The sequence below is a fragment of the Bdellovibrio bacteriovorus genome (assembly GCF_001592755.1).
GTDB lineage: Bacteria > Bdellovibrionota > Bdellovibrionia > Bdellovibrionales > Bdellovibrionaceae > Bdellovibrio > Bdellovibrio bacteriovorus_E.
In genome coordinates this window covers 193,555-288,123 of the sequence record NZ_LUKF01000012.1, presented here as the reverse complement: position 1 = coordinate 288,123, position 94,569 = coordinate 193,555, and the positions used below count along the sequence as shown (strand labels likewise).

The 94,569-nt window shown below is 46.1% G+C and carries 76 protein-coding genes, 1 pseudogene and 1 riboswitch; of the genes and pseudogenes, 25 read left to right on the top strand and 52 right to left on the bottom strand.

The features are described from left to right. A pseudogene (locus AZI85_RS17800) lies at nt 1–309 on the bottom strand (hypothetical protein); the annotation flags it as partial. Between the two features lie 53 nt (nt 310–362). Then, nucleotides 363–2,657, bottom strand: a complete 2,295-nt coding sequence (locus AZI85_RS08050; protein WP_063243584.1) for a vitamin B12-dependent ribonucleotide reductase — start codon at nt 2,655–2,657, stop codon at nt 363–365. 171 nt (nt 2,658–2,828) lie between these two features. On the opposite strand from AZI85_RS08050, the gene AZI85_RS08045 reads away from it, so the two are divergent. The 3 genes from AZI85_RS08045 (at nt 2,829) to AZI85_RS08035 (ending at nt 5,927) form a co-directional block, all read left to right on the top strand. Then, nucleotides 2,829–4,259: a hypothetical protein gene (locus AZI85_RS08045; RefSeq protein ID WP_063243583.1), complete on the top strand. Its 1,431-nt coding sequence runs from the start codon at nt 2,829–2,831 to the stop codon at nt 4,257–4,259. Between the two features lie 31 nt (nt 4,260–4,290). Continuing rightward, nucleotides 4,291–5,481 carry a cysteine desulfurase family protein gene (locus AZI85_RS08040; protein ID WP_063243582.1) on the top strand — a complete coding sequence of 397 codons (1,191 nt, stop codon included), beginning with the start codon at nt 4,291–4,293 and terminating at the stop codon, nt 5,479–5,481. A 119-nt stretch (nt 5,482–5,600) separates the two neighbouring features. Continuing rightward, nucleotides 5,601–5,927 (top strand): HesB/IscA family protein, encoded by a 327-nt coding sequence (locus tag AZI85_RS08035; RefSeq protein WP_063243581.1) that lies wholly within the window; start codon nt 5,601–5,603, stop codon nt 5,925–5,927. Nucleotides 5,928–5,996: 69 nt separating this feature from the next. Here the strand turns inward: AZI85_RS08035 and AZI85_RS17730 are convergent, their stop codons facing one another. The 11 genes from AZI85_RS17730 to AZI85_RS07985 all read right to left on the bottom strand — a co-directional run bounded on the left by AZI85_RS17730 (nt 5,997) and on the right by AZI85_RS07985 (nt 16,440). After that, complete coding sequence (locus tag AZI85_RS17730; RefSeq protein ID WP_155722596.1) at nt 5,997–6,173, bottom strand: hypothetical protein; 177 nt, start codon at nt 6,171–6,173, stop codon at nt 5,997–5,999. Between the two features lie 133 nt (nt 6,174–6,306). Next, nucleotides 6,307–7,116: an alpha/beta fold hydrolase gene (locus tag AZI85_RS08030; RefSeq protein ID WP_063243580.1), complete on the bottom strand. Its 810-nt coding sequence runs from the start codon at nt 7,114–7,116 to the stop codon at nt 6,307–6,309. 50 nt (nt 7,117–7,166) lie between these two features. Then, a complete protein-coding gene (locus tag AZI85_RS08025) occupies nt 7,167–7,574 on the bottom strand; it encodes a 2Fe-2S iron-sulfur cluster-binding protein (protein WP_253720907.1) in 408 nt (135 codons plus the stop codon). Nucleotides 7,575–7,585: 11 nt separating this feature from the next. Continuing rightward, entirely contained in the window at nt 7,586–8,794 is a 1,209-nt protein-coding gene (tyrS, locus tag AZI85_RS08020; RefSeq protein WP_063209084.1) for a tyrosine--tRNA ligase, read from the bottom strand. A gap of 18 nt (nt 8,795–8,812) precedes the next feature. Beyond that, nucleotides 8,813–10,378, bottom strand: coding sequence for a ribonuclease Y (gene rny / locus AZI85_RS08015; protein ID WP_063243579.1), 1,566 nt, complete (start codon nt 10,376–10,378; stop codon nt 8,813–8,815). Between the two features lie 6 nt (nt 10,379–10,384). Further along, nucleotides 10,385–10,948, bottom strand: a complete 564-nt coding sequence (locus tag AZI85_RS08010; protein WP_253720906.1) for a 5-formyltetrahydrofolate cyclo-ligase — start codon at nt 10,946–10,948, stop codon at nt 10,385–10,387. Between the two features lie 26 nt (nt 10,949–10,974). Continuing rightward, nucleotides 10,975–11,283, bottom strand: a complete 309-nt coding sequence (locus AZI85_RS08005) for a cell division protein ZapA (protein ID WP_063243577.1) — start codon at nt 11,281–11,283, stop codon at nt 10,975–10,977. A gap of 120 nt (nt 11,284–11,403) precedes the next feature. Then, the gene (locus AZI85_RS08000; RefSeq protein WP_253720905.1) at nt 11,404–11,991 is read right to left on the bottom strand and encodes a hypothetical protein; all 588 of its coding nucleotides are present in this window, start codon (nt 11,989–11,991) and stop codon (nt 11,404–11,406) included. Between the two features lie 12 nt (nt 11,992–12,003). Then, on the bottom strand, nt 12,004–12,975 hold the full coding sequence (locus AZI85_RS07995) for a hypothetical protein (protein WP_063243576.1): 972 nt from the start codon (nt 12,973–12,975) through the stop codon (nt 12,004–12,006). A gap of 12 nt (nt 12,976–12,987) precedes the next feature. Continuing rightward, nucleotides 12,988–14,676: a L,D-transpeptidase family protein gene (locus AZI85_RS07990; protein ID WP_063243575.1), complete on the bottom strand. Its 1,689-nt coding sequence runs from the start codon at nt 14,674–14,676 to the stop codon at nt 12,988–12,990. Nucleotides 14,677–14,811: 135 nt separating this feature from the next. Continuing rightward, on the bottom strand, nt 14,812–16,440 hold the full coding sequence (locus AZI85_RS07985; RefSeq protein WP_063243574.1) for a hypothetical protein: 1,629 nt from the start codon (nt 16,438–16,440) through the stop codon (nt 14,812–14,814). A 161-nt stretch (nt 16,441–16,601) separates the two neighbouring features. On the opposite strand from AZI85_RS07985, the gene AZI85_RS07980 reads away from it, so the two are divergent. Together AZI85_RS07980 and AZI85_RS07975 are read left to right on the top strand one after the other, a co-directional pair. Then, nucleotides 16,602–18,149, top strand: a complete 1,548-nt coding sequence (locus tag AZI85_RS07980; protein WP_063243573.1) for a L,D-transpeptidase — start codon at nt 16,602–16,604, stop codon at nt 18,147–18,149. Next, nucleotides 18,149–18,820, top strand: a complete 672-nt coding sequence (locus AZI85_RS07975; protein WP_155723969.1) for an NAD(P)H-binding protein — start codon at nt 18,149–18,151, stop codon at nt 18,818–18,820. Before AZI85_RS07980 ends, AZI85_RS07975 begins: the two co-directional genes overlap by 1 nt. A gap of 25 nt (nt 18,821–18,845) precedes the next feature. On the opposite strand, the gene ftsY is transcribed toward AZI85_RS07975, so the two are convergent. The 3 genes from ftsY to AZI85_RS18005 all read right to left on the bottom strand — a co-directional run bounded on the left by ftsY (nt 18,846) and on the right by AZI85_RS18005 (nt 22,055). Continuing rightward, complete coding sequence (gene ftsY, locus AZI85_RS07970) at nt 18,846–20,012, bottom strand: signal recognition particle-docking protein FtsY (protein WP_063243605.1); 1,167 nt, start codon at nt 20,010–20,012, stop codon at nt 18,846–18,848. 136 nt (nt 20,013–20,148) lie between these two features. Continuing rightward, nucleotides 20,149–21,735: a HAMP domain-containing methyl-accepting chemotaxis protein gene (locus tag AZI85_RS07965; protein ID WP_063243572.1), complete on the bottom strand. Its 1,587-nt coding sequence runs from the start codon at nt 21,733–21,735 to the stop codon at nt 20,149–20,151. A 128-nt stretch (nt 21,736–21,863) separates the two neighbouring features. Then, nucleotides 21,864–22,055, bottom strand: coding sequence for a helix-turn-helix domain-containing protein (locus AZI85_RS18005; RefSeq protein ID WP_063243571.1), 192 nt, complete (start codon nt 22,053–22,055; stop codon nt 21,864–21,866). Between the two features lie 210 nt (nt 22,056–22,265). Here AZI85_RS18005 and AZI85_RS07955 point away from each other — a divergent pair, with 210 nt between their 5' ends. Further along, the gene (locus AZI85_RS07955) at nt 22,266–22,556 is read left to right on the top strand and encodes a KH domain-containing protein (RefSeq protein WP_063243570.1); all 291 of its coding nucleotides are present in this window, start codon (nt 22,266–22,268) and stop codon (nt 22,554–22,556) included. Here the strand turns inward: AZI85_RS07955 and AZI85_RS07950 are convergent. From AZI85_RS07950 to AZI85_RS07925, 6 genes are all read right to left on the bottom strand, one after another. Beyond that, entirely contained in the window at nt 22,553–24,877 is a 2,325-nt protein-coding gene (locus tag AZI85_RS07950) for an FHA domain-containing protein (protein ID WP_063243569.1), read from the bottom strand. The two genes, AZI85_RS07955 and AZI85_RS07950, sit on opposite strands and share 4 nt — an antisense overlap. After that, a complete protein-coding gene (locus tag AZI85_RS07945) occupies nt 24,878–25,780 on the bottom strand; it encodes a hypothetical protein (protein WP_253720904.1) in 903 nt (300 codons plus the stop codon). Between the two features lie 9 nt (nt 25,781–25,789). Beyond that, a complete protein-coding gene (locus AZI85_RS07940; RefSeq protein WP_063243568.1) occupies nt 25,790–27,436 on the bottom strand; it encodes a microtubule-binding protein in 1,647 nt (548 codons plus the stop codon). A 252-nt stretch (nt 27,437–27,688) separates the two neighbouring features. Continuing rightward, a complete protein-coding gene (locus tag AZI85_RS07935) occupies nt 27,689–27,871 on the bottom strand; it encodes a DUF5522 domain-containing protein (protein ID WP_063243567.1) in 183 nt (60 codons plus the stop codon). After that, the gene (locus AZI85_RS07930; protein WP_063243566.1) at nt 27,861–28,415 is read right to left on the bottom strand and encodes a GNAT family N-acetyltransferase; all 555 of its coding nucleotides are present in this window, start codon (nt 28,413–28,415) and stop codon (nt 27,861–27,863) included. Before AZI85_RS07930 ends, AZI85_RS07935 begins: the two co-directional genes overlap by 11 nt. A gap of 17 nt (nt 28,416–28,432) precedes the next feature. Further along, a complete protein-coding gene (locus tag AZI85_RS07925; RefSeq protein WP_063243565.1) occupies nt 28,433–28,843 on the bottom strand; it encodes an RrF2 family transcriptional regulator in 411 nt (136 codons plus the stop codon). A 171-nt stretch (nt 28,844–29,014) separates the two neighbouring features. Between AZI85_RS07925 and AZI85_RS07920 the strand changes: the two genes are divergently transcribed. The 4 genes from AZI85_RS07920 to AZI85_RS07905 all read left to right on the top strand — a co-directional run bounded on the left by AZI85_RS07920 (nt 29,015) and on the right by AZI85_RS07905 (nt 37,790). After that, nucleotides 29,015–29,656, top strand: coding sequence for an NAD(P)H-dependent oxidoreductase (locus AZI85_RS07920; protein WP_063243564.1), 642 nt, complete (start codon nt 29,015–29,017; stop codon nt 29,654–29,656). Nucleotides 29,657–29,729: 73 nt separating this feature from the next. Next, complete coding sequence (locus AZI85_RS07915; RefSeq protein ID WP_063243563.1) at nt 29,730–30,446, top strand: SDR family oxidoreductase; 717 nt, start codon at nt 29,730–29,732, stop codon at nt 30,444–30,446. Between the two features lie 160 nt (nt 30,447–30,606). Next, complete coding sequence (locus AZI85_RS07910) at nt 30,607–34,326, top strand: hypothetical protein (RefSeq protein WP_063243562.1); 3,720 nt, start codon at nt 30,607–30,609, stop codon at nt 34,324–34,326. 113 nt (nt 34,327–34,439) lie between these two features. Then, nucleotides 34,440–37,790 (top strand): NHL repeat-containing protein, encoded by a 3,351-nt coding sequence (locus AZI85_RS07905; protein ID WP_063243561.1) that lies wholly within the window; start codon nt 34,440–34,442, stop codon nt 37,788–37,790. A 53-nt stretch (nt 37,791–37,843) separates the two neighbouring features. Here AZI85_RS07905 and AZI85_RS07900 read toward each other — a convergent pair whose 3' ends face one another. Both AZI85_RS07900 and AZI85_RS07895 read right to left on the bottom strand, forming a co-directional pair. Continuing rightward, nucleotides 37,844–39,199 (bottom strand): hypothetical protein, encoded by a 1,356-nt coding sequence (locus tag AZI85_RS07900; protein WP_063243560.1) that lies wholly within the window; start codon nt 39,197–39,199, stop codon nt 37,844–37,846. 131 nt (nt 39,200–39,330) lie between these two features. Next, nucleotides 39,331–39,987, bottom strand: a complete 657-nt coding sequence (locus tag AZI85_RS07895; RefSeq protein ID WP_063243559.1) for a hypothetical protein — start codon at nt 39,985–39,987, stop codon at nt 39,331–39,333. 111 nt (nt 39,988–40,098) lie between these two features. Between AZI85_RS07895 and dbpA the strand changes: the two genes are divergently transcribed. Further along, nucleotides 40,099–41,484: an ATP-dependent RNA helicase DbpA gene (gene dbpA / locus AZI85_RS07890; RefSeq protein ID WP_063243558.1), complete on the top strand. Its 1,386-nt coding sequence runs from the start codon at nt 40,099–40,101 to the stop codon at nt 41,482–41,484. A gap of 93 nt (nt 41,485–41,577) precedes the next feature. On the opposite strand, the gene smc is transcribed toward dbpA, so the two are convergent. From smc to ppdK, 3 genes are all read right to left on the bottom strand, one after another. Then, a complete protein-coding gene (smc, locus tag AZI85_RS07885; protein ID WP_063243557.1) occupies nt 41,578–45,165 on the bottom strand; it encodes a chromosome segregation protein SMC in 3,588 nt (1,195 codons plus the stop codon). 252 nt (nt 45,166–45,417) lie between these two features. After that, nucleotides 45,418–45,939, bottom strand: coding sequence for a hypothetical protein (locus AZI85_RS07880; protein WP_063243556.1), 522 nt, complete (start codon nt 45,937–45,939; stop codon nt 45,418–45,420). 330 nt (nt 45,940–46,269) lie between these two features. Further along, nucleotides 46,270–48,984 carry a pyruvate, phosphate dikinase gene (gene ppdK, locus AZI85_RS07875; protein WP_063243555.1) on the bottom strand — a complete coding sequence of 905 codons (2,715 nt, stop codon included), beginning with the start codon at nt 48,982–48,984 and terminating at the stop codon, nt 46,270–46,272. A gap of 304 nt (nt 48,985–49,288) precedes the next feature. On the opposite strand from ppdK, the gene AZI85_RS07870 reads away from it, so the two are divergent. Then, nucleotides 49,289–49,594, top strand: a complete 306-nt coding sequence (locus AZI85_RS07870; protein WP_063243554.1) for a hypothetical protein — start codon at nt 49,289–49,291, stop codon at nt 49,592–49,594. A 63-nt stretch (nt 49,595–49,657) separates the two neighbouring features. Here the strand turns inward: AZI85_RS07870 and AZI85_RS07865 are convergent, their stop codons facing one another. From AZI85_RS07865 to AZI85_RS07815, 11 genes are all read right to left on the bottom strand, one after another. Further along, nucleotides 49,658–50,668: a VWA domain-containing protein gene (locus tag AZI85_RS07865; protein ID WP_063243553.1), complete on the bottom strand. Its 1,011-nt coding sequence runs from the start codon at nt 50,666–50,668 to the stop codon at nt 49,658–49,660. Nucleotides 50,669–50,671: 3 nt separating this feature from the next. Further along, complete coding sequence (locus AZI85_RS07860) at nt 50,672–52,267, bottom strand: tetratricopeptide repeat protein (protein WP_063243552.1); 1,596 nt, start codon at nt 52,265–52,267, stop codon at nt 50,672–50,674. Further along, complete coding sequence (locus AZI85_RS07855; RefSeq protein ID WP_063209025.1) at nt 52,264–52,974, bottom strand: outer membrane beta-barrel domain-containing protein; 711 nt, start codon at nt 52,972–52,974, stop codon at nt 52,264–52,266. The genes AZI85_RS07860 and AZI85_RS07855 overlap by 4 nt, the downstream gene beginning before the upstream one ends. After that, entirely contained in the window at nt 52,971–54,131 is a 1,161-nt protein-coding gene (locus AZI85_RS07850) for a hypothetical protein (protein ID WP_063243551.1), read from the bottom strand. Before AZI85_RS07850 ends, AZI85_RS07855 begins: the two co-directional genes overlap by 4 nt. A 3-nt stretch (nt 54,132–54,134) precedes the next feature. Beyond that, entirely contained in the window at nt 54,135–55,265 is a 1,131-nt protein-coding gene (locus AZI85_RS07845) for an AgmX/PglI C-terminal domain-containing protein (RefSeq protein WP_063243550.1), read from the bottom strand. Then, nucleotides 55,262–55,516, bottom strand: a complete 255-nt coding sequence (locus AZI85_RS07840; protein WP_063209019.1) for a hypothetical protein — start codon at nt 55,514–55,516, stop codon at nt 55,262–55,264. The genes AZI85_RS07845 and AZI85_RS07840 overlap by 4 nt, the downstream gene beginning before the upstream one ends. Beyond that, entirely contained in the window at nt 55,513–58,506 is a 2,994-nt protein-coding gene (locus AZI85_RS07835) for a tetratricopeptide repeat protein (RefSeq protein WP_253720903.1), read from the bottom strand. The genes AZI85_RS07840 and AZI85_RS07835 overlap by 4 nt, the downstream gene beginning before the upstream one ends. A 23-nt stretch (nt 58,507–58,529) precedes the next feature. Continuing rightward, entirely contained in the window at nt 58,530–59,027 is a 498-nt protein-coding gene (locus AZI85_RS07830) for an ExbD/TolR family protein (protein WP_063209017.1), read from the bottom strand. Nucleotides 59,028–59,037: 10 nt separating this feature from the next. Further along, complete coding sequence (locus AZI85_RS07825; RefSeq protein WP_063209015.1) at nt 59,038–59,493, bottom strand: ExbD/TolR family protein; 456 nt, start codon at nt 59,491–59,493, stop codon at nt 59,038–59,040. A 14-nt stretch (nt 59,494–59,507) separates the two neighbouring features. Then, nucleotides 59,508–60,212: a MotA/TolQ/ExbB proton channel family protein gene (locus AZI85_RS07820; RefSeq protein ID WP_063209014.1), complete on the bottom strand. Its 705-nt coding sequence runs from the start codon at nt 60,210–60,212 to the stop codon at nt 59,508–59,510. A 236-nt stretch (nt 60,213–60,448) separates the two neighbouring features. Continuing rightward, on the bottom strand, nt 60,449–61,789 hold the full coding sequence (locus tag AZI85_RS07815; RefSeq protein WP_063209012.1) for a glycine--tRNA ligase: 1,341 nt from the start codon (nt 61,787–61,789) through the stop codon (nt 60,449–60,451). Between the two features lie 161 nt (nt 61,790–61,950). On the opposite strand from AZI85_RS07815, the gene AZI85_RS07810 reads away from it, so the two are divergent. The 3 genes from AZI85_RS07810 (at nt 61,951) to AZI85_RS07800 (ending at nt 65,888) form a co-directional block, all read left to right on the top strand. Further along, nucleotides 61,951–62,262, top strand: coding sequence for a photosynthetic reaction center cytochrome c subunit (locus AZI85_RS07810; protein WP_155723966.1), 312 nt, complete (start codon nt 61,951–61,953; stop codon nt 62,260–62,262). Between the two features lie 141 nt (nt 62,263–62,403). Further along, a complete protein-coding gene (locus AZI85_RS07805) occupies nt 62,404–65,496 on the top strand; it encodes an efflux RND transporter permease subunit (protein ID WP_063243548.1) in 3,093 nt (1,030 codons plus the stop codon). Nucleotides 65,497–65,501: 5 nt separating this feature from the next. Continuing rightward, complete coding sequence (locus tag AZI85_RS07800; RefSeq protein ID WP_063243547.1) at nt 65,502–65,888, top strand: YbaN family protein; 387 nt, start codon at nt 65,502–65,504, stop codon at nt 65,886–65,888. A gap of 238 nt (nt 65,889–66,126) precedes the next feature. Here AZI85_RS07800 and AZI85_RS07795 read toward each other — a convergent pair whose 3' ends face one another. After that, entirely contained in the window at nt 66,127–67,023 is an 897-nt protein-coding gene (locus tag AZI85_RS07795) for an HNH endonuclease (protein ID WP_063243546.1), read from the bottom strand. Between the two features lie 557 nt (nt 67,024–67,580). Between AZI85_RS07795 and AZI85_RS07790 the strand changes: the two genes are divergently transcribed. Further along, nucleotides 67,581–68,063, top strand: a complete 483-nt coding sequence (locus AZI85_RS07790; RefSeq protein WP_063243545.1) for a hypothetical protein — start codon at nt 67,581–67,583, stop codon at nt 68,061–68,063. A gap of 2 nt (nt 68,064–68,065) precedes the next feature. Here the strand turns inward: AZI85_RS07790 and AZI85_RS07785 are convergent, their stop codons facing one another. After that, on the bottom strand, nt 68,066–68,461 hold the full coding sequence (locus AZI85_RS07785; RefSeq protein WP_063243544.1) for a hypothetical protein: 396 nt from the start codon (nt 68,459–68,461) through the stop codon (nt 68,066–68,068). A 50-nt stretch (nt 68,462–68,511) separates the two neighbouring features. Here AZI85_RS07785 and AZI85_RS07780 point away from each other — a divergent pair, with 50 nt between their 5' ends. Next, complete coding sequence (locus tag AZI85_RS07780; RefSeq protein WP_081110957.1) at nt 68,512–69,306, top strand: Mrp/NBP35 family ATP-binding protein; 795 nt, start codon at nt 68,512–68,514, stop codon at nt 69,304–69,306. A gap of 429 nt (nt 69,307–69,735) precedes the next feature. Continuing rightward, nucleotides 69,736–69,817: riboswitch (cyclic di-GMP riboswitch) on the top strand. 156 nt (nt 69,818–69,973) lie between these two features. Here AZI85_RS07780 and AZI85_RS07775 read toward each other — a convergent pair. After that, nucleotides 69,974–70,711 (bottom strand): DUF5020 family protein, encoded by a 738-nt coding sequence (locus AZI85_RS07775; protein WP_063243542.1) that lies wholly within the window; start codon nt 70,709–70,711, stop codon nt 69,974–69,976. Between the two features lie 197 nt (nt 70,712–70,908). Between AZI85_RS07775 and AZI85_RS07765 the strand changes: the two genes are divergently transcribed. Beyond that, nucleotides 70,909–72,012 (top strand): hypothetical protein, encoded by a 1,104-nt coding sequence (locus AZI85_RS07765; RefSeq protein ID WP_063243540.1) that lies wholly within the window; start codon nt 70,909–70,911, stop codon nt 72,010–72,012. A 48-nt stretch (nt 72,013–72,060) separates the two neighbouring features. Here AZI85_RS07765 and AZI85_RS07760 read toward each other — a convergent pair whose 3' ends face one another. The 3 genes from AZI85_RS07760 to AZI85_RS07750 all read right to left on the bottom strand — a co-directional run bounded on the left by AZI85_RS07760 (nt 72,061) and on the right by AZI85_RS07750 (nt 77,437). Continuing rightward, nucleotides 72,061–73,638, bottom strand: coding sequence for a LysM peptidoglycan-binding domain-containing protein (locus AZI85_RS07760; protein ID WP_063243539.1), 1,578 nt, complete (start codon nt 73,636–73,638; stop codon nt 72,061–72,063). Between the two features lie 71 nt (nt 73,639–73,709). Then, the gene (locus AZI85_RS07755) at nt 73,710–75,929 is read right to left on the bottom strand and encodes a transglycosylase SLT domain-containing protein (protein WP_063243538.1); all 2,220 of its coding nucleotides are present in this window, start codon (nt 75,927–75,929) and stop codon (nt 73,710–73,712) included. A 2-nt stretch (nt 75,930–75,931) separates the two neighbouring features. After that, nucleotides 75,932–77,437 carry a flippase activity-associated protein Agl23 gene (locus AZI85_RS07750; protein ID WP_063243537.1) on the bottom strand — a complete coding sequence of 502 codons (1,506 nt, stop codon included), beginning with the start codon at nt 77,435–77,437 and terminating at the stop codon, nt 75,932–75,934. 17 nt (nt 77,438–77,454) lie between these two features. On the opposite strand from AZI85_RS07750, the gene AZI85_RS07745 reads away from it, so the two are divergent. Continuing rightward, nucleotides 77,455–78,186 (top strand): hypothetical protein, encoded by a 732-nt coding sequence (locus AZI85_RS07745; RefSeq protein ID WP_155723963.1) that lies wholly within the window; start codon nt 77,455–77,457, stop codon nt 78,184–78,186. Here the strand turns inward: AZI85_RS07745 and AZI85_RS07740 are convergent. The 3 genes from AZI85_RS07740 to greB all read right to left on the bottom strand — a co-directional run bounded on the left by AZI85_RS07740 (nt 78,183) and on the right by greB (nt 80,229). After that, on the bottom strand, nt 78,183–79,160 hold the full coding sequence (locus AZI85_RS07740; protein WP_063243535.1) for a YheT family hydrolase: 978 nt from the start codon (nt 79,158–79,160) through the stop codon (nt 78,183–78,185). The two genes, AZI85_RS07745 and AZI85_RS07740, sit on opposite strands and share 4 nt — an antisense overlap. Then, complete coding sequence (locus AZI85_RS07735) at nt 79,148–79,639, bottom strand: DUF3465 domain-containing protein (protein WP_155723962.1); 492 nt, start codon at nt 79,637–79,639, stop codon at nt 79,148–79,150. Before AZI85_RS07735 ends, AZI85_RS07740 begins: the two co-directional genes overlap by 13 nt. 113 nt (nt 79,640–79,752) lie before the next feature. Further along, nucleotides 79,753–80,229 carry a transcription elongation factor GreB gene (gene greB / locus AZI85_RS07730; protein ID WP_063243534.1) on the bottom strand — a complete coding sequence of 159 codons (477 nt, stop codon included), beginning with the start codon at nt 80,227–80,229 and terminating at the stop codon, nt 79,753–79,755. Between the two features lie 146 nt (nt 80,230–80,375). Here greB and AZI85_RS07725 point away from each other — a divergent pair, with 146 nt between their 5' ends. From AZI85_RS07725 to AZI85_RS07715, 3 genes are read left to right on the top strand one after another with little or no spacing between them, the layout of a single operon-like run. Beyond that, nucleotides 80,376–82,187 carry a hypothetical protein gene (locus AZI85_RS07725; protein ID WP_063243533.1) on the top strand — a complete coding sequence of 604 codons (1,812 nt, stop codon included), beginning with the start codon at nt 80,376–80,378 and terminating at the stop codon, nt 82,185–82,187. Further along, nucleotides 82,187–83,800, top strand: coding sequence for a fibronectin type III domain-containing protein (locus AZI85_RS07720; protein WP_063243532.1), 1,614 nt, complete (start codon nt 82,187–82,189; stop codon nt 83,798–83,800). Before AZI85_RS07725 ends, AZI85_RS07720 begins: the two co-directional genes overlap by 1 nt. 15 nt (nt 83,801–83,815) lie before the next feature. Then, complete coding sequence (locus tag AZI85_RS07715) at nt 83,816–85,642, top strand: adenylate/guanylate cyclase domain-containing protein (RefSeq protein WP_063243531.1); 1,827 nt, start codon at nt 83,816–83,818, stop codon at nt 85,640–85,642. A 47-nt stretch (nt 85,643–85,689) separates the two neighbouring features. On the opposite strand, the gene AZI85_RS07710 is transcribed toward AZI85_RS07715, so the two are convergent. The 4 genes from AZI85_RS07710 to AZI85_RS07695 are packed head-to-tail and all read right to left on the bottom strand — an operon-like array spanning nt 85,690 to nt 88,653. Continuing rightward, complete coding sequence (locus AZI85_RS07710; protein ID WP_063243530.1) at nt 85,690–86,955, bottom strand: ABC transporter permease; 1,266 nt, start codon at nt 86,953–86,955, stop codon at nt 85,690–85,692. Next, entirely contained in the window at nt 86,955–87,647 is a 693-nt protein-coding gene (locus AZI85_RS07705; protein ID WP_063208971.1) for an ABC transporter ATP-binding protein, read from the bottom strand. The genes AZI85_RS07710 and AZI85_RS07705 overlap by 1 nt, the downstream gene beginning before the upstream one ends. Beyond that, complete coding sequence (locus AZI85_RS07700) at nt 87,634–88,116, bottom strand: ZrgA family zinc uptake protein (RefSeq protein WP_063243529.1); 483 nt, start codon at nt 88,114–88,116, stop codon at nt 87,634–87,636. Before AZI85_RS07700 ends, AZI85_RS07705 begins: the two co-directional genes overlap by 14 nt. 18 nt (nt 88,117–88,134) lie before the next feature. Then, complete coding sequence (locus AZI85_RS07695) at nt 88,135–88,653, bottom strand: DUF3299 domain-containing protein (protein ID WP_253720902.1); 519 nt, start codon at nt 88,651–88,653, stop codon at nt 88,135–88,137. Nucleotides 88,654–88,705: 52 nt separating this feature from the next. On the opposite strand from AZI85_RS07695, the gene hisS reads away from it, so the two are divergent. Then, on the top strand, nt 88,706–89,953 hold the full coding sequence (hisS, locus tag AZI85_RS07690) for a histidine--tRNA ligase (RefSeq protein WP_063243528.1): 1,248 nt from the start codon (nt 88,706–88,708) through the stop codon (nt 89,951–89,953). A 241-nt stretch (nt 89,954–90,194) separates the two neighbouring features. Then, nucleotides 90,195–92,063, top strand: coding sequence for a C1 family peptidase (locus tag AZI85_RS07685; protein WP_063243527.1), 1,869 nt, complete (start codon nt 90,195–90,197; stop codon nt 92,061–92,063). Nucleotides 92,064–92,580: 517 nt separating this feature from the next. On the opposite strand, the gene lgt is transcribed toward AZI85_RS07685, so the two are convergent. Further along, entirely contained in the window at nt 92,581–93,639 is a 1,059-nt protein-coding gene (gene lgt / locus AZI85_RS07680; protein WP_063243526.1) for a prolipoprotein diacylglyceryl transferase, read from the bottom strand. 83 nt (nt 93,640–93,722) lie between these two features. Here lgt and AZI85_RS07675 point away from each other — a divergent pair, with 83 nt between their 5' ends. Then, nucleotides 93,723–94,478, top strand: a complete 756-nt coding sequence (locus tag AZI85_RS07675) for a hypothetical protein (protein WP_253720901.1) — start codon at nt 93,723–93,725, stop codon at nt 94,476–94,478. The last annotated feature ends 91 nt before the right edge of the window (nt 94,479–94,569 follow it).

The window sequence follows — 94,569 nt, the reverse complement described above, 5'->3', positions numbered from 1 at the left end:
TGTTTGTTTGTTTGTTTGTTGGTTGATTGGTTTGTTTGTTGGTTTGTTGGTAAGTAAGTAAGTAAGTAAGTAAGTATAAACGCCGCGACAATAGAACGAATAAACAAATGAAGCGAAACCCAAAAAATTGGTATATAGGGACGCGGAAAACAAAAAGTGCATTGGATCTTCTAAGGCAAATTTGGAATTTAAGGAAGGGGTGGCTTGCTGGCGCGTAGATCGGCCTTCGGTGGCGCCTGGATGGCGCGAACCGAGGCGCAGCCTCGGCACCGATTGAGCACGGATGCGTGCCGAACGAAGCGCCAGCAAGCCACCCCTTCCTTAAATTCCAAATCCTCGCATTAAGAAGATCTAAGAATCCGTTAGGAACAGCCTACAGTCGTGCCACAGTTGGGGCATCGATAGCAGCCACTTGTGAGGACGGTGTCGCTTCCGCATTCGGGGCACTTCATGGTGAAGTCGGGTTGAACTTCCGCCGCTTCCTCTTTCTTAACCTTATGAACATTCAAAGGTTGGCTTTGCTTACTGCCGTCGCGATAAATCGCTACCGCTTTCACTCCCAGTTTCCAGGCTAGGAAGTAAATTCGGCTGATATCGCCTTCTGTCGCCGTGTTAGGAAGATTCACTGTTTTGGAAATTGCTCCACTGATAAACGGCTGCACGGCGGCCATCATCTGCACGTGGCTTTCAGGTGAAAGAACGCGTTGACCGACAACTCCTGTCGCACAATCAAAAACCGCGATGTCTTCACTACGAATTTCGGGACAACCGACAACAGTGTTGTGATCTTGCACGTACTGCAAAATCTTCGTGATCGCTTCCGCCGGATACTGCAGAACTTGTAAAGCTTGATCAACAGATTGATTTACGATTTGAACTTCTCCGCCGCCGGAAAGTTTTTTAAATTTGATCAAGGAAAAATCAGGTTCAATGCCCGTGGTATCACAGTCCATCAAAAGACCGATGGTGCCAGTGGGTGCGATGACGGTTGCTTGCGCATTTCTGAAACCGTGTTTTGTGCCGTTATAGATAACACTTTTCCATAGATTCTTAACAGCCTTATCAAGGCCCTCAGGTAAGTAAGACCAGTTAACGCCCTTCAATGAGGACTCATGCATCTTCATCACCTTCAGCATTGAAGCGCGATTCTTTTTAAAACCGGCAAATGGTCCCTTGGCGCGCGCCATTTCTGCACTGGTCAAATACGCAACGCCGCTCATCAAAGCCGTGATCGCCCCTGCCCACGCACGCCCTTCATCGCTATCGTAAGGAATGCCTTTTCTCATCAAAAGACTTCCCAGGTTTGCAAACCCCAATCCTAAAGGACGATAGTCATGAGAATTTTGCGCAATTCTTTCTGTGGGATAACTAGAGTAATCCACTAAAACTTCTTGAGCCACGAACAAGGTACGCGCCGTGTGAATGAAAGACTCAAAATCGAAGTGACCTTCGTTATCTAAAAAGTTCACCAGATTGATAGAAGCCAAGTTGCAAGCTGAATCATCTAGGAACATGTATTCCGAACAGGGGTTGCTCGAATGAATTTCATCCGTGTTCGGGCAAGTGTGCCACTTGTTAATAGTGTCGTGAAATTGAATGCCCGGATCCGCGCACACCCAAGTCGCATGTGTGATCTTATTCCACACTTCGGGGGCCGGCATTTCGCGCAAGGCTTTTCCGGTCACCCGCGCTTTGAGCTTCCAAGGCTTTTCCTGCTCAACGGCTTTCATAAAAGCATCGGTTACACGAACAGAGTTATTGGCATTTTGACCTGAAACCGTGCGATACGCTTCGCCTTCAAATTCCGCACTTAGCCCTGCCGCAATCAGCATGTGAGCTTTACGCTCTTCACGCATTTTCCATTCGATAAAATCCAAAACTTCGGGATGATCGATATCAACCACCACCATTTTTGCTGCCCGTCTTGTCGTACCACCGGATTTAATCGCGCCCGCGCCTTTGTCTAAGACATCCAGAAAAGAAAGAAGGCCAGAACTCATGCCTCCAGCACTCGTCAATTCATAACGGCTGCGGATTTTTGAAAAGTTACTGCCTGTTCCTGAACCATATTTAAAAAGTTTGGCTTCCGTTTTAGCCAACTCAAAAATTCCTTCGATCGAATCATCAACGCTTTGGATGAAGCAGGCCGAACACTGAGGACGCTCATACGCATTGTGTGTCGACTGAATCTTCTTTTTCTTTTCATCCCACGCGAAGTGCTCACTAGGGGAATTGATTTTATACGACTCCCACAAACCGGCATTAAACCATACGGGGCTATTGAAAGCTCCTCGCTGTGATAACAAAATGTACTTCAATTCATTGGCAAAAATATCCGCATCTTTTTTGCTTTTGAAATATCCGCCTTGTTTCAACGCCGAAGCCGAGATGGCCTTCACCACCCGATTCACAAGTTGACGAACAGAGCTTTCATGCTTCGTCTTAGGCACACCCATTTTACGGAAGTACTTGCTAGCCCCAATATCGATCGCCAGCTGAGACCACGCTTCGGGTGCTTCGACATTTTTCATTTCGAAAAAAACATCGCCCTGGCGATTGCGAATTTGCGAGTCGACCTTCTTCCACGCAAACAAGGATTCGGGATTTTTTCCGGGAGCGACAAAATAAGAGGCACTGTGCAGTGGGGCTTTTTTCATTCCATTATCGTAACGCTTCTTCCTTATGACGCCAAGTTGGGGGCTTAATACGGGTGTTCTAAGACATTCGGCCAGTCGGGGTTAAGCTTCGGCAATGTAGGTTAAGAATATGAGTAAACCATCCTTTTTTACTTCAAAGTTCCGTTAAGAAATAAAACCTAGGAGCACGTTTTGGTTAAAAAATCCTTGCTGATTATAAAGTCGTCACCAGGTGGTCTAGGAAATGTCGAAGGTTTTCTGCGCAACCGCGACTGGATTATCAAGTCGACAACAAATCTTAAAGAGGCGTTGATATTTCTAGTTCAACAACAGCCTGCCTTCGTCATGATTAGTATTGATCATCCAAATAAAAAAGTGCGGAACCTTCCAAAAATTCTGACTCAAGCTTTCCCCGTCTGTGTGATCGCTTTTTCTGAAGATACTTCGGCGGCGACTTACGGACTTTTAAATGCCTGTCCTACAGAATACATTTTGTATCCTCCCGTGACGGGCCCCGCTGTCGAAAGAACGGTGAACAAATACTACAAAGACATGCAAACGCGGGGATTGACTCCTCATCAAGTGAGATCCACGGATGACGGCACACAAGATGGAGTCATCGCGATTAAAGGAGACGGCTCTTTTAATCCGGCAAACGCTCAGAATATCCTTGCGCAAATGTTGGCCGGAGACGAGCCCTCTGCGACGATGACCGGCCCAGGACTGAAAAAATCAGGCTTTGTAACTCAGGGAATGGGTCAGGCGCCGTTGCACGGAAGCATGTTTGCACCCCAGCCAAAATCCACTCAAGGAGGCATGTATGCTCCCTTGGCAAAAAATCCTTATGGCACTTGGATTCCGACGGGGAATCCCTTTCAGCAACGCCCTCGTCGCACACCCGAAGAGATCGAAGCTGATCCCCGCGCGACGAAAAATGATTCCGTCATTCTGCGCGGAACAAAGCAAGCTTTAGAAAGCGCGTGCAACGTCACCTCTTTTCAAGATTCAGCCCCGTTACAACAAGCCACTAATGTTGCTTGCATCGTCGTCGAGTCCTCGCGCTTTTCGGGTTACCTCATCACCGCGATGGCCAAAAATAAACACATCGACAGTGCCTTTATGGAGAAAGTGCAAACGCGCCTTTTTCGTTTCTTAAAAGAAAATGGCGAAGACATCAAAGAAAGTGAACGCATGGATTTGCAAATCAAGCAGGTGCCTTTTGAGGACTGGGCTTTGGATTGCGCGGAATTTCTTCGCAAGTCTTTGCATGAAGGCAATGAGGTCGCCATGGCCTTCTTTCCTTGCAACAACGTGCAAACCCGCTACGGCGATTCTCCAGCGGAAGAAATGGCCTCAATCAAACTGGAGGAAATGGCTGGCAATGTGGCTGTGGAATTTAACGTCTACATCTATCTGCCCAGAAACAATAAGTACGTTCTCTACACTCCCCGCGGCGGCGTGTTTTACAATGTGCAAAAAGAGCGCTTAAAAAACCAGGGAATCTCGCAACTGCATATTCTTAAAGGCGATTTACAAGACCTGGATAAATACAAAGCGCAGAACTTCCTGAATGAAAAAATCCAAGAATTCGAGGAAAAAGTAAGCGCCAAAGAAACGGCTTGACGCGCCCCTTTCGGCAGGATTAGCTCTTCCCATGGAATTAAGCTCTGAACGTCCGATGGGAACAAGTTTGCAACACGACAAGCCGATTTATCTTGATTACAATGCGACCACTCCTGTGGACCCTCAAGTCTATCACGCGATGGAACCTTACTTTAAAGAGTACTTCGGAAATCCCGCAAGTGCGGCTCATCAATGGGGTTGGATCGCAGAAAACGCAGCTACTAAAGCGCGTGGCCAAGTGGCTTCCTTGATCGGCGCAAAATCCATGGAAGTTTTCTTTACCAGTGGCGCGACCGAAGCGAACAACTGGGCGATCTTTGGTCTTCTGACAAAACTTCGCGAAGAAAATCCGACAGCGCCTATTCACTTCATCACTAGCACTATCGAACACAGCTCCATCATGAAGGCGATGGCAGCGGCAGAAAAAATGGGAGTTGAAGTCGACTTCCTGCCCGTGAATTCTTACGGTCAGGTGGAGCTAGAAACAATTCGCAAAGCCATTAAGCCGCATACAAAATTGATGAGCTTTATCTGGGTGAATAATGAAATCGGCACTATCAATCCCATTCCAGAAATCGCGAAAATTGCCAAAGAAAATAAAATTTATCTGCACACGGACGCCACTCAAGCTGCGGGTAAAATTCCAATGAATGTGACTGAAATGGGCGTGGATCTTATGTCTTTTTCGGGACATAAAATCTATGGACCTAAAGGAGTGGGTGCGCTTTACATTCGCGGTAAAGATCCGAAGGTGCAATTGAATCCACTTCTTCACGGTGGCGGTCAAGAGCGCGGACTTCGCTCAGGATCATTGAATGTCCCAGGGATTGTGGGCATGGGTGTGGCGGCTGAAATCTGCCAAGCAACGATGGCCGAAGAGTGCAAACGCTTGCGCGAGCTTCGCGATCTTTTCTGGCAAACACTGCACGAAAAAATCCCAGGCATCCGCATGAACGGACATCCCACAGAGCGTGCTTCGAATTTATTAAACATCACTTTGCCGGGATATAAAACCGAAGCTCTTTTACCTCGTTTGCAGAAGTTGGGTGTCAGCACAGGTTCTGCTTGCGGCACAGGCGCGATGGTGGTCAGCCACGTCCTGCGTGGCATCGGTCTTTCGGTGGACGAAGTTCAATGTTCGATTCGGTTGAGCCTGGGTCGCTGGAGTAACGAAGAAGAAGTTCTTCGCGCGGCAGAGATCCTAAAGAACGCTCTTCATTAATAAATTCCTAACAAAAACAAATACTTAAAGGCTCAACGCAAGGGCCTTTTTCTATCCTCCTCAACCCTTGACAGCTGTGGTATACTTCCAGGGTAGTAATAAGGTTACAAGGAGTTCCCATGATCCAAATTTCACCAGAAGCAGCTAACAAAATTGCTTCCCTTAAAAAAGAAGAAGGAAAAGACGATTCCGCTTTTCTGCGCGTTGAGGTGAAAAAAGGCGGATGCTCAGGTCTATCATACAAAATGCACTTTGAATCAGACCCTCGCGAGGGCGATAAAGTTTTTGAATCTCACGGCCAAAAAGTCGCCGTAGATCCTCAAAGCATGTTGTACATTTTGGGTATGACTTTAGAGTATTCCGGTGGTTTGAATGGCAAAGGTTTTGTCTTCAACAACCCAAATGCGTCGAAACACTGCGGTTGCGGTTCTAGCTTCAACGTTTAATTTTTTTAAAAACAGATATAAATAAAAAGGCGCAAGAAATCTTGCGCCTTTTTATTTTCACCCCTCAAGCTATTTCCGCGAAGCGGCTCCTCCAGGGACTCTCTCGTGCTGAGGTTCTGTTTCCTCTTCGTGACGAGAGTGACTCATTTGAGTGTTTCGACTGGCCTGCTTTTGAGCTTTAATTTCTCCATCATACTTCTTCGTGGTTTGACTAAAACCTTTTCCTTTAAGATGACGATGAGACATCGCGGACCTCCTGTGTTGTTAACAGAATATCAGAAATGGACTCATCCTCCACCCGAGCAAAAGTAAGGATCTGCGGACGAAATGTGCAAGAAATTGGGAATAAGGTAGGGCACGAACCTAACAAACAACAAGTTTAAGCGGCCACTTTGTCATTTAAAAATTCTTTGATTAATTGAGCGATAGTTTCAGGACGTGTCTTAATCGCCAAGTGTCCTGCTCCTGTCAAAGCGATGACATCTTCACAACCGATGTGATGAGCAAACTTGCGGTAAGCTCCTTGATCAAACAAAAGATCTTCGGTATCAAAAATCAATCGGCACTCGCCACGATAAGTGTAAAGACGTTGATGCCAAAAGTTCCAATCTTCAGAGCGAAGAATCCAAGAAAAATGATGAATCATGTGCGCCACAAACTGCAGCTTTCGTCCCTTTAGATTTTCGATCGCGGTGACGCCTTCAGATCGTTCGTCACGAAAAATCTGCGCGGCTCTTTTTAAGAACAGCCGGCCCATCGGCGTCGAAAGCATCACGTAAATACTTTTTAAATTCAAAGGCACCGAGAAAAAGAAACGCAATTCCTTCGGCAAAAAATGTTTCACGGGGTCTGTGACCATCGGATTGATCAGAACTGTTTTTTGCACAAGATGTGGATGCTGTGTTGCCAACCCCCACGCCAAGGCACCGCCATAACTCAGACCCGCGACAGCCACTTTTTCATCAGGAAAATGTTCTTTGATAAATTTCGCTAGCACTTCAACTTGCACGGTGAAGAACAACTTATCTGTGCTTAAATAGACGTGCGTAAGATTGGGAACCACCACTCGATATTGCGATGAAAGATTTTCGGCAACAGCTTCCCAATGGTGAACGCTTCCTCCATAACCATGAAGAAGAATTAAAATGGGCCCTTGCCCGCGTTCTCGGAAAGTAATTTTATGAGACATCCAGATTACTTATCGGTTAAAAAACCGATAAGACTCACTGGACTTAAGACTTACTTCTTCTCTTTTTCGTCGGGCTTATCACTTAAAAGCATCGTGTCGTTCACGGCTTTGGATTCAATCTGCTTATTAGTACGGAAACCACGAATTTTCTTCGTTTGATTCTCGGTCTTCTCAACTTGTTCGGTCATATCCACGGTCACATCACCAAAGCAGCGCACTTGGCAGCTCAAACGACGTCCATCAATAAAGTGACTTGTACCGATAAGGCTGAGTTCTGCTTTATTGGGAGGCAGAATATTCGCCTCGCCTTCCTGAATACGAATACGGCATTCCGCACACGACGGAACACCCTTACAAATAGAGCGAATCTCCAGGTGATTTTCCGTCGCAATTTGCAAGAGACTCTTATCTGGAGAGCCCTCGACTTCAATATTTTGCGGTAGAAACTTAATTTTCATAATAAACCTGCTTAGCGAACAATGATCTTCGCGAACTTCTTCTTGCCTGCTTTGATCACGAAGCTTTCGCCCGATTTCAAATTCATTTTAAGCTTAGGATCGGAAATCTTCTCGCTGTCAATTTGCACACCGCCCCCTTGGATCAAGCGCGAGCCTTCACCGTTAGAGGCCACAAGACCTGCTTTCACCATCAGCGCCGGAAGACCAATTTCTTCCGCATCTGTAGTAAACTCAGGAACATCATCTGGAAGCCCTTTATCGACAAAGATACGGTTGAATTCATCTTCCGCCGCCTGTGCCGCTGCTTCCGAGTGGAAACGTTTAATTAGGAACTTCGCCAGATTCACTTTCACTTCTCTTGGATGTTTGCGTTTTTCCGCCACATCGGTTTTCAGCTGGGAAAGCTGATGAGCCGTGATGTCTGTCAAAAGTTCGTACCAACGATACATCAAATCGTCGGAAATTCTCATTGTCTTACCGAACATATCTTTCGGTGTATCGATCACAGAGATGTAGTTGTCCAAAGACTTCGACATCTTGTTGACGCCATCAATGCCTTCAAGAATCGGCATCGTCAGAATACACTGCGCTTCCTGACCGTAAGAGCCCTGCATGTCACGGCCGACCAAAAGATTGAACTTTTGATCCGTTCCACCCAGCTCGACATCGGCTTTCAAAGCCACAGAGTCATAACCTTGAGTCAAAGGATACAAGAACTCGTGAATGCCAATCGGCGTTCCGGAACGGTAACGCTTCGTAAAGTCTTCACGCTCTAGCATACGCGCCACTGTGTATTGCGCAGACATCTTAATGAACTCTTGCGGAGTCATCTTGCCAATCCAAGACGAGTTGTAAACAATCTCGGTCTTTTCTGGATCTAAGATTTTAAAAATTTGTTTTGCGTATGTACGACCGTTTTCTTCGATCTCTTCACGAGTCAACATCGGACGAGTCGTGTTCTTTCCTGACGGATCCCCGATCATTGCGGTGAAATCGCCGATCAAGAAATAAACTTTGTGACCCAATTCTTGGAACGTACGAAGTTTATTAATAACAACAGTGTGCCCGATATGGATGTCCGGACGAGTCGGGTCCGCCCCTAATTTAATATTAAGAGGCTTTCCTTTTTTAAGTTTTTTGAGCATGTCTTCGTCGTTGATGAACTCAGCGACACCGAATTTGATTCTTTCAAGCTGCTCACGAGGATCTAAAAAACTCATATACCTAAAATCCTTTTCCTAGCGAGCGTGTTCAACGCTTCTAGTTTCACGAACCACTGTCACCTTCACGGCACCCGCCTGTGGCATCTCGCGCTCAATCTTACGAGCGATATCACGAGACAACATCACAGCTTGGTCATCAGTCACTTTGCTGCTTTCTACAAGCACGCGAACGTCTTTGCCGGCTTGCAGAGCCAAAGTTTTAAGAACGCCATCGAAGCTGTTACCGATGCTTTCAAGATCTTCCAAACGGTGGATGAAAGAATCCATTTGCGGACGGCGTGCTCCCGGACGAGAGCTCGAAAGGATGAACGCCGCGTGCACAATCCAAGCAAGGATAGAGTGCGGCTTTTCTTCTTCATCATGCGCACGGATCGCGTGGCAAACGTCTTCAGATTCGTTGTATTTTTTCGCGAAATCAGCACCCACGAAAGCATAACTGCCTTCAGCCGTGTGATCGATAGCCTTACCGATGTTATGCAAAAGACCCGCACGACGTGCGATCTTCACATTCACACCCATCTCACCTGCCAAAAGACCGGCGATGTTCGCCACTTCCAATGCTTGGTTCAAAGCGTTTTGACCTTGATAAGAACGGTATTTCAAACCACCGATGATCTTAATAAGTTCTGGGTGCATGTTTGGAATACCCAATTCCATCACGTGGCGTTCGCCCTCTTCTTTGATGGACTTCATAAGCTCAGAGCGTTGTTTTTCAACGACCTCTTCGATACGTGCGGGATGCACGCGACCGTCTTCCATCAATTTTTCAATCGTACGGCGAGCCAGTTCACGACGAACAGGATCGAAGCCAGAAATAACCACGGCCTCTGGAGTGTCATCGACGATCAGATCCACACCGCAAAGAGCTTCTAGAGTACGAATGTTACGACCTTCACGGCCGATAATCTTACCCTTCATTTCATCATTAGGAAGAGCCAACACACTCACTGTGCGCTCGGATGTATACTCAGAAGCGAAACGGGAAAGCGCCGTTGCCAAAATGCGTTTGGCTTTTTTGTCGGCTTCTTTGCTAGCTTCTTCTTCAATTTGTGCGATCTTTTTAGAAGCTTCTTGTTTCGCTTCGTCTTCAAGAGCGTTCAAAAGTTGGCGACGAGCTTCGTCTTGGCTCATTGCTGCCACAGACTCTAGTTTTTGTTTCAGTTCGCCAATGTGTGTTTCGCCTTTTTTCTCTAAATCCTTGATGCGATTTTCAGAGATCGCGATTTTTTCTTCGCGGTCTTTCAGCGTGTTTAGATAACGCTCATTTTCTTCCATTTTACTTTTGAACTGATCTTCGATCTCTTTCAAACGACGGTCCAACTGAGATTCTTTGTTTTTCAAAGTGGATTTTTGTTTGTGGATGTCGGCTTCGACATTTTTGCGGGCCCGTGATTCAAAGTCTTTGGCTTTGGTTTCAGAGTCCTTTTTGATTTTTGCAGCTTCGGACTTCGCTTTATTAACGATACGATCTGCTTCTACTCGTGCTGACTTCTTTTTATTTTCGTCTTGAACACGCTTGATGATGAAAACAATGGCTCCACCCAACAACAACGCTACGATAGCGGTGATTACTAACTCCATGATCCTTTACTCCTGATACTTCCTGCAATCGACCACACCAGTCTCTGTGATCAAATAATCCATGATCACATCGTGGGCTTCGGTCGGGATCGGGTCTACTGTCACTTGAAAGTTAAAACAGACGCCTACTTTGATCCCCTGGTAAGTAGAAAGTGTTTTGTCATAAAAACCCTTTCCCTTTCCCAGACGATTGCCATTCTTATTAAAAACTAAACCGGGAATCAGCAGGCCTTGAATGTCTTTGAGATCTTGCGCGGGCGAATCTGGAGCAGGCTCCAGAACTCCGTAAGGTCCCAGCACAAACTTGTGTGCATCAAAGAATTCCAGATGACCTTCCCGCATCCGCGGAAAAGTCCACTTCAGGTGGGAGATATGAAAGACCTCTTCCACCTGGGCTTCTTCTGGCAGAGCTCTATAAGCTCCCCACACTCCACTTTGTGATTTAAAAAAATCCTGCAAAGCGGAATTAAGCTGCTGTTGATTTTGAACAAGACCTTGCGCGAACTCTCGGGCGCAAAGAGATTTAAAGAAGGAACGACATTCCTTTTTAGAGCTCCAAGGAAACGACATGGACACTCCAAGAGATCAAAACAAAGTTAGTTGTTCAAAACCTTGTTGTTCTTGGAATTTTCTAGTTCAACGGAAAGTTGCATCGCTTTTTCTTCCAACTTTTCAAGTTCACGATGCGCTTTTCTTTTCAAAAGGATCAGTTCTTCCGCCAAGTTCATCGCTGTTAAAACAGCGGCGTTTTGGTAAGAACCGTTTTTGGTAACTGACATGGCCTGATTCATTTTATTATTTACAAATGTGACGAGCTCTTCGACTGTGGCATCGTCATGAGAGGTTTTTAATTTGTAAGGGACACCCGCAATTAGAAAATTGTAGGTTTTTTTATCAGATGTCACTAGCACCTCAATAGCTGCAGAATCTTGTTAGTACCGATGTTCTAAACCTTTTAAATTTCTAGAAAAATCCTAGATCAACACAAGAAAAAGTATATCTCTATCGGTCCGATATTCAACAGATTATTTTTTGGAACAAGTGCAAATAATGCCTAAGTCTTTCTGCTTTTCGCAGCTCACAGAGCGCTTGTTCGGTTTGTCATGGAGTTCATACTCCTCGACATCCTTGAAGTTGCGCTTATAGGTGGCAAGAACGCCATTAAGCTTTGTGTCATTGTACGAGTACTCATCAGATTTGATCGTCGCATTGAGCAAAAAGTTATTGATGATGTCCTGTTTGGGGTTGATGCGTTGATTCGCCGTCAGCCCTACGTTGGTCACAACACCCTTTTCGTCGACTTGCTGCAAAGTAAGTTCAGTTTCCATCTTCTTTGCGCCAGAAAACTTGGTGCGCAAGATCAAGTTCATGGCCTGCTTCTCAGCATCCAGGTAATGGATCTTTCTTTGACGCAGCTGCGATTGTGAGGTCACGAATTTTTCGTCAGAGATATCTTTCAAACGATTGAGGTCGACTTTAAAGGAAAGCTGCTCGTCCTGAAGTTCAGGAAAACAACGCATCAGATTTTCGTAGGAAACAGAAACCGGCTTAATACCTTGGGCCCACAAAACCTGAGGCCCAAGAGCAATAATAAAACTTACTACAAATCGCATTGAAACTTTCCATTACATGGGTTCGCAGCTCTCCGCAGAAGAACGATCACAACCCTCAGCCGAATCGCTGGTGCAATAAGAGCGAGAATCTGTCTTCCAAGTACGCGCCGTTGAACAGTCTTCTCCGTCTAGGCTAATGAAAGAACGAACCGCGTTCAATGAAAATCCAAAGTTTGAGGCATTCTGGGACAGTTGACCAGTTTTCACAGTGACCGCTGTTTGATTTTTTCCCTCTGCCTGGACCTTGTAAACGCCAGGGAAAACAGCGACAAAATCTCCCGCCGTGATCGGCGCCGAAACCAGATAGCGTGGGTGTTTCGAAGCGATCACGTCACCCGGGAATGTGACCCACATTTCTTGAAATGTGCCGTCGTTGGCAAAGTTATAAAGATCTCGCAAATCATTCGAAGTTTTTGCTGAATTCCATGATTTACAGATGGCACGAGCGCTGCTTGCGACTTCGCCATAAGCATCGATTCTAGGACAGACTTCGTAAGTGAAACGTTGAACGAAGTCACGTTCCCAAAGGCCTGCCAGATACAGATCACCAAAATTATCTTTATCCAAACGGAAAAAGTGACGGTTCATCATAAACATTGTGAGATAAATCTTTTTTTGTTCAACCAGCGACGTGAAATCGCGGTAAACACGGATTTTTGCTCCCTTTACCTGCGAAGGAACAGTCACGCGTTCCAAATAGAGATTTGTCACCCGTCCCGCGTTCACGGTCACAAGTTCTGGATAAATGGAGTTTTCAAATCCCACGATGTAAGTTCCGGGATTCAAAGCCTGCTGTTTGTTTAAATCAAAAAACACCGCCGCATCACAAGCGCCTCTTTGCCCGACTTGGCAGCGCACGGCTTTTACTTTTTGAAAGAGCTGCTGACTGCCCGCCTGGCCGTTCACCTGCATCGCACCCATAGATTGAGCTTGAGCCAGTCCTGCGAATAACAATGTCGAAACTGCGATCCACCACTTTTTCATAACTCTCTCCTCTTAGAACAGTTCGTCGCCAGAACGTTTGTTAGAAATGGCCTTGCTTACGCGAGTGTCTTGTCCATACACGTCGTCGATGAAACGCATCGAACCGTCTTCACCTTTTTCAACCGTCAAGTACATGAAGTACACCGGCATTGGCTTTTTCAAAGTCACTTTCTTATCGATCTCGCCAGGGATGTAATTGTCATTCAAAGGCACATAGTTTTGGATATCATAAAGACTCCAACCCGGCTGATCCTGCAGAAGATACGCCGCAAGTTCTAGCGGTTGCTCTAAGCGCACGCAACCCGAACTGCGATGACGTTTGCTTTCCGCAAAAAGACTCTTTTCGTTCGTATCATGCATGTAAATCGCCCAAGGATTTTGCAACGGGAATTTCACAACTCCCAAGGCATTGTCTGGTCCCGGCAACTGACGGATGTAATACACGAAATTACGAGCCGTCATGTTTTTCCAATCAATTGTTGAAGGATCCACTTCTTCATCTGTGGCTTCTTCGATCAAAATCATATTGTGCTTTTGCAGATAATTGCGATCTTGCTTTAACAAAGGCAGCTTGTCGCGAATCGCGATACTTCGTGGAACAGTCCAATACGGATTTAAGTTCACGAATGTAATTTGATCGCGCATGGAAGGCGTGCGGCGGAAGGCCTGGCCAGCCACGGTGTTAAAGTAAAAGACTCTGCCGGTGTCATCATAAAGACGGAACTCTGTGGTCGCTAGATTCACGAAAATGTGACGTGTTTCCAAGCTTTTTGGCAGCCAACGGAGTTTCTCCATATTGGCTTCGACTTGCGCGATTCGTTGGGACGGCGTGAAGTTCAAAGCTCTTAAAACTTCAGAGCGCGTGCCGATAATACCGTCAGAGGTCAATCCGTTCGCTGATTGAAATTTTCTAAGGACCGTATCAAATTCGCTATCGAAAGTGTTACCGCCATTATTTGAGATCGAGTAACCCAATTGATTTAAACGCGTGCGCAGTTGGCTGATCACAGGATCAGTCACGCCCAGCTTTAAGGCAAAACCCGGAGAATTGATGGTCGGCCACCCTCCGCTGGATTTTTGCGATTTCAGCGTGTTCAAGATGGAAAGCAAATCTTTATAGCGCGGATGCGTCGGCGCAAAATTTTCTAAGTTCGCAGCTAAAGAAGCCGGGCCGTAGGAAACAGCCGCGTTCAACTCTTGGAACTCGGTGAATTCTTTTTTCTTAAACTTAATATCTGTATCGATAAGTTCAGGATCAAAACGCCCCGTTGAAAGATGAGTCACGTAACGAACCAAGGCTTCGGAAGCTAAAAGTTCAAAGGTGATCCATTGAACACCTGGATTTTTCATCGTGGCTTGATAGCCTTTTTCGATTTGCGCATCCCAATAATCCGCAGGATTTAAGCCATGGCGATCTGCGCTTAAAAGAATGTTTTTTAAAGTGTTCACCATCGCATTAGGTGTTCCCGTAGAGTCGACCCAAATAGATTGATAACCACGTAAAGAATAAAGCTTATCTAAACGATCCGTGCGCAGAAGAAAGCTTCCCCACTTAGGATTGATAATAGGATTGGTCCGAGCGCGGGTTACTTGATCTTGAATATAAGCCGTTTGGCTTTGCGCCCATGTCATTTGCGGTGCAATGGCGATTAAACTCATGCCCAAAACAAAAGACTTCGGAAGTATTCTCATCATCTTCATATAAACCCTCTTCGATAAAGTCTTACTTACAAGTAAGATGCCAGATCGAAGAGGATTCTGGGGACGTGTGGAACGCACAAACTTTTGACAGGGATCCAAAAGCGTCACCCCTGTCTCAAAATGAGATTCAGATATTTAACGGCCATAAGTTAAAAAGCGCACGACATCGACGTCAGGAGGCGCGGCAATACCTGCTCCGGGTTTGGGTCCATCTAGCTCTTCCAGTGAATAATCCATGCGCGCATCATAGCGGCGCTCCCACTGATAGCGAAGCCATCTTTCGCGACTGTACCACTCTCTTTTCACAGGGGTATCCAGGCAAGTGGCCAGTTCTTGCGGATTGGCGGCGCCCCAGCGAAGCTCGACGCAGTGATAAGGATCAAAGCTCAAATCAAACAGACGATGGCGAGCAACCTCTAAATTCAGAGGCACCATCACACCTGAAGAGTTTGCATAGGAAAACTGACAGGCTCCTGCTTCTCGATAATATACTTGCAGCATGTCTGCCGGAAGATTTGTTCCCGCATACACAATCATCGGATCGCCACTTCTTTGACGTGCGATGAGTTGTTTAGTTTGCAGAAGTAAATCCATAAAGGCCACTTTCAATCGCGCATCACGAGCCGGCGTCGCGTAAGTTTCCCATTCCCCGTCGGTACCATAGATATTCTGCGGAAGACGCTCGGGATGATCTTTAAGATCTATCCCCGCCTTGACGGCCGTAGAGACGGCGGTCACTCGATCTTTCAATGTCGTGCAGATATCGACAAGGTTTTGTTGCATGTCGACCAAAGGATCAATTTTCAAATCACCGCGAGCCATGACCAAGCGAAGATAGTCGTAATAGGGAAAGGCCATTCCATGAAACAAGAATTGACCTTTCTGCCAATCTCCTGCGGGATCGGGCTGATTACCATAAAACTGCTCAATGCTAAAAAGCGGCAAAGAGCTATTCGGGGCACCAACAATTCTGCCGCCTATGTATTCACCGCTCGAATTTAACTTGGCATCCACCAAAGCGAGTGGTCTGAAGTTTTTAAAACCCGCTCCTTGAAATGGAGTGCTGCGCACAAACTTGGGCGTGTACATTCCGGAAGTCAAAGTGTTGTCGGGATGCGAATCGATATAATAAATACGGCCGTCATCACTGACTCGATAAATGATCGCCACATGCCCATTGGGATCATAAATCACGGTCCCGGGACGAATACTGTCTCGTCCTAATTTCACAGGGTAAAAATCTGTAAAAAGACCTCGGTCTTCGGTTCCCATAACTCGGAAAGAAGCTGTGTAGGTTTTATCGATGATCGCTTCATTCAGCACATCGACCGCATTGATACCGCGCCATCTTCCGGCAACAATGTCATAGCGGGATTTCACGTAGTTTCCAAACTTCGTGTAGCGCACATCTTTTTTATCGTTAGGTTCCCGCGGAGCCATGTCATCTTGAACAGACATCGGTAAACCATTTTTCCAAGCAAAATAAGCACGCAAATAATAAGGAAGATCCGCGCAGTCCGCGAAAAGTTTTAACTCTTCAGGATCCGTCCCCGCATACGGATTGGCTAAAGGATTTTTTAAACACGAATCGACGGTTCCGCATTCGCGGCGATTGACTGCCGCCCCAATATACGAAATAAATTCTGCGAATCTTTCTTCGTCTTGAGTCGTCCAATGTGGTTTCGTGATCCTCCACTTATTATCGTATTGGGCATAAGCGGAGCCGGAACATATTAATAGTAGCAGTAACAATATCTTTGCCATGAGCCTCCCTGCGTGCCCACTTTGGGCACTATGCAAAAAACATCGACGCTGATTTTGAGCACATTAAAAAATACCGGAGGTCTAGAGCCTGTCACGCTTCTTGCTAAAACTGTTTGAGTCAATGACAAAGGTTTAATTGAAAAGTGTACGGAGGACGTATCATGACAAAATCCACAACTCGCAGATTGTGCTCAGCAGTTTTAAGCGTGTTAATTGCCACTTCGCCGCTGATCAGCCAGGCGCAAGCATTAACCGAACAAACTCAGTCTGCCAATGCCGCCGCAGTTGGAATTGAAAAATCCAAACTCAGAGTGGGTCAACGTTACTTCATTTCAGCAGACAGCCTGAATGTCCGTAGCAGCAATGCGACTTCAGGTAACAATATCGTCGGCAAGCTTTCCATCAACGACGAAGTGGAAATCTATGATCTATTAAATGAAGCCACACCTTTGGTGCAAATCAAGATCATCAAGTCGGCCACTGTTAAGTCTGATGTTGCTCCAGAACTTTTTGTTTCTAAAGACTATCTTTCAGAAAAACAACTGCTGACAGCCGCTTCAAAATATTTCGTTATTCAAAACGTAGCTACAGAAATCACACGCGTTTACGAACGCTGCACAGAAACTCCGAACTGCCCGCACAAACTTGTGATGGAAACAGAAATGGTTGTGGGCCGCCCTGAAGAAGGAACGAAACAGGATCCGCATGCATTCAAAACATGGCTGGGTCATTCGCGTATCTCGGAATGGATTAAATTCTATCAAGACGGTATGGGTCACTACCCACACTGGTATCGTGCGGGTCAGGACTTAAAAACAATTCCTAAACCAATTACGGATGGCGTTTCTAAAATCGTCAGTTCACGCAAGTGGATGGTTGACGACGCTCGTGGTGAAAAAACCATCTATGGTGCTTTCGGTTGGTATGCGGCGAAGGTGACTCCGGCAGATGAAACCAATGGCATGAACTACCAATGGATGCACGGAACTATTGGTTGGGGTAAAGACGGTTCTGAAACTATCGAGCTGACTCGTGGTTTCTTTATGAACTTGTTCTCGAACCCAGGTTCATCAGGCTGTACTCGCCTTGAAAATCGCGCGATTGCTTACCTACGCAGCTTGTTGCCAGTGGGCACAGACATCTACCGTGTTTATGCGCGTGAGTCGACTCGCGAAAAAGAAATCGTTTCTGGTTTCTTCAAGAAAAAAGTGACGCCTCTTCCACGCTACGCTGACAAATATGAAAGACCGGGCAACTGGGATTACATCTTGTTGACGAATGGCGCTCAACAAAGTGGTGGTCTGACTGCGGACGCAAAAACTATCATCGAAAAAGCCATCCAGGTTATTCCTGACCACAACTTGATTGAGGCCGGTCAGTACGCGATTGATCAATATCCAAACGCGATGGGTTTAAACTACGGTCGTGGTGCTGCTTCTGGTAAGAGCGGTGACCGTTACAGAATCGACTCTGGTAAAAAAGAAGACGCTTACAAAACAAACTTCCGTGGTTACTTCTTAGTGGACGAAGGACGCTTTGTGGATTACGCTCACCCTGATTCTCGTCTTACAAAAGGCGTGATCAAAGTAAGCGGTCTTGCTGACTTTAGAACGACAGTTCCAGAGTTCTTAGCAACAACGGGATCACACAATCCTCCAGAGATCCAATACCAAGCTGAACAGGATAACGGAGGACCTAGAGGGAACTAATGAATTATCCTGCCAGTGTATGTATGGTTGGCGCATCGGGGCTCGTGGGACACGAGCTCCTTGTGCTTTTAGGGCTTCTTGATGAAATCTCTTCTGTCAAAGCTGTCACTCGCTCTCCGTTGGGGCGACTTCCTGCCGGCATCGAAAACATTCTTTTGGATTTCAACAAATTGAAAGATTATGACTCGGCTTTAAAAGCCGACATCTTTGTTTGCTGCCTAGGAAGCACCATCAAGAAGGCCGGCAGCCAAGAAGCTTTCCGCAAAGTAGATCATGATTATGTTATTGAGTTTGCAAAAGTCGCCGAAAGAGTCGGTGCGCAGAAGTTCTTAGTTGTTTCAGCGATGGGTGCGGATGCAAATTCGTCAGTCTTTTACAATCGCGTGAAAGGCGAAATGGAAAATGATTTGCGCACCCTAAAGATTCCACAGATCGAAGTCTTCAGACCTTCATTGATTTTGGGAGATCGCAAAGAACAGCGTGCAGGAGAAGACATCGCACAAAAACTCAGTCCTTATGTAAATCCTCTTTTAGTGGGTCCATTGAAAAAATACCGCGCGATCAAAGCCAGCGACATTGCGAAAGCCATGGCGATCGCTATTTTGAATTTTCATCCGGGATTTCACGTCTACCCGTCTAATAAAATTCAAGACATCGCTGACCAAAAATAATCGGGTCAGCGATCTTATTTAGACATTACTGAAAAAGAGAATCGACGAATTCTTGTGAAGAGAAAGTGCGAAGATCCTGGATTCTTTCGCCCACGCCAATCAATTTGATAGGGATTTGCAACTCTTGCGCAAGGCCAACAGCCACGCCACCTTTGGCTGTTCCATCCATTTTAGTTAGAACAGCACCGGTTAAAGTCAGGGCATTGTGGAATTCTTTGGCCTGCATCAAAGCGTTTTGGCCTGAGTTGGCGTCAAGGACGATCAAAGTTTCATGAGGAGCTTCCGGGATGACCTTGGACATCACACGCTTCATCTTTTTAATTTCTTCCATGAGGTTCGCTTGTGTGTGCAAACGGCCCGCTGTATCCACGATCACGACATCATAGTTCTGCGCTTTTCCTTTTGCGACAGCATCAAACGCCACGGCACTTGGATCCGTCACTCCTTCTGGAGAGAAGATTTCAACTTGCGCGCGATCAGTCCAAACCTTCAATTGCCCACCAGCTGCGGCACGAAAAGTATCGCCCGCGGCGACTAAAACTTTTTTGCCTTGGCTAGCTAACTGGGAAGAGATCTTGCCGATAGAAGTTGTTTTACCGGCGCCATTCACACCCACGATCATAAGAACTGTCGGTCCGTTTTCCGCGAACTGAATTTTGGACAAAATGCCCTGTTCAGGTGTTGAGGAATGAGAGCCGGCGAAAATATTTTTGATTTCTTCTTTTAAAGCCGAGCGAACCGTGTCGTAGTCGGCACGTTCTTTCTTAGAAAGTTTTTCTTCCAAAGCGGCCATCAGTCTTTGCACTGTCGTCGGACCTAAATCGCTCGTATAAAGAATCTCTTCAATCTCATCTAAATGAGCGCTGCCAGAATCACTTTTAAATAGATTACGAATGCGACCGAAAAGATTTTCTTCTGTTTTCTTTAAGGCTTCTTTGAGGTCAATGGCAGGAGCTTCAATATCAGAAACGATCTGACCCGTGGAATCCACATGAGCTAAGACCGCTTCTGTTTCCTCAGCTGGTTCTGCCGTTGTCGGCATTTCACGTTTTGCTTCATGAGGTAGTTGTTGAGAGGGTTGGCGCGTGCGGCGCAAGTAACTCAGGATGATGACACCAAAGATAACAAAAAGAAGAAGTCCTACGACGTAAAACAGAATTTCGATTTGTTGTGCATGTCCGGCTGACATCATAAAACCTCCAACAGCGTGCGTCACAGATAGTTCTAAAACCATCTTATTTAGCGCACTTTCGCCTTAGAGACTAGATGAATCTAAAAGCTAGGCCGCGTCTTTCGGTTGCAGCCCAGCTTTAAACGGATTTGATAACTTAGAAGCCGGCTACATTTCCAACTTTACGGTCACCGTCTTCCAAAGGAAGCACGCTTTCCATTTCGGTTTTGCGTTTCACCATAGCTGTTTTCATGGAAGGTTTGAAAGCCAGAGGAGCTTTCGATTGGGAAGCGGGGGCCGCACGTTGTGCCGAGCCCACACCTTGAACCAACGTACGAAGATCCACCACGAGGTCTGCTAAAGAGACAGCTTGTGCTGACATTTCTTCCGAGGAAGCCGCCACTTCTTCTGAAGAAGCCGCATTTCCTTGAGTTGCTTGATCCAATTGATTCATCGCTTTTGAAATCTGTTCCAAACCGCTTGCCTGCTCTTGGCTGGCCACGGAAATCTCGTTGTTAAGATCCGCCACTTTCTTGACGGAAGTGACGATGTCTTTAAGAACCGATCCACTTTGACTTGCTACACGAGCCCCATTTTCACTTTTAGAAACGTTTTCTTGAATCAAGGTCGTGATATCTTTCGCCGCTACGGCACTTCTTTGCGCCAGATTTCTGACGGCTTCTGCAACAACCGCGAAGCCTTTTCCTTGCTCACCCGCGCGAGCCGCTTCGACCGCCGCATTCAAGGCCAGAAGATTTGTTTGGAAAGCAATGTCGTCAATAACCGTAATGATTTCTTCAATCTGTTTTGAGCCTTTCGCGATTTCTTCCATCGCGCCGATCAATTTTGTGATTTCACTTTCACCATGTTCAGCCGAATCTTTGGATTTCTGCGACAAAGCATTGGCTTCTTTCGCATGATCCGCATTCAACTTCACCATGCTGGAAAGCTCTTCGATGGAAGCCACAGTTTCTTCAAGCGATGCCGCCGCCTCCGAAGAACCTGAAGACAACTGCTGACTAGCGGCTGACAACTGAGTTCCTGAAGCTGACGTTTGATCTGCAGAGTTTGAAATCTCACCACTGATACGAGTCAAAGATTTGGCAAGAGAGGTCGCGAAAATATAACCGACGGATGTCGCCGCCAAAAATCCAACAGCGATAATAATGATGACAAAAGTTTCTCCACGGGAAGTGGCTTCCGCCGCTTTGATCTTGGCTTGTTTCACGGCTTCTTCGTGGAAAACCAAAAGTTCTGACAAAGCGTCATCATGATTGCGACGAAGTTGCGGGATTTCACCGTCCAAGATTCTATCCACAGAGGCTTGATCACCTTTCAGTGCGGCCTCCATCAACTTTTCGCCGCCCTCGACGAACTTCTTCCAGCCCGCATCTACTTTGGCGAAGATGACTTCCTCATTCGGAAGGAAAGGAACTTCTAAATATTTTTTCGTCAGTTCGTCGTTGCGAACGATGGACTCCTTGAATTCCTCGTGCCACTTTGAAACCTCTTGCGGAGTTTTCGCCAAAGAGGCGCGTAAGATCGTGCGATTCAGCTCTTGAGCGCGGTAACGAATGCGACCAATGCTGTTCACGTTAGGTAAATTCTGATTGGCAATGACACTGTAAACACCGACGACGGTGCGATTGGATTGCCAGCCAATACCACCTACTAATAATAACAACATCGAAATTCCGACAAAAGCCAATATCATCTTGGCTTTCAAGCTAAAGCGCGCAAACATACTTCATCCCCTGCATGTGTTTGATTGTTTTCGAAGACGGTCAAAGTTCACCTAGTGGTGTTTTTATACCGTAAACATGCTGGGGTTATCGGAGTGTTCCTCAAGTTCTAAAGAGTCGAATTAAAAATTTACTCAAAAAATTCAGAGATCTCGACCCTGAATGCCAAGGCGAGTTTATGAAGTGTGTAGAGACTAGGCGAGTGATTCCCCGCCTCCAACCTTTGATAGTTGCGGAGATCGAAGCCGAAATCCTCCATGTTTCGCTGGGATAGGCCCTTGTTCTTGCGGATTCTTTTTATATTCACCGCAATTCGGACCATCAGCTTCTCATATTTTGTCTCTATGGATGCCACCTAATCAAGTTTATATATACGGTATAATTCTACCAGTGGTGTTCTTATACCGTCATTGGTCGAGTGAAGGTCGTGCCAAAACACATGTTGATAAGAGGGTTGCACAAAACTAGCCTTTGTTTTTCTTCTGCGCCTCCCGATTTTGAGGAAGCAATTTTAGTACGGCAGGTAAGTAAAATGGACCAACAAATGCGCCCTTTCCGAGACGAAGTCAAAGACATCATTCTTTCAATTTTAAGAACCATGCTGACGAACGAAAGCGATGTAAACGTCACTTATACGGCTGGCAGCAGAACCACAGTTTATAAGGTGGAGTGTCATCCCGACGATTACGGAGTGCTGCTAGGAAAAAATGGCCGCAATATCGAGGGTCTGCGCCGAGTGACGATGGCGATGACCACGCGCTTTGGAAGCCGTGGTATCATTGAACTTCCCGATATTCCAAAAGATGAATTTTTTAATGATTAGTGCTGCGCCATGCGACGACGTTGCACTTCTTCTTTATAGAAATTGCGTTCAAAACGTCGGAAGGATTCTACGCGCACCTCAGAGCCCAAGATATCTTTCATGCGCACCAGGCTGTCTTTTTCAAGCTGGCGCATCTTCTCGATACCTTCCTTAATAAAGTCCGGATGAATTTTCGCGCGCTTGTCATTGAGCTCTTTAACCAAGGCGTTCGCGGTCGATATCACTTGAATGGATTTATCTTCATCTACACGCCAGGTCTTCAACAGATACTGGGCTGCTGATTTATAAAACTTTTGTTGAAACTGCTCGTCGGTGTAAATTTCCGGAAAATTTCTCGTATAAATAACGGCATCGGTGTACGAGTCTTTAACTTCTTCGGCTTGCGGAGGATTGAATTTCCGTTTTTCCAAATCCTCTTGTCGTTTCTTCGCCTCCTTAGCAACAAGGCTTTGCATGGGGGCCTGATCCGAAGAAACTTTCTCTACAACAACTTGGCTGACGAAATAAGCCAACGCCCCCATGGCAAGCCCCATGGACGCCCAGCGGACTTTTTCTGACTTACGTTTCTTCATCAAATCAACCGGTTTAGATGAGGATGCGGTCGACGATTGTGCGAGCGAGGCCACTTTGCCCTCGATGGCTTCTTTAATATGGTTTTCTACTGAATTAGAGATATTACGCCACTGAGCTGGCTCCATTAGCATCACAATCTCTTTTTCAACGGCGGCATGGATTTCTTTAATTAAAGAGGCTTTCTTCTGAATCACGTCGGTCAGAAGATCTTGCTCCATTTTTTGAAGGCGCTTAGACATTTCTAGACGCATTTCTTCAAGGCGCTCTTCTTCCGTTTTCACCATCTGCGATTTTTCTTTTTCCAGTTTTTCATTCAGGAAGATCTTCTGCGCGTCGTATTCCTTAAACAAGTGGGCTTTCTTCGCTTCGATGTCACGGACGTCCATGCTAAGATGCGCCTGCTTTTCTTGAAGGTTTTTGATGGACTCTTCAAGCTTGGTGTTTTGTTGGGTGAACATCTCTTGCGCTAAACGAAGCTCCTTGAGCTTTGAGTCTTCCAAAGTCAGAAGCTCTTTCACGCGAGTTTCTTCTTTTAATAGAAGCTCTTTAATGCGCTGATCTTCTTTACTGACAATTTCTTTTAAGCGCGCGTCTTCGGTTTCGCGCAAGTTCGTTAATCGCGCCGTTTCACTTTCAAGCAAATTCTTAAGACGCAGTTCTTCACTGTCATGCAATTCTTTTAAGCGCAAAGCTTCGCTCTTCAAAAGAGCTTCGGCGCGTTCTTCTTCCAGCTGATTTTTTTCTGTCAGCTCGGCGTTGCGCTGATCCGTTTCTGTCAAAGTGGACTGTGCCGTTCGAAGCTTTTCTTCAGTTTCTTGCAGATTTTTAGCAAGAACTTCCAAGGCTTCTTTATCTAAACGCAATTTTTCCTGCGCTTCTGCCGTTTGCAGTTGAGAAAATTCCAATATGCGTTGCGCTTCTTCACGAGCTCCCCGCAGCATACTGTCCGCTTCGGTCTGCGCCGCTAAGCGACCACTTTCTAAAGCCTCGCTTTTCATTTTTTCTGCCGCCAGCGTCGCTTCTGAGACAATGTCTTCAGAATCGACTTTGGCTTTGTCTTTTAAAGACTGCACGTACATATCAACTTCTTCTCGCAGTTCTTGAGCCATCTTGCGAGCTTCGGTCAACAGTTGACGTCCTTGAGATTGGAAATCAGAAAGAATGGCATCCGCTTCTTTATGAGCCTCTGCCATGCGCGTTTGATAAAAGTATTCCGCCTGAGATTGCGCCTCGCGCGCCTTTTGATAAATGGCCTGAACACGTTTTTCAGCTTGGGTTTCACCTTCTAAAATAATCTGCGCGGCTTTGCGTTTTGCTTCATGCAGGATTTTTTCGGCTTGGAAATGCGGAGTGTTGGGTGGTGGCATCGCCACTGTATCCGGAAGAACCGGTTCCTCTTCGGGAACAGGCTCTTCCTGAGGCAGTGGTTCTTCCACTTCATCCGTCTTAAGATCGAAAGTCAGAATGTATTCAGAACGGCCTAGTTGGACTTTGTCGGTCACAACGACATTGACAGGCGTGCCTTGGACAATCTTCGTTCCGTTAATAAACGTCCCGTTGGACGAATTTTTATCTTCGATCCAAATTTGGTTCCAACGACGATTGACGACAAGATGCACACGGCTGATGTGATTATCGTTTAAAGCGATATCACAATCGACAGAACGGCCGATGGTGAACGAGTCTTTGTTCACCTCTCGGCTGAGCACCTGATCCTTCCTTTGGATTGTGACAGTAAACTTATTCAATTACGCACCTCGGGCAATGGCTGCCTTTCCTATCTCTTTATTCAGAGCATCCTCGGCCAAAGCTTCAACGGCATCACGATGTTCATCAAAAGGTCTTTCATGATCAGGGAAGTTGTTGTTGTCACTGCGGTACCACAACAAATCCAAAGCACTTTCAAAACGGTCGACCATAGACACATAGGATCTTTCTGGAGAAAGAATCACGTTTGTCACGTGCGATAGAAGCGAGAAGATAATACCCACGATGGATGTTTTCATCGCAAATGAGATCTCATGAAGGAAACGGTCCATGATGTTCTTCGTGCTTTCCAAATCCTGAAGATTCATCGTTCCTAATTCTTGAAGACCTCCGGCGATACCAATAAAGGTTCCTAAGATACCACCGACAACGAAAAGCCCCGGCAGGATGGAAATCAAGTCATTGAGTCCAACCATCGGGATCACACCAAACACACGATTGAAACAAGGATTATGTTGCAAAGTCGCTTTCGTGATATTCAAGAGTTTAGGATTTCCCTCACTCCACTTTAAGAACTTCACTTGTTTAAGAATGTCTTTCACCAGCCATGCACAGCCCTGGCGAACCAAAAACACGCGGTCGCTTGTCGCCATGATGGAATCGGGTTTACGGCGCTTCATGCGATCGCGGATTTCAAAGACTTCATAATATGTTCTTTCTAAAAGTTTTTTAGAAAGAACATAAAACGAAACACCCTGAGCTTTGCCCGGCACTTCGCCTTCGATAAAACGATTCACGCGTTTTTCGAACTCTTTGGCAAACCACTCATGACGGCGAACCGTGTAATAGATCATGGCTCTGAAAAAGAAGCCGACCATGAACACCGCGCCCATCGCGTAAGGTAGAAATATAATAAAATATTCTGCTAAAGCTTTTGACGTCACAACCCACCCCTATTTCTTTTGATCCATGCTAAAACGAATAATCACACGTTGCGCTTTCTTACAGTCGTTCTGCTTACAGAACTCGGCTGCGGAAGCGACGTTTCTATTTTGTACTTTCATCACTTCCAAGAAACTTCGACCAGAAACTTTCATCAGGCCCAGAAGTTCTTTTTGGTGATCAAAGGACACATTCTGTTGATCCAACATGTAACTGAAAATGGAATTCGCACGACGGTAACTCAAGTCCATGTTGTACTTGATCGCCGCTTTATCTTCAGGCTTGCTACTTTGCGGATCGATAAAACGTCCTTGATAAGTTGGCGACGCAAAACCGATCACCTCGACAGCTGAAATTTTGTCTGAAACTCTTGGGTTGCCAAAAAGAGATTTGGAATAAATCGGCATCGCTTTTTCAAGGACACCCTTCATCTCGGCTTTCAAGCGGTCTGAGTCGCTATCAAAGTACGCTTGACCGAAATCCAAAACCACGTCGCCGGTTTGCATGTCGATATCAGCTTTCACACCGGCTTTAGCAAATCCTCTTTGAATTTCTCCGGCCACCATTTTACGCGCTTCAATTTCAGCTTTGGCTTTGGCTAACTGCCCTTGAGTATCAGACAATTGACCTTGAAGTGCGGCCGCTCTTTGCGCTGCCGCCAATCGCTCGGCTTGAGCACGAGCTTCAGCCGCAGCCACCCCTGCTTGCAGACGCGCTTTTTCGTTCGCGAATCCGGCCGCCATGCCAGCTTTTTCATTCGCAAAGCCTGCTTGCATCGCCGCCATACGTGCTTGCGCTTGAGCTTTGGTTTCAGCTAGCTGCCCGCTGAGGCCCACGACTTCACCCTCTTTTTTCGCTAACAAACCTTGCGTTTTAGCCAGCTCTCCTTGAGCTTGCCCCAACTGAGTTGTCGCCTCTTGAAGCTGAGACTGATATTGCGCATTGACTTGCGAAAGCTGCTGAACTTTCTGTTGGCTTTCCGCACGAGCCTGCGCCATTTTTTGTTCGAATAAGTTCTTCGTGAGTTTATTCATTTTATAAGCGGCACGAAGATCGTTCACACGCTTTTGCAACACGGCTTGAGTCTGACGGATTTTAAGCTCGCCTTGAGCAATAAGCTGCTTCTTTTCTTGAATATCCTGATTCAAGTCGGCGATTTCTGTTTCTTGAGTTTCGATTTCCACGTCTTGTTCTTTAATAAGGTCATCACGGTTGATGATCTTAGATTTTGCCATTTTATTGGCGTTAAGAACGTTGCGCACCATTTGCTGGTACTTATTAAGAGCTTTGACTTTCTTTTCGTTTTCCAAAGCTTCTTGCACTAAGCGGTCTTTCTCCGACTTAGCATCTTCTTGCAAGAGAGTGAGCTTATCCATAAGCTCCTGATACTCTTGCGCTTCGTCCTTCGTGGCCTGGTTTGCCAGATAGTCATTCTTGACTGATTCATACATCTTCAATTGATGCTCCAGCTCTTCCACTTTCATGGAAAGCTTTTGATTTTCGATTTGATTTCGCAATCCTTCGGTCCCCGTACGCAAACTTGCCGTCACGTAAAGCAACAGAAAGATCGTGCTTAAACCCAAGAACAAGTCCGAATACGACGTCCAGAAACTGTCTTGCGAATTATGGTCTTTATTCTTGTTATAATTAAAAGACATACAGACGCACCCCACCTGCAACCAAGGATAACAGGGGTTTACAGAAGTCCTATGCCTCAAAAACAGAATCTTGTGTTTTTGTTTTTTCAGAAATGTCGAACTCTTCGACACGTCGGGGATGTCCGTGGGGTATTCTGATTGATTGTGAAAACTTTTTTTGCAACCTCTGTTGCGTTTTTGTCAAAGGAAGTTTCATAGATTTTATGTTACCTAAAACCCACACCTATTTTGCCAATACTTAAAACGTGTTTTCTACTTTGGCGTTTTTTCTTTTTTCTTATAAGGACAGTGTCGGCAGCCTGAATTGCAGCAATGGCCGCGACGTTTGTGAAAGAGTTCGGTGAAAACCAAATATCCAGTTTCAGGATCTATGTAACTGTCTTTTCCTTCTTCGCAGGCTTTGCGATGAAGTTCGTCGATTTTCTTAATTTCCATTTTTCAACTTGGCATAAATAAGAGTGTCGCGTCTTTGGCCGTTTTCAATACAGTGCTTGCGTAAACGACCCTCGAGCATATAACCGCAGCGCAAAGCCACGGAAGCCGATCGCGCATTAGCCCCAGAGCAGCGGATTTCAATCCGAAAAAAGCCCTCATCAAAAAGAACTTTTTCTAACGCCTTCACGGCTTCGCTCACATAGCCTTGACCTTCATAACCGCCGACAATCCAATAACCCAATTCGCACCGGTTGTGCTCCCAGGCGATAGTATGAACGCCGACATTTCCTAAATAGACATCACCGTCGTTTAGAAAAACGCCGTAATCGAACATCTTGAAATCCGCCCACTGCTTGTGGGTCATCTCAATGTACTCGCGTTCATCGTGAATACCTTTGGTCCACGCCACCCAGGGAAGAAATTTTCCTAAGCGTTCGCGGTCCTCATCCACACGACGAAACATTTCTGTCGCAAGCTCAATGCGGTGCTTTTTTAAAGTCACTCGCGAAGCTGCGATTGTTTCGGGTAGATGATGAGGAGTCACAACAACCTCGTTAACTGTTATTTAATTTTTCCGCAAAGATCAGAAAGGCGGATTCCCGACAAATACTCCATCGAGTTTTTTTCGATCCCGTTAGCGACTTCATCCATGAGTTTTCCCATGTTGCAGCTAACCAGGCATTGTTTCATAGGTTCTTTATCTGGAGTGGCGATCAACTTCTTATCACAAACGGCCGTGTAGATTTCTCTTAAGGAAATTTCTTTCGGAGATTTTAAGATCTTTACTCCACCCGATTTTCCTTTGAAAGATTCCAAAAGGCCGGCATCAACCAAGCGAGAAACCAAACGACGAATCACGGTGGGATTCGTGCGAATGCTACTTGCGAGCTGATCTGAAGTCAGCAGCTCGCCCTTGTGATAGGCAAGAACTGTCATGATATGAACTGAGACAGAAAATCTTTGATCGACCATAAAGAGATCTTACCTCAATCCCTAAAAATAAACAATCTTAAGGACTTAGGGCCCTAAATCAATTTAAGCGGTTTATAGGACTTTTAAATGTGCGTTTTATTGTTGCAATTAAATTTCAAGCCCGCTATATTGTGCTCATATCTGTTACATTAAGCAGATCAGGGAGAATATATGACTCATACAAGTATTAAAGAAGCTCTGGACTGGCGTTACGCAACAAAACGCTATGACGCTACAAAAAAGATCTCAGAAAAAGATTGGGAAGTATTAAAGGATTCTTTGCAACTCGCCCCGTCTTCTTACGGAATTCAACCGTGGAAATTCTTAGTCATTGAAAATCCTGCCCTGCGTGAAAAATTAAAAACTGTTTCTTGGAATCAAACCCAAGTGACCGATGCCAGCCACTATGTCGTCTTCTTATATAAAGAAGAAATGGACGAGGCTTACATCCAAAAATATATCGATCGTATCGCCGAAGTCCGCTCCATCCCTCCCGCTTCTTTGGACGGCTATAAAAGTATGATGATTGAAAATTTAGCTAAAGCTCCAGATGAAAAAATTCGCGTGTGGTCGCAACGTCAAGCTTACATCGCTATGGGATTTCTTTTAGAAACCGCAGCGATGTTGAAGATTGATGCGACCCCGATGGAGGGCTTTGATCCTGCCGCCTACGATGAAATTTTAGGTTTGCAAGGAACAGGCTGGAAGTCCGTTGCTACAGTTGCTTTAGGATACAGACATCCTGAAGACTCATTCCAAAATCTCAAAAAAGTCCGCTTCGCAGAAGACTCGATTATTCAGTACGTGAAGTAGATCCCGCCGCAAAAACCCCAGTGTTCATCCCTCCGACGCTGGGGTTTTTCTTTATCTAAAAAAGGAAGACCGCATGAAATTCAAAGGAAAAACGGCTGTTATTATTGGTGGAACTTCAGGCATTGGCTTGCGTGTTGCTGAAAACATTATCAAAGGCGGCGGCAAAGTAATCGTCGGCGGTCGCACGCAGGAAAAAATGGATAAAGCTCTTTCCATTTTGGGAAAGTCCGCCAGCGGATTTTTAATCGACAATACGAACAAAGAATCTATAGCCGCCTTTTTCAAAAACGTAGACTCTTTTGATTATTTATTTTCACCGGGCGCTTCTTACGGACGCGGAATGATGACGGAGATCAGCGATGAGGTCGCCGAAAGTCCCTTCAAATCCAAGTTTTGGGGTCAGTACTGGGCCGTAAAACATTCTATCGGAAAAATTTCTTCGGAAGGAGCCATTGTTTTAATGTCAGGAGCTGCCAGCGTTCGCCCCGTCTCGGGTGGTGCCGCTTACTCCGCCTGCAACGGTGCGATTGAAAGTTTGGGAAAAGCATTAGCAACGGAATTAGCACCTGTTCGTGTGAATGTAGTCTCTCCAGGAACTATTGATAGCGATCTTTGGCAGCAGCAACCTGCGGAAGTCCGAGAAGCTGCTTTTAAAAGTTTTTGCGAAGCCAATCTTTTAGAAAAAGTCGGGACCGTCGACGAAGTTGCTAGCACCGTTTTGTTCCTTTTGGAGAATACATATATGACCGGTTCGACATTGTATCCCGACGGAGGATATGCTCTTCGTTAGTCGTATTTTTTTGAGGAATATCTCGCAAACCGGGCGTTCCTTTTGCGTCAAAACAGGGATATTTGCGATGCAAAAATTCGCATTCATATTTCGCCATTTTCATTCGGAAAATCTCAATTTGATACTCAACATTTTTTCTTAATGGACCGAAAAGATCTGCATGGGTGCAAATCTCTACCGGTACGTTCTGCTTATTTGCCTTCTCACTTCCGCCTGCTCATTGGATGCATCGCTCGAAGATTTTCGTAGTACCAACCGACTGCACTTGAATTTCGATGACAGCAATAAGGCTGTTTCCTCTTCGAATTACCGCTCTTATTCTGTGATGGGCTCTTGTGCTCACGTGGGTCAAGAAGTGCAAGTTCAATTAGGCTCTTATACAGGAAACACGACATGCCTGTCGGACAAAACCTTCGTTATCTCAATGGACCTGGATGGAATCACCGATGGTGATTACGCCCTCGCTGCCCGCCAAGAAGAGACCGAAGCGAAAAAAACATCGGAAGACACCGAGACCGTCACTGTGGACTTAACTCCGCCCGTCGTTTCCGTGGATCCTTTGGATAATCGTCAGAACTATTCCTTGTCGTCACTGAAGGCCGACTACCCGGTCGGTGGTGACTGTTCAGAGCCGTTCCATGTTGTCAAAGTATCAACGTCGCTTTCTCAAGAATATTTGGCGGTGTGTTCGGCATCGCAAAAATGGCAAATCAAACTCGACCTTTCTTCTGAAACGGCCAGCTCCATTGATTTCTATATTCAGCACTTCGACTCTGCCGGAAATATTTCTACGACAGCCACTGCGAACATCGCTTATCCACGCTGGCAAAAAATCAGTCCGGATATTACCGCCACGGGCGTGCCGTCGGTGCGAATCATCACCCAGTACGGAGATAGCGGTCGCATCCTGATGGCAAGTCCTCTTCGCAACGACGACCTTGTCGACGTCGGCATTGTGAACTTCAACAATACCGGTCTGACTCGCATCAATCCTCTTTCGGGTCAATGGGGAGTAGATACCGCGAAGTTCCTAGCGGCCGTACCTAAACATGGACGGGCTTTGTATGTGCGCTCCACTATTGGTCGGGCTCAACTTCGCGAACTTCATTCTGTGAAGATCGATGGAACCGATGACAAGGTCTTGATGGGGCCTACATCTGCCAATCCCGTGGGTGGTGTTACGAATTACGCATTAGCCCCCAATCAAGATATTGTCGTCGCCTTGGGTGACATTGAATCCACAGACAACGAGTTTAATCTTTATGCGATCAACGTACTTTCGGGTGCGCAAGTAAAATTGAACGGCACTCTGGTTAACGGCGGTGACGTGCGTGACTTTCTTATCACTCCGAACGGAGAAGAAGTGATCTTCCGCGCCGACAAAGATACCGACGAAGGCATTGACCTGTACGCCGTAAAATTAGATGGCACGAACCTTCGTAAGATCAGCCCGACGATGGCGGCGGGAAAAAGTGTTTACGCTGGTTATCGCGTCAGTGCTGACAGTAAATGGGTGACCTACCGTGAAAATCAAACTTACCTAAGTGGATCTAACACGGCATTATCGGTGGTTTCTTTAGTCAGCGGAGAAATCACAAATATTTCTGCAACGGGAACTCAAGGCTTCGTAGAGATCGGTGCCTTCAGTCCCAACTCGAAATACCTAGCTTATCGTATCGATCGACCCTTTGCGGGTTGTTACTCGCTGCTTGTTCTAAATCTTGAAACGAAAGCAGAGACGCAAGCCTCTCCTGCTTGCACCAGTAACACCAATGATCTTCTTAGCTACGCTTGGTCACAAGATTCCCTCAAGCTAGGGTTCGGCATGATCACGAATGCGAACTACTACGATCTCTTCGTTGCTAATCTGGACGGCACAAACTCTCATCAAATCACGACGGTTGCAGCGACACGCAACGGTGTTAACGGCGGATACAAAGAAGATTCCATCGTATTTACTCCTGATAATACCCGCGTGGTTTTCATGGCGGATTTATCTGGAGTTGCTTATGCTTCCACCAACGATATGAGATTCGACCTCTATAGCGCGAAGGTCGACGGATCAGAACCGCCGGTGAAATTGACGACGAATTCTGTCGCGACTTTTGCGCACGATTACCCGGTTATTAAAATAAGTCCCAACAGTGACCGAGTCGTTTTTGTGTCTGATCTTTTAGTCGATGCCCGCAATGAAATGTTTTTGGCAGCTGTGGATGGCAGCTCTATCAGAAAAATCAGTCCGGCCATTTCCATCGCCACGGGCGGTGTGATGTTTGCCAACCAGAATTATTTCATTGATTGGACGCGCAACTTAGCCGTATTTCAGGCAGACACAATCACTGACAACGTCTATGGAGTGTACTTAGCGTCTCTCAGTCTTTCGTCTCCGTCTTTAACGAGCATCACGATGCCACAAATTATTTCTGGTGACGTTCCGGCTCCGATGGCTGCAGCAAATGGTTCCAAAATCATTTTCCGACAGAACCCAACGCTGGACGCAGAGATGCATATTTATGCGGCTGATGCGGATGGATCTAACGTTCTTCGCATGACCAAAAATTTTCCAACGGGTGGGGGAACATTACGAAGCTTTTCCGTCACCACTGATGGAGCAAAGGTTGTCTATATTGCGGACCAGGACACGGCTGGGAAAGAAGAACTTTATATTTCCGACACTTCTATCGCTAGTACACCTTTAAAACTAAATGCAGCCATTACCGCCTCGGGTGGAAACATCACTCAGTACAAGGTTATCGAGTCCGCAAATAAGATCGTTTACATGGGTGACCTGACCACAGACTCTGTGATGGACATCTATGTCGTCAACTTTGACGGGACCGGCAACACAAAATTAACGCCGGCCTATTCACACACGACAACCATCAATCAATGGGATGTCACTGCCGATGGCTCAGCAATTGTCGTTCGCTGGGATTATCGAGTTGCTACTAAAATTGAAGTGGACATGATTCCGCTCACAGGTGGTGCACCAGTTGCTTTGAACGCCGCTATTGGAGCCTCTTTTGACATCAACGGTTTTTCCATCTCTAAAGACTCAGCTTGGGTCTGTTATTGGGGTTACCTCACCGTTGCTCGCAGAAATGATGTGCGCTTGGTGAATGTCGCGACTCCCGCGACAAACTATCTTGTGGATGTCGGCGTCGACACGGCCCGAATGCCGACAGACTGTAATTTCACTCCGGATTCATCCTACGCTATTATCAAGGGAGATTGGGCCACGGACGGAAAGACGGCATTAAAAACTTTCAATATCAGCACACAAACTCTGTATCCGATCAACGCTTCCTTAGATACCACGGCCAACACCAGTTGGTCAGAAACGCTTATTGAAGGAAGTAACAAACGTTTGATCACTCTCAGTGAATCGGCTCCAGAAGTTTATGAAATCTATAGCTCTAACTTTGATGGCACCGATGCTAGAAAGATTAGTAAAACTCCGTATGCAGGTGGGCAGGTCAATGCCAATACATTACAAGCCGTGCGTATCTTAGAAGATGCTGATCGCACCATCGTTTACTCAGGCCTTATCGACACCTTAGGAAAATGGGATCTTTACGCCGTGAAGTGGGACGGGACTTTACAACGCAAGCTAGTCACCCTGCCTTCATACGCTGACATCTATGATTTTTTTGTTTATCCGGGAAGTTCGCGCGTGTTCTATCGAGCGGATGCAGAGAAAGACGGCATGCTGAGTTTGTATTCGGTGAATGCCGACGGCACAGCTTTAAAAAATCACATGCCGGGACTTTCAGGAAACACAGGTGTTTGGTACACGCCAGTTATTAGCACTTCACACGTATTTTTCTTAAGTGATGCTTATCAAAATCAGCTTTTAGAGCTGTTTGTCGACTCTCTATGAGACGTCCCCTTCTAACCGGGTACATTGAGCTCAGTACCCAAAAATAATATGACGATGAGTAGGAAAACACACTTGTCGGGATCGTTTTCATTTTTTATGTGTTGGGGAATAGAATGTTATTACGCGTTTGGATGGCCCTTATTAGTCTGGTGCTTGCCACTGGTTGCGGTGTCACCGCAAATATCGCAAGCTTGCGGGGAAAGACGCCGCTACCCCACGTTTCTTCCGGGCCCACTCTCAGTGTCGACAACACTCTGGATCTCTCTACCCTGACTCCAGCTACTGGAAAATCTCCTTTTACTTTCGAAGTCGTTGATGGTGATGCGACTGTTTCGGGAAACACGTTAACTCCGGGAACAACTCCTGGAGACGTTCTTGTTAAGATCACTGACAGTGCGGGTACCGAGAGCTTCGTAAAAATTCCCATCACTGCTTCATTAGATATTTCTCCAAAGCAGCTTGTGTTGAGCGAAAATGGTGCTTACACCTATAATGGAACACAAGGTGTGCCACCCTATTCATTTTCTGCGACGGGCGGAAGCATCACTGCAAGCGGAACCTTCACTCCAGATGGTTCTTCAAATCCTGCGACGGTGACAGTGACGGACAGTCTTGGGAATACGGCTTCAGTAAATATCACTGTCAATCCCGCGCTAAGTTCTTCACTGAACCACGCGACTATTGCCGCAAATAACTCCGTCACGCTTTCGGGTGCCGGTGGTGTTCCTGATTATATTTATTCATTGATATCGGGTCCTGGATCTATCAACGCAAGTTCCGGTGTTTACACTTCGGGAGGTGGCACGGGAGTAGCAACCTTACGCGTGACAGATTCCTTAGGAAATACCTTTGATCGCACCCTCACCGTGAATCCGGAGCTGGCAGCATCTCCGTCGAGCGCGCGGTTATTGACGACGGTTTTAAGTTTGTTTTCAGCGACGGGAGGCGTGCCTCCTTATACTTACACAATGGGTGTTGGGAGTGCCGGAACTATCAGTCTTATGACCGGCGCTTATACCGCTCCGAACACAGCGTCTGCTGATACCGTAATTGTTACAGACGCGTTGGGGAACACAGCCACGTCCATGGTGACCGTCGTGACTTCTGTTACGCTAGCTGGGAATCGCACCTCAATGCAAAAGGGACTTACAGCGACTTTTACGGCATCCAATGGATTTCCTCCGTATACATATTCGATTGTTTCTGGCGACGGAACCATTGATGCGACTTCCGGTGATTACTCCGCTCTCACTTCCGGAAGTAAAACGATTGAAGTCACCGACAGCTGGGGGGTGACTGCGCAATGGACAATCACAGTTTACGAACCCTTAGTCGGAAATGATTTTTCTGTTGGAACAGGAGAAACTACCACAGTGACATATTCAGGAGGGCAACCTCCTGTGACTGCTGCCATACTTAGCGGTGGTGGATCGATCAGTGGGCTTAGTTTCACTGCGCCGGGCGTGGCAGGTACGACGACTTTGCGTTTGACTGATGCCGATGGCAATATTGCCGACACAGTTGCAACCATCGTTCCTCCACCTTCGTTCACCAGTTTTTCAGTCAACAGTCCTTTCACTAGCGCTAATGTCAGCATCACTATGACGGGCGCGAACTATGACTCTTGGTGCCTTCGCTTGAACGTGAATTCTACGGACGGTTGTACTTGGCAAACAGGGCCTCTTCCCACTTCGTTGGACATCACTCGCCCACAAAAATTATATAAAGATCCCAAATCGTATTATGCCTTTTTAAAACGGGGTAACAGCATTGCCGCCGCTTCGGATCACAAAATCTTTAACAGCAAATTTCCGCTAGGAAGTCCTTGGGCCGCGTTTGATCCAAAATATGTCTTCGCCCATGGCACCGATCTTTGGGTGTATGATGCAGCGACACCGTCTGTTCGCAAATTCGATAAACACGGGAATGTTCTTTTTACCATTGGTGAATTCGGATCCTCCAAAGGGATGTTCAATCCACTTAAAGGTCTTGCTTCAGACTCTGCAGGCAATGTGTATGTCGGTGATAACGTGAATCGACGGGTTCAAAAATTCAGCCCGACCGGTGAGTGGCTGATGCAAATACCTGCGACCCCCGTGGGTTCGACCGACAATGGATACTTTAACGACATGAGAGAAGTCGCTGTAGACTCAGCAGGAAATGTCTATGTGGCTGACGGTCGCCACATAATTCAAAAATTTAATAGCGTTGGAGAGTGGCAGGCTAATATCGGTTCCTCGGGAACTGGCGATGGCCAATTCATAAACATTGAAGACATAAAAATTGATTCCGCCGGCAATATCTTTGTTGCTGATACTGGAAATCATCGAATTCAAAAGATCAGTCCCAGCGGCACATTCCTCATGAAGTTCGGCAGCAACGGAACTGGAAATGGACAGTTCTATGGCCTCAAAGATCTTTTTCTAGATTCCTCGGGGGACATTTTGGTTTTAGACGAAAGTGGTCTTCAAAGGTTCAGCAGCACGGGCACTTGGCTATCTAAACAGGTTTTATTAACGTCGCCGACAAGCTATCCGGTGTATGTTTCAAGTTTTACGATCGACTCGGAAGGCACTCTTGTTGTCGCCGATTCCAATTTGATGGGCATCGTAAAATTTGACGGTGCTTTAAACCCAACGCCTTTGGTGCGAAGATTTTCCGACGATGATGGACATTTCTACATTCCTCAAAAAATTTCAGTCGATGCCTCTCAAAATATCTGGGTCACAGAATCCCACAATCACCGAATTCAAAAGTTTGATAATCACGGTGATTTTTTGATGAAAGTGGGCTCAAACGGTAACGGAGACGGCCAGTTTCAATATCCTGGGGCTATCGCAATCATGAATGACGGCAGTTTCTTTGTTGCTGATTACGGCAACCGAATTCAAAAGTTCGATGCTGCGGGAAATTGGCAAAGGACCTATCCTATCGGAATGAGAGCTACCGCCTTGGCTTTGGATTCTGCGGGTCAGCTTTATTTCACCCCGCTGACGGGCTCAAAAATCAGACGTCTTAATCCAGATACGGGCGTTGTCACTGAAGCCTTCGACACTGCGGGTACACCGGATAGCGGAGTTTTTGCTCCCGTTGGAATAAGTATCGACAGCTCTAACAATTTTTATATCGCATCTGACTACCACGTGCTGAAGTTCAGTCCCACGGGAACATTTTTGTTTTCGTCGGGTGGATTGGGGTCTGCAAGTGGTAAATTTGGTCAAGTTTTAGGCGATGCGGCCGTTTCACCCAATGGCGACATTATCGCGGCTGATCAACTTGGAACGGCCCACATATTCAGCAGTACGGGGGCATTCAAAGCAACCATTAGCTCGTCCGGCGTTGGCAGAAAAGTTGTCGGCCCCCGAGGTATCGCCGTTGATAGCGCAGGAAATATTTATATCAGCGATATGGCGAAAAACCAGGTCCTGAAGTTTTCACCTGCAGGAGTTCAGCTTTTTGATTAACGAGAACCTCAAAAACAAAAAACCCCGAGATCTCTCTCGGGGTTTTGATTTTTTTATTGTGCATCCATGAAGCTGAAGGATTCACGAGGAGCGATCTCGTAGATCTGTCCGTCGAGCCCCGTATTCAGCGGCGTGGTTTGTGTACCGTTCACCGCTACAAGCGAGCCGGCATCTGTCAAACCAATCACTTGGCCGTTCACTTTGTAAGCTCTTACAAGTCCTGAAGCCATCGGCGTATTCACTGGATTAATGAAAGGGCTTAAACCTCTTTCGTTGCAACCGAACTCATACACTTGGCCATTAGAAGCTAGAAGATAGTTCGAACGAGCCGCGCGAGAGTAACCGTTCGTGTAAAGAATGCTAACAGCCTCCCCTTGCGGGATCTTTACGTCTTTTGCTGACGGTGAACGTGGGTCACAGGCAAAAGTGATTTTTGAAGTGTAAACCTTCGCTGTCCATTGCGCGCCCAAATGCAGATCAGCAAGTTCTGCACGTTGTGCCGGAGTTTGCGTATTGTACTCAACAATAGAGTCACCCGCAGACTGCACAATTTCACCTTCGTTATTAGCGAACATGTAGCGCGCATTTTGAGTGCGATCCGTTGGAATCAAAATCATGTGCTGTGCACGAGGAACGATTTTACCCAAGAATGGGGCGTTTCCTAAAGCCGTCAGCTTGTTGTTGCCAGCAAGATCCATGGAGTAAAGCTGCGTCGATTCCGCCATCAACAAAAGTTTTTGCTCACGATCAATTTTCACCGGAACTTCGAAAGCTTCATCCGCGTAAGTCACAGCTGAAGACATGGCGTAAGCTTTTAACGCCGGATGAATGTCCGTCGCGTACTTAGCCAGTTGCGCGTAAGTTTCAACGCTCACCGCGTAGGAGCCGCCATCAGAAATGCGCGTGTCGCAAGCGCCAGAAAGACCTTTGCGCGCGCCGCGAGAACAAGTTGTATGAGGATAACCGTCAATATGACGAGCTTCGTGCATGAAAACGCTCGCGCGATCTAATGCCGAAAAACTTTCTGTCAACATCATCGGGCACACGTACATGGTGTTGCCGAATCCATAAACATAAGCGCCTACACCTTTAGGGCAGCTTGCTTGCACGTCAATGTCTTCGATGCGGCCGATGAAATAGTCATACCAGCTAGAAGAAAAACGGCCTGAGAATAACTCGTCCTGGCTTTTTTGCATGTTCGGTTCAAACGCTGTTTTACGCATGAACATGATCGCCTGAAGAAGGTTCGCTGTTTGCGAGCCGTCGTAGCAGTAATCTTTATTCGCTAATTGTCTGAACTGAGAAAAGTGTGAAGCGATTGTCTGCATTTCACTTTTTGAAATACAGTCCGCAGCCAAGCTTGTAGAACCCAAAAGCGTGAGTACTAACGCGATGAAAAGTTTGTTCATAAAATCCCCTCCATTTAATGAACTTGGCGGAGAGTGTATTCGCCTCAAGAACAATATCACCAAAAAAACGCAGGATTAATGCGGCCTATTACAAAAAACACATGCTTTTCGCGGAACATGTGGCCTGCCACCTATTTGGTCAGCTCTGCCAGGCGATTGAGGGCGTATTTCTTCAACTGCGCGTCGGGAATCTTCTCAAACGTCGCTGCGGCCTTTTCACGGGGAAGGTCGCCTTTTTGGTAGCTCTTTAAAAGTTCTTCAATGGCCATGCGACGCAAAGACTTTTCCTGCATGGCCAGCGTTTCTTCCGGTGAATGGGTCGCAGGCTTTTCCTGAAAGCTCAAGGGGGCTTCTAATACGGCGCTGATCGCGGAAAAATTGTGAACGGCCTCGAGTCCTAACAAATACACTGAAAAAATGCGACTGTTGGCAGGGGCCGAGGACTGCAACGCGATCGTCGCCAGGTACTGACTTTCCTGGACAGACAATGCCCCCGATTTCGTTTTTAGAAGTTCTTCAGTTTGTTCTTGGGACTCTACCGACCTATTGAGGTTTTCAACTGAGGTTTCCATCCAGGCTTTGAACTCAGGCGAAACAGAGTTTTCATTATCGGGAACTTCGCTAGTGTGTGGCTCGGAAAGAGCGGTCTTTTCAGCTTGAGAAGAAGAAGCCACAAAAGTTTTACGCAAAAATGCGTCGGGGCCCTTTTTACTAGCCGCGAAGAAGTAAAAAGAAAGGACGATCAGAAGCAAGATTCCAATGGCGAGACCGACTTTGGCGTTTTTCATGGCCCTACAATGTGAAATTCATGCAGGAAAAGCAACTTAAACTTGGGCGAACCTAGGCAACCAGGCCGCATTCTGGTACACCAAAGACAAATAATCGATCTCGAGGTTCCTTTGGATTCAACTGACTTCCGTTCCCTAAAACTCTGCACCGAACTGCTTTCCGTCGTTCAGGAATTAGGCTACGAGAAAATGACGCCCATTCAGCAGGCTAGCATCCCTCTTCTTTTGGAAGGAAAAGATGTCCTGGGCCAAGCTAAAACTGGCAGCGGAAAAACCGCGGCCTTTTCACTACCCATCTTGAATAAAGTAAATCTTGAAAATCAGAACATTCAGGCATTGATCATCTGCCCGACTCGTGAACTTGCCACCCAAGTTGTTACGGAAATCCGCAAATGGGGTCGCAAGTTTGTAGGCCTTAAAGTTCTTTCTCTCATTGGCGGTCAGACCGGCCGGGACCAAGCGCAATCCTTAGAAAACGGAGTTCATATCGCCGTAGGAACTCCAGGAAGAATCTTAGACCATATCACGCGAGATCGTATTGATCTGAATGATGTGGCTACAGTGGTTTTTGACGAAGCCGATAAAATACTGGAAATGGGTTTTGAAAAAGAAATCCGTGCGATCATGAAAGAGCTTCCATCAAAACGCCAAACGGCTTTGTTTTCCGCAACTTTTCCTGAATCCATCCAGGCCTTAAGCAAAAGTTATCAGCGCAATCCTGTCAGTGTTCAGATCGCCGATCCCGAAGGAGAAAGTTCTTCCATCGAGCAGATCGTTTACGACGCTCACGAGGATGAAAAGCTGAATGTTTTGATGCGCGTGTTGCAACAACATCCTTCAAAATCCACAATCATCTTCTGCAATATGAAAGCAACCGTGAATGAGGTTGTTGCCGCCATTGAAAGAAACGATGTTCCTTGTGGTGGGTTGCACGGGGACCTTGATCAGCGCGAGCGTGATCAAGTGATGGCGATGTTCCGTAATGGCAGTATCACTTTGCTAGTCGCAACCGATGTCGCGGCTCGGGGTTTAGATATCGACGCTCTTGAGATGGTTGTGAATTATGATCTTCCCGTACAATCTGAAACTTACGTTCATCGCATTGGTCGCACTGGAAGAGCCGGCCGTTCGGGAATTTCCATCACTTTAGCCAATCCCAAAGACACGTTAAAACTTTTGGAGCTTGAAAAACTCACTGGTGGAAAGCTTCTTCGCCCTTCGTTAGGTTATAAAAACCAGCATGGGTTAACTGGAATGACTCTTCCAAGCATGCAGACTCTTTCTATCTCTGGAGGGCGCAAAGATAAATTGCGACCTGGCGATATTTTAGGTGCTTTAACCGGAACGGCCGGACTTAAAGCGGCTGACGTAGGTAAAATCGAAGTGCTTGATAAAGTCACCTATGTCGCGATTTCCAGAAAGGCTGTGAATCAAGCCATGGACCGCCTTCGCAATGGAAAGATCAAAGGCACGAAGTATCCCGTCCGAAAGCACTGATCGTCCCACTGCGATCTTGGCCTGAATATGAAAATAAAAAACCCCAAAGTTTCCTTTGGGGTTTTCTTTTTTGATCTGATTTTGTTTTTCGAACTAGTGGATGTCCTGCAAAGAAACAGAAACCATTGTCGAAACACCGCGCTCTTGCATCGTCACACCGTAAAGTTTCTTAGCCACTTCCATCGTGTGTTTATTATGCGTAACTACGATGATTTGAGAGCGTTTTGCCATCTCACGAACAAGGTCGTTGAAACGGAATACGTTCGCATCATCAAGTGGAGCGTCAACCTCATCCAGCAAACAGTATGGAGAAGGTTTCACTAGGAAGATCGAGAAGACCAGCGCTACCGCTGTCAAAGCTTTCTCTCCACCCGACATCAAAGACACGTTTTGCATCTTTTTGCCCGGAGGACGCGCGATGATCTCGATACCCATTTCGCCTTTTTCTTCATTTTCGATCAATTCCAACTTCGCTTCCCCACCGCCGAAAAGCACTGGGAATACGCGAGTGAATCTGTCGTTCACAAGGTCAAACGTCTCTTTGAAACGTTTCGAGCAGATTCTGTTGATACGATCGATCACTTTACGAAGCTGTTCTTTAGCTTCGGTCAAATCGGCGTGTTGTTTCGTCAAGAACTCGTAACGTTGAGCTGTCTCTTCGTACTCTTCAATCGCTGAAAGATTGACTTCACCGATCTTAGCAAGTTTTTCACGAAGTTCTTTCAATTCCGCATCCGCTGTTGAGAAGTCGCCTTCACGATCTGCGTATTTTTCAATAACGTCGGGAAGATTTAGCATGTAGCGCTCACGGATAGAATCAATGAGGTACTGCTCTTTCATCTTCGCCTGCTCAAGTTTTAGTTGAGAGTCGTTCATTTTGTGCTGTCTTTCGTTACGCGCACGTTGAGAAGACATTGCTTCTTCTTCGATGGTGCGTGCAGATTCAGACATCACTTCGTATTCGTCTTTTGTACGAGACACTTGAAGTTTCAAAGTCTCTACTTCCGTCAAAAGACGTTCAAATTCGATCTTCTTTTCTTCCAAAGTCACTTGGCTCTCAGTCATCTGAGAGTTGTAACCTTCAGCCTCTTCGCTCATACGAGCTAGTTGTGTATCCAAATCGCTCAATGATTTAGAAACCATTTCAAGCTGTCTTAGAACGCCTGTGTATTCTTGCGTTTTAGAAGCGGACTTCACTTGAAGATCTGTCACTTCTGCTTGCAAGCCGTCAAAGCCCGTACGAGTTGAGTTCAACTCTGTATTCAAAGACTCCACTTCGCCTTCAAGAAGAACTTTCTTTTCGCGAGCCTCCAGCAAAGCTTCGTTCAATTCTTCAAGTTTTTGCTCCTGAAGTTCCACTTGCTCTGTGATTTTCTTAAGTTCGCGTTCTTGGCGTTCTACCGCCGTTTGGGCGTTCACCAATTCGTTTTCAGCGCGCTCAAGGTCTTTTCTTAGTTCTGTAACTTTGATCTCTTGATCGATCTTACGTTTTTGCGCACCTTCGAAATCATTCAAGACATTGGCCAATTGCTCTTCCGTCTTTTTCAAAACCATCTGAGCCAATTGCAACTTGCCGGCGAATTCGTCTTTTTTCTCTGACAATTCTTTGATTTCACGACGGCGCTTCAAAACACCTGAATCCGCTGATTCAGAGGAACCACCCGTCAAAACTCCGTCCGCTGTCAACGTGTCCCCGTCAAGAGTCACGAATGTCCAGCCTTCGTATTTTGCACGAAGATTCAAAGCCGTGCGGATAGAGTCAACAATCGCGACTCCGTCCAACATATAAGTCACTGTGTTTTTAAATTTATCAGCGGCTTGAACAACATCTTTAAGGATGGCTTGAACACCGTCTTCACCTACAGGGGCTTCAGAACGGTTGAACGTCAAACCTTTGTCGCTAGCTGATAGGAAGCTAGAACGACCTGATTTTTGTTCTTTAAGATGTGTCACTGCGTCTACTGCGATATTCGCATCTGAAGAAAGAAGCATTTGCAGGCGTGAACCCAATGCCGCTTCCATCGCCACTTCGTATTCTGCAGGAACTTCGACAACCTCAGAAACCGGTTGGAAGTGAGTCACTACAGAACCATCGGCCATCATCTCTTGAGTGCGAGTTTTCTGCCATAGCATGACTTGCTTCACACCTTCTTGGAAACCCTCGAAGTTGTTTTGCAAGTTCTCTAGACCGTACAAACGAGAAGCCACTTCATTCAAAGAATCTTTGAAAGATTCAACTTCGGCTTTTTTCTCGGCGACAGATTCTGTCAGGATCTTTTTGTTTGCTTCAAATGAGTCTACGTCAGAAGCCAAGTCCAATTGCATTTGGCGTTCTTTTTCAAGTTCACCGAATACTTTTTTACGACGAGCTTCGAACTCAACTTGTTTTTCGCGAAGTTCGTTCACGACTTGTTGTTCGTTATCTTGGCGCTCTGTCAAATCAGCGATTTGTGCTGACAAAGAGTTCACGCGCGCATCCAAAGAAGATTCGGACTGCCCTACCGCGAACAACTCGCGACGTTTCGTCGTCAACTCTTCATCCACTTCCGCAATGCGAGAGTTGAAGTTTTGGTAGATGTCGTTTTTTTCAGTGAAGGCGGCCGTCAAAGACTCCGACTCTTCTTTAAGTTCGGCCACTTGCGCTTCAAGTTGCGCTTTATCGCGAGCCAAAAGCTCTTGACGAGCTTGCTGTTCTTGCAAGATCGTGCCGGTCATTTGTTCGTTACGGCGAGCCTGTTCGATTTCGAAACGAAGCTCTTGGATCTCCATCTCTTTTTTCTGAACAGACGATTGTTTTGCGTAGAATTCGTTTTGTTGTTCTTCCACTGCTTTTTCTTTTTCAAGAATTTGCAATTTTAGAACTTCCAACTGACCTTGAAGAGTCGAAAGGTTTGTTTCGCCTTCCACTTCCATGCTTTGCGCTTCATTGAAAATCGCTTGAGCTTCATCTGCCGCACGCTTTAGCTCGATGTATTGAGCTGAAGACAACCAAAGATCCAAATCCTCGATTTGGTTCTTGATGTTGCGATAGCGCTCAGCACGTTGGGCTTGTCTTTGCAAAGAATCGATCTGACGTTTCAACTCGCCGATGATGTCTTGCAAGCGTACCAAGTTTTGGTCTGTCGCCTGAAGTTTACGTTGAGATTCTTTCTTACGAGCTTTGAACTTCGTAATACCGGCCGCTTCTTCGATAAGCATACGACGGTCTTCAGGTTTCGCCGTGATGATCTTACCGATCATACCTTGAGCGATGATAGAGAAACCTTTAGAACCCGCACCCGTATCCATAAAGATCTCTTGCACGTCTTTCAAACGTGCTGGTTCTTTATTGATGAAGTACTCCCCTTCACCATTTCTGTGAAGACGACGAGTCACCATGATCTCAGTGTGTTTGATATATTTTGCTGGGAAAGCGCCACCATCGTTTTCAAGCGTCAAAGACACTTCACACATACCTAGTGGCGCATAACCTTCGGCACCACCGAAGATAACGTCAGTCATTTGCGATCCGCGAAGATCTTTCGCAGACATTTCACCCATAACCCACATGAGGGCGTCGACGATATTGGATTTACCGCAACCATTCGGACCTACGATACCAGTGATACCAGCATCAAAGTGAATGACGGTGCGATCTTTAAATGACTTAAAACCAATCAGTTCAATTTTTTTGATTCTCACGAAACATTCCCCTCATACCGCCCTTGGTCTAGCTAGACCAAAGACCATTTCAATCTCGCGAGAGTTAGAAACTATGTCAACAACAGGCTTACAAAACAGGAAGGGAAGCTGAAAACTTAGGCAGAGTTGGGAGCGTATTTTTCGCGTCGCAATATCTTCGGGGATCAGATCTGCTTAGCTCTTACGCATATCAAAACAGACAATGGCGCACCATGAGTGGTGCGCCGCATATCTTTTCGGAAGTTCAAGGATCTATTGGCAGCGAGTGATTTGACCAGACTGGTTCATCAAAGTGTAACCAGAGCAGTTAAATTGAACACCGCAGTTCACCCATTGGTAACCATCAGTATGGTAACCGCTACAAACTTGAGATGTGTAACCACCTGTGTTGTAGCCCGAGCAAAGCGACGTGTTGGCTTGCTGGATGTATTGTCCGTTCACGTATTGGTAACACATGCCGTTTTGGTAAACGTAGCTGCCTGTGTTTGTGTAGCACAGAGACGTATTTGCTTGCTGAATCAACTGTCCATTGATGTTTTGATAGCAAAGACCATTCTGCATCACGTAGCCGCTTCCGCTGTTATAGCAAAGAGAAGTATTTGCTTGCTGAATCAGCTGTCCGTTTACGTTTTGATAGCAAATACCGTTTTGCATAACGTAACCAGTGTTTGTCGTAGAGCTTTTGTTGTCCTTGCTACAGTTCACTAGGAACACTGACAAAGAAACAAGAGCCAGGGCTTTAAAAATTTTCGAAAAGATATTGTTTGTTTTCATATATTTTTTTCCTTGATGACTAAGGTAAGAGCAAGGGGTCTGCCAAGAAGGCTGGCACGGCGACTTCTCGCCTGATTCTATGGGCTTAACTAAGTGTGGAATCAATGTGAGACACGCGAAATCTGTCTGCAGCTTTGACAGTGCCGACAATGGGCATCCCCTAAAGTGTCACTGACGGAACAGTCGTCTCAGAGTGGGACAGTATGTTTCGCAGTGAAAAGAAATAAAAAAGCCGCTCTTTGAAAGCGGCTTTTTATATGAATAAAACATTCCGTACTTCTTAAGGGTCCCGCACAATGCTGCAGCGTAGACCCAAAAAAGAAGCAGGCACTAGTGAAGTTTCTTGCCTAGAAGGGCCGCGCGGGCTGCCGCTAAGCGAGCGATAGGCACACGGAATGGAGAGCAGGATACGTAATCAAGTCCGACCTTGTGGAAGAACTCGATAGATTCTGGATCACCACCGTGCTCACCGCACACGCCGACTTTGAGGTCTGGCTTCGTACGACGGCCTAACTCTGTTCCCATCTTCACCAACGAACCTACGCCCGTTTGATCGATAGACATGAATGGATCTTTAGGCAAGATGCCTGAAGAAACATACGAACCTAAGAAGCGACCTGAATCATCACGAGAAAGACCCAATGTCGTTTGAGTTAAGTCATTCGTACCGAAACTGAAGAAGTCCGCGTATTCAGCAATCGCATCCGCTGTAATAGCGGCACGAGGAAGCTCGATCATGGTTCCCACTTGGAAATCGAACTTGATGCCTTTTTCTTGCTGCACTTTCTTCACTTCGTTAACCGCGGAAACGCGAAGGATGTCTAATTCCTTATCTGTCGCCACCAATGGGATCATGATTTCAGGAACTAGTTTTTTACCTTCACCAATCAACATACAAGCCGCTTCCGCAATCGCGCGCACTTGCATTTGGTAGATCTCTGGGAACGTGATCGCCAAGCGGCAACCACGATGACCTAGCATCGGATTGAACTCGTGCAAAGATTTTACTTTCGCGCGAAGACGTTCATAGTCCGTGCCCAGGCGTTTTGCCAACTCTTTGGTTTCTTCATCCGTGTGAGGCACGAACTCATGAAGAGGTGGATCCAACAAACGGATCGTCACTGGCAAGCCGTCCATGATCTTAAACAACTGATAGAAGTCATCACGTTGCATTGGCAAAAGTTTAACCAAGGCTTTTTCACGGTCTGATTTATTATCCGCGATAATCATTTCACGAACCGCATCGATACGATCTGCACCGAAGAACATATGCTCTGTACGGCAAAGACCGATACCTTCGGCACCGAAGTTACGAGCCGTCTGCGCGTCTTTCGGAGTATCTGCATTTGTGCGAACTTTCAATTTACGAACTTGGTCAGCGATTTTCATGATGCGCTCGAAGTTGCCATCAAGTTTTGGCTCGATGGTTTTTACTTCGCCCAAGTAAACTTCACCCGTAGAACCATCCAAAGTGATCACATCGCCCTTTTTAAGAACGTAGCCTTTCACTTTCATAGTTTCCGTACGGTAGTCGACTTCCACTTCACCACAACCCGCTACACAGCACTTACCCATACCACGAGCGACAACCGCTGCATGAGATGTCATACCTCCACGAGTCGTGAAGATACCTTGAGCGGCGACCATGCCGGCGATGTCTTCTGGAGACGTTTCAACGCGAACCAGGATGACTTTCTTTCCTTGCTCTTTCCATTCAACAGCTTCTTCAGAAGTAAATACAATTTGACCGTTCACGCCTCCTGGAGACGCTGGCAAACCTTTCGCCAAAAGAGTTTTCTGAGCTTTAGGGTCTAGAGTTGGATGTAATAATTGATCCAAAGCGCCTGGATCTAAGCGCAACAAAGCTTCGTCTTGATTGATCAACTTTTCATCGATCATGTCACAAGCGATTTTCAAAGCCGCCGCCGCCGTACGCTTTCCATTACGAGTTTGCAGCATCCAAAGAACGCCACGCTCGATTGTGAACTCAATATCTTGCATATCGCGATAGTGAGCTTCTAGTTTTTTATAAATATCAACAAGCTGGCTGTAGGCTTGCGGAAGAGCTTCTTCCAAAGACTTCATGCCTGAGCCTTGAGCCGCAATCTTAGTGATAGGTTGTGGAGTGCGGATCCCCGCCACCACGTCTTCACCTTGAGCATTGATCAAGAATTCACCGTAGAACGCTTTTTCACCCGTTGAAGGATTGCGCGTGAATGCCACACCCGTTGCAGAGTCATCCCCCATGTTACCAAAGACCATGGATTGAACATTCACGGCTGTTCCCCAAGAAGCCGGGATGCTGTGAAGTTCACGGTAAGTGATCGCGCGAGGAGTATTCCAAGAATGGAAAACCGCAGAAACCGCGCCCCACAATTGTTCCCAAGGATCTGTTGGGAAAGACTGACCTGTCATTTGATGAACAAGCTCTTTGAATTTTTTAACAAGAAGTTTCAAATCATCAACAGTCAGCTCTGTGTCGGCTTTGTAGTGCTTGTCTTCTTTCATATCTTCCAAAGTCACTTCAAGAAGAGATGAGTTCATCCCCATCACCACGTCAGAGTACATTTGGATAAAGCGGCGGTAAGAGTCCCAGGCAAAACGCGGGTTGTTTGAAGACTTCGCCAAGCCCTCAACAGTTTGGTCATTCAATCCCAAATTCAAGATTGTATCCATCATCCCTGGCATAGAGGCGCGCGCCCCTGAACGAACAGAGACTAGAAGTGGATTATTCACATCACCAAATTTTTTACCGATCTTCGCTTCCACTTTCGCCATGGCTGTCGTCACTGCAGGACGAACCCACTCTGGAAGTTTGCCGCCGGCTTCATAGAAGTGCGCGCAAATCTCTGTCGAGATTGTAAAGCCCGGAGGAACAGGAATCCCCAAAGACGTCATCTCTGCAAGATTGGCCCCTTTACCGCCCAAGATGTTTTTCATTCCCGCATTGCCCTCGGCTTCGCCGGCAGCAAAGAAGTACACGAACTTCTGCGGAATCGTAGATGTTGAAGAGGCTTTTTCAGCCGTGTTTACATTCTGGTGCATAAGTCTCCCTCCAGAAAAGTAACGAAGTAATATCTATGGCTAACTACTTATATTTTGAGCTAGCTATATTAAGGTATAAAACACTTCTAAGTCCTTAATATCAATGAAATATATTAGTCAGACTTCGCGTTGAGTTATAGAGCCAGTGCTCAATCACAAGTCGTTTAAAATGCTTTAGGAATTCCCTTAATAAATGAAGGACTTAGGCGTTTTTAAAACCGACATCGAGCCTGACACAATCTTAAAGAAAATCACGCCGACCTTGTGGTAAACCCACGACACCCCACAAAAGAAGGAGATCCCCTTGAAAAAAGCTCTGATTATTTTGTCAATTTTTGCAGCAACTCCAGCCTTTGCCTGCAACCAATTAGAAGCTCAATTGATCGCAAAAGCAGCATCTATTGAACCAGCAAACAACGGTCAATGCCGCGTGAAACTGTCTTGGACTGGCAACTGGCAGCTCAACCCGAGCTTTCAATGCCCCTTGGATATCGATGAAGTCAGCTCTTTTGGCGTGATCACATCATGCAATGTGAAAGAGGGCGACACAGTTACGGGTATCGTTTACCGCGACATCAATGTTTCTCCGACAGAGATTTATTTGTACTAAGATTTTGAAAATAAAAAAGGGCTTCTTACGAAGCCCTTTTCTTAAACTATTTTGAATTTTCGACTATTCCATATCAATGGCTTCAAAGTCGATCGTCAGACCTACGCCAGGTCCTTGCACATTCCACACGATTCCTTCTGACAACAGAATAGAATTTGTCGACGGCTCGTAAACCCAACCTTCAGTTAAACTGTTCGGGATCACCTGTGTACCGTAAGAAACCTTGATTGTTTTCACATCAGGAGTACGGCTTAGTTTTACTGTCCCCGCCGTTCTTTTAACGATGTCTTTTGCGAACTCCGCAAGTTTCACACCGTAGTCTGGTGAACAAAGACTCAAGATATTTTTCTGAGCTTTGTCACCGTTAACCACAGACTCTAGGAAAACTTCCAATTTTTCATCCAGATCTTCAGAAGCTACGCAGACTTTTTCTTGCGCCAAAGTACGAATAACTCCGTAACCCAACACACGAGACGCATCCCCTTTTTTCGTCGTCAAAATTTGCAAGAAATCTTGAGGAGCAAAACGAGATTGGTCTTTCGCATCCGTGATGAAGATCACCGCCAAGAACGCATCTTGACGATAGAAGCCCATATTCGCGCCCACTTCTAAAGAAGGAGAAAGCGCTTCTACAACCGGACCGAACATCTCTTCAGAGGCACTTCCGTTAGTTCCCACTTCCATACGACGAGCCAAAGACGTCACTAGATTCGGCGTTGTTTTTTCAACGAAGGTCGGAAGGCCTACCAACTTACCGCAATGGTTGCGGCAGTCATCCATGTCTGTTGTGATCACACCAATGTGATAATCCAAGATCGATACTTTAGAAATGGCATCAGCAAAAGCATAAGCATTGCGGCTTAAGTTCGCTTGGGCTTCCGACATACTGCCGGAACTGTCGATCACGAAAAGGATGTCGACCTTCGGGTTGAACACCGTAAAGTCTTTTGGTTTTTCTTGGAACTCTTCGTTTTTAAGGATGGCTTTACCGATAAGATCTGGAGAATCACTTCCACATCCCGACAAAGCACCAAAAGCAACGACGAAGCAAAGAGCTTTAGATACGAACTTCATTCTTTACTCCTTCACGCTGGCTTTCGCGCAGCCTTTTTTTACGTCCACTTTGAAGTTAGAAAGTTCGTCGAACCAGATTTCTTTGTCATTTGCAAAGCTCATCGCATATTTGTTCGTGGAACCCGTCGAACCCATTTTGGATTCTGTCGTTCCTACGTTCTTGATGAACTTCGAAGCAGAATCCACCTGCTGGATCATTTCTACTTCCACGATACGAAGACGTTGCATGACTTGTTTAGAATCTTCTAGTTCAGACTTCGCCAACTCTTGAACACGTTGCAGACCTGCACCTTGAGTCATTTGCGCGCGCGTTTGAACTTGGTTTTTCAAAGTTTCAAACTGACCTTGCAAGTTTCCGAATGTCAAAGAACGAGCGTAAAGCTGTTCAGCCAATTCAGATTCTTTCGTCAGGTACGCATGTCTTTTCACGAGCAACGTCAAAACTTCGTCACGAGACGCATGCGCTGGGATCATGTGCGCATCTTTACCTAATTTTTCAGGGCTCACAGGTCCTACAGACAATGCTTTCATCAAGTTTGTCACTGCAGGTTGATTTGGATCTACCGTCAATTTTTCAAGAGCCACCAAGTGCTCACCGAACTGAGGTTTGATCGCTTTCATTGTCTCAAGCACATGAGGATAATCACACACCTTCAAGCTGCTGAAAGAGCTTAGAAGGTAAGACTCAATACCCACCCAGCCTTTAAAGTGCGGGTAAGTCAGAGTTTTCGTGATCGCGATCGCATTTTGCGGCTCACCTTTTCTCATGAACGCCCAAGCCATCTCTTCTTGCGCTTGGAACCAGTAGTCTGATTTTTTACCGATCTTTTTGTAGTACTGGATAGAAGCATCTAAGAAGCCGTTTTGGTAAAGCAAACGACCCGCAGTGATCGTCATAAGATCTTTATCAATCGGATTGTTTTTAGCTTTCATCAAGTGCGCTAGAACTTGCGCTGCTTTACCCGCATCGCCACGGATTCCCAGATTCAAAACCAATTGCCATTGCAATAGGTTTCTTTCTACTGAATCTGTCGGTGTCTTTTTAATAAGCTCAGTCAAAGCGGCGATATCTTCGTTGACGTAGTTCTTCTGAAGAAGAACCGCCATCTCAGCACCTACGCCGAACACTTGAGTCCAATAAGGCTTCCAAGTGACTTGCGCCATTCCCCACACCGGGTCTTTGTCATTCAAGTTTTCTTTCCAAAGACTGATCACTGTGCTGTCGATTTTCTCTGGAGCCGAAATGTTCAAAAGAGCTTCAACACCTGTCAGCTTCAAACCATTTTTATAGTTCAAGAAAGCTTCTAGAGCCTTGCCCGTTTCAGTTTGTTGAAATGAAGATCCATTGAAAGCTGTTGCCCATTGGAACAAAGCTTTTTCATAGTTCTTTTCAACCAGGAATTGGAAGAAGATATTTTGTTCCGCCGTTGAAGGATTCACCGCTTTTTTCAGCTTGGCGACTTCTTCGCTTTCCACGAACTGAGCCGCCGCTTGGCTGGTCTTTCCTTCAAGGATGCTCATCAAGTCGTCTTCCGCGAAAGCGACTGAGTGAGCTCCTAGAACTAAAGAAGCAACAGTTAAAGATTTAACTAACATCATAGCATCCAACCCATTTGTACAGAGGCCACGTTTGTTAACATGTTCTCAGTTTTGTTGTAGTATTCCGCTTTGTATTGTTGAGCACGGTATTCTAAGCGAGTTGTTAGGTTTGAATTCACCCAGAAACCAAAACCCACACCCAATGTCGCCGCTGGGCTTGTGCCGTTAGAAAGTTCCATTTGGCCGTAACCCGCTGTCAGGTAAGTGTCGAAGTGAGCGACGCCATATTTACCGAAGCTCAATTTACCTACGATTGGATACCAGTTCACGAGTCCCAAAGTTTCTGATTTAGGATAAATCACTTGCGGAAAAAGATAGCTTGGCTCTTTTGGATTTTGAGCCGCGTTTTGGCTGGCTTTGTCAACCGCCGATTTTCCTTCCGGAGTCAAAGTGTTGAAAGAGTAGTTATACTTCACACCCACACTCCAGCTTGGATTGATGTGGTAGTGAACGTTCAAACCCGCATTTGTCGTGCGGTTGTAAGAGTCACCGTTAAAAACACCTGAAAACTCAGGAGCCACTTCAAAACGATTTGATCTTTCCATAAAACGGTTTTGAACAACTTCGTTTTCCACTTCTGGGTTCAAAGCTTTAGCTTTAAGGTAAAGCGCCTCGTTACCACCGAAAGAATCCACTTCATGCTCAACAGATTGAGCAAAAGCCATAGAAGAAATGAAAAGAGCACAAATAAAGCTTAAAGATTTCATAGAGTCACCGCCTTAACATTAATGCGAAGAGTGTGAGTAGTGTTCACGGACACGCTGCCAACAGTGTTTTCAACTTCCATTTTGATGTTGTAAACAGCATCTGCTGTCGGAGCCGTCAAACCTGTCGTCGTGATATAACCTGAACAATCCAATTGGAACTTGCTTGTGTAGTTTGATTTACAAGTCAAAGTACTGCCTGGAAGAACCTTTGCGATATCGTCCATAGAAACCATTCTTAGGCTTCCGTTCGCAGTCGTATCATAGATCGTAAACGCGATTTGCGCCGATTGACCTACTAGCAACGTCGGAGCTGATTCCATCGTGATACGAGTTGATTTAGGGCGAGTGTTGATTGTGATATCACGTTTATAGATTTCAGACTTCACACCGTGTTTTGAGATCGCTTGCAAAGCAAAGCAGTAGTACGTGCTTGCCAAGTGATCAGCATTTCTCAAATCAATCTCGATACGACCTTCATATTTATTCGGAGTCGTTGTTGACTTCGTGATATTGCGAACGCTGACCAAGTGAGCGATAGAATCACGGTAGCTTGCAATTCCGCAGTCACGAACATCTAAAGTCACGTCTGCTTCACTGAAAGCATCAATGTCTTCCATCGTGTAGTCTAGGTAGTGAGTCGTTCCTGTCGTTAGTGTTCCATTGCCTGTGATCGTTTGCACGATAGGTTTTGAGTACACATTCACAACCATCAAAGAAAGCGTCTTCTTTTCAACAGAGATCAAAGGGTATTTCGCTGAAGCATCTGTTGCTAGAGTGATGCGAAGAGGAAGCTCGATACTTGGAAGTCCCGCTACAACCGCTCTTGTTGGAATCCATTTGAATTCGCCAGTCGCTGCATCAAATGTCGCCCCTTCAAAGTCCGCCAAGTTGTCGATGCTCAATTTATAAGTCACACCTTCAACCATCACGCGGCCGTTGATTTTAAATTCCATCGGGCTGCCCACACGGCCGTTAACAACCGTTGGAGCATCAATGAACATCGCATCTTTAGAGAATGGTTTTTCTTGAACGGGTTTTTCCGCTTCAGGAGCACGTCCCTCACGAACCGCTTCGGGAGCATCCTTCAAAGGATCCTGCTGCATTTCGCAGGCAGTTAAAAACATCAAGCCTGTTAATAAAGCCAATACTAATTTCATTGTCTACCCCTGCCCTTGTCTGCGTAATACGAACGGATAAGTTACTTTTACGTCCACGCCTCCTTGAGGCACTGGGAACTTCCACGTTTTCAAACGCATTGTAATACAATCCTCGACGCCTTTATTCGCCATCGAAGAGTTTTCAACCGATGCTGATTTTACAAGACCGTTGCCACCGATGGTGAAACCCATCGCCACACGACCGCTCAAATTCGGTGTGCCTTGCAACGCTTGCTCGTAACAGAAACGCACTTGACCTAAGTTACGACGAATCACTTCGTCGATCGCTGAACGGTCCAAACCTTGTGCGACTTCCGCTTCTGCGCCCAATGGAACTGGAGCGCCACCTGCAGAACCTACCAAAGAAAGGCTGCCGTAACCCGCTTGGCCGCCGCCTTTTCCTTTTGTTCCGTAGCCGCCACCACCTTGGATGTTTCCACCCGTACCTAGAGGTGCGGAAGTAATACCTTTACCGTAAAGTGACGTTTGCACGCCACCGCTGCCACCTGTACCACCCAGACCGATGCCTGCAGTTGTATTCACGGCACCTAAGTTCAAGCCCCCACGTTGTTTACCAGAACGAAGGCTGCCCAGAGCGGAAAGAGCTCCAGAGCGCTTTACCAGTTCCGCACGTTTCGTTGGCATTTTAGTCGCTGTAGGATCTGCCGCCATATTGTTTGTCGGAGCCACAGTCTTGCGCTTCATTTCTTTTGTCTGAACAATTTTAACAACTTGTTGTTTCAATTCTTCAGTCACTTTCGCGTTTTCTTTTGGCGCGAACTTAATGATCGAGATCAAAAGAAGAAGAATCGCGAAAGCCAAAAGCATAGAAGCTTTCAAGTCTTTCTTTTCATCCGCACGAACAGAACCGTCCACAGGAACAGTTTCGATCGCTTCGACCAGACGAAGAGATCCGAAATTACCCAGTGGGAATTTCTTGTTCTTCATTTCGTCAAAATCTAGATCCGCTAGTTTTGAAAATTTGATTTTTTCTTTCGTCAAAGCCGCAGTGTCAGTCACTACTTCCAAACGTTTCGTGTCAGAACGTTGAATCAACTGCGCCTTTTTTTCCGTTACCGGAATCTGACGAGTCACATTTCCTGCATTGTCTTCTAAAATGAGTCTAAGATTCATTTGCCCTTCACCTCACCCAAAGTCGCTGATTGTTTCATGCGGTCTTTGAAGTCTGCTCTAACGCCAATCAAGCTGTTTAATACTTTATCTTCTTCCACTGTCGTCACGGCTTCGTCAGAAAAGTGGTACTGACCGCTGACCAATAGGTCTTCGAAGTTCATGTCAGTCTTTTTTGCCGGTTTTGCGTCCGGAGCGGCAAATGCCACTGTGGATGTTACAACCAAAACCATCATCAATGCGTATTTCATCATTGTTTGTCCCCCTTCACTTCACCGTCTTTTTTAGCCAGTGTTGCTAAACGTCCCTGTAGGTACTCGACCATGCTCTTACGTTGAGCTTTCTTTTCTACAGCAATCGCTTCTTCGATCGCGCTCACTGTAAATGGATTTTGTTTCAAGTTTGTGCGCGCTTTTTCCATCTCAGCCAAAGAAGGCTTTTGCTGAGCCGTCACCGAAGCTTTGATTTCTGAAACTGCGCCTGTCCAAGCGATCTTTTGATCTTCTGGCGCAATCGCAGCGACGGCTTCAACTTCTTCGACAATGTAGTTTGCCCAGTTGTAGTTTTGGTGCGCGAAAGTTTTGTAAGAATCTAGAGCTGTTTTTTGGCTCCAGAATTCTTTCACTTTCGTTTCAGCCATCATCGCCGTGTTTTGGTTTGGCGCCACTTGCTGAGAAAGAATAGTGAGGTATTCGTTCTCTTGCTCTGGAGTTAAACCCGTTGGCATCGGTAAAGCCAAAGCTTCGTTATAGAAGCGAGAGTTTTCTTTCGCGACTAGATCCAAAGCAAGCATTTGCGACGACCAATCGCCTGTGGCGATCGCACGATTTGCCACACCATCGATTTTTTCCAAAAGCTTCACGCGGGCTTTAAGACCCATTGCAATTGTGTTCTGGTTTTTAGTGTCGATGTTGTGAGCTGCGGCCTGTTTGCCCAGATCTTTAAGGTCAGCCAGAACAAGGATTTTTTCGATCATTACGAAAGCGTCTTGTTTGGAGTTCCCTTTGTCTTTCAACGCCTTCTCAAGAACCTTACGATCTTTAGTCATGCCGTAAACTTCAAGAGCCGCACGAGAATAAAGACCCGCGTTGTTTTTGAAGTAAGGCTTATAAACATCAAAGTCTTTTGCTGGCGCTTTTGACAAACGGATCAATTGAGTCGCAATCAAAGCTTTCTTTTCGTCATCTTTAGATTGCTTCAAATATTGAGAGTAATAAGTCGCCGGACTCTTGTCGGCAAGTTCCGAGTACAAAGCCAATTTAAGAACTTTTTCTTCTTGAGACAAAGAACTGAATTGCATTTGTTCCGCGGCCGCCAAGGCTGTCGCGAAATCCAATTCCAATTCCGCAAACCAAACCTTGCGACCCAAAGCGAATTCGCGCTCTTCTGTCGTCAAAGTTTTTTCGCGAAGAAGATCTTCTGTGGCTACACGAGCTTCCGTGATCTTGTTCAATTTTTCATTCAAAAGGATTTTATTCTTAAGATAAATCTTTCTGTCTTCAGGAGTCGCCGCCGCCATATTGAAGCTCGCCAATACAGTCAAAGCTTGATCTGGTTGCGCTTCTGCGAGTTTCGCAGATTGAGTCAACACGGACTTTTCGTGAATCTGTTGGAACTCACCTTTTTTATCGGCAAATTTAGAAGCATATAATGCCGACCATTGTTGAATGCGAGCATCGTCTTTAAGAAGAGCCAAAGCATCCAAAGACAATTCTGCCGCTTGAACTTTAATCTGGCTTGAACCTTTGCCGTTGATTGCTAGATCATTCAACTGTCCCGCAGCCGCTGCGTAATCACCCTTTTGGTAGATCGCATAAGCTTTCTGGTACTGAACATCGAAAGATTTTTGTTTCAATACAGATTTTGTCAGGTAGTCGTCTTGAGCTGCGACCAAAAGTTTTTCGTCTTTTGATTTTTCCGCGTTCTCGATACCTAGAAGCAAATTCTTCTCTAGCTTTTCAGCTTGAACTTTTTGTTGAGCCGAATCTTTTTCAGCCAAGTATTTCGCAAGAATCATTTTATTCGCAGACGCTGTCCATTGAGCGGCTTGCGCATACTGACCTGCCGTTGCCGCTGCTTGAGAGCCCCATACGTACATATCTTCGTCTTCAGGGAAGACTTTGAAGTATTCGTCGTAAGCGCCCAAAAGCTCCGCACTTGGTTTGCTGTTTTCAATACGATTCCAGCCCACCACAAACTGACGAAGACCTTTTGCCGACTCTTCGCAAGTCGCCGCTGTACAATCCGTCGCTCCCCAAAGGTTCAAACCCATTTGGTAAGCTTTGAAAGCGGCAGGAACATTTTTAAGATCGAAGTTTAATTGAGCCATGCGCACTTGAGCTTCAAGACGCATTTTTGGATCCGCTTGTTTTTGATAAACGAAATCCCAGACTTTCAATGACGGCTCTTTTTGACCCAAGCGAAGACCTTCGCGAGCCAACATCGTCACTTGTTGAAGTTTGAATTGTTCAGGTGATAGCGCGAATAAAGTTTCCGCATCACCGTCTTTGATTCCACGTGCGGCCATGAAAGTCGCCAAATCACGAGAAACCTCTTCCAAGAACTGAACGTCCGCAACACCGCGGGAAGCCGCCATACGAGACTGCAATTTTGGATTTTTAAGAATGTCCTGAAGTTTCACGATCGAGCCTTCAAGATCACCCATACGGAAAGAACACCAAGCATTGCGGTAGGCCGCAAGACCTTGAGAGCTCGCTCCTTCTGTTGCCAAAACTTTTCCATAAAGTTCTTGGGCTTTTTTGAAATCAGATTTTCTAAAGGCCATTTCTGCCAGTGACAGATTGGCTTCGGCCATCTCAATCGGAGATGAAGAAGAACTCAACATCGCTTGATAGCTTTTTTCAGCCAATTCATTGCGACCTTGAAGCTCATAAAGATGACCCATTTGCAAATGCACTTTCGCCACAGAGTTCGCCGGAACTTTCGTCAAAGCCTCTGTATAAAATGAAAGTGCTTTTTCACGGTCTTTTTCACCCGCTTTACAAACCACGCAGCCGTCATTCAACTCTTTCATTGAAAGCTGACGGGCACGTTCTGCATGTAGATCTGCCAAACGCAAAAGAACTCCGGCTCTGGCAGGATCTGCCGGAGCCAAGCCCAATTGCACTTGTGTGAGTTTTTGAATTAGGAGGTCTTGAGTCGACCCTGCTTGAGTCGCAGATGTTTGAGCTGATGCCGTCACACCCACTGACAAAGAGAAAATTAAAAGTCCTTTTTTCATCATCGAGACCCCCTCCGTCCCTAAAACTACTTCAGTACTACTGCAAATTTGATGTCGCTGTATCCTGCTTGGTTCATTCCCAGTATGATCTGGTTTAAGAACTCATACTTCACTCGGCGGTCCGCCTGAATCGTCGCCACTCCTTGGAATTCGACGTTCGGGTGAAGCTCTTGGTGCTTTTTACGAAGCTCCAAAAGTTCGGCCGTGATGGTGTCTGCAGTGACTAACTTATCTTCAACGTAAATCTTGTTATCATCGATTTTGATCACCGGATTTCTTTCTAAAACCGCCGCAAGGTGGGCTTTAGGAAGTTCCTGGTTTTTACCAATCATCAGGATTTCGCCCGTGCTGGAAAAATTCATAAGAAGGAAGATCACAAGAATAGAGAACGCATCAATCAGAGCCGTCAAAAGAAGATCGGCCGCGATGTTGCGTTTTCCTTTAGCTCCACGAGGACTGATAATAGAGTGACCCTCTAAAGTCCCCGTTAAAACTGATGTCTTTAAAATGCCATCAGAAATCACAAAACCCCCATTATAAAGGAGAAACGCCCAAATCGTTCATTCCGCTTTTCTTCAGCTTATCCATCACGTCGATGATCTCTTCGTAAGATGTCGCCGCTGTCGGTTGAATTAGACCTGTGTTCAAAGAAGGCTCAACAGCTTTTAAATTTGTTAGAGCTTTTTCCAAACCTTCGTAATTCACCTTTTTATCGACTTGAGAAACGCGAAACTTACGAAGACCTGCTGGAACCAAAGAGCTTTGTTGCACTTCAAGGTCCAAGTCCCCTGCCGGAGTCATACGGATCCACACAAGAGGACTTTTCTTAGTATCCTCTTGCGCTTGACCGCCAACGGCTTGCTTCACGTCCATCGATCCCACGTTCAACCACACTGCTGTGATCAAAAGAAAGCAGATCGACACTGACAACAAGTCAATGAACGGAATAAGGTTAACTTCAAAATCCAAATGCTTTTTAGAGTGTTTCATAAACCCTCTTAAGCTTACGCATTCACTTCAGTGTGGCGCTCAGATTTGTTCGTTTTGATTTGGTAAGATGTGATTGGATCGTAAGAGTAGCTCAACCAGTTGTAAACTTTCAAACCACCTTGATTCAAATCTTCAGCCAAGCGATTCGCTCTGTTTTGCAAGATAGCATAAGCTACTAGAGCTGGGATCGCTGCGATCAAACCGTAAGCTGTCGCATTCATCGCTTCAGAGATACCTGCAGAAAGCAAAGATGCTTTTTCTGCTGGATTCGCGAAAGCCACCGCTGCGAACGAGCTGATCATACCGCTGATTGTTCCAAGAAGACCTGTCAACGTCGCCACGTTACCAAGCATAGTTAGGAAACCCGTGCGGTAATCAAGGTGACCGTTCTCTTCTAGAAGAACTTCATCCATTTTACCTTGGATCTCTTCTTTACCGCCCATATTACGAGCAGCCATCGCACCCGCTGCAATTGCGCGCGCTACTGGATTTTCAGTCGCACCTGATTGTGCTTTCGTGATAACCGCATCCATTTCGCCACGACGAATAGACTCTTCAAAGCCTAATGCGTAAGCAGTTTGATTCAACTTGCGACGCACGAAAAGCGCGTAAGTTCTTTCGATGATGATCGCGATTGATGTAATTTGGATGAACATGATAGGCCACATCCAAAATCCACCGTGTTGAAATGCTTGAGCAACTTTCGTTAGGAATTCCATATTTCCCCTCCAATATGTTTGTGGATAAAAACGAATTACCCACCTATTCGCGAAAGATTACAGACCATGGTCCAGGGGTTTGCAAAGCGAAATGCACATTGACACGGCCTATTAACTACAAAATCTTAACTTTTAATTGTCAGAATTCTGAAAAATGTCCGCAGATCTTAAAAGATAGGATCGCGGAACGACAGGAAGACTGGGAGCCCGTTTCAGGCTCCCAAAATTGAATTGTACTACTGATTAAATGTTTTCAACTTTGCGGCCACGTACGCATTCAGTTGACTCATTGGCACACGCTCTTGAGTCATTTTATCGCGATGGCGCACCGTTACAGCTTGGTCGTTGATGGTATCGAAGTCCACAGTCACACAATAAGGTGTCCCTACTTCATCTTGACGACGGTAACGTTTACCGATGGATGCCGTTTCGTCGTAAGTCACATCAAAGTCCTCCGCCAACTGATCGCGCAACTTTTCAGCAATCGAAGTCAGCTCCTCTTTTTTAGATAAAGGAAGAACAGCCACTTTAAATGGAGCAATGTCAGGGTGCAGACCTAGAACCACACGTGTGTCCTCTTTGCCCGCTTCATCTGTCGTGATCTCTTCACGGTAAGCATCACATAAGAAAGCCAAGAACAGACGGTCACAACCCACGGCTGTTTCAATAACGTAAGGGATGTATTTTTCTTTATTAGCTTCGTCGAAGTATTCCAAGTTTTTGCCAGAGAACTTCGAATGTTGGGTCAAGTCAAAGTCCGAACGGTTGTGAATACCTTCAAGCTCTGAGAAGCCCATTGGGAATTTGTATTCCACGTCCACGGCCGCACGAGCATAGTGCGCCAGTTTATCATGGTCTTTGAATTTTAAGTTTTCAGGACGGATGCCGTACTTAATATAGAAGTTCCAACGCGTTTCTTTCCAGTCGGCGAAATACTTTTCGTCCGTGCCCGGTTTTACGAAATATTGCATCTCCATTTGTTCGAATTCACGCGTACGGAAGATGAAATTCCCTGGAGTGATTTCGTTACGGAAAGACTTACCGATCGCCGCGATTCCAAATGGAATTTTATAACGAGAAGATTGTTGGCAATTTTGGAAATTTACGAAGTGACCCTGCGCTGTCTCTGGACGCAAGTAAATCACGCTCGCTGAATCCTCCAAAGGACCCATGTGAGTTTTGAACATCAAGTTGAAGTTTCTTTCTTCAGAAAGATTCTTACTGCCACAGTTCGGGCACTTTTTGTCTTTAAGATAAGACTCTGTGTTGTCGGCGCGGAAACGTGTCTTACATTCCTTACAGTCAACCAAAGGATCACTGAAGCCATCGACGTGACCGGAAGCCTTCCAAACTGTGGGGTGCATCAAGATAGCCGCATCCAAACCCACGATGTCAGATCTGCGAGTCATGGCATTCCACCACGCGCGCTTCACGTTCAACTTCATCAAAGAACCCAGAGGACCGTAGTCCCAGCAACTAGCTAGACCTCCGTAGATTTCACTCGATTGAAAGACAAAACCACGACGTTTGCTAAGACTTACAAGAGTATTGAGGTCTTCACAGTGCTTAATTTTCATGCTGGGCTCCAAAATAGGTAAGACAATACCACGTGTACTTTTACATTTGGTCCAGAAGCAGTCAAGAAGTCAGGGTCTGCTTGCCTAAAGGACCTGACGTCAGCGAAGCTAATCTCATGCAGCGCATCCGAAAAAGCCACACCCTCTTTTTACTAGGCCTTGTGCTCCTTTTACCAAAGGCGCACTCAGAATCCGTCACTAAGTTTGTCACCAAAGAAGAAAAAATTCGCGAACAGATGATCGTTATTTCCCGCGAGTTGGGCGTCACCTGCGCCGAGTGCCACAATGTTCAAAATTTCCGCGATGATTCGAAGAAATCTTTCAAGGTCGGAAAAGAGCATATGAAGCTGACTCAAATGTTGAAGGAAAATGGCTTCGATGGGAAAAAAGGCCCCATGGCCACGTGCTACATGTGTCATCGTGGGAAATTGATGCCCGATTATAAAGAGCCGCTTTCTGCCAAAGCTCAGTAATTAAAAATTAGCTCCCATTTTTTTCGAAAATAATTCGAACCAAACACCTCTGCGTTCCGTCTAAATTCAGTCGGCCGAAAGCCCGCTTTGTTGACACCCCGTTTTAATGGGTAAAAATATCTGTGCGCGAAAGGAACACCCATGAATTTGATCGATCTCTCGATTCGCCGCCCCGTCTTTGCCTGGGTTCTGATGTTTGCTCTTATCGTTTTTGGTGCCATCTGTATGAACCGCATGGGGATCAGCCAATTGCCAGACGTCGACTTCCCGGTCATTAGCGTTTCGGTGGATTACGAAGGGGCCGCGCCCGAGATCGTCGAAGCCGAGTTGATCGACCCTATCGAAGAAAGACTTTTGGCGATCGAAGGTATCAAAGAGATGCGTTCTTCCGCACGCCAAGGTTCAGGCTCGGTGACTTTAGAGTTCGATATCAACCGCAACGTCGACGTGGTTTTGCAAGAGGTGCAAACAGCCTTAAGCCGTATGCGCTGGCCTCCTGGTGTCGATCCTGCGACGGTTCGTAAACAAAATCCCGAAGAAGATCCCATTATCATTCTTTCCATTTACGGCGAATCTGATCTGCGCGAGATGATTAACTGGACTGAGAACTATTTGCTGGATCAAATCCGCTTTCTGCCAGGCGTGGGTGAAGTCAGTATCCAAGGTTTCAGTCAAAGAAACTTGCGTATTTGGGTGGATACTAAAAAACTAGAGGCTCTTTACCTTACCTTGTCTGACGTGATTGAAGCGATCAGCACGCAGCACGTGGAAAGTGCCGCGGGACAATTTACCGAAAAAGAACGTGAACTGCGTGTTCGCTGGTTGGGCGAAGCGACCAATGTTGACGAAGTGGCGAACATTCAAATTCTTCGTCGCGGAGGTCAGCGCATTCATGACCGCAATATCTATATCCGCGACGTCGCGCGCGTGGAAGATGGTCTTTCTGATGTTCGCCGTGTGGCGCGTGTCGATGGCCGTCAGGCGATTTCTATTTCCGTGAAAAAACAGCGCGGCACGAATGAAGTGACCGTGGCACAGGAAGTTCGTCAAAAATTAGACTCCATCAAAGGCAGTTTTCCCGAAGGCTTTAATTTCCGCGTGAATGTGGATTTCACTCTCCCCACCGATGCGACCGTTCACTTAACAATTGAGAAACTTTGGGTGGCGGCCCTTATCACCATCCTCGTCTGCTTCTTGTTCCTGGGAAGTATTCAAGCTGCGGTGAATATTTTATTTTCCATCCCGACTTCCATTGTCGGAACTTTCATCATTCTTTATTTCTCGGGCTTTACGCTGAATCTATTTACGCTTTTAGCGCTGACGCTTTCGATTTCAATCGTCGTCGATGATGCCATCATGCTTTTAGAAAACATTGTTCGGCACTATCGCATGGGTAAGGGATCGGCACGAGCGGCCTCCGATGGCTCCAAAGAAGTTTTACCGGCAGCAACAGCAGCCACACTGGCCGTTATTGCGGTCTTCTTACCAGTCGTCTTTATGGACGGTATTATCGGTAAGTTCTTTTTCCAGTTCGGCGTTACAATGAGTGCAGCGGTTTCGCTTTCACTTCTTGAAGCCGTCACAATCACACCGATGCGGGCCGCGGCTCTTTTAAGTACAGAACCGAAAGTTTCAAAGCTTGAGCATTTCTTGGATGTTCTTTTTGAAAAGTTCTCGCACTCTTATCAAAAAGTTTTGCACGGCACTTTAAGATTTAAATATTTAGTGGTCGGCGGATCTTTGGTGTTCTTTGTCGTTTCGTTGGTTTTAGTCAGTAAAGTTCGTCAAGAATTCGTACCGGCGCAGGATCAAAACTTCATCATCATTAATGGCCAGATGCCTCCGGGCACTTCTCTTGAAAAAACCAGCGCGGAAGCCGCAAAGGTCGAAGCCATCATTAAGGCTGATGCGAATGTCGAAGGCTTCGTTATCTCTGTCGGTGGAGGTGGCGGTTCCGCAAACGTGAATCAATTCTTCCTTCCAGTGGCATTAAAGCCGCGCGCGGATCGCCAGTTGGGTCACACGCAGATCATGAATATTTGGCGTCAAAAATTCAAAGAGCTTAAAGGCATGCGTATTTCCATGCGTGATATCTCGGCACGAAATCTATCGACAGGGCGTCAAAACCCTTTGGCGATCAACTTGCGTGGACCGGATTTGAAAGTCCTTTTTGATAAATCCAACGAACTGATGGAGCGTCTAGAAAAAGAGAAACTGGCCGTGGATCTTGATACGGATTTCCGTATGGGGATTCCGGAATTGGTTTTATTCCCGAAACGCGGGGCCATGGCCGCGCGAGGAGTTTCAGTTGAAGACGTTGGACAAATTCTTTCTGCCGGTGTTGGCGGTCTTCGTGAGGGGCGTTACACGGCCGATGGCCGTCGCTACGACATCCGCTTTAAATTTTTAGAAGACCAGATTCAAAAGCCCGAAGATTTTAAACGTCTTTATGTGCGTAATAACTTCGGAAATCTTATTCCTCTATCTCAGTTGGTCGATATTAAGGAAGAAAAAGCCATCCAAGGGATTTCGCGCGTGAATCGTCAAAGAGCGATCTCCGTGTTTGGCAACTTAGCTCCGGGTGAGTCTCAAGCTAAAGTCTTAGAACGTGCCAGCTCTATCGCCAAAGAAATTCTTCCTGCAGGTTATTCATTCGCGCTGGAAGGTGCCTCTGCCGGTTTTGCGGACTCGTTTAAGAGTCTCTATTCAGCGATGATGGTTGGTATTTTAGTCGCTTACTTGATCTTAGCGGTGCAGTTTAACTCTTTCATTCATCCGATTTCGGTTCTCGTGGCCCTGCCGTTCAGTGTGACCGGAGCCTTGATTGCTTTATGGATGTTTGACGTTTCTTTGAATCTATTTAGCTTTATCGGTTTGATCGTTTTGATGGGTATCGCGAAGAAGAACTCGATTCTTCTGGTGGAATTCACAAACCAAGTGCGACATCACGGGGAAAAAGATATCTCCAAGGCGCTTTTGGAAGCTTGTCCCGTGCGCCTTCGTCCTATCTTGATGACGTCTGTTGCCACCGTAGCTGCCGCGACGCCTTTGGTAATTGGATCCGGCATTGGAGCAGAAACGCGTATACCGATGGGTTTATCTATCATCGGGGGAACGATTGTTTCTACGCTTTTAACATTGTTCGTTGTACCCGCTTTGTACTTGATGCTTTCTCCGCTTGAAAGTAAGAAGACTCATAAACTTGATGATGAACTTCCGACTTCGGTGGCCTAGGCGAAATGATCCAACAGACAAAGCGCACGATTTATTTTGTATTTGGCTGGCTTTTTTTAGGCCTGGGGATGATAGGCATCTTTCTTCCCCTTTTGCCGACGACGCCGTTTTTATTGCTGACGGCGTTTTGTTTTTCCCGAAGCTCTGAAAGATGGCATCGTTGGTTGATCAATCAACCGCACCTGGGACCTTTTATTTTAGACTGGCAGCTGCATGGAGTGATTCGCCCTCGCGCTAAAATTTTAGCGACAAGTTTGATGGTGCCGCTTGTAACTCTGTCGTTAATTAAACCCACAGTTCCGTTGTACGCCAAAGTCTCTGCTGGAATCATCTGCACCTGCGTTTTAGTATTTATTTGGACCCGCCCTTCGAAGAAGAAGGAGAATATTTAGGTTTTAGGATGGTTGGATTTCCGAACGGAGTTCGCACTTCGCTTCTATCTCCATCTATCATCTATCATCTATCATCTATCATCCATCACCTATCACTTATCACAAAGTCACAATCACAAATCATCTTACTATCTGTCACTGGAGCCCATCCCATCATCCAGCTTACATTACTCGCCATAACTTTAACTTTCATGACTTACCATTAAACTATCTCCGCCCCGTCCCTTAGCGAGATATATTACTCCACAAGAAGCCCCCATTTTTCTGCGAAATAGAGATTATGAGTTCGGCAAAGAACTCTTAAGTTATCGGGGTTGTTTGTTCCTCCTTTGGCCAATGGAATTCTGTGATCGATTTGAAGTTGATACGTACTTTCACATTTTTTTCCATCTGTGGGGCTCACGAACTCACAACAATGATTTGCCTTATGCAGAAGCTCTCTTTTTAAAGTAATTTTGATATGCTTTCGCTGAGCCGTGAAGCTCTGTGTTGAATTTGCTCCTTTTAAAAGACTCTTTTTCCCAAGTTCTTTGTTTAACTGCTTTGTCGCAAGATGCAGAAATAGCGAAGCCCAATCTCCATCGGGAAGTACATGAGATAATGAGTCCTTCGCTTTCTTTAGGACCTCCATTTGTTCTTCCGTGAATGTCAATTCTAAGCGAACGCTGTTGTCTCTTTGCGGTCTCACCACTTCTTGGATATGGATCGCCTGATTGAATTCCTTGGCAAGACACTTAGCTGTTTCGAAACTGGTTTTGTTTTCGATCTTTTCAAGTACTTGCTGTGTCAGCTTCAAATCAACTCTTCGCCCCTCTTTAATTTCTTGCTTTAAGCATTTCTGCACCTGGGTCAGTTGAGTCAGATTTAAAGAGCCATTTTCAAGTTTGTCGGCTACTTGTGGAGCTTGCTTCAAAAGTCTCGCTGCTTGAAGCCTGCGATAAGCGCTGTCTTCACCATAACCCAACTGTTGAGTAAGATATTTGTACATGGAATCAAAGCCGAGTTCGGCGTAGAGTCTTCGACTTTCCACTTCATTTATATGACACAAAATAAGGTGTGTGATTTTTCGTTCTGTACGAGTGAGTTTTTCCAAACGCACGATCAATTCAGAATTTGAAATTTTCGATAAATCCATAACTACTCCTGCAAGACTTCGTCGAATTAATTTCGATCGGAAACTTATTGGCCACTTCAGAGAATTCTTCTTGGCTGCTCAAGTTTGCCTTCTGCTTGAGTGAGTTCTATCATGGTTTTTATTTCGTGATTTTTCGCTTTTTTGAATGTCAAAATCGCCCACTAAAGTAAGCTTAATTTGCCTTTCCTAAGTCGTAATCGGCTCACTAAAAAGCTTTAAGAATCTTTTTGAGAGCCTTCCTGTAAATGAAAAAAACGTCGAAGAGTGCAGCGATTATCGCATCGAAAAACACGTCAAGAAAATAATTATATTTTTTGATGAGATCCTTAAAGTCATAACTTGATAGACTGAACTTCATTCGCAAAATGTGACCCACGCGGTATCATTGATAACGCCGAGTTTCTTGGCTACGCGTTTTTTCCCACCTCCAAACCTCCCCAATTTCGTCACTGTCGTCCAAGTTCAACATTCCAAATTGAGAACACTTCGATGAACTCCAAACCATGTCGTTTCTGTGAAGCACGAGCTTTGCTTTATAAAAACAAAAAAGGAGCCGCATGCTGGGCAATATCGCATTATTTCTCATTTTGGGACTGATCTGGGTCGGAAAGAGTTTTACTTCCGTCGAGACGACGATGCGTGGACCACAAAGTGTGGTGCCTTCAGCAAGAGCCGTTTATTCACTGGTGAGTGGCACTGATGATTGCCCGAAACAGATTGAATGGATCGCAGAATGCCAGGGCTTCACTCTCAATTCTCTTTCGACGAAAGCGCCCCTTGTTCAAAAATTCTGTCACGCGAACCAAGGACCACAGACCGAACTTGAAAAACTAGAGCGTGGACACAAAAGAATTCTGTCCGAAGTAACAAAATCTGAAAACCTGATCAGCAAAATTCAAACGGTGATTTTCATTAAAGATAAAAACTCTGCCAGTCTTTCCGAAGAAGACACGGTGATTGTGGATGAAACCGGAAAGTTTCTTTGGGAACATAGTCAGAACGGACGCGGCTTTAGCTGTCTCTTCACCCGCGAGCAATAAAACTAAGCACCTTTATTCAGAATGGCCCGATAGGCCGTTTCGATAAACTCCATCGATTCCTTATCACATCTTCGCAAGGCCACCTGATACGCCTCTGTGACAAGTTTGATTGACGCCCCGGCCGGCACACCTAAAACTTCGTACGCGTCCCAGGTATGACCATTGTAATTAAACATCACATTTAAGGATTTAACTTGGGCTTGAGTCAGATCAGGATGACGACGCAAGGGTTCGAGAGCCTGTGAAGGCTCTTCAGCTGTGATTAAAGGCGGAGCGCTGTCCTTTGCACCCATATTGAGCTGCGTTGGACGACGCGATCCCCCTCGCGAGAGTAAGTACCAGAAGATGAAAGCTCCCGCTCCCACTAAATTCAATGTCAAAAAGTCTTGGCTATTCATCCACTTTCTATTATTCGTTGGGAGCTTTAATTTATCAAGGAGTCACCTTCATGGCTGCACCAAATCCGTTTGAGAAACAGACCCCCATTCCCGGAGTGAAACATATTATTGCCGTATCCTCAGGCAAGGGTGGAGTCGGTAAGAGCACTGTGGCCACTAATTTGGCTATGGCCCTGGGTAAAAAGAGCCGCGTGGGTCTTTTGGACGCTGATATCTACGGTCCAAGTATTCCTCGTATGTTAGGCAGCTTAGGACAAAAACCACAAATTAATCCTGAAACGAATCAACTTGAGCCAATCACTCGTTACGGCATCAAACTTATGAGCATCGGTTTCTTGGTGGACGAAAATGCGGCCGTGGTTTGGCGTGGTCCGATGTTATTCAAGGCCATGGATCAATTTCTTCGTGATGTGAATTGGGGCGAGCTTGACTATTTGGTGGTCGATCTTCCTCCCGGCACGGGCGACATTCAGCTGACTCTTGCACAGAAAGTTCCTGTGAGCGGCGCCGTGGTTGTTTCGACTCCACAGAATGTGGCGTTGCTCGATGTGAAAAAAGCCGTCGACATGTTCGAGCGTGTGGGCGTGCCTTTGCTAGGCATGGTTGAAAACATGGCTTATATGATCAACCCGGCCAATGGTGAAAAAATCCAACTTTTCCCTAAGGGAGAAATGGATACTTACGCTCACGCCAAAGGAATGAAAAAATTGGGAGCCGTTCCCTTCAATCCTTCAGTAGGTCTGGCGTGTGAAGCCGGCATCCCTATCGTTGAAGCCAACAGCAACGGTGCCGAAGCTCAAGAATTCATGACTATCGCGAACAACATCCGCGAAATCCTGCCTTAAAAATTTTTGGTGAAGAGGTTTTTTCAAGCCTCTTCACCTTCTTTTTCTTCTCAAATTTGTTTCATCCTAAAACAGAATCACACCTTGTTTCTCAGACGGAAACGAGATTTCGACGTATTTTGAGAATCGAAAGTGGTCCCCTTGAAAATAAAACTTTGGTCGAGCTATCCTAAAAGAGTTGAAACCAGATGGCTCGTGAGACTTACCTCTGAGTAAGTGAATGCTTTAGGGCCAGCTAAAGGAGGACACGGATGAAAAATCGTATTCACGATCATCATGATGAACCACCGAAGTGACGAGGCGTCACCAGGATTATTACGCAGAGGTTCCGGGTTCAGGCCTCTTAAAAAAACGATGAACTGGTTGGATCTATCGAATAACTCATAAGGAGGTTCCTAGGGTTATACTCGTTAGGATTTAGATCCTTCCTTTGCCTCAAGGCAAACCGTCGGAAACGGCGGGACGCAAAGCTAGAGGGGTGTCGGTTCGTCCACGCCAGCCAGCTGCCAAAGGTGAGTCACCTGAGGAATCAGAGGTGTGCATATGGAAGGTATCAATACATACAAGGATTGGTTTCATTCCCCTTAGCCTGTGAGTTATCACTGAAGATTCCTCGCAGGCACTTTTGTTTTTGGGGACTTCACTTTTTCTTCTTAAAACTTCCGAATTAAAAAATCCAGACAAGCTTTGCCTGAGGAACGCTTTCTTCAAGACCCTCGATGCCGTATTTGTTTTTCCAATATTTCCATTCGATGCCGAGCTTTAAAGGCACCTTGCGCGCTGTTTTACGAGAGAAATCCAAGAGCAAATTCGGCTGCGTATGAATATTTTCGTGAGAGGTGGCCTCGGCCCCAGCCCAGTCGATAAAACCGCTAAATTCCAAAGGCCAAGCCTCACTGCCGAAACGTTTCAACCACGCCAGAGTGAGCTGGCCCGTGTGCCCGTCCAACCCCAAGGTATCGCGAAATAAAAATTGGGTTGAAAGAAAATCGAAACCTAGATTTTTCCACACGAAATTCACGCCCGCGAGTGCGGCTCTTTTCGCTGGCCCTTGAGGAAACTCGTAGTTGAGCTGCAGAAGAACATCAGAAGGTCCACTCTCTTCACTGAGCTCTAATAACCCCATCTTTTTTAAACTAAATCCCGGAGAAATCTCCCCATAAAAACTAGTTTCATCTTCCGTATCCGGATTTGAAATATCGATGAAAAAGAAATTGCTTCCATAGGCCCAACTGCTTGCGTGTTCCAACGTGATCACGCTTTGAGAAATCTCTTTTCCGGTCGGAGTTTTATAGGAATCCCCGTGCAGAAATTGAATATTCGTCTCTTGCCAGTCGGCGGCGACCGAATTTTGAGTTGTCAGAATAAGAACAGCAGACGCGAATACGAAGCCCCATTTTTTCATGCTTTTAAGGCTATGCAATCTATCGAAAGCTTTGCACTCGGGTTTGAAGATCTAGTCATAAGAGGGGAAATGCTTATTTCAGAGGCGAAACTGCCGGTGCCCAGAATCGTCATACTGACAAATTCCCCGTCACGTTTTTCCCATGACAATCAATACATTAACCCTTGGAAGGTCGCATATTTGCACGGTTTTGAGACATGATGAAAACCGCGTTTTTACCCCTGCCCGCTTTTTTAGTCCTCACTTTCGCCATGGCCTTCTCGGCCCATGCGGAAAGCTTTCGGTCTTACTTTGAAGAACGAAACAAGATCAACTCTCAGGATAATCAAACCGTCATTCGTCTGGCGCACGAAAAATTTCATCATGCTCCTTACGTCGTGGTGAATAAGACCAAACAAATTGCCACTTACTTCTCTGCCCAAGGCGACGTGATTTCATCATCGCAAATTAAAGTTAAAAACGGCGATGAATTAGATCAAGGCGGCGCGGGAATTTACGTTCACGCCGGTCAGCGCGCGGGAACTCTTTTTTTGAAAGCGCAGAAAGATGCGCAAGTTCGCAGTGTGTTTCAAGGTTCTTTGCAAATCCCCGAAGGAACTTTCGTATACGTTTTGCCTGTTTCAGAAGATCACAAGTTCCGCATTCGCAATCACGTTCTGACCTTCAACGCCGCTCGCGTTTTACGCAACCGTCCTAGTTTCAACTACTCCCCTTTCAATGAACAAAGTGTGAAAGTTCGTTACAGCGTGGATGATAACGACACCTTCAAACGCACTTACGTAGAAACTTTAGAGAAAGAAAAGGAAGCTTTGATGGAGCTTCTAAAACTAGAAGACGACGAGTACAACATGCTGGCAGAGTTTGCTTTTGGCGTTCTGTCGCCAGAGACCGACTATGGAAAAAGCATGAAGTATCGTCTGAAACAGTCAATTCCTGTTGTCGTGTCTATCGCTAAAGGAAACGGGCTTGATACGGATGAAAACAGCCGCGGCCCCACTCAGATTAAGGACATTCCAGACTCTGTTGAAGAAAAGTATCGATTAACAAAGTCCACTCTGAAATACCCAGAAAACGCCGCGGTAGCGACTTTGGCTTTTGCGGCTGAGCTATTAAAAGAACTTCGCAATCGGGCTCCTCAACATGAAGGCATCCGCGAAGAGACCTTACAAGACTATCTGTATTACCTTTACCAGGGCCGTCACCAGTCTATTATTCAGGGAACAGCGACGCCCGATCAGAACATCTCTATCCGTAAGATCAAAGAAGCGATCACGCACCTGACTTTCGAATATCAGAAATAAAAAAGGCGATCCTAAGATCGCCTTTTTGCTTTATTCTGTTTTTCAATTCTATTGATTTGCTTCCGCTACCGGAATCAGAATTCTCGCACCCACCATCAAAGACGATGGATTGCGGATTTTGTTTTTCTCTTTAATGTCCGTCATAGAAACGTTGTAGCGTTCCGCGATACCCACGAGGTTTTCGCCTCTTCTAACAACGTGAACTTTGGACTTCGCTTTCGCAACCGACTTCGTTGTTTCACGAGCCGAAGAGCTGTCTGGAGTCGGCACACGCAACTTCATGCCGACTTTCAAAGTGCGACCGCGTTTGATTTGATTTAAACGTTGAAGTTCAGAAACGCTTGTTGAGTATTTACGAGCAATCGTGAACAAAGAGTCACCTTGCTGAACGATGTAGTAACGTCCATCGGTGCTGACACTCACGCTGCGAGTTTCGGTTTTTGACTTTTTCGCTAGCATCGTTGAAGTTGAACGATCTCTTAGTGGCGTACGGTCTGGAACTTGGATTCTCATACCTACGCGCAATGGTTTACGACGAGGAAGATCATTCAGATCACGAAGATAAGCCACTGTCGTACGGTAACGACGAGCCACCGTGCTCAATGTATCACCACGACGAATGCGGTAAACTTGAGTATCGCCAGAATCCGCAACGAACTGAACGCTAGATACAACACTTTCATTTGCTGCGATCAAGGCTTGCTCGGAAGTTCCAGGAGGAATGCGCAGAACAAGTTCAGATCCTTTTACCGGAGCCACTTCACCTTTGTACTTTGGATTCAAAGCTTTAAAGTCTTCGTAGTTCAAGTTCAACTTATCAGCCATCGCACGAAGGTTGATAGGTTTATTCACTGTGATGTGATCGAACTCGATCGGTGGAAGATAGTCGATCTCGCCGAAGCCATATTTATCTGGTTCTTTTGCGATCAACTTCGCGGCGATGAATTTTGGAACATAGTTGATTGTTTCTTTAGGAAGTCTTTTTTTGCGAGCCAATTCCCAGAAGTCGCGCGTGTAGTGATTCATCACTTCACGTTTTACGCGGTTTTCACCGACGTTATACGAAGCCATCGCCAAGTACCAAGAACCGAATACGCTATAAAGACCTTTGAAGTATTCTGCCGCGGCTTGAGTGGCGAAAACAGGGTCACGTCTTTCATCGACGAAAGCGTTGATATCAAGACCGTAGCGTTTGCCTGTTCCACGAATAAACTGCCAGTAACCTACTGCAGATGCATGGGAAGTGGCTTTGGAACTAAAGCCGGATTCGATCAAAGCGATATAGAAAAGATCTTCAGGAAGACCGTTATCGCGCAAAACTTTTTTCATGAGTTTTTCGTAGCGAGTAGAACGGGCTAAATATCTTTCCATGTGAGGACGTCCACGTCCTTGGAAGTAAGCGATCCATTTTTCAACCAGCGGATTGACTTCCGTTGGGATGGATTCCAACTCTTGGTCGACCACTTTAGGGCCTTCGGGATCTGATAGACGGAATGAACCGATATCTTTAATTTCACCGTCACCAGACTGGGTTCCTGCGGCCCCACCGTTTCCAGTGTTGCTGCCCTTATGCGCACATCCCGCCACAAAGGCCAGAACCAAACTCAATGTTAAAAGTCTCCTCATGAGTCCTCTCCTATCGACACACAGATTTCAGGCTACAAAACTCAGAGCCTTTTTTCAATAAAGTATCTCCCTTATTTTGCCTTTTTATTCAGCATATCCTGCCATAGTACTGTTTTCAGAGTGAAACTGCCGTCCTCGACGAGACTATAGAGCAAAATATTACGCAGAATGGCTTTCACGTAGAAGCTTGTTTCTGTCCATGGAAGCTCATCAAACCAAATCTCGTCGCGAACACTGCCTGCACTCTGAGAAACAAGCTCGGTGATCTCTGCGCGTCCCTCCATCCACGTCTTCAAACGGTGGGGTCCTGCATTATATGCAGCTAAGGCAAAGGGCACATTATTCTCAAACTGGTCCAACATCTGGGAAATATAGAACGAACCCATCGGAATATTTACTTCGGGGCGGAACATATCCTCGGGAAGCTCGACCTTCATCCCCAGTTTTCTTGAAACTTCCTGCGCCGTCGGTGGAATCATCTGCATCAAACCCAAAGCGTTGGACGTGGAAACAGCTTGCAGGTTGAAAGCACTCTCTTGCCGAGTCAAACTGCGCAACAAGTTGATGTGGATGCCATAGCGTTCTGCTTCAGCTTTATACAACGAAGCATACACTTGCGGGTAACCGAGCTTAACAAACTGCTCGCGACGCAAGCGAGGATCCGCATCCATGGCAGAGCCGACGAAGCGAATCGCCGTCATGTACTGGTGACGCTCGGACAATTTTTCTGCTAGAGCCATTTTTAAAGTGGGATCTTTAATAAACGGCAAGCCTTCAAGTTCAGTTTGCGCTTCAATCAACCAGCCCGCATCGGACAAAGATTTAAAGCGTTGCCACATTTTTCTTTGTGGTCCCGCTAAGAATAGTTCACTTTGCAACTTCGGTGTTTTGTCTTTCAGTTCTGGCCAAGTCAGTTTTCCATTCTGGGATTCCGCTTTCAAGCGAAGTCCATAGTAAGAGAACGGATATTTTTCAATCAGCTCTGCCGCGACTTGTTTTGCGCGCTCTGGATTTGTTTCCTGCAGACTGCGCACCAACCAGTGCTGAGCATTGAGATCATAACGATCGCGATTCTGTAAAAGCAGTTTTTCAAGAAGAGCCCCTGCCGAAGAATAATCTTTGCGACGGAAATGAATCAGCGCGGAACGGAACATCGCTTCAGCCGCTTCGTCAGAACCGTTGTGATAAGACATCAATGAGTTGTAAGTTTCCAAGGCTCGATCATACTGCCCTAAGAAATGCGCCGATCGTCCCACGATCCAAAGAGCACTTGTGGATTGAGCGGCTCCCGGATTCTTTTGCAGTGCTTTTTGTGCTAGCGACATCGCGCCACTGAAGTCGCCACGACGATGAAGAAATTGCGCCCACTCGATCAAGCGGGTTCCATCCGCTTCTTCCATTTCATCCAACGCTTTGATCTTGGCAAGCTTTTCAGAAAGCGAGTTGTAGATCTCCAAAGGCTTATCTTTTAAACGTTTCGCCGAACGACTGCCCGGATATTGATTTAAAATCAAGACTGCATCCTTAAGAGCAGAGATAGAATCATTTTGTTTCAGCGACTGGCGCAACCGCTCTTCAATCTTCACTTCTTCCGTTAAGACTTCACTGCCGGTCACGGCCGGAGCTTTGACCGTCAGGTCGCCTTTCGTCTTTAATAAGAATTCGATTTTCTCTTGAAGATATTTTGAATCTTTTTGGTCTTGAGCTTCCTCGTACAAGAATTGCGCTTCTGCGTAGTTTACTTTCAACATCGCCAAATCTGCGAGCAGCTGAAAGATCTGCGCTTTTTGTTCCTTGTTCAGTTTCAAACCACTTCCCAAAAGGTCCTCAAGCTGCGGTCCCGCTTTTTGATTCTTCTTTTCTACTTGATCCGCGAGATACGAAAGACGCAAGCTCACCCAGTTCGCCGCCACCTGATCCGCCCAGGGACCGTCTTGAAAAAGATTTTTATGCGCCGAAATCGCCGTCAACGCCTTTTCTACGGCTGGGAAATTCAGTTTTTTCTTTTGCTCTTGAGTCAAACAATGAAGCCAGCTTTGGGCAACCCATCCGCGCAATTCTTTTTGTGCTGCAAATACCGAAGGCGCCAGCTTTGAGCACTCGGACCACTTCAAATGAATTTCGTAATCTTTCAATTGGGATAAAGGCGAAAGCTTTTGCTTTTTTTCGGAGGCTTGGTAGAGGTCCACACTTTTTTTGGCGCTCAAATCTTTAAGAACATCGACCTTATGTACCTGCGCAAAAACAGAACTGCTGCAAAGCAGGACCGTCATTAAAGTCGTTTTTTTCATATTCACTCCTCACCCCCGACGGCTTCGACATTATTTTGAAACGGAATCTTCGGGAAGACAGATTGTTTCAAATACACGATTGAAGGCTCTCTAGACTGCCGAAGCACGATTTGCAATTTCCAATAAGGTTCATGTAAAGCTCGGTCCACATCCAACCCGTCCGTCACATCACAGAAATAAATCGACGCGCCTTCAATTAGATTTTTCGCACACAAATTATAATCCAAACTCTGGAATGAACGCAAAACCCAAGGCCATGGCCACTGCTCTTTCATTCCAATTTGGACGGGCTGCAAAAATAGTTCGGGACGCTTACGAGCTTCATCCAGAATAAATCGTTGCAGATTCTCAAGGTCATAAGTGGAATTGACATAAATATACGGATGATCAAAATCAAGTGGGTGAGCATAAGAAGAGGCATACATGCTGCGCAGATTAAACAAAGATACCACCGTCACAACCGCAAGGGACACCACCTTCATCTTCGTATTGGCGAAAAGCATTTGCAGATAAAACGCCAGTACCAGATAAAAACCCCACACCAAAGATAAAATACACCACACCGTTTTGTACGGTATCAATGAATAGATCAAAAGCTGAGACAAAGAAAACACGCTAAGGACCCGAAGACTTTGCTGCTTCGAAAATAGGCCCGCGAAAGACAATATCACACCCAGTAAGGCCAAGGGTTCGGCCTGCCACATCACTTTGACCCAATAAAGAAATTCTTTTTCATGTCCTTTGCCGTGAACACCCGTTTTCAACCAGGGAACAATGGCCTTCGCAAAATCAGCGAGGCCCGTCATGTTTTGGAAAAAACCTGTAAATAATTGCACGAATAGGATCAAAAGCACGATGGTAAGAAGAGTTGTTTTTTTTGACCAGGTTCTTTTTAACTGAGTCCATGAAAAAGTCTGCTTCAAAGTGCTTGGTCCCAAAGCCAGAAGTCCTAGAAGCCAACAAAAGCCCGTAATCGTAAAGGTCTCTTTCAGAGTCATCATACCGACGACTCCTGTTAACACCAAGGCCCACGCTTTGCTGTCAGGCTTTTCAAACCAGCGCAGGAAACCCATGGCGAATAACAACTGAAAGAACACAAACGGTGATTCATGAATCCCCGAACGCCCAAAGAAAAGGAAAGCGGGACTTATCAGCAAGAGCAAAGATGTCGCGGTCAAAACAAAGCGATTTTTTAAAACCGGAAAGGCAAAAAGCATAATACTGAAGACACTGAACACCGCAGGTACGGCGCGCAGTGTTTCCAGGCTTTTCCCCCAAAGAAACTCGAAGACTTGAATCAAATAAAAAAGCAAAGGCCCGTGATAGTTGTTGGGATCATACTTGTAATACCCCCAAGATTTCATTTGAATCACAAACCAGCCATTGATGCTTTCATCAAAGTGAATAGGCTTGTTTCCAAGATCATAAAATCGTGTGACAACTGTCAAAAGCAGCAGTGCTAGCCAAAACAGAGTCCCATAGTATTGCGTGACCTTTGCTGATTTCATTGTTAACTATCGTAAAGATGGAATCTTCAGAGTCAACCCTGCATTGCTCATTCGTTATATATCTGCATAAAGATGCGGCGTTTATTCCTTCTTTTATGAAGGACCTGCGCGGATTTTTTCAGAAGCTTCCGTTGAACTATGAACTCGTGGCCGTGATTGAAAAAGACGCTGAAGATGCATTGGCTCAGATCAAAACAGCGCAAACCGAGTCTTCACCGCGAGAGCGCATTCAGACTTTATTCAATGAGCAATATCTGGGTCGCGCAGAAAGTCTGCGTCGCGCGTTTTCCAAAACCCAAGCGCCTTTTATTCTTGTTGCAGACCCTTTGCTGGCAACGCCTTTCGGAGATCTTTTTAAGATTCTACAAAATCTTATGACCGATCCCACGGTGGCTTTATGCTGGGGAGAGCGCGTTTCTAAAAAGGACAGCCTCTTTCACCGTCGCACGGGACCTCGTCATTCTATCGAGCACCTCTTCACCGGCATCTTTAAAGAAAAGAACAAAGGTTTTAGCTCGCTAGATCCTTTCTGCGAAATCGGCGGCTTCACGAAAGAGTCTTGGGTTGCTGTCGAAAAATCCTTACCGGCAAAACTTTCAGGCTGGTATTTGCATGCGGATTTACATCACGCGTACGCAGAAAATGTTCGAAAGATTTTGGAAATTCCCATTTGGGACTCCGGCGCCACCTCTTTGTCCTATGGATACTGGAGTGCGCGTTGGAATTTACTGAAGAAGAGTGTTCTTTAAGCTAAGACTTGCTTTAGTGACTGCAAGGCCTCGTGCAGGTAATAATCCAGCCAGCGCACCGATCCCAAGGGCGTATTTTGTTTTGCCAAATATCCCATGTGTCCCCCACGAGCTTCCACATGCAACATCGTGCTTTTGGAAAAAGAAGCTTTCATATAATTTTCCACCGACACAAACGGATCATCTTGTGCCGTCAGAACATAAGTGGGCGTTTGGATTTTTGAGACATAGTGAATCGCAGAGCAGTTTTGATAATAATCAAAACGATCTTTAAATCCGGCCGCAGGTGCGGTGTATATCTGATCCATATCCCAAATCGTCGACCAGGCCGGGATATCGTATTTTTCGGAAATCAATCCTTGGCGAAATTTTTCTTCTACGTTTTTTCTAAGGCGCAAGACAAAGCGCAAATCATAAATACGATTGAAGCCTGTTTTTAACAGTTGCGAACCTTGCATAAGATCAATGGGTGCATTCACTGTGATCGCAGCGTCAGGCTTTACCTCGCCACGAAAACCTCCCAGCAAACACAGAAGGATATTCGCACTCATCGAAAAGCCCACAGCAATTTGTTTTTTACCGGGAAACATTTCACGAAGTCTTTTCAGCACCGCAGACATATCCTCGGCGCGGCCCGAATGATAAGGTTTCCGCGCATAGGCGGCGCCAATTCCAGCACCACGATGGTTGACCAGGACAACACTGTGACCCAGTTTCTGGCACAGCAATGCCGTTCTTTGCATGTAATCCGAAGTCACGTCACCTGAAAGGCCGTGATAGACACTCACGACGGTGTCGCTAGTTCCAGGAATATGAAAACAAAAAAGTCGATCTCCATCAGGAAGATCGACTTCAAATTGAGTTCCGAAATTTTCAAGCTCAGGAGACTTAAGAAAGTGAGACCATAAAGTTTGCCCGTGACCGCCATCGGCCCAGAACGGCGCTTTACATGGAATCAACTCTAATCTTTGCAATAGAACTTCCCGTTTACGTAGACATAACCATCAGGGCGTTTGCCGCGAGGATCATGATGCAGCCAATGAAGAAGGCCGCCTTTGTTTGTCCAAATGAACTGTCCACCCATCGCAATCACGTCGCCAACTTTGACAGGTACGCGAGGGCACATGTCTGAATTATACACAGCTTGCATGTTCTTGCCATTAGAAAGGCGTACTGTCCATTTTTGATGAGCTAAACCTTGGTTGTCATCAGGCAGGACTTTCACCACAACCATGCTTCCGCCTTCAACGAAATCAACGCGGCGTTGATCATTTACGGCGCGAACGATGTCAGCATCACTGGATTTTTCATCGATAAGAAAGGATTCAGAGGGCTTTTCAATTTCTTCAAAGACAGGATTTACTTCTTGGCGATTTTTACGTTTCGCTTCAACAGTTTCGTAAGATGAAAGAACGAAAACACAAGTTAGAACAAAAGCCCATTTCATATTCATGAATATCCCCCCGGATGTGCGAAGCGAGTGTGTCTTTTTATGGGAGCAAAGACAATTTCAAAAATAAAAAGGGCCCCAATAGAGGCCCGATTACTAACACGCAGCTGTAATTTTTACTTGTATTGGACGCTCTCAATCGTCACGTACTCTTCGCCAGCAGGTTTGACGATGCGAACCTCATCGCCCACCTTCTTACCCAGAAGTGCTTTGGCCACCGGAGATTTCCAAGAAATCTTTCCGTTTTTAGGATCAAATTCGTCTTCACCCACGATTTGATAAACAACCTCTTCCCCCTCTTCATCCGCCAACGTCACCGTCGCGCTGAAAAGAACGGTTGTGCCTTTCATCGTTTTTGGATCCACGACCTCGGCATCTTCGATTCTTTTTGTCAGAAAATGAACGCGCTTATCTATTTCGCGCAAACGACGTTTACCATACTGGTAGTCTGCGTTTTCAGAACGGTCCCCGTTGCTCGCGGCCCACGCCACAACTTCAACAAGCTTCGGACGTTCCACATGCATAAGCTCGTGATACTCGGCTTTGAGTTTGGCTAGACCTTGGGGCGTAATGTAGTTCTTATTATTATCCATAGGCAAGACTCTAGACCATTCGACAGAAACTCTCCAGCCTGTTTTCGGACCAATCGTTAATTTTTTTTGACTAGAGCTCCGGTCCTAGACTTAAGCGCTATTTAATACCGAGAAAAATTCTCCGAAAAACTAAGAAGGAGGATTGCATGAAAAAACAGTGGAAACGGCTGCTTGTCGCAGCACTTAGCTCATCATCAGTTTTCGCTGTGACTTGGTATTGGTATCAATCCACCGAAGATCGAAATTCCTCTTATGGAAATGAAAAGCCATTAGCTTACGTCGGAAAAGTTGTTGAAGACATTCAACGTCGTCCCGCTTCGCGCCTTCTTTGGCAACTCGTAAATACGGGCGAGCCTCTTTATAATGGCGAAGCTATTCGTACCAGTGAACGCGGTGAAGTGCGCATTCAGTTCGTTGATTCAGATCGTTATTTGGATCTTGAGCCCGAGTCTTTGATCGTCATCAAAAAATCCGAAGGCGAAATCGCCCTTGATTTGATGGAAGGTAGTTTGTTCGTTAACGCGAAAGCCGGTGGCACTGAAACCAATGCTCCAGGCCTCGTCTTAAACTCTGCAAATGGTAAAGTCGATCTTTCGCAGGCTTCCGCATCTTTATCGAAAGGCCGTGGGAACTCTGTCGACGTTCAAGTCTTAGAAGGTAAGGCCTCTGTTAAAGGCAATGATGGTCAAAGCAAAGATTTAACTTCGACGACAGTGATCAAGGTTCTAACTCCGTTGCCGCAAAAACCTATTGCCATGGATGCAGAATCTCCGCAACCAGTGCCGTTTCAATGGACAGGCTTCCCGCAAGGCACCCAAGTTTCGCTGTGGGTGGGACCAAGTCGAAAGCAGTTGAAACCTTTTGTTCAAGCCGCTTTAAATCAAAATCAAGTCAATGCTTCACTTCCCTTCGGGCGTCACTACTGGAAACTTGTAGGGACATCATCCCTGGGGAATGTGATTGCAGAAAGTCCCATCTATAAGACCGAAGTTCTGGCTCGCTATGCGCCGACAGTGGTTTTTCCAACAGCGGACGCTGATATTCCTGCCGCAAAAACTCCGTTTGATATGACTTTCAAATGGCAAAAAGGTGATGACACTCGTCAAATGACTTTAGAAGTTTGGTCCGATCCAACTTTGCAAAAGAAAATCGCCACCCAGTCTTTTTCAAATGAGGAAAGTTACACTCTGCCTTCATTGAAAGCCGGTACATATTACTGGCGCATGAGTTCTTATTACATTGAATCCGATAAACCGGTTTTAGGAAAAGTCCAAAAGTTCACCGTGAAACCGGCAGAGCAAGTTCAAGCCAAAGTGGAGCGTGCCCCGATAGTTCCAGTGACCGTCGACTTCACGATGCCAGAAGCGCAACTGACTCAGTATTACGTCGAAAAACCCCAAGTGGGTTTGACATGGAAAGCTGATAAAACAGATGATGTCGCTCTTTATCGCGTGAAGCTTCTTGAAGAAAATGCGGATCCAAGATCCGCTTCTTCACTTGAAGTGAAAGATACAAAGTTTTCGACAGCGGTTCCTAAACCGGGTCGTTATATCGCTTCGATCGAAGCTGTGAATAAAGACGGTCAAATTCTTGGCACGAAGGTGTCGCAGCCTTTGACGGTCACACCCCTTCCACTTCTGCAAGCTCCATTGTTTGTACCGACGGAAGGCCCCCTGCAAGCTTCTTTTGACGGCCGCACTCAACTAGAGTGGACGAAACTTGATGGCGCCAAAGAATATTGGCTGACCATCCGCAAAGACGGCAAAGAACTAAAACGTTCGAAATACACAAACAATATGACAGCTCTTAAAAATCTTCTTCCTGGAGAATACGAAATCGAGCTTTCGGCGATGGATAACTATGGCCGGCCGAGCGAGGTGGCTCCTGCAAGAAAACTTCTGGTGCCAGATAAATCCAATCTGCGTGCGCCGACCTTGAAGAAGATTAAGGTGAATTGATGCGTTTGACGACCGCGTTCCTTATTCTCATTTTCACATTCTGGACCGCAGCGGTCTGGGCGGCGCCTTATCGCCGTTTGGTGAACTTTGAGTGGGATGCGATCGAAGGTGCAAAAAGCTACGACATTGAACTTCGCCAAGTGAAAGAAGATCCCAAAGATGCAAAAACTTTTACTTTCAAAGTGAAAGAAGCTGCATGGAATGGACGCTTGACGCCAGGTAAGTACTTAATGAAATTGCGTGCGCGCGATTATCGAGGTGTTCCTGGAGATTGGTCTCCAGAGAGTGACTTCAATGTGGGCCTTGAAGCGGCGGTTTTAAAATCCCCGGCTTCTCGCTCTAGAATTGCCAGTAAAGAAGAAGACAGCGTTAAGCTAGAGTTCCAATGGAATCCGGTCGGTGGCGCTGATATGTATCAGTTCGTTCTGACTTCCGACGATGGAAAAACTCAAGTCAGCGAAGTCCTTCGCGACACGAAAGTGAAATTGTCCTTGCCTGTTGCGAACAACTACACTTGGAAAGTTCTTGCGGCAACAAACGAAGGCATTCGCAGTGATGCGACTTCCGTATCTCAATTCTCAGTTTTGGGTAAGGCTTTGGAAAATCCAAAGATCACAAAGCCTGAAAGTGAGTTCGTGCGCGAAGTGAAATGGAATCGCCCTGACAACGTCTCTTCTTTTGACGTCTTTGTTTTGAAATTAAATGAAAAAGACAAAAAATGGGAAAAGTTCAAAGTGATTGAAAACACCCAGGAAGAGTCTTTGCCTTTTGACGAAACATGGCCCGGCGGCCGTTATCAAGTGGCGGTGCGAGCAAAGTCCAATTTACGTCCTAGTTCTCCTCTGGCTAAGCAAAGTTTCTCTGTTCGTCACGGGGATCGTTCTCCTGCCGCGGAATACACTGCTCTTGTGCGAAAGTCTATTGACCGCGTGACTGGGTGGTATGCCATTGCAAGTTATCTTGTGACCGAGATGCAGTTCAGCGGAAAGAACCCAGAGAAAAACTCCGCCGTGGCTTACAGCGCCTTGGGCGGTACGGGTCGTATGGGCTTAGGCTGGTTCGGCGACAGAACTCCTTGGGGATTCTTAGGGATTGTCGACATGAGTGGTTTTACTTTTAATGGCAAGACTCAGACTTTCGCTTCAGCCGAAGCCAACGCTGTTTACCGCAAGACTTTAGGTGACCGCGGAGAGTTGCGCTTCCAAGTCGGTCCTTACTATAAAGAACTTCCAGAAACTGTGGGTGACCCTTTCTCTGGCAGCTCAGAAGATTTAAAAATCACTTCGGCAGGTCCGCATTTTGGTGCGGAATATTGGTTTTCTTTGACACCGAAATTAGGCATTCAAGTGAATGCTCATATGTACATGTCACTTTTGAAAATCAGCACACCGAATGGGGCTCCCCTGACACCGTCCATGTCGACACAGTATGGTTTCCTGGGAAGCTATCGCTTCACTCCGACATTCACGGGTCTTGTGGGTTATGCTCGTCGTGAAGATAAAATGTCTTATAAAGCAGTCCCGGCATCAGATAACTTTGCCGTGGACGGAGATACGAATGAATCCACGATCGTCGGGAACTACTTAAATATTTTCGCGGAGTGGGCTTTCTAAGCTCTTGGAGATGATATGAGAATACCTATTTCGACAAAACTCATTACGGTGACAATCCTGATCCTGGTGGCAGCGACAGGAACAATCACGTGGATCTCTTCAGACTATTTCGAAAAGAAAGCTTCTGAACAAGTCGATATCGCGAATTTGGAGTCGGCGGCGGCTAAAGCCAAGGAAGTGGAAAATATCGTGGGCTCACTGGTTGATAAAACCCGTGTGACGGCGTCTGTTTTAATGAAAGATACAACTGATCATGTCGCTGCAAGTGACGACTTCGATTTCAACTTCACAAAAGACAAAAACTTCGTTTCGTTAGAAATTTTAAAATTAGAAGGAACAACCGTCCATACAGTCGCGCGCAAAGTGAAAGAGGACCTTCTTCGCCCTTACAACCTGACGGGGAACTACATCATCAATGTTCGTTCTTGGCAGAAATTCCCTATCCGCAATGTGGCTCAGGGAAATATTGAACTTAAAAATGCATCTTATCCTAAAGCACCCGCAATGATCACGATTGGCATTCCATTGGTTCGTGATGCTCAAGGCAAAATCACGCATGTCGCTTTAGCAGATGTGACGTTGGCGCCGTTAGAAAAACCTTTTACGGATCCTTCCGAAAGAACTCAGTACTTGGTAGACCGTTATGGAGAATTGTTAGCTCATAAAGATGAACAAAAAGCCATGGCGCGTTTGAATGTCAGCAACAACCCTTTCGTAAAAAAGGCATTGACGCAAAAGTCTCCGCAATACCAAACGAAGTTCGTTGATCCGGACTTTGAGAAAAACTATTTCGGCGCTTCAGTGAAAACATCTTTTGGCGCCACCGTGATTTCGCAAACTTCAGAAGAAACAATTCTTGAAGTGTCGCGCGAAGTCCGCCGCCGAGCGATCTTCGTGGCGGGGTCCGCGATCTCTATGGCGATCTTCTTTATTTTCTTGTTCTCTATGACTCTCACCTCCCCGATTGAAAAATTGGCGGATATGATCAACTTGGTTTCTCGCGGTAACTTTGACGTAAAAGCCCGTGCGCAAGTTAAATCTCACGACGAAGTGGGTGACTTGGCCGAAGCGTTTGATCACATGACAGAAGGTCTTAAGGAACGTGACAAGGTGAAAAGCCTTTTCTCGAAGTTCCATGGCTCTTCTGTTGCGGAAGACTTGATTGGTAAAGATATCGGTGTCGGCGGTCAATCCAAAGAGGTTGTCGTCTTCTTCTCGGACATCCGTGGTTTTACGGCGTTTTCAGAAAAGCGTTCTCCGGAAGAAGTCGTTGAAATGCTGAATGAATACTTTGGCGTGATGGTTAAAATCATCAACTCACACGGTGGTGTCGTCGATAAATTCATCGGCGATGCGATCATGGCTGTGTGGGGTGCTCCGAAGACTTCAGATCGCGATGCGCACAATGCGGTTCGCGCCTGTCTTGAAATGCGCCGTGCTCTTGAAACTTTAAATGAAACACGCGTGGGTCGCGGTCAGCCTCCGATCAATATCGGGATGGGTCTGCATGCGGGTCTTGCGATCTCTGGCACCATTGGTTCTGACGAGCGTATGGAGTACACAGTTATCGGTAATACGGTGAATACCGCTTCCCGTATCGAGGCTTCTACAAAAGCTTTCGGTGCCGACCTTCTGATTTCAGATACAGTCATTGAAAAAATCGGTGAAGATTTCAAAACGGAGCTTGCGGGTGCGGCCGAAGTGAAAGGCCGTTCCGAAGCGTTGAAAATGTTCAAAGTTCGCGGCTATCGCGCCGAAGACGGCAGTATGGTGGAAGTAAAAACACCTTACTCTGATTACGAGGCCGAAGCGGCGGATAAAGTGAAAGTTAAAGCAGCATAAAAAGAATGTTAAAAAGAAAAACCCCGGGTTCACCGGGGTTTTTCTTTTTAAAGCTTTACGCTCAATCCATCTTTCAAGGCTAAGTTCTGTGCTCGCAATGCCGGGATCAGTCCCATCAGCGTGCCACCAATGAAGGTGATGCCAATATACAGAAGCTCGATTTTTGTGACCCACGGGCCGACAAGATAAAGGCCGAACTCACTTGCGATCCACGGACGAAGAATGGCGATCAGCGTCCATGATAAAAGAGTTCCTAATGCAATACCCACAACCGTCAGTAATGCGGATTCAAACACCAAAAGGCCCACGATCTGCGACGACTTTGCGCCCACCGCTCTGAGGATTGCCATCTCACGACGACGTTCATTCAAAGTTGTCGTTAAGGCGATCAACATCGAAACCAGTCCGACTAAAACCACCATCCATGAGATGATTCTTAGTACGCCTTCCACATAAGACAGGCCATTCCAAAGCTCGCTCAACGCAACACCGGGAATGATCGCTAGTAACGGCTCTTCTTTATACGTATTGATGTCGCGCTGAAGTTTTAAAGTTTCAATGCGCGATTTCGCACCCACAAAAAAAGCTGTGATCGTGTGAATTTTCATTCCTGCGCGAGAAAGCTGTTCACGAGGAATAGCCTTTTCTGCCGTGGGAGCCGCACCGTCTGCCCAGTCCACGTGCAATGCTTCCATACCTTCTAAGGACATATAAACCGCGCGGTCTAATGGAGTTCCTGTGGCTTCCAGGATACCCGTAACAACAAAAGGTTTGTCAGCGTGATTTTGAATGCCCTCCCCTTTTGTCACTCCGTGAGCAACAACGATGCGATCCCCGAGGCGGTACTTTAATTTGTGGGCCACTTCCGCACCGACAACCACGTCCCACAAATCTTTGAACACTTGCCCCTGGCTTAACTCAACCTTTTCACTGCCACGGAAGCGATAGTGTTTAAAGAAGTCTTCATTCGTGCCGACGACACGGAATCCACGGTGACCGTCCCCCAAAGAATAAGGGATCGTCCATTCAATGGCCGGGTTCTTTTTGATGTCCTGGTAGCTCTCATAGGAAATATTGTGAGTGGCATTTCCCATGTTGAACACTGTGTATAAGATCAATTGTAAGGAACCGCTGCGCGCTCCGACTATCAGATCCGTTTTGCTGATGGTTTGCGTGAAGCCTTCTTCAGCGGCTCTTTTAGCTCTTTCGACGGACAACAAAAGTGTCACGCTCAGGGCGATAGAAAGCACCGTCAATGTTGTAGCAAAAGCGCGGTTCTTCAAAGATTTGATAGCAAGTTTAAGAAAGACCATTATCCAACCCTATTGATGGAGTCTAACGAGATGCTGCGACTAAAAAGTTTTTCCATGCTGCGATCATGAGAAACAAAGACAACCGTCGTACCGTATAGGTCTGCTAATTCAAACATCAGCTTTAAGAATTTTTCACGATGATCGGTATCTAATGCCGATGTCGGTTCGTCGGCCAGAATCAGATCAGGCTTTCCTAAAAGGGCCCGTGCTACGGCCACACGCTGTTGTTGCCCGACACTCAACTCTGCGACTTTTTTACCTAGAAGATCACCAATACCCAAATTTCCGCACAGAGCACGAATCACCATTTCGGTATCCACACTGCCCAAACGAGCTTTGCGTGCGGGACTCAAATGCAAAGGCAATTCGATATTTTCCTGTACACTTAGATAAGGAATCAAATTGAAGTTTTGAAACACGTATCCCATGTGCTCCGCACGAAAGGCATCGCGATCGGCGTCACTCATTTTCACGAAATCAAAACCTAAAATTTTAAGGCTGCCTTGAGTCGGCTTCAAAACACCCGAAAACATCTCAAGCAATGTTGTTTTACCTGTGCCACTCGGACCATAAAGAAAGAGCTCTTCCCCGCGCAACACCGAAAATTCAGGGATTTTCAAAGTGGGTTGAGTTGCGCCGGGGTAAGTGTACTGCAGATCACGTACTTCAATCAGGATGTTACTTGAGCTCAACGCTGTCTCCGTTCTTCAACACTTGCGTGGACTTTTGCACGCCGTCGGCAAGAACATCCACTTGGACTTTCTTTAAGCGAGAAAAGTGTTTCGTGAAGTTGAAGCTGATTGTGCTACCTGCGACAGGCGCGGCGCAAGTTACATTGAATTCAGCTTCAATGTCCGCATGCGAATCCTCTTGGTTGACTTCAAAGATGTCTTTTTTGATTTCGCACTTCAAAGAAGGATCCAGAACGATCATCTCAGAGATTTTTTCTTCAAGCTTAGTTAAAGCTTTGTCTTTCTTTTGCTTATCTTGTTTTGATTTTGCCTGATGCTCGAAACCAAGAATGGCTTCTGCGGGAACTTCCATCTGGATTTTTCCGCTCTTGCCGTCAAAAGCCAGACTCACCTTTCCAGCACCGTAAACATGGGAACCGTGTTCACGCGCCGCAAATACCATGGCTGATAATAGAAGAACCTTCATCATAGAGACCTCCTCACAAAGTTATTTGTACGGCTCTACAGCTTCACCTACGAGCTCAAACGATGCATCTCCGTACATGGATTTTTTCGTTACGAGATTCAAAGTGCCGTAAACCCAGATGGGGCCTACCGCTACTTCGGTTCCTTTTTTCATTTTCACGTAAACCATTTGATTCGGTGGCGGCGGTGGAACATGGATGCAGGCCTGAGGGCTTGGCACCAATAAAAACTCCACCACGTCTCTTTGGTCGTCTTCAAGAGGGACCATGAAACCTGGAATCTTCACGCCCTTGCCACTTAAGGCTTGGAGTTCCGAAGAGGATTTCCCCGTAATGTAGTCCATCTCGCCCAACAGACGCCAGTCCACTTCAACTCCTGTTAAAGCGGCACCTCTACTGAACATTGATTGATAGACCACCGCGCCGATAACGACGACCAGAACGGCGACTCCTGCAATAACCCACTTTTTCATTTTCTGTGCTGATTCCATGTCATTTCTATTAAAAACGCGGACCCACTTAAATGCAATAGCTTTGCGCACTGCCCGAGCCTCTGATATAACCTAATTTCCCTGTTAGTATTGAGGACGTAATATGAGCAACAAAATTCAGAGAGTTCGTGGCACCCGCGATCTGCTTCCCGAGGACAGTCTTCTTTTCCGTTTTGTCGAAGAATCAGCCTATGAAAAGGCTCTTTTGTACGGTTACGGAGAAATCGAAACCCCTATTTTCGAATTTTCTGACGTTTTTCATCGCACGCTCGGTGAAACTTCTGATGTTGTGAATAAAGAGACTTACGACTTTACAGATCGCGGAGGAGAAAGTCTCACATTAAGACCTGAGGGGACTGCCGGCGTTGCGCGCGCTTTCATCTCTGAGGGCATGATGCAAAACCTTCCTTTGAAGTTTTATTACTCTGGCCCCATGTTCCGATATGAGCGACCACAAAAAGGACGTTATCGCCAATTTTACCAATTGGGCGCAGAGTGTTTAGGTTATGACAGCCCTCTAGCAGACGTGGAATGCATCGCGATGGCGTGGGATATTTTAAAGAAGATCGGCATTTCTGCGGAGTGTACTTTAGAAATCAACACCTTGGGTGACAGCGAAAGCCGTGCGGCTTATCGCGACGCTTTGGTGAAATATTTCACTCAGCACCAAGATCAGCTTTCCGCAGACAGCAAAATGCGCCTAGAAAAAAATCCTTTGCGTATTTTAGATTCTAAAGACGAAGGCGATAAAAAACTAAATGCCAACGCACCAAAGCTTGAGCAGTACTTGAACGAAACGTCGCAAACTTTCTTTAAAAAAGTTTTGGCAGGCATCGAGAAATTGGGAATCCCATACAATGTGAATTCTCACTTAGTGCGCGGCCTTGATTACTACTGTCACACTGTTTTTGAATTCACCACGACGAAGCTAGGCGCCCAAGGCACGGTCTTAGCCGGCGGACGTTATGATGGTTTGATTGAAACTATGGGCGGACCGAAAACACCGGGCGTAGGCTGGGCCGCAGGCATTGATCGCTTGGCTGATCTGACTCCGAAAGAATTGGCAGTAAAAAAAGAAATTGTCATCGCGGTTGTTGGAGCTGACGACCCAGGTGAAGAAGAAAGCGTCAAAGTGGCGCATGAAATTCGTTCGCGCGGCTTTAAGACGGAAAACTTTCTTTCGGGAAAAATGCAGAAGAAAATGCAAAAAGCCAATAAGATCGGAGCCCACTATGCTTTGATTTTGGGTGGCAACGAAGTGACTAACAAAACAGTCACCGTGAAAAACTTCGGCACGGGAGAACAAAAAGAAATTTCCCGCGCGGAACTTTCCACTTTCGATTTCAAATAGAGGTCCTGTAAAAGACTTCGACTAAAGACTTATATTCAAACGGCGATGGGTTTTCCTATCGCCGTTTTCTTTTTTATTTCTCGCCAATATTATCGACAAATCTCGAGTTTATAACCTCGCATTCGCATTTCTGCTGATCATTTCTTTAGGGATTTTAGAGCTTTGCTACTTAACATTGTGACGAAGTCGCACTGCAGGACTTACCGGCAGATGCGGAACTAAAACCTCTGGAGAAAAAGAAATGAAAAACTTTTTGAAACCTGTCGGCGGAATGATTGCGCTGACTTTAAGTCTGCACGTTTCTCCGTCCACCGTTCTAGCTAACAATTCCGGCTTCAAGCCCGGCCTTAAAGAGATGACTCAAGAAGAGCATCAAAAACTCAAACGCCATAAAATTAAAAAAGTTCGCCCCAATCGAATGGGCTTAGAGCGTATTAATAAAGAAAGAACTCGTCGTGGACAAGCTCCGGTGCAAGTCGATACGACACAGCCGGAAGTGGAAATCGAAGACACTCTTAAGGCGTCCTCTTCTCAGTCTGCAGAGACCGCTGCCACTGCTACTCTGGGCGCAGCTCCGGCGCAAGTTGATAACTCCGCATTGCCGTCGTTCCCGCCTATTGTCAGCCAAGGGGCCTTGGGCTCTTGCGTAGCTTTTGCTACGACTTACTATCTGATGAGTCACGAAGTCTGTTTGACATTGGGTTGTAATAACAAAACTTCAGCCACTCGCATTTATTCTCCGAAATGGACTTACAATATGATCAACGGCGGTGTCGACAATGGTTCTTCCTTGTCTGATGCTTTCGCCGTGATGGAAAAGCACGGAGCGGCGACGTTGGCCGATTTCCCTTACGATAGCGACTATCGTTCTTGGGATATGAATTCAGAGCATTGGAAGCGCGCGATCAATTCTCGCATGAAGGCTTTCAGCTATTCTCGTATCAACACTGATGCGGACATGGCGAACGTAAAACAAATCTTAGCCAACGGTCACGTTGTGTCGTTCGGTACTTATATCAACAGTTGGGTTTATCGTACGGTGCAAGCCAACCCCCAAGCGGCTTCCAATCCGTTTGTAGGCCAAGCTATTGCCACACACATCAACGGAACAGTTTCGGGTCACGCGATGGTGATCGTGGGCTACGATGATATGATTTGGACGGACATCAATGGCAACGGCGCGGTTGAAGCTTCTGAAGTCGGTGCATTTAAGATCGCGAACTCTTTCGGTGCTTCATGGAAGAACCAAGGTTATGCGTGGGCTTCTTACGACGCCTTCCGCGCTACTTCGACGGTTCCTAACTTTGCTCCCGCAGGAAGAATTCAGCTTACGCAAAGTGGTATCGTATTTTATTCAACGTACACGACCTACACACCTAGATTGTTAGCGGAAGTTAAGATGTCACACGCAATGCGCGCGCAGATGTCTTTGCAGTTCGGATCTTCGGCTAATACATCGAGCAGTCCTTCGGCAACGTGGTCTCCATTTGCATTCGCGAATCGCGGTGGCAACTATGCGTTTGACGGAACAACGACGGAAAAACTGGGAAGCTTCTACTTTGATATTTCTTCTTTGGCGGCATCCGACATCAATACGCAGAAGTTTTATCTGACGATGAAAGATTCTACGGCAGGAAGTGCATTGACGACGTCGGCATTTAATATCGTAAATCCAAGTGTCGGAAATACTTTGTTGTCGGCAGGCAATGTGCCGATGACGGTGGATGCGACAACAAATACTTTGGTTGCAGGCACAGCTCCAGCCCCGACTCCGACTCCGACTCCAACACCAACTCCCACGCCGACTCCCACACCGGTAGTTGATACGATTGCGCCATCGGTTCCGACGGGATTGACACTGTCACTGACGACTTTCAACCGCAACAGAACCGCAAGATTCAACTTGGGTTGGGCTGCTTCGACAGACAACGTGAAGGTAGCAAAATACTTCATCTATCGTAACGGAGTGAAAATCGCTGAAACGACTTCACTGAGCTACGGCGACAGCAACATCAAAAAGAATGTGTACTACAACTATCAGTTCACAGCCGTCGACACCGCAGGAAATCAATCCGCAAAATCAGGCACCATCGTTGCTTTGTGGCGATAACAACAGAACTCCCCAGGGATTCCTTGGGGAGTTTTTTTATGTTCCTCCAACAGAAATTCTTACTGCCATAATGGCGGTAAGATTCTAGTCTGAAGGACAAATTTCTTTCGGCCTTTCTCGCTTGAGCATCTAGCTAATATTGAAGTTCATTCATCATTCGTTAGTTCGTTGATAATTACGTCAATACTATTAGCAAGCTCATCTATGTTGCTTTTCATTCAGAACTCATAACGCACACGCTTACCGCCACCGTAGCGGTAGAATGCGCCCACCGCTGAAACATGACACGGCTGCTTACTGCCACGATGGCAGTGAAACTGCTAATGTAGAATTCAAGACAAGAATATGTGGTTCGTAAGCCGGTACCCCTAGGAGATCATCGAACGCCGACCACCAGATTTACTTCCACCGAGGAAGTGAATTTGTCCCTGCAAGACGCGATGATACGATAACTCAAAAACAAAAAGCCGCTTTTTACAGCGGCTTTTATATTCAGAATTTATCTTTCAAAAAAATCCTACTTACGATTCAACTTGATCGATTGCCCGCGTCCCCAACCTGGAATCTGCAATGAACTTGCGCGAGTCCATACGAACATCATGACAAATCCTAAGATCAACATACCAATACTTAGAAGCTGACCGCGAGTCAGGCCCATCCATTGGAAGCCGATGTGCGCATCGGGCATACGGAACTGTTCATCAGCAATACGAACGATCGCATAGAAGATGATGAAGCACGCCGCGATGAAGCCTGGTTTGCGAGGTCTTCTCCAAAGGAAGAAAAGCAAAAGGAATAACAACAAGCCTTCGCCAAAAGCCGCAAACAACTGCGACGGATAACGAGGTGTCAACAAAGGCGCAATCGCCTCTTTTGCGGCTTCGTTGCCGTTTTGAATCGCATCGATGGCTTTCGTCATCAAAGAATAAACTTGTTCACGAGCTGAACCATCGAAACGATATTTATCAACAAGTTCTAACCATTGCTCACGAGCCACACCGACTTTTTCCATCACCGGAGTCAAATCGCCCAACTTCGCGAAGTTTTGATTTGGCCATGTGTAAATATCTTGAGGAAATTTCACAGCAAATGGATAAGAAGGATCACACTCCCGTCCCACCAACTCTCCGTTGATGAAATTTGCGATGCGCCCGAAGAACACACCCAAAGGACCCGTCACCGCGACAAGGTCAAAAAGATAAAGAGTGTTTACGCCATACTTTCTGGCATACAACATACACGCGATCACGATACCGATGATACCACCGTGGCTCGCCATCCCGCCTTCGTTCACGGCTAGAACTCCCCAGAATGGGAATTCCGGTTTGAACTTCCAAAGAAGATCAATGCCATAGAAAAACACATAACCCAAACGACCGCCCACCAAAGTTCCGATCGCGGCGTACGTGATAAAATCGCCCACCATGTTCGGAGCCAAGCCTGAACGCTGTCTTTGCGCCAACCAACGAATCAGCAAGTAAGCACAAATGAATCCCATCATGTAAGAAAGTCCGTACCAACGAATGCCAAAATCTCCGGAAATTCTTAGTGCGAACGGGTCGAAATCATGAACCACAACGTATCCTTTTCTGAGACGTTAAAACTGTATCAACGTGGGAATATTTAGACGTAGCCCTATAAAAGCGGGAAAATGGGGGTATGTCTAGATTTTCATCTCTGCTTCTACTCTGCATTATGGCCTTTTCAGGCATCTCCGAGGCACAATCCAGATCTCGCTGGGGAAGTGGTATCGACTTCACTCAACGGGCTGCCAATCGCGAAAAAAGCCGCTGGTCCCTGACGGAGTGGCTGGAAATGAAGAATCGCAATCGCATGATGGATATGTGGCTATCCATGAACTCTCCCTCACCTTTTGAGTTCATGATCGGAGGCTCCTACAACTCGTTCAAAACCGAAGTTCAAGATTCGGGCGTGGAAAACTCGTACACAAGCTTCGCCGGAGAAGCTTCGGCCTACGCGCAATTCGTAGGGCTCACCGCCGAATACGAAAACAACACCGAAGAGAGTTTCAACGATCTAGCCGGAATGCTGAACATTCGTCTTTTAGGAAACTCGATTCAAAATACGTCATTCACCATTCACTATGGTCAACGAACGCGTGAAAGCAGCGATGCGCGACTTTCACAGCAGTTTGGTCAAGCGTCCCTTCAAGTTTATTTAACCAAGTACTTCGGATTAGATGGGAAATATCGTTATTTCCTTCCCACTTCCACGGATGAATTAGGAGATGTGGAAGGAAGTTACACCGAGGCCGGGCTTTTTATAGACTTTAAAGCCGTGCGCATATTCGGTGCCTGGTATAAGGAGAACCAGAAAACAAAGATCCCTGCGGCGACGGATGACACAGTCACCGATCGTCAAGGGATTAGGTCAGGTTTGAAGATTTACTTCTAGATTCTGCAAAAACAAAAGGGCCCACCAGGGCCCTTTTTAATTTATGAAAGTATGAGCATTGATAAATGCGTAAGCGAAGCTGATCAGAGAT

Bases quoted from the DNA above. Each gene is read 5' to 3' on its own strand.
- AZI85_RS08050 (WP_063243584.1), bottom strand. From the start codon at position 2,657: ATGAAAAAAGCCCCACTGCACAGTGCCTCTTATTTTGTCGCTCCCGGA.
- AZI85_RS08040 (WP_063243582.1), top strand. From the start codon at position 4,291: ATGGAATTAAGCTCTGAACGTCCGATGGGAACAAGTTTGCAACACGAC.
- AZI85_RS08035 (WP_063243581.1), top strand. From the start codon at position 5,601: ATGATCCAAATTTCACCAGAAGCAGCTAACAAAATTGCTTCCCTTAAA.
- AZI85_RS17730 (WP_155722596.1), bottom strand. From the start codon at position 6,173: ATGTCTCATCGTCATCTTAAAGGAAAAGGTTTTAGTCAAACCACGAAG.
- AZI85_RS08030 (WP_063243580.1), bottom strand. From the start codon at position 7,116: ATGTCTCATAAAATTACTTTCCGAGAACGCGGGCAAGGGCCCATTTTA.
- AZI85_RS08025 (WP_253720907.1), bottom strand. From the start codon at position 7,574: ATGAAAATTAAGTTTCTACCGCAAAATATTGAAGTCGAGGGCTCTCCA.
- tyrS (WP_063209084.1), bottom strand. From the start codon at position 8,794: ATGAGTTTTTTAGATCCTCGTGAGCAGCTTGAAAGAATCAAATTCGGT.
- rny (WP_063243579.1), bottom strand. From the start codon at position 10,378: ATGGAGTTAGTAATCACCGCTATCGTAGCGTTGTTGTTGGGTGGAGCC.
- AZI85_RS08010 (WP_253720906.1), bottom strand. From the start codon at position 10,948: ATGTCGTTTCCTTGGAGCTCTAAAAAGGAATGTCGTTCCTTCTTTAAA.
- AZI85_RS08000 (WP_253720905.1), bottom strand. From the start codon at position 11,991: ATGCGATTTGTAGTAAGTTTTATTATTGCTCTTGGGCCTCAGGTTTTG.
- AZI85_RS07995 (WP_063243576.1), bottom strand. From the start codon at position 12,975: ATGAAAAAGTGGTGGATCGCAGTTTCGACATTGTTATTCGCAGGACTG.
- AZI85_RS07990 (WP_063243575.1), bottom strand. From the start codon at position 14,676: ATGAAGATGATGAGAATACTTCCGAAGTCTTTTGTTTTGGGCATGAGT.
- AZI85_RS07985 (WP_063243574.1), bottom strand. From the start codon at position 16,440: ATGGCAAAGATATTGTTACTGCTACTATTAATATGTTCCGGCTCCGCT.
- AZI85_RS07980 (WP_063243573.1), top strand. From the start codon at position 16,602: ATGACAAAATCCACAACTCGCAGATTGTGCTCAGCAGTTTTAAGCGTG.
- AZI85_RS07975 (WP_155723969.1), top strand. From the start codon at position 18,149: ATGAATTATCCTGCCAGTGTATGTATGGTTGGCGCATCGGGGCTCGTG.
- ftsY (WP_063243605.1), bottom strand. From the start codon at position 20,012: ATGATGTCAGCCGGACATGCACAACAAATCGAAATTCTGTTTTACGTC.
- AZI85_RS07965 (WP_063243572.1), bottom strand. From the start codon at position 21,735: ATGTTTGCGCGCTTTAGCTTGAAAGCCAAGATGATATTGGCTTTTGTC.
- AZI85_RS18005 (WP_063243571.1), bottom strand. From the start codon at position 22,055: ATGGTCCGAATTGCGGTGAATATAAAAAGAATCCGCAAGAACAAGGGC.
- AZI85_RS07955 (WP_063243570.1), top strand. From the start codon at position 22,266: ATGGACCAACAAATGCGCCCTTTCCGAGACGAAGTCAAAGACATCATT.
- AZI85_RS07940 (WP_063243568.1), bottom strand. From the start codon at position 27,436: ATGTCTTTTAATTATAACAAGAATAAAGACCATAATTCGCAAGACAGT.
- AZI85_RS07935 (WP_063243567.1), bottom strand. From the start codon at position 27,871: ATGGAAATTAAGAAAATCGACGAACTTCATCGCAAAGCCTGCGAAGAA.
- AZI85_RS07925 (WP_063243565.1), bottom strand. From the start codon at position 28,843: ATGGTCGATCAAAGATTTTCTGTCTCAGTTCATATCATGACAGTTCTT.
- AZI85_RS07920 (WP_063243564.1), top strand. From the start codon at position 29,015: ATGACTCATACAAGTATTAAAGAAGCTCTGGACTGGCGTTACGCAACA.
- AZI85_RS07915 (WP_063243563.1), top strand. From the start codon at position 29,730: ATGAAATTCAAAGGAAAAACGGCTGTTATTATTGGTGGAACTTCAGGC.
- AZI85_RS07910 (WP_063243562.1), top strand. From the start codon at position 30,607: ATGGGTGCAAATCTCTACCGGTACGTTCTGCTTATTTGCCTTCTCACT.
- AZI85_RS07905 (WP_063243561.1), top strand. From the start codon at position 34,440: ATGTTATTACGCGTTTGGATGGCCCTTATTAGTCTGGTGCTTGCCACT.
- AZI85_RS07900 (WP_063243560.1), bottom strand. From the start codon at position 39,199: ATGAACAAACTTTTCATCGCGTTAGTACTCACGCTTTTGGGTTCTACA.
- AZI85_RS07895 (WP_063243559.1), bottom strand. From the start codon at position 39,987: ATGAAAAACGCCAAAGTCGGTCTCGCCATTGGAATCTTGCTTCTGATC.
- AZI85_RS07880 (WP_063243556.1), bottom strand. From the start codon at position 45,939: ATGAAAACAAACAATATCTTTTCGAAAATTTTTAAAGCCCTGGCTCTT.
- ppdK (WP_063243555.1), bottom strand. From the start codon at position 48,984: ATGCACCAGAATGTAAACACGGCTGAAAAAGCCTCTTCAACATCTACG.
- AZI85_RS07865 (WP_063243553.1), bottom strand. From the start codon at position 50,668: ATGAAGTTCGTATCTAAAGCTCTTTGCTTCGTCGTTGCTTTTGGTGCT.
- AZI85_RS07860 (WP_063243552.1), bottom strand. From the start codon at position 52,267: ATGATGTTAGTTAAATCTTTAACTGTTGCTTCTTTAGTTCTAGGAGCT.
- AZI85_RS07855 (WP_063209025.1), bottom strand. From the start codon at position 52,974: ATGAAATCTTTAAGCTTTATTTGTGCTCTTTTCATTTCTTCTATGGCT.
- AZI85_RS07850 (WP_063243551.1), bottom strand. From the start codon at position 54,131: ATGAAATTAGTATTGGCTTTATTAACAGGCTTGATGTTTTTAACTGCC.
- AZI85_RS07845 (WP_063243550.1), bottom strand. From the start codon at position 55,265: ATGAATCTTAGACTCATTTTAGAAGACAATGCAGGAAATGTGACTCGT.
- AZI85_RS07840 (WP_063209019.1), bottom strand. From the start codon at position 55,516: ATGATGAAATACGCATTGATGATGGTTTTGGTTGTAACATCCACAGTG.
- AZI85_RS07835 (WP_253720903.1), bottom strand. From the start codon at position 58,506: ATGATGAAAAAAGGACTTTTAATTTTCTCTTTGTCAGTGGGTGTGACG.
- AZI85_RS07825 (WP_063209015.1), bottom strand. From the start codon at position 59,493: ATGAAACACTCTAAAAAGCATTTGGATTTTGAAGTTAACCTTATTCCG.
- AZI85_RS07820 (WP_063209014.1), bottom strand. From the start codon at position 60,212: ATGGAATTCCTAACGAAAGTTGCTCAAGCATTTCAACACGGTGGATTT.
- AZI85_RS07815 (WP_063209012.1), bottom strand. From the start codon at position 61,789: ATGAAAATTAAGCACTGTGAAGACCTCAATACTCTTGTAAGTCTTAGC.
- AZI85_RS07805 (WP_063243548.1), top strand. From the start codon at position 62,404: ATGAATTTGATCGATCTCTCGATTCGCCGCCCCGTCTTTGCCTGGGTT.
- AZI85_RS07800 (WP_063243547.1), top strand. From the start codon at position 65,502: ATGATCCAACAGACAAAGCGCACGATTTATTTTGTATTTGGCTGGCTT.
- AZI85_RS07795 (WP_063243546.1), bottom strand. From the start codon at position 67,023: ATGGATTTATCGAAAATTTCAAATTCTGAATTGATCGTGCGTTTGGAA.
- AZI85_RS07790 (WP_063243545.1), top strand. From the start codon at position 67,581: ATGCTGGGCAATATCGCATTATTTCTCATTTTGGGACTGATCTGGGTC.
- AZI85_RS07785 (WP_063243544.1), bottom strand. From the start codon at position 68,461: ATGAATAGCCAAGACTTTTTGACATTGAATTTAGTGGGAGCGGGAGCT.
- AZI85_RS07780 (WP_081110957.1), top strand. From the start codon at position 68,512: ATGGCTGCACCAAATCCGTTTGAGAAACAGACCCCCATTCCCGGAGTG.
- AZI85_RS07775 (WP_063243542.1), bottom strand. From the start codon at position 70,711: ATGAAAAAATGGGGCTTCGTATTCGCGTCTGCTGTTCTTATTCTGACA.
- AZI85_RS07765 (WP_063243540.1), top strand. From the start codon at position 70,909: ATGATGAAAACCGCGTTTTTACCCCTGCCCGCTTTTTTAGTCCTCACT.
- AZI85_RS07760 (WP_063243539.1), bottom strand. From the start codon at position 73,638: ATGAGGAGACTTTTAACATTGAGTTTGGTTCTGGCCTTTGTGGCGGGA.
- AZI85_RS07755 (WP_063243538.1), bottom strand. From the start codon at position 75,929: ATGAAAAAAACGACTTTAATGACGGTCCTGCTTTGCAGCAGTTCTGTT.
- AZI85_RS07750 (WP_063243537.1), bottom strand. From the start codon at position 77,437: ATGAAATCAGCAAAGGTCACGCAATACTATGGGACTCTGTTTTGGCTA.
- AZI85_RS07745 (WP_155723963.1), top strand. From the start codon at position 77,455: ATGGAATCTTCAGAGTCAACCCTGCATTGCTCATTCGTTATATATCTG.
- AZI85_RS07735 (WP_155723962.1), bottom strand. From the start codon at position 79,639: ATGAATATGAAATGGGCTTTTGTTCTAACTTGTGTTTTCGTTCTTTCA.
- greB (WP_063243534.1), bottom strand. From the start codon at position 80,229: ATGGATAATAATAAGAACTACATTACGCCCCAAGGTCTAGCCAAACTC.
- AZI85_RS07725 (WP_063243533.1), top strand. From the start codon at position 80,376: ATGAAAAAACAGTGGAAACGGCTGCTTGTCGCAGCACTTAGCTCATCA.
- AZI85_RS07720 (WP_063243532.1), top strand. From the start codon at position 82,187: ATGCGTTTGACGACCGCGTTCCTTATTCTCATTTTCACATTCTGGACC.
- AZI85_RS07715 (WP_063243531.1), top strand. From the start codon at position 83,816: ATGAGAATACCTATTTCGACAAAACTCATTACGGTGACAATCCTGATC.
- AZI85_RS07710 (WP_063243530.1), bottom strand. From the start codon at position 86,955: ATGGTCTTTCTTAAACTTGCTATCAAATCTTTGAAGAACCGCGCTTTT.
- AZI85_RS07700 (WP_063243529.1), bottom strand. From the start codon at position 88,116: ATGATGAAGGTTCTTCTATTATCAGCCATGGTATTTGCGGCGCGTGAA.
- hisS (WP_063243528.1), top strand. From the start codon at position 88,706: ATGAGCAACAAAATTCAGAGAGTTCGTGGCACCCGCGATCTGCTTCCC.
- AZI85_RS07685 (WP_063243527.1), top strand. From the start codon at position 90,195: ATGAAAAACTTTTTGAAACCTGTCGGCGGAATGATTGCGCTGACTTTA.
- AZI85_RS07675 (WP_253720901.1), top strand. From the start codon at position 93,723: ATGTCTAGATTTTCATCTCTGCTTCTACTCTGCATTATGGCCTTTTCA.